Source organism: Pengzhenrongella frigida (genome assembly GCF_004168625.1).
GTDB classification, from domain to species: Bacteria; Actinomycetota; Actinomycetes; order Actinomycetales; family Cellulomonadaceae; genus Pengzhenrongella; species Pengzhenrongella frigida.
This window is the reverse complement of record NZ_SDWW01000013.1, coordinates 1-93563: the sequence shown is the minus strand read 5'-3', so window position 1 is coordinate 93563 and position 93563 is coordinate 1. Positions and strand designations below refer to the sequence as shown.

Genomic DNA, 93563 nt, shown 5'->3' with positions numbered 1-93563 from the left:
GCCGCGCTCGGCTCGGCGACCGGTGCGACAGCGACGGGTGCAGCGGCCTCCGGCGCGGCAGTCACGGGCGCGTCGGTCACGGGTGCGACGACGGCGGCGGCCTCGGCCGGTGCGGCGGCGGCCACGGCTGGCGCGGGTTCCGTTGCGGCGACCGCCGGCATGGCCGCGACGACGGCAGGTGCTGCGACGGCGGGTGCTGCGACCGCGAGCGCGGCGGCGGCGGCAACAGTGGGGGCGACCGCAGCCGGGACGGGTGCCGCTCTTGGCGTGGCGAGCGGGACCGCGGCGGTCACCGCGGGGACGGCAGCGGTGGCGGCAGGCACCGCGGCCGCAACCGTCACGGGTGCGGCGGTCACGGCCGGCGCCGTCGCCGGAACGGCAGTCGCCGTGGGAACGGCCACCGGAGCGGCCGCGGCCACCGGCGGGATCGCGGCTTTCGTCGCGGGCATCCCGCTGAGCGTCGTGGGCGCGATGGCAGCCGGGCTGGTGGCCGGATCCCTGGCGATCGCGGGAGCGGCCGGCCCGATGATCGGCGCCGACCCGGGCCAGGTCCTTGCCGCCCCGCAGGCGACCCCGACCGAGACCGCCGGTGCGCTGGCAGACGAGCTCCTCGAGGCCGCGGGCGCCGGCGAGGCGCTCCCGGGCGCGGAGGTGCCGGTCGGCGCGGGCGAGACTCCGGCGGAGTCGAGCGCCATCGAGCTGATCGAGACCGTGGGCGCACCACCCGAGGACTCGGCGGACTCGGCAGGAGGCACCAGGTCGGCGTCCGAGCCCGACGACGCCTCGGCCGCCGATGCCATTGCCGCACCCGAAGCTCCGGCCACGCCGCCGGCCCCGACCCCAGTCCCCGCACCGACCCCGACCCCTGTTCCCACCCCCACCCCCACCCCGACCCCTGTTCCCACCCCCGACCCGCCGCCGCCAGCACCGGACCCGCCCCCCGCCCCCGACCCGCCACCGACCCCGGCCGAGCTGACGGTCGCCGCTCCGGCGAGCGCCGTGGCGCTGACCGCCGGGAGCAGCGGCGTGGTGTCGTTCAGCATCGCGAACTCCGGGCAGTCGCCCGCGCGGGACCTCCGGGCCGAGCTCGTGCTCCCCGCCGGGTTCGGGTACACCAACCTGCCGACCCCGACCGACCTGCCCTGGGTGTGCGGGACCGAGGGGGTCACCACCGTCGTGTGCACCGTCGCCGAGCTGTCGGGGTCGGCCGGGGGAAGCCTCAGCCTCGAGATCTGGGTGGCGGAGGAGGTCGCCGTGACCGAGGCAGATCTCACGTTCACGGTGGTCAGCGGCGAGGCGAGGCCCTCCGTCGTCGCACGCGCCACGATCGCGCCCGCGCCGGCACGGATCACCCTCGACCCGGTGGTGCCAGGCGCGGTGTTGACCGTGGGAGACGCGGTCACCGTCATGCTGCCGATCCGCAACGCGGGTGGGCTGGACGCGCGCGGGGTGGGCCTCGACGTCCGACTGCCCGCCGGGATCCGGTGGGACGGCACCGCGGCGGGGAGCTGGACCTGCCGCGAGGGGGCCGATCCGCACGAGCTTCGGTGCGCGACCGATGACGTCGCCCCCCGCACGGCGGCGCCGCTGCCGCTGACCCTGCGGGCGAGCGACGGGGCCGCCGTCGGCCAGGCCGTGCTCGCCGTGTCGGTCCTGCGCGACGGCGCCGAGGCGGGCCGCACCGACGTCCCGCTCACGGTCTCGCCGGCACCGGTGCTCGCCCCCGTGCTCGACTTCGCCGCGGGCGGTGCGCCGACCCTGATCGTCGACGACGACGGGTCGGGCGCGGTTGCCTTCGCGGTGCAGAACACCGGCTCTGCGACCGCGCTGAACGTGAGCGCGACCGTCGAGCTGCCTGCCGGAGTCGTGCCCGACGACGGCTCCCCGTGCACCCCCGCGGAGGGCGGGCTCCAGTGCGGGCTCGGGGACCTCACGCCGGGTGCCACCGCGAGCGTCGTCCTCGCGGTTCAGGTCGCGGACGCCACCGACGCCACGGTCCGGGTCAGCGTGACCGCCGACCACCTCACCCCGATCACCCCGGCGTAGGCACCCGAACCGTCAGAGGGTCGCGTCCGTTCAGAGGGTCGCCTCGAGGGCGGCGGCGATCGGGACGTCGCCCTCGGTGAGCTCGAGGGTCCGGCCCGCCGAGCGCGGCTCGGCGAGCAGGGCGACGAGCACGGCCGCGACGTCGTCGCGCGCCACCCGACCGAACGGGACCTCGGGCTCGAGACGGACGCGGCCGGTGCCGGTCTCGTTCGTCAGGCCGCCCGGCCGCAGGATCGTCCAGTCGAGATCACGGCCGCGCAGGTCCTCCTCGGCGGCCGTCTTGGCGCGCAGGTACGCGGTGAAGATCTCGTCCGTCCCGGCGGGCGGCTCGGCCCCGGCTCCCATCGACGACACGAGCACGTACCGGCGGATCCCGGCGCGGGCCGCGGCGTCGGCCAGGAGAGCCGCCCCGGCGCGGTCGACCGTGTCCTTGCGCTCCGCGCTGCTGCCGGGGCCAGCGCCGGCCGCGAACACGACGGCGTCGGCGCCGGTCAGGTGGGCGGCGATGGTCGCGACCGAGTCGCGCTCGAGGTCGGCGACGACGGCGCGCGCGCCCGCCGCGGCCAGGTCGGCCGTGTGGTCCGGGTTGCGCACGAGGCCGAGCACCTCGTCACCGCGGTCGGCCAGCTGCCGGGCGAGTCGGAGAGCGATCTGACCATGTCCACCTGCGATGACGATCTTCATCACGCCACCGTACGGATCCCGGATTCGGACCCGAAACCGCGAATGTGGCCCACGTCGCAGTCGATAGCGACAAGAGACGGGCTAGCGGCCCGCGGGGTACGACGGACTGCGGTCACGGCGCGCAGGCGCGCTGCCATGTGACCGCTAGATGTTGTGGTCGGCTCCTTGAGTTACCCCCAGATGTGCGTATCCCTGTGGACAACCGGCGTGGCCACGCGGTACGAACCGCCGGGTCCCGGTGAGGATCGCCATCGTGCACCGAGGGTCTGACACGTTCCGGCAGGTGAAACGTGGACGGCCGGCGTCTCAGCCTGTGGTCCAATGGCGTCATGTCCGGCCACCTCACGACCTGCTCGCCCGCGGCCCTTGCCGCGGCGCGAATGTGTGGCCCGGGTCCGCGCCACAGCTGTTGAGCTGAGCGAACGGTGGCGCCCGACGGGCGCCGGCCGGCCTGCAGGACGAACCGCTGCCCTACGTTCCGTCCCACCTCGCACTCCCGCCCCACCCGCACGCGGGCCATCGGCCTCCGGTGCTCGTCGCCCCGCGCGGCGCGTCCGGCCGGCCACCGTTCTTCGGCCCGCTGCACCGCTAGGAGAGTCATGACCGAGCCCCAGATCCAGCTCCGGGCGCTGCGCAAGATCTACCCCGCCAAGGGGGCCGACGTCGTCGCCCTGGACGGCATCGACCTCGATGTGCCGCGCGGTGCGATCCACGGCATCGTCGGACGGTCCGGCGCCGGCAAGTCCACGCTGATCCGCTGTCTGACCCTGCTCGAGCGGCCGACCTCCGGCACCGTCACGATCGACGGGCAGGAGCTCTCGGGCCTGCCCGAGGCCAAGCTGCGCAGCGCACGGCGCCGGATCGGGATGGTCTTCCAGCACGTCAACCTGCTCGACTCGCGCACCATCGCGGGGAATGTGGCCTACCCCCTCGAGATCGCCGGGGTCCCCCGCGCGCAGCGCGCGTCGAGGGTCGCTGAGCTCCTCGAGCTCGTCGGGCTGGCCGACCGCGCGGATGCGTATCCGGCGGAGCTCTCCGGCGGTCAGATGCAGCGCGTCGGCATCGCGCGGGCGCTGGCGACCGAGCCAGCCGTGCTGCTGTGCGACGAGCCGACGTCGGCCCTCGACTCCGCGACCACCCGGCAGATCCTCGGGCTCATCCGCGACCTGCGCGACCGGCTCGGGATCACGGTGCTGATCATCACGCACGAGATGGCCGTGGTGCGCGAGATCTGTGACTCGGTCACGCTGCTCGGGCACGGCAAGGTCGTCGAGCACGGCGCGCTCGGCGACGTCGTCGGCAAGTACGGCTCGCACCTGGCGCGCGAGCTGATCCCCGTCCCCGACCTGCCGCTCGGCGTCGAACGCTCACTCGTCGAGGTCGCCTATTCGACCGACGACGTCGCCACGCACGTCGTGCTCGCGGCCGTCGCCGCACTGGGGACCGACGCCGAGATCGCCGCCGGCACGATCGAGACGCTCGCGGGGCGACGCGTGGGGCGCCTGCAGATCGACCTGCCGGACGATCGCGTCGAGGAGGCACTGAGCCGGCTGCACTCGGCCGGCGTGCACGCGGAGGTGACCCGATGAGCTGGTGGAGCGACTTCCTCGCCAACCCCGTGATCCAGCAGAAGCTGCCGACCGCGACGCTCGAGACGTTGCAGATGGTCGCCGTCTCGTCGCTGCTCACCGCGCTGCTCGGGCTCCCGCTCGGGCTGCTGCTGCACGCGACCGCTGCCGGCGGGCTCGCGCCGTCGCGCATCGTCAACTCGATCGTCGGCGCGGTGGTCAACTTCGGTCGGTCGCTGCCGTTCCTCATCCTCATGATCGCGGTGATCCCGTTCACGCGCTGGGTCGTGGGGACGTCCCTGGGCTGGCAGGCCGCCGTCGTCCCGCTGACTCTTGGGGCCGTGCCGTTCTTCGCCCGGCTGGTCGAGACCTCGCTGCGCGAGGTGAGCCCCGGCAAGGTCGAGGCCGCTCGGGTGATGGGCTCGACCCGCATCAAGATCGCCCGCGCCGTGCTGATCCGCGAGGCGCTGCCGAGCGTGGTCGCCGGGCTCACCGTGACCGTCATCGCGCTGATCGGCTACTCGGCCATGGCCGGCGTGATCGGCGGCGGGGGACTGGGTGCCCTCGCGATCTCGTACGGCTACCAACGGTTCGACACGCAGGTCATGGTGGCCTGCGTCGTCGTGATCGTCGTCGTCGTCCAGCTCGTGCAGGTGATCGGCGACGCCCTCGCGCGCCGCCTCGACCACCGCTGAACCAGCCTTGCCCGCCCCGCTCGGGGAACCTGAAGTGGAAGGACCCTCCATGTTGAAGCACGCGAACGCCTTCGGCACCGCCGCACTCCTCGCGGTCGCCGCGCTGACCCTGACCGGGTGCGGTGCGGACACCGCCGAGCCCGCCGCCGAGGCCACGGCCGGCACGCTCTCCGCCGACGGCACGGTCACCTCGCTGGTCATCGGGGCGAGCCCGACCCCGCACGCCGAGATCCTCGAGTTCGTCCAGGACAACCTCGCCGCGGACGCCGGCCTGGACCTGCAGATCGAGGTGTTCAACGACTACGTGCTGCCGAACACCGCCCTCGCCGAGGGTGAGATCGACGCGAACTACTTCCAGCACCTGGAGTACTTCGAGGCTCAGGTGGACGCGCAGGGGTACGGGTTCGACCACTTCGAGGGCGTCCACATCGAGCCCCTCGCGGTCTACTCCGACACGGTGACCTCGGTCGAGGACATCCCGGACGGCGCCACCGTCGGCATCACCAACGACCCCGGCAACCAGAGCCGGGCGCTCGACCTGCTCGTCGAGAACGACCTGATCACGCTCGCCGACACGGGCGATGCGGCGCCGACGCTGCTCGACGTCGAGGACAACCCGTTGCACCTCGAGCTCGTCGAGACCGCACCCGAACAGCTCGCCCGGGCCCTGCAGGACGTCGACATCGCGATCATCAACGGCAACTTCGCGCTCGAGGCCGGCCTGAACCCCGCCACGGACTCGATCCTCATCGAGGCCGGCGAGGGCAACCCGTATGCGAACTTCCTCGCGGTGCGGTCCGAGAACAAGGACGAGGCGGCCCTCGTCAGCCTGGACGAGCTGCTCCACTCGCCCGAGGTCGCCGCGTTCATCGCCCAGCGCTGGCCCGGTGGCGAGGTCATCGCGGCCTTCTGACGGCCGGGTCGCGACGGGCCGCCGCCTGGCGACCCGTCGCCGTCAGTCGGCGGCCGGCGGAGTCAGGGACAGGGTCGTGAAGGTGTTGGCCTTCGGCAGGAGGTCGCGGGCCAGCTCCTGCAGCGTCTCGGCGGCCTCGATCAGGTCACGCAGCGCCTGCGGACCGTGACCGAAGGACTCGTCGACGCCGACGTGCAGCACGAACCCCGGCTCCTTCGGGGCACCGGCGACCTCGGTCGTGGTGGCCGGTCGGGCAGCGGCGCGGGCGTTCGGCAGCGCGCGTGCGTCCGGTAGGGCGGGCGGGGAGGGGTGGCGGTGCTGGGCGCGCACGTGAGTGGTCACGGAAGTCTCCATCGGGTGGGGGGCCGGCGCCTCGGGTGCGCGGGTGCCGGCGCGGATCAGTCGGACTGGAGAGCAGTCAGGACTGACAGCACGTTCGATACGCGGCTGCAGCGACGCCAAGGGACGCCGGGGCGGCGTCGGGCGCGGGCAGGGGCGTGAACATGCCCACATCGTCGCAGGAGGTACCCACACGACCAAGGGATTTCGCGGGGCATCTCAGTCAGTGAGAAGGGCGAGGACGCCCCGGTCTACTCGGGCCGGCCGGCCCGCAGGTCAGACGACGCCGTACAGCCGGTCGCCCGCGTCGCCCAGGCCCGGCACGATGTAGGACTTCTCGTTGAGCCGCTCGTCGACCGCGGCGACGACCACCTTGAGATCCAGCCGGTCGCCCATCGCGTCCTCGAGGAGCTTGAGCCCCTCGGGTGCGGCCAGCAGGCAGACGGCGGTGACGTCGCGCGCCCCGCGCTCGAACAGGTAGTTGATCGCGGCCACCAGGGTGCCCCCGGTCGCGAGCATCGGGTCGAGCAGGAAGCACTGCCGCCCTGAGAGGTCGTCGGGCAGCCGGTTCGCGTAGGTGATCGCCTCGAGCGTCTCCTCGTCGCGCTTCATGCCGAGGAAGCCGACCTCGGCCGTGGGCAGCAGGCGGGTCATGCCGTCGAGCATGCCGAGCCCGGCGCGCAGGATCGGGACGACGATCGGCCGTGGATCGGCGAGCTTGATGCCCACGGTCGCGGTGACCGGGGTGACGATCGCGTGCGGCTCGACGCGAACCTCCCGCGTCGCTTCGTAGGCGAGCAGGGTCACGAGCTCGTCGACCAGCAGGCGGAACGTCGGCGAAGCCGTGTTCTCGTCGCGCAGAACGGTGAGCTTGTGGGCAACGAGCGGGTGATCGGCAACGTGCAGGCGCATGGCCCACAACTTACCGGTCGTCAGCGCCGGGACGGTCACCCGCCCCTTGCGGCCCGACGATGGCGCCGCCAGGCTCCTCGGCGTGCGGAAGGATGGGGCCGTGACCTGGTCGGACGACGACGCGCGGTGGATGGGCCTGGCCCTCGCCGAGGCGCAGCACGCCCTCGCGACGGCCGACGTCCCGGTGGGCGCGGTCGTCGTCGGGCCCGACGGCGTCGTGCTCGGGCGTGGCCACAACGCGCGCGAGGCCGACGGCGATCCGACGGCGCACGCCGAGGTGCTCGCGCTGCGGGCGGCCGCGGCGGCGCTCGGCCGCTGGCGGTTGGACGACTGCACGCTCGTCGTCACCCTCGAGCCGTGCCTGATGTGCGCCGGGGCGACGGTGCTCGCGCGGGTCCCGCGGCTGGTCCTGGGCGCGTGGGACCCGAAGGCCGGCGCGTGCGGGTCGCAGTGGGACGTCGTGCGCGACCGGCGGCTCAACCATCGGGTCGAGGTGATCGGCGGCGTCCGCGAGCAGGAGTGCGGCGCCCTGCTGCGCGACTTCTTCGCCACCCACCGCGCCTGACCGCCAGGGGGGCGGGCGGTCAGGGGAGGGGTGGGAGGGTCTCGGCGAGCTCGGTCAGTGTCTCGGAGGTGCCCGCGTCCAGCTTGAGCGTGGCAAACGGGTCGCCGCGGGTGGCGCCTCGGTTGACGATGACGACCGGCTGGCCCGTCTTGGCCGCGTGCCGGACGAACCGCAGCCCGGACATCACGGTCAGGCTCGACCCGGCCACGAGGAGCGCATCGGCGCTGTCGACGAGTGCGAACGCGCGGGCGACCCGTTCCTTGGGCACGCTCTCGCCGAAGTACACGATCTCGGGTTTGAGCAGGCCGCCGCAGCGGTCGCAGTCGGCCACGGTGAAGTGCGCGGTCGTCTCGATGACGGCGTCGGCGTCGGGCGCGATCTCGATGTCCGCGACGCGACCGATCGACTCCGCGAAGCCCGGGTTGAGCGCGTCGAGCCGGCCGGCGAGCTCGGTCCGGCTGATCACCGTGGCGCAGGACAGGCAGATCACCCGGTCGTACCGGCCGTGCAGGTCGATCACGTTGCGGGTGCCGGCCTCCTCGTGCAGCAGATCGACGTTCTGGGTGATCACGCCGACGACGACGCCGCGCGCCTCGAGCGCCGTCAACGCGCGATGGCCGGCGTTGGGCAGGGTCCGGTGCACGTGCGCCCAGCCGACGTGGTTGCGGGCCCAGTAGTGCCGGCGGAACGCCGGGTCGGCGACGAACTGCTGGTACGTCATCGGGGTGCGGGGCGGCGAGTCGGGCCCGCGGTAGTCCGGGATGCCCGAGTCGGTCGACAGGCCCGCACCGGTGAGGACGGCGAGGCGCAGACCGGACAGAACCTCGACCGCGCGGGCAGCCGTCGAGGCGGGCGTCAGGTCCGGGAGCGTCACTCGGTGAGCCTACGACCGGGCTCGCCGACGGCGGAATGTCCGTCGATTCGGTCAACCCGCCCCGAGCCGGTATCGTTCCCCGCGGTGGCGTGTCCGAGCGGCCTAAGGAGCACGCCTCGAAAGCGTGTGTGGGGGAGACTCCACCGTGGGTTCAAATCCCACCGCCACCGCCACGAGTTGGTCAACCAACTTGCACGTGCAGTGACGAAACCCCCTGCGGGAGCCGATTGAGGCTCCCGCAGGGGGTTTCGTCGTTCCGGGCCTCGCCAGAACCTCAGACCGCCTTCGCGACGGGTTCGCCGGCGGGAGCCGCGTCGTCGTCCGCGCGCAGGTTCTTGCCCTCGATGTCGACGTCGGGCAGCAGGCGGCCGAGCCAGCCCGGCAGCCACCACGCCCGGTCGCCGAGCAGGGACATCGCCGCCGGCACCAGGGTCATCCGGACGATGAAGGCGTCGATCGCCACGCCGGTGGCCAGGCCGAAGCCCATCGACTTGATCGTGGAGTCCTCGCTGAACACGAACGCCGCGAAGATCGAGATCATGATCGCGGCGGCCGCGGTGACCACTCGGGCGCCGTGGCTGAACCCGCTGACCGTCGCCTCGCGGGCCGACGCGCCGTGCACGAAGTCCTCTCGCATCCGCGAGACCAGGAAGACCTCGTAGTCCATGGCGAGGCCGAACAGGATCCCGATGATCAGGATGGGCATGAAGCTGAGCAGCGGCCCCGGCAGGGACAGGCCGACGGTCTCGGACAGCCAGCCCCACTGGAACACGGCGACCGCGATGCCGAAGGTGGCGCCGACGGTGAGCAGGAAGCCGAGCGTGGCCTTCAGCGGCACCAGGATCGACCGGAACATCACCATGAGCAGCACGAACGACAGGCCGATCACCAGGAGCAGGTAGATCGGGAGCGCGTCGGCGAGCTTCTGCGAGACGTCGACACCGACCGCGGTGAATCCGGTGACCGACACGGTGGCCGACGACGAGCCGGCGACCCGGTCGCGGATGGCGTGGACGAGGTCGGCGGTCGCCGGGTCGGACGGGCCGGTGGCGGGCACCACCTGCAGCAGGGCCGTGGTCCCGCTCGGGCTGATGGTCGGGGGCGTGACCACGACGACGCCGGGCGTGTCGGTGAGCAGCTGGGTGACGGTCGCCGCGTCCGCGGCGAGGGTGTCCGGGCTGGTGGCATCCACGACGACGACGAGTGGTCCGTTGCTGCCCTCGCCGAAGCCCCGGGTCGTCAGGTCGTAGGCGATCCGGGCGGTCGACTCGGCGGGCGCGTGCCCGGCGTCGGGCAACGAGGTCTGCATCGACAGCACCGGGATCGACAGCGCGCCCAGGCCGAGCACCCCGACGATGAGCACGACGGCGCGGTGGTGGGTGACGAACTCGGCCCAGCGACGGCCCAGGAGCTTGGGCGACTCCTCGTCGCCCAGCGCGGCGCGGGCCGCCTCGGGATCGCGCAGCTTGCGAGGCAGCACCCGGCGTCCGGCGAAGCCCAGCAGCGCAGGGGACAGGGTGAGGGCGACGAGCACGGCGACCAGCACGGTGGCCGCGGCGGCCAGACCCATCTTGGCCAGGAACCCGATGCCGACGACGGTCAGCCCGGCCAGCGCGATGATCACCGTGGCTCCGGCGAACACCACGGCGGAGCCGGCCGTGGCGACCGCCCGGCCGGCCGCCTCGTCCGGCCGCATCCCCTCGAGCAGGTTGTGGCGGTGGCGGGAGACGATGAACAACGAGTAGTCGATGCCGACGGCCAGGCCGAGCATCAGGGCCAGGATCGGGGTGATCGAGCTGAACGAGACGATCCCGGACAGCGAGTAGAGCCCGGCGACCCCGACGCCCAACCCGATCAGCGCGGTGAGCAGCGTCATGCCGGCGGCGACGAGCGACCCGAAGGTGAGCACCAGCACGAGGGCGGCGATGAGCACACCGATGCCCTCGGCACCGCCGATGGCGGGTTCGCCGGAGGCGATGTCGCCGCCGTGCGCGACCGTGAAGCCCTCGTCCTGCACCGCGGCGCCGATGGCGTTGAAGGCCTCCTTGGTGCTCGCGGCCAGCTCGTCCACCGGCTTGGTGAACTGCACCCGGACGACGGCGATGGACTCGTCGGGCGAGACCTGCCCGGTCTGCGCCGGATCGAGCACGGCGGCGACGTCGGGCAGGAGGCTCGCCTCGGCCGCGATCGCCGCGATCGCCGCCTGGCCCTCGGTGCTGGTCACCGTGCCGCCGTCGGGTGCGGCGATGACGATGCTGCCGCTGCCGCCCGCGGCTCCGGGGAACTCGGTGGCCAGGGAGTCCAGGGCGCGCTGCGCCTCGGTGCCGGGGATCGTCACGCTGGACGTCGACGGCCCGGACAGGAACGCCGCGCCGAGACCGAACCCGGCCAGCAGTGCGATCCAGACCGTCAGGACGATCCCTCGATGCCGAAATGAACCACGGCCGAGCCGGTAGAGCAGGGTTGCCACGTGAACTCCAAGAGGTGAGGACCGGTCGTCCGAGACGAGGGTGGGAAAGCAGAAGACGGGTGAAGGTGGGGGGTGGCGGTCAGCCCGGGGGCGCGTCCGCCGGCAGGCCGAGCGCTCGCAGCGCCACGGCGACCAGCGCGGGCTGCAGCTGCTCGGGCGGCAGGTCGGCGCGGCCGGTGCACGCAAAGGCGGTGCCGACGACGACCATGAAGGCCGCGACCCGGGCCTCGGCGTCGTGCTCGTCGCCCTCCAGCACGCCGAGGAGCCGTTCGTACAGCGGCCCGATGGCGCGGAAGTGCGGATCCTCCAGCACGAGGCGCTCCCCGGTCTGCATGATCGTGACCGCATCCCGGTGGGTGACCGTCAGGGCGGCGAAGCCCTCGATGACGGACCTGCGGGCCTGCGGCACGGGCAGATCGCTCACCCGTTCCAGCAGCGCCTGCAGGTCGGCGGCTGCGGGGGCGATCAGCTCCGCGAGGAGGGCTTCCTTGCTGGCGAAGTGATACAGGACCGAGGCCTTGGAGTAGCCGATCTCGTGTGCGATGTCGGCCAGCGAGGTACCCCGGTAGCCGTGGTCGCTGAACAGCCTGGTGGCGGCTGCCAGGATCTCGCGCTTGGTGTCTGCACCGGTACGACGAAGCATGGACCCAGCGTGCGTGACCGATCGGTCAGGTGTCAACCGATCGGTCAGGGAACCGGGTGTGACGCTGCGCACCGTCGTGCCGTCGACGTGCCCGACGACGACCGCCGCCTCACAGCGGTCCGATCGCCCACCCGAGGAACGCGACCCCGGTCAGCCACGCCACGACGCCGACGTAGGCCGCCGTCGTCCAGCCGCGACCGGGATGCGAGGACAGCCACAGGCCCAGGAAGACGGTCACGAACAGCGTCGGCAGGGCCGCGACCAAGATCGTGACGCTCGCGACGACCTCGGTGGTCCCCAGCACGTACCCGAGGTGGACGACGAGCCGATCCGACCACCCGGACGCGCCGTACTTGCCCGGCGCGTCGATCAGCAGGGCGACCGGGACGGTGGCGAGCGCTGCCGCCCGCATCCGGGGCCGGACCCGGTCGGTCAGACCCTGCCAGGGCAGCAGCGGAAGCACGCGCATCAGCTCGAACCAGGCAAGGACCGGCAGCGCCGCGGAGCAGGCGAGGATCGCGTACACCTGACCGGCGGACAGCGACCAGGTCACGAACAGGGTCTCGGCCAGCCGGGCGTGCCCGCCGACGATGCGGAACGCCAGCCAGCCAACCAGCGCGACGGCACCCAGGGCCAGAATCTCGCGATCGCCGCGGGTGGTGCGGCGCCGAGCACGAGCGGGGCGCGGGCGCGGTGGCACGACCTCGGGCGACGATGCGCTCGGTGGGGTCACGGGCCGCCGATGGCGGAGGTGCTCGCCACGATCACCGCGGCGAGCCCGGTGCCGAGGCTGGCGAACAGGAAGATGGCGCCACCGATCAGGACGGTTCCGCCCGGGGCCGTGCGCCCGCCCGGTCGGGTCATGACGTCGGCCGGATCCGCGCGGTTCACCCAGACCCAGCCGCCGAAAGCCGGCGTGGCCCCGAGCCCTCGGCGGATGAACGCGAACGCCGATCCGATCCGCGGCTGTCCGTCCGGACCGGGGTACTCGAGCACGAGCGAGTATCCCGGGCCGAGCCAGACCCGGCTGCGGAGCCGCGCGGGCAGCTGCACCCGGTCCACCCTGCGCGCTCGGTGGACGAGCCGTCCGCCGACGATGAAGCAGGCCGCCGCGAGGAAGAGGCAGGTTGGTGCGATCCACACGAGCGGGTTCATGAGCGATGGTCCCTTTCGTTGCCGGGTCGTCACCCTACCGGCGTGGCAGGGGGCGGCGACTGAGTCCGACGCGAGCACAAACCTGCACGAAAACGGCACTTTCTCAGGTCCATCGCCGCCGGGCGGCGCGCCCGGCGAGGAGATCCGGTCGGCACGCGGCACGCTGGCGGCGTGCCGATCACCCACCCCTCGGGGAACCGCCGTCCGACCTCGGGCACCCGGGCGGCGCGGCCGACGGCGCGGACGGCCGGGTTCGCGAGCCTGGTGGCGGCCTGCCTGGTCGGGGTCCTCGTCGGGTGCGCGCCCGCGCAGGGCACCACCCCCGCCCTCTCGACCACCACGAGCGCCACCGGGTCGAGCCCGACGGCGCCCCTGCCCGACGACGCGTCGTCGTCGGCCGCGCAGGCAGCCCCCGGTGCGCCCCCGGCGGCCTCCGCGGCGCCGGAGCCGGGCACCGCCGCGCAGGGTGCGCTCGCGACGGCGCTGCTGCTCGAGGTCAAGGGGCGTGCGCCGAAGACGGGGTACGCCCGCGACCAGTACGGGGCCAGCTGGCAGGACACCGACCGCAACGGCTGTGACCAGCGCAACGACGTCCTGGATCGCGACCTCACCAACATCGTGCACAAGCCGGGTACGAACGACTGCGTGGTGCTCACGGGGGACCTCGCGGATCCGTACAGCGGCCAGGCGATCGCGTTCCGACGCGGCGAGTCGACCTCGAGCGCGGTGCAGATCGACCACGTGGTCGCGCTGTCGGACTCCTGGCAGAAGGGCGCCCAGCAGTGGGACGCGGCCACGCGCGCCCAGTTCGCCAACGACTTCCGCAACCTGCTCGCCGTCGACGGCCCGCTCAACGCGCGCAAGAGCGACGGTGACACCGCCACCTGGCTGCCGCCGAACAAGCCGTTCCGCTGCGAGTACGTGGCCCGCCAGGTCGGCGTGAAGTACGCCTACGGACTCTGGGTGACCCAGGCCGAGCGGGACGCCATGGTCGGCGTCCTGTCGACGTGCCCGGACCAGCCGCTGCCGACCGGGGTCGCGCCTCCTGCCGCAGCAGCAGCCGCACCGGCTCCAGCACCAGCACCAGCGGAGCCGGCCCCGGCCCCGGACGCGGCACCCGTCCCGGCCCCCGCGGAGGCCGCCTTCGAGAACTGCGCCGCAGCCCGGGCCGCGGGCGCGGCCCCGGTCCACGTCGGTGAGCCCGGGTACGCCGCCCACCTGGACGGGGACGGGGACGGCGTCGGCTGCGAGTAGGGCGCAGGTCGAACGGTCGACGTGCGGTCGGTCAGACGCCGAGCAGCCGCCGCCAGGCCCGGTGGTCGGACACGGCCACGCCCCGGTACCCGGCGACCTCGCCCAGCCGGGCGCGAACGAGCCCGGCCTCCCGGAGCAGGCCGACCGGCCCCTCGTCGAAGAAGGTGAACTGCGCCCCGCCCGCGACCTCGGGGGAGCACGTCTCCACCCCGATGGTGAACTCGCGGCCCGCGGTGACCGCGGCCCGCACCGCGCGCGAGGCGAGCGCGAGGATCCCGTCGGGGCCGCTGGCGTGATCAGCGAGCGCGAGGATCGACACGCGGTCGGCGCGGGCGAGGACGGCGTCGAGCATCGTCGCGTCCTCGAGCATCGTCGTGCCCTCGGGGGCGGTGAGGTCGGTGAACGGCTCGTGCGCGAGCCACCAGGGCACCGCGATGTCCACGGGCAGCCCGTTCCCGGCGGATCGGGTCCGGTCGAGCAGGGTGAGCACCTCGGCGAGGGCGGCGGTCTTGCTCGCCGCCCAGCCCGGCAGGGCCCAGGGTTCGACGGCGAGCTGCACCCGGTCGAACGACCCCAGGCCCCGCGCGTGGGCGAGCCAGGGTTCCACGAGGCCGGGCGCCGCGAGCCACTCGGCGTCGCCGCCGAGAGCGCTGACCTCGACGCCGACGGCGTGCAGCGTCCCGCAGGTCTCACCGAACGACTCCGCGACCGGCCCCTCGCTCCCGGCCGACGGCGCCGCGAGGTAGACCTCCTGCAGCTCGCCGGCGGTGGCGAACGCGGCCAGCCGGTCGGGTGAGGCCGGGGCGTACCCCCGCCCCTCGTCGTCGTCGGCGGGGCTCACGGCGTTGTCCCACACCCACATCGCCGTGATCGCACTCCGGACCCCCGCGGTGCTCATGGCGACGAGTCTGCCGTCCCCGGGCGCAGGCCCGAAACCGTGCGGGACTCGGCGATCCGCTCACCGACAGGGACCGGCGCGGCGAGCACGTTTCCGGGCGGGGCGAGCGGGCAGGCCCAGGCCGGGTCGTAGGCGCACGACGGGCTGTACGCGAAGTTCAGGTCGATCACGAGGGTGCCCGACGGAGGGCTCGACCCCGGGTCCGGATCGGTGCGCCCGCCGAGGTCGGCCCCCTTGATGGTGTCCAGGACGTACCTCCCGCCGCCGTACGTGCCGCCGCCGGACCCGGCGAGGGCGTCCTTCACCGGCACGAACAGTCCGCCGCCGTACGAGCGCAGCAGCCACACGTCGAGCGAGCCGAGGTCACCCAGGCGCACCCGCCCGACCCGGTCGAACTCGACGACGCCGTCGGTCCCGGTCGCCGTGGCGAACGTGGCCGGCTCGGCCGGCTCGACCGTGACCTCGAACCGGAACGCGGGGTCGTAGCGCTGGACCGGCAGCCCGGTGAAGCGGGCGCGATCGGCCGGGAGCAGCGGGGAAGCCGGGTGGTCGGCGAACATCTCGTCGCGGCGCTCGACCCAGCCGCCGTGCGCGGCGGCCGGATCGGTCGCGGCGAGCCGGCGGACGTCGCGGTAGCTCGCTGCGGTGCGCCGGCGCCAGTCGAGCACCGCGAGGGCGTCGCGCAAGGGTGCGTTCGGCGGGGCGGTCATCGCACGTAGCCTGCCAGTTCTCGGGCCGTCGGGGCGACGGTTTCGGGTGGCCCGTACCGGTCGTCGGGCGTGAAAGTCTGGTCCGCATGGAACTTCGCATCTTCACCGAACCGCAGCAGGGCGCCAGCTACGACGACCTCCTCACCCTGGCGCAGGCCACCGAGACCCTCGGCTTCGATGCCTTCTTCCGGTCCGACCACTACCTGCGGATGGGCGACGGCGATCCGCTGCCCGGCCCGACCGACGCCTGGACCACGCTGGCGGGGCTCGCGCGCGAGACGTCCCGGATCCGGCTCGGCACGCTCGTCACGTCCGCGACGTTCCGCCATCCCGGTGTGCTCGCCATCCAGGTCGCGCAGGTCGACCAGATGTCCGGCGGCCGGGTCGAGCTCGGGCTCGGCGCGGGCTGGTTCGCCGACGAGCACGCCGCGTACGGGATCCCGTTCCCGCCCAAGCGGTTCGGCCTGCTGACCGAGCAGCTCGAGATCGTCTCCGGCCTGTGGGGCACACCAGTGGGTGAGCGTTTCAGCTTCGCCGGCGAGCACTACACGCTCACCGACTCGCCGGCCCTGCCCAAGCCCGTCCAGCGGCTCGCCCAGGATCCCGCCCGCGCCGGGGTGCCGATCATCGTCGGGGGCCACGGCCCGCGCCGGACGCCCGCGCTCGCGGCCCGGTTCGCGTCCGAGTTCAACACCGCCTTCGCCCCGAAGAACGAGATCGCGGCCCGGTTCGCGGCGGTCCGGGACGCGTGCACGGCCGTGGGTCGCGACCCGGACGACCTGGTCTACTCGGCGGCGCTCGTGCTGTGCGCCGGGGCCGACGACGCCGAGGTGTCGCGTCGGGCCGCGCGGATCGGTCGGGACCCGGCCGAGCTGCGGGCGAGCGGCGTCGCGGGCACGCCCGCGGAGATCGTGGACACCCTCGCGGAGCTCGCGAAGGCCGGAGCCACCCGGGTGTACCTGCAGGTGCTCGACCTGCACGACCTCGACCACCTCGACCTGGTCGCGCGCGAGGTCGCGCCGCAGCTCGGCTGACCTCAACGCGTCCGGGTGGTGGAGCCCGGCATCGCGAGCATCACGCACGCACCGACCAGCACGGCGACGAGTCCCAGGTTGCGCACGACGAGCACGGTGGACGCGGCCGCCCCGCCGGTCAGGAGCGAGCTGTAGGCCAGCGGGAAGACGAGCTGCGTCAGGGCCGCGATCACCAAGACGGTGCCCGCGGCCCAGGGCAGCACGGCGCGGGAGCGCGCGCCGGCGGCGTCGTCGGGCCAGGCGGTGCGGATCGCGAGCGCGACCGCGATCGGCGGCGCGAGCCAGCCCACGTACTGCGGCGAGCCGACCTTGTTGACGACGATCAGCAGCGTGGTCAGCGCGAGCGAGCCCCAGACGAGCACGTCGACGGGCCGCGAGCGCGCGCGCCACAGCAGCAGCGCCAGGGCGGCGACGGCCAGCGGGAGCACGACGTCGAGCGTCCGGGCGGCGCCGATCGTGCCCGGCCCGACGATCTCCCAGGTGATGAGCTCGTCGTTGAGCACGATCGCCACGTCGTCGCGCACCAGCGAGGCCAGGACCCAGGGACTTGCGGCGACGGCCTCGACCTGCAGCCCGCGCGCGTCCTGCTCCTGGAGGAAGCTCGCCACGTGGCCGAGCCCCCCGGCGGCGGCGACGGCCCCGACGACCCCCGCGCAGACCAGGGCGGCGGGCACGACGACGTCGCGCACGGGTCGGCGCACGATCATCACCAACGGCAGCAGGACCACCCCCGGCGCGACCTTGATCCAGGCACCCGCGGTCAGCAGCGCGGCCGCCACCCGCGGGCGTTCGCGCGCGGTGAGCAGCGCGACGACGACGATCGGGGCGAGGATCGCGTCGATCCGCCCGACGGCGACCGGCCCGAGCAGCACGAGGAACGCGAGCCACCACCACGCGCCCGAGCGCCCCCGGCGGGCCAGGGCCGCGACCGCGACCGCATCGAGGGCCGTGACCAGCACGCACCAGCCGAGCGCGTACCCGGCCGTGGACGTCGTGCTGACGACCGCCGGCACGAGCATCGGCACCAGCGCCCCGACCGGGTAGACCCAGGGACCGTCGAGCACGGGCCACGTGTTGGCGTCGAGCCCGACCGCGACCCAGTACCGGTACAGGTCGAGGTCCCAGAAGGCCCGCTGGGGAATCCAGACGATCCCCACGAACGCGAGCCAGGCGTGCACGCCGGCGAACGCGATCCACAACGACCGGCGCGACCGGGCCGGTCGGGTCACCTCGCGGTGCCCGGCAGTCACTTGGGTCTCCACCTACTGCGTACTGCTCCTCACGAAGATGATCAGCAGGTATGCCGTCACGCCCAGGACGAGCAGGGCGAGCGCGAGATACCCGAGCCAGAGCCCGGCCCGTGCAAGGTTCGATCCCGCCGCATCGGGGTACGGGGCCTGGGCGAGGGCCAGGTGCCCCGTGATGATCGCGACGATCGAGCCGAGCAGCGGCACCAGGCTAAACCCGCACAGGCCGGCGATCAGGGAGACCCAGCCGAGCACGTCGGTCCGTCGTGCCGGCGCGGTGGATGCGGGAGCCGCGACGGCGAGGGGAGCGAAGATCCCCAAGAGCGGGTCATCCTGGGTCTGATCGGTCATCTCGGCCCCCGGTGCTGCATGAGACGTGTCTTTTGAGCATGACACACCCGTGCAGCACCGCATCCGGGGTCGCTACCCTTCCCCTGGTCGCGTTCTGCCCGCCCCCCGGTGCAGCAGCGGCCCCGGCCGGTGCGCACTGGGCGCCCGGCGTGCGGCGAGGTGGGAAAAACATGGCAGCGAACGGCATCGGATGGCGCTTGCACGGGAACGGTCGAACCATCGGGGTGGGTGAGGTCGTCGGACCCGATGAGCGGCTGACCTGGCCGCGCACGATCGGGATCGGCCTGCAGCACGTCGTGGCGATGTTCGGGGCGACGTTCCTGGTCCCGATCATCACCGGCTTCTCGCCGGCGACCACGATGTTCTTCAGCGGGCTCGGGACGATCCTGTTCCTGCTGATCACCCGGAACCGGCTGCCGAGCTACCTCGGCTCGAGCTTCGCGTTCATCGCGCCGATCACCGCCGCGATGGCCTCCGGCGGCGAGTCCGTCGCGCTGGGGGGCGTGCTGATGACGGGCGTGCTGCTCGCGCTCGTCGGCCTGCTCGTGCACTTCGCCGGCGCCCGCTGGATCGACGTCGTCATGCCGCCGATCGTCACCGGCACGATCGTGGCGCTCATCGGGTTCAACCTCGCGCCCACCGCGTGGGCCAACGTCGAGCAGGCCCCGGTCACGGCGCTCATCACGCTCGCCGCGATCATCCTGTGCAGCGTGTTCTTCCGCGGCATGCTCGGCCGGCTCGCGATCCTGGTCGGCGTGCTCGTCGGGTACGCGGTCGCGATGGTGCGGGGCGAGGTCAACTTCGATGCGGCCAACGCGGCCGGCTGGATCGGGCTGCCGGACTTCGTCGGACCGTCGTTCGACCTCTCGGTGCTGGGGCTGTTCCTCCCGGTGGTCTTCGTGCTCATCGCGGAGAACGTCGGCCACGTGAAGTCGGTCTCGGCGATGACGGGCAAGGACCTCGACCCGGTGATCGGGCGCGCGCTGTTCGCCGACGGGATCGCGACGACCCTCGCCGGCTTCGGTGGCGGGTCCGGCACGACGACGTACGCCGAGAACATCGGCGTCATGGCCGCCACCCGGGTGTACTCGACCGCGGCCTACTGGGTCGCCGCGGGTGCGGCGCTGGTGCTGAGCATGTCGCCGAAGTTCGGCGCGCTGATCGCGACGATCCCGGCGGGCGTGCTGGGCGGTGCCACCACGATGCTCTACGGCATGATCGGCGTGCTCGGGGCGCGGATCTGGGTGCAGAACAAGGTGGACTTCGCCGACCCGGTCAACCTCACGACCGCGGCCGTGGCGCTCGTCATCGGCATCGCGAACTTCACCTGGACGTCCGGCAGCCTCGAGTTCGGCGGGATCGCGCTCGGTACGGCGGCCGCGATCGGGATCTACCACGTGATGCGCGCGACCTCCCGCTGGCGCGGGACGAGCCAGGAGATCGCCAGCCCGGCGTCCGTGCCGAGCGGCGCCGAGATCGCTCGCTGACGACTCAGCCCGCGGCGGCGGCCGGTGCGTCCGTCACCGCGGGCACCGGGGCCGGCGCGGGCACGGCGTCGGCGAGCGGCACGCAGCCCTCGACGCCGGTCAGCGCGACGGCGGGATCGAGCACGATCGTGGTGGGGTCGAGCAGGGCCGCGAACTCCGCGCCGACGATGAGGTCGACCGTCGCGTCCACGCGTGCGTCGAGCACCAGGGTCGCCCCCTCGATCTGGGCGGCGAGCGTGTAGGCCGCCCCGAGGCCGGTCGCTCCGAAGTTGATCTGGGCGGCCCCGGACGGGGCGGTCGTCGAGTTGCCGGTGGTCAGGACCATGAACCCGCGGCTGGTGAGCGCGTTCGCGGTCTCGGTGGCGAGGCCGGCGCGCCGGGTGGCGTTGAGGACGTTCACCTGGACGTCCTGGTAGGCGACGGGCAGCGTTCCCTCCGGGGGGCACGGCGGCGCTTCGGTCAGCGCGCCGGCTTCCGGCGCGGCCGTGGTGAAGCCCCGGGCGAACGGGGCGGGGATCGCGTCGGTGAAGATCGCGAACGCGCCGAGCGCCACGACGATGAGGGTCGTGATGAGGACGCCGAAGAGCGCTGCCTGCCGCTCGTGGCGGTGTCGGCGCCGCAGCACCCTGGCGCGCTCTGGACCCTGCGGTTCGTTCACGCGCTGAACCTAGCGGATCGGTGTGGAACCCGGTGACTACGCAAGGACAAGCACGCGCGCATGCAGGATCGGGCGCTGGTGCAAGGCTGCGCGGACCGCGCGGTGCAGACCGTCCTCGAGGTACATCACGCCCTGGTACTGGACGACGTGCGCGAAGAGGTCCCCGAAGAACGTGGAGTCGTCGGAGAGCAGGTTGTCCAGGCTCAGCATCTTCTTGGTGGTCACCAGCTCATCGAGCCGGACCTGCCGGGGCGGGACCTCCGCCCACTGCTTGGGCGTCACGAGTCCATGGTCGGGGTAGGGGCGCCCGTCGCCCACGGCCTTGAAGATCACGCGTGTCAGTGTAGGCCGCGACAGGCGTCACGAGGTGGTGTGACCATTTCCAGCGTGGCGAAATGGTGCGGCCCTCCCCGACACGGGACCGAAAGCCGAGGGTGCGGCAGCGGGACGTGCCGCTGCCGCACCCTCGGTGGGGGTCGTGGCGGTCAGGCCTCGATGACGACCGGGATGATGACGGGCCCACGCCGGCTGGTGCGCTGGAACCAGCGACTCACGGCCCGGTCGATCAGCCGCTCGAGCTCGCCGAAGTCGCGCACGCCGTCCTTGGCCGCCTTGGCGAGCGTCTCCTTGATGATCGGGGTGAGCGCGTCGAACGACTTGGCGTCGTGCACGAAGCCGCGGGTCAGGAAGTCCGGCTCCTCGCTCAGCACCCCGGTGTCGGGGTCGATGAGCGCGACGATCGTGACCACGCCGTCCTCGGCGAGCGCGCGGCGGTCGGTGAGCGACTCCTCGGTGACCGTGCCGACCGTCATGCCGTCGACGTAGATCAGGCCGGCCGGCACGCGGCCGGTGACGGACACCTTGCCGTTCACCAGGTCGAGGACGTAGCCGTCCTCGGCGACGACCGCGTTCTGGGGCGCGACACCCGTCTTGATGGCGAGATCGGCGTTGGCCCGCAGGTGGCGCCACTCGCCGTGGATCGGCATGACGTTGCGCGGCTTGACGATGTTGTAGCAGTAGACGAGCTCGCCGGCGGCCGCGTGCCCGGAGACGTGCACCTTGGCGTTGCCCTTGTGCACGACGTTCGCGCCGAGGCGGGTCAGGCCGTTGATGACGCGGTAGATCGCGTTCTCGTTGCCGGGGATGAGCGAGCTGGCGAGCAGGACGGTGTCGCCCTCGCCGATGTTGATGACGTGGTCGCCGTTCGCCATGCGGGCCAGGGCCGCCATCGGCTCACCCTGCGAGCCGGTCGCGATGAGGCAGACCTTCTTGTCGGGCATGCCGTCGAGCGCCTTGAAGTCCACGACCAGGCCGCGCGGCACCTTGAGGTAGCCGAGGTCGCGGGCGATGCCCATGTTGCGGACCATCGAGCGGCCGACGAAGGCGACCTTGCGCCCGCTGGCGTGCGCGGCGTCGAGGACCTGCTGGATGCGGTGCACGTGGCTGGCGAAGCTGGACACGATGATGCGGCGCGGGGCGTTGCGGAACGCGGCCTCGATGGCCGGGCCGAGCTCCATCTCGGAGGCCACGAACCCGGGGACCTCGGCGTTGGTGGAGTCGGTCATGAACAGGTCGACGCCCTCGGCGCCCAGGCGGGCGAAGCCGCGCAGGTCGGTGATCCGGCCGTCGAGCGGGAACTGGTCCATCTTGAAGTCGCCGGTGTTGAGCACGAGGCCGGCCTTGGTCCGGACCGCGACCGCGAGGCCGTCGGGGATGGAGTGGTTGACGGCGACGAACTCGAGGTCGAACGCTCCGAACTTGCGGCGGTCGCCCTCCTTGACCTGGACGGTCGTCGGGCGGATCCGGTGCTCCTTGAGCTTGGCCTCGATGAACGCGAGGGTCAGCTCGGAACCGACGACGGGGATGTCGCCGCGCTCGCGCAGGAGGTACGGCACGCCGCCGATGTGGTCCTCGTGGCCGTGGGTCAGGACGATCGCGTCGATCTTGTCGAGGCGGTCCCGGATCCAGGTGAAGTCGGGGAGGATGACGTCGACCCCGGGCTGGTGCTCCTCGGGGAAGAGCACCCCGCAGTCGATGACGAGCAGGCGGCCCTCGTGCTCGAAGACGGTCATGTTCCGGCCGATCTCGCCGAGACCGCCGAGCGGCACGATGCGCAGGCCGCCCTTGGGTAGCGGGGGCGGGGCCTTGAGGTCGGACTGGTTATGACTCATGGCCCTCAGATTACTGGAGCCTGGCGGCCGGAAAATCCGTCCGACCTCCTGCTGCATCCAGATGCCCCCTGCGCGGCGTAGTGCCTGTGTCAGAACATCCCCCGCCCAGCGGGGCATCTACAGGAGGAACCCATGCGCATTCGACTTCTCGCCGGCGCTGCAGCCGGCCTCACGCTCGCTCTTGTCGGTGCCGTGCCGGCCGGTGCCGCCACGGCGGGCAACGCCTCGCTGTCCGTGCTGCACGGCGTGCCCGACCTCACCGTCGACGTCTACGTCAACGGCGCCCTGACGCTCGACAACTTCGCTCCCGGTGACCTTGCCGGACCGCTCGACCTGGCGCCGGGTACCTACACCGTGGCGATCACGGCGGCGGACGCGGCCGACGCGAGCGCCCCGGTGATCGGCCCGGTCGACCTGCCCCTCGCCGCGGACATGGACTACACCGCGGTCGCCCACCTGGATGCGGCCGGAGCACCGACGGCGACGCTGTTCACCAACGACATCTCGAACACCGCGGCCGGTGAGGGTCGTCTCACGGTCCGCCACGTCGCCGCGGCGCCCGCGGTCGACGTCCTGGCGGGTGGCACGGCCGTCATCTCCGGCCTGGTCAACCCGAAGGAGTCGATCCTCAACCTCGCGCCCGGCACGATCTCGGCCTCGGTCGCCGCGGCCGGCACCACCGCGCCGGTGATCGGCCCGGCCGACGTGAGCGTCGTCGAGGGCACCAACACGATCGTGTACGCGTGGGGCAGCCTCGAGGCGAACAACCTCGCGCTGGCCGTCCAGACGATCTCCGGCCTGCACAGCGCGCCGGCCGGCGTGCCGTCCGGTGAGCTCGGCCTCGCGAGCGACTCGCCCGCGTCGCCCGCCCCGCTGCTCCTCGGTGCGGCTCTGCTGGTCGCGGCCGGCGGCGTCGTGCTGATGGTCCGGCGCACGCCGGTCCGCCTCCCGCGCGACTAGCCACCACCCGCCCCTCAACCAGGGGTGCGGTGCCTGCCCCTCCCGCCAGGCACCGCACCCCCTTCCCCGCGGGACCCCGCCCGAACCCCACCCACGCCTGTGGCCCGGAGATCGCCATGTCGCACCGAACCGGTCGTCGCACGCCGACCCTCGCCATCGCGCTCGCGGTCGTGGCGGTCGCCGGTCTCCTCGCCGGCTGCACCCCGAGCGATCCGCAGGATGCGACGGCGGCATCAACAGCCTCGTCGACCCGCGCGCCCTCACCCCGGGCGTCGTCGTCGGCCACCCCCGCCCCCGTCCCGGACGTCCCCGTGGCCAGCGCCGACCTCGGCGCGGTGCCGAGCCCCGTCGTGATCCCGCCGACCCGGCTCCGGATCCCGGCGCAGGACATCGAGCTGCCGATCGACGCCGTCGGCGTCCAGGCCGACGGTCAGATGGAGGTCCCGCCGCTCGCCGAGCGCGGCGGGTGGTACCGGTTCGGGGCAGCCCCCGGACAGGACGAGGGCACGGCCGTCATCGCGGCCCACGTCGACTCCGTCGCCTCGGCCGGGCTCGGTCCGTTCGCGCGGCTCGAGGATCTCGTCGCGGGCGACGTCGTCGAGGTGACCCGGCAGGACGGCACCCGCCGCCAGTACACCGTCAGCGGTGTCCGGCGGGTGGCGAAGACCGACGTGCCGTGGGCCGAGATCTTCGTCCGGGACGGCGATCCGCGCCTCGTCCTGGTCACCTGCGGAGGGGTCTTTCAGCCCGCGATCGGGCGCTACGCGGATAATGTGATCGTCACCGCCGACCCGGTCGCGGACTGATGGCGACGCTGGTCGGGAGCCCGGCGGCACCGACGCTCACGCCGCTGGCCGGCCCGGCCCCGCAAAGGAGGAGTGCCCTGACCACCCCCGGTCACGTCAGCGAGATCCGGACGCGCGCCACCTGGACGGACGCGGAGCTCGGCGACGCCTTCGCGGCGGGGGACGAGCTGGCGCTGGCCGAGGCGTACCGGCGCTGGTCGGCCTTCGTCCACACCTTGGCGGTCCGGTCGCTGCGGGACGTCGCGGACGCCGAGGACGTGACCCAGCAGGTCTTCGTCAGCGCCTGGCGCGGGCGGTCCGGCTTCGATCCTGGCCGGTCTCCGCTGCCGGCCTGGCTCACCGGGATCACCCGGAACGCGATCGCCGACGTGCACCATCGTCGGGCCCGGGATCGGCGCAACGAGGTCGCGGTCGCGCGCACGACCGGACCGGCGCCCGAGCCCGAGACCGCCGGGCTCGCCGAGCGGCTGACCGTGGCCGACGAGCTTGCCCGGCTGGGGGAGCCCCAGCGCACGATCCTGGCGCTCGCGTTCTTCGACGACCTGACCCACGACCAGATCTCACGGCGTCTCGACCTGCCGCTCGGGACGGTCAAGAGCCACATCAGACGTAGCCTGCTGCGACTGCGAGACCGGTTGGAGGTGGATGGTGAGACACGTTGACCCGGAGGTGCTGGCGCTGGTCGCGCTCGGGGAGCCCCTTGCCGACGACGCCGACCGCACCCACCTCGCCGGGTGCGCCGAGTGCACCGCCGAGGTCGCGTCCCTGCGCGCCGTCGTGGCGGTCGGGCGATCGGTGACCGACGCGGACGCGCTCGTGGCGCCGTCGGCGGCCGTGTGGGACCGCATCCGCGGCGAGCTCCAGCTCGCGACGACCCCGGGTGGCGACCCGGCCGCGCCGGGTGAACCGGCGCCGGTGACCGAGCTCGAGCCGGTGACCGAGCTCGACGAGCGCCGGGCCCGGGCCGCGGTCCGCCCGGAGCCGGGCGAGGTGGTCGCGGCGTTCACCGCGGCCGGGGCGACGGCCGCGGGCCTGATCGTCGGTGGCGCCGGCGGTGCGCTGTGGGCGTCCGACGCGTTCGCGCCCGCGGCCGAGCCCGCCGTCCTCGCCACCGCTGCCCTCGACCCGCTGCCCGGCTGGGCCGCCAGCGGGACGGCCCTGGTCGAGGAGGAGCCCGACGGCGGCCGCGTCCTGGTCGTCACGCTCGACGGCCCGGCCGTGGCCGGCGACTTCCGGGAGGTCTGGCTGATCGACCGCGAGGTGCAACGCCTCGTCAGTCTCGGCGTCCTGACCGGGTCCGACGGCCGCTTCACGGTCCCGGCCGGGCTCGACCTGAGCGACTTCGCGATCGTGGACATCTCGGAAGAGCCGCTCGACGGCGTCCCGGCCCACTCCGGGGACAGCATCGTGCGGGGCACGCTCGGCGCCTAGCGCGCCCAGCGCTCCTGGCGTCTCCGCGGTGACCGCGGTGGCGCCGGCGGTGTTTCAGCGCTGCCAGATGCGTCCGGTGCGCAGACCGGCGACGGTGCGGGCGGTCACGGTGCCCCAGAAACCGAGCAGCGTGAGGTAGAGCAGGACCCCGACGACGTCGATCGCCGTCACCTGCCAGGCCTGGCCCAGGCTGAGGGTCGCCACGGTGAACGCGCCGAGCGGGAACGTGAACCCCCACCAGCCGAGGTGGAACGGCAGTGCGCCGGCACGCACGTACCGCACCAGCAAGGTGGCGGAGATCGTGAACCACCACAGGCCGAAGCCCCACAGCGCGGTCCCGGCCAGCAGCGCGATCATCATCACGGTGGGTGCGCTGGCGCCGAAGGTGCCCTGACCGGCCCGTGCCAGCGCGAGCGGCGCGAGGATCGCGACCCCGACCGGCCCCAGACCGATCCACAGGGTCGGGGCGAGGGGTGCCGGCGGCAGCGGGTGCAGCACGAGGCGGTCGTACAGCAGCCCCAGGACCAGCAGGAACAGCACGAGCCCCAGGCCGTACGTGCCGTAGCCGACGACGAGGAGCAGCCGCGCGGTGGGCGCTGTGACGTGGGCCAGGAGCGGGGCCCCGGCCATCGCGATGATGATCGTCACCACCGGCGGGATGAACCAGCCGCCGTTGACCGCCGGGGCCGGGAGCGTGCCGACGAACAGCGTGATCGTGAACGCGACGCTGAACACCAGGGCGAGCGCCGTCCCCGCGAGGGCGAGCACGGCGGTCAGCACGGTGACCGCACCGGCCGGCATCACGGTGGGGCCGACGACGGAGGTCATCACCGCCAGGACGAGCAGCCCGCCGGGGACCGTGGCGAGCATCGCCCCGAGCACCGGATGGCGCACGTCCGCGAGGGCCGAATCGCGGTACCGCAGCCAGCGGGCGGCGTACGCGACCACGAGGACCGCACCGAGGGCGTAGGCGAGGATCGCCAGACCCGCGCCGAGCACGTGCGCGAGGCGGGTCAGGGCCGCCACCCCACCCGGGTTCTGGTAGGTCGCCACGGCCACGATGGCCGTGCCCATCACGGCGGCGAACCAGCCCGGGTGCAGGTCGCGCACCCGGTTGGCCCGCGGCGCGGGGGCCGCCGCCGCGTCGACGGTGGCCGGCGGCGCGGCGTCGGACGCGGGCGGGGTTGCTTCCATCAGGAGGCCAGCGGCGCGAGCAGCTCGCGCACGTGCGCGGCGGTGGGGACGCGTCCGGACAGGATCACCTTGCCGTCCACGACGAGTCCGGGCGTGGACATGACGCCGAAGCCGGCGATGGTCGGGTAGTCGGTGACCTTCTCGATCGTGGCGGCGATCCCGAGGTCGGCCACGGCCTCGCGGGTGACGCGTTCGAGATTGACGCAGTTGGTGCAGCCGGGTCCGAGGATCTTGATGATCATGGTCGTCTTCCTGTTCGGTTGATCGGGGGGTTGGTGGCCGTCCGGGTTCAGGTCACCCCAGCACGGCGTTGAAGAGGTAGCCGACGGCGACGATCCCGGTCCCCGTCACGGCCACGAACGTGGCGATGAGCGGGGGCTTGAGCACCCGACGCAGCAGGATCAGCTCGGGCAGGGACAGCGCGACGACCGCCATCATGAAGGCGAGCAGGGTGCCCATCGGCAGGCCGTTGTCGTGCAGGGCCTCGACCAGCGGCATGATCCCGGCCGCGTTGGAGTACAGCGGGATCCCGATCAGTACCGCGATCAGCACGGCGAACGGGTTGCCCGCGCCGGCGTACCGCGTGAAGAAGTCCTCCGGCGCCCACCCGTGGATCGCGGCGCCGAGGCCGATGCCGACCAGGAGGTACGGCCAGATCTTGCGCAGGATGGTGGCGACCTCTTCGATGCCCATCTGGATCCGGTCGTCCCAGGTGAGCCCGGCGGTCGAGTCGATCACCTGGCCGCCCAGTCGGGTCTCGAACACGAACGGCTCGATCCACCGCTCGACCTTGAGCCGGCCCAGCACGTAGCCGGCCACGATCGCGATCACCAGGCCGGCGCCCACGTACAGCAGGGTCGGGCCGAGACCGAAGAGCCCGAACAGCAGCGCGATCGCGACCTCGTTGACCAGGGGGCTGGCGATCAGGAAGCTCAGCGTCACCCCGACCGGCACCCCGGCCGCGACGAACCCGATGAACGCCGGCACCGCGCTGCACGAGCAGAACGGCGTGACCACGCCGAGCCCCGCGGCCATCACGTTGCCGACACCCTCGCGACGGCCGCCGAGCAGGGCCCGGGTGCGCTCGACGCTCATGAACGAGCGCAGGACGGTGACCAGGAAGATGATGCCGACCAGCAGGAGCAGGATCTTGACGGAGTCGTAGACGAAGAAGTGCACGCCCGAGCCGAGCCGGCTCGCCGGGTCGAGCCCGACGACGTCGTACACCAACCAGCTCCACAGCGGCAGGTTGACGGCGTACAGGACCGTCCACACCACAGCCGCCGCGCCCAGGCCCGCCCAGCGGCGGGTCGCGGTGGTGGGGCGCAACCGCTCGGCGATGCTCACGGCCGGATCCCGCCCTCCGGGAGCGGCAGGGGCAGGGCGGCGCACAGGCGCATACGCGCATCCGGCGCCAGGGTGTAGTCCACCCAGCGTCCGCGGCGCGACGTCACGACGAGCCCGGCGTCGCGCAGCACGCGCAGGTGGTAGCTCAGCAGGTTGGCGGCGATCGGGACGTGGGACTGCAGGTCGCAGACGCAGTGCGGCCCGTCGGCGAGCCGCGCGAGCACCCCCCAGCGGATCGGGTCGGCGACGGCCTGGAGCAGGGCGACGGCGGTCGGCCCGGGGAGCGTCGGGTCCGCGGGATCCCGTGACACTTCAATCTGAATTGCTTCGACCATGCTTGAAACGTAGGACGGTCCGGTGCCGGTTTCGAGGGACCGAGGTCCCAGGTCAGCGGCCGGATCCCCCGGTCGGCGGGTGGCCGCCGGACCCGCCGACGCACCGACCGGTGCGCGCGGGCGTGCATGCTGTCCGGATGCTTGACGACTTCGACGGGGTGCTCGCGCGCGCCCGGGTCGGCTCGGCGGAGGCGTTCACGTTGCTCTACGAGGACCTGGTGCGGCCGGTCGCGGCGTACCTGCGCGGGCGCGGGGTGGCCGACGTCGAGGACGTCACGAGCGAGGTCTTCGTGGCGGTCCTCACCGGGGTGCGGGGCTTCGACGGGGACCAGGCGCACTTCCGGTCGTGGGTGTTCACGATCGCGCACCGACGGGTGGTCGACGGGTGGCGCCGGGGTGGCCGGCGACCGACGCCGGTGCCCTACGAGCCGGCCGACGATGCGCGCTCCGCCCCGAGCGCGGAGAGCGACGCGCTCGCTGCTCTCGGAGAGGAGCGCGTGCAGGCGCTGCTCGGTGAGCTCTCACCCGATCAACGGGACGTGCTCGTGCTGCGGATCGTCGGTGACCTGACCGTGGACCAGGTGAGCGACGTCGTCGGCAAGAAGCCGGGTGCGGTCAAGGCCCTGCAGCGCCGTGGGCTGGCCACGCTGCGCCGAAACCTGACCGTGGAGGGAGTACCCCTGTGAGCCCCTTCGACGATCACCAGAGCATGAGCGCGCTCGAGCACACCGACGAGCTGGTGGTGACCGGCCGGCCGGCGCCCCCGACCGAGGCCGAGCTCACCTCCTTCGTCGCGGCGCTGCGGGCCACGGCCGCCGATCCCGCGCCGCGCCCGAGTGTCGCGCTGAGCGCGTTGCTGCGGGACGGGTTGGCACCTCCCTCGCTCGACCCCGTCGCCGCTCGGCCACGCCCCGCCCGGGCGGGGCGCAGCGCCGGGTGGCGCAACCGGTGGCGCTCCGTGGTGGGCCTCGGCCTCGCGGCCAAGATCGTGCTCGGCGCCGGGGTCGCGGTCGCGTCCGTCGGTGGCGCGGCCACGATCGATGCCGTGCCCGACGCCGTCCAGCTCCCGGCGCGCGCTGTGGTCTCGGGTGTGGTCGGGCTGTTCACGTCCGACCCGGTCGGCGATCCGGACCTGCCCGAGCCGGCCCGCGTCGTCCCGACGCCGACCACCGGCGTCCCGACCGCGTCAGGTGCCGAGGTGCCCGGGTCGACCGAGGTGCCCGGGTCGACCGAGCCGCCCGGGTCGACCGGGTCCGACGGGTTGCGTGGGTTGAACGGCGTGAACGGCTTGAACGGCTTGAACGGCTTGAACGGCTTGAACGGCTTGAACGGCTTGAACGGCTTGAACGGCGTGAACGGAGCGGGCAACGGGTCGTCTGCTGAGGGACGCCCGGGGACCGTGGACGTTCCCGCGCGCCCCGCTGTGCCGATCCCGTCCACCGGTCTTCCGTCCGGCGTCCCGTCCGGCGTCCCGTCCGGCGTCCCGTCCGGCGTCGGCGCGCAGACGCCGCCGGACCTACCGTCCGCAGTGCCCCAGGCGAACGGTCTGCTCCGGTCGACGACCAGCGGATCCTCGGCCGTCTCGCCCCCCACGGTCATACCGCCGACGGCAGCGGTCGACCTGGGGTCCGCCGCCCGGAAGGCAGCGGCATCGGCCACCCCCGCCCCCTGACACGGTCGAGAGTGGGTGCGGGCTGAGGTTGGTGGCGCCGAGGCCGTACCCCTGGGGCGGCGATGGGCGATCACCCCTTCCGAGAGCGGCACTCGTGCCGCACCCCGAGGTGTCGCGTCGGTCGATGCGGCACCAGAGTTGAAGGAGCCACCATGAGCACCACCGCACTCGCCGCAGTCCTGGCAAAGTTCGCCAGCCTCAACGTCGCAGGCAACGCCGTCGCCGGTCTGGCCGTGGCCGCAGGAGCGGTCGGCGGTGTCAGCGGTGCCTCGGCCGTGGCCGACCAGGTCACCGACGCCCCCGAGAGCACGCAGGTGGCCGTCGTCGAGCACACCGAGGCGACCGCCGAGGTCGACACCGAGGCCGCGACCGACGCGTCGGTCGACTCGACCGACGCCGCAACCGACGCGGGCGCCGAGGTTGCCGCGACGACGGGTACCGACGACGCCGAGGTCGGTGCGGGCGTGGCCGGTGCTGGTGCGGCGGACCTGCCGGACGCGGCCGCCTTCGGTCAGGAAGTCGCTGCGGACGCCCAGGTCGACGGCGTCGTCGGAGCGGAGATCTCCGCGCAGGCGCGTGCCCGCGCCGAGCTTCGTCGCACCCTCGACGCCCTCCCGGAGGTGCCCGCGTCCAGCACGACCGGCGCCGAGGCGGCTGCCGGTGCCGGCGAGCACGTCACCGTGGGTGGCGCGGTCTCCGGGAACGCCACCGTCGGCAAGTAGCTCGTCGACCTGACAGAACCCGCGGACCTGATCCGCGGACCCGAACCCGCGGGTCTCGACCCGCGTGCCTGAGCCCCGCCCCCCGTGCCCCCCAAGCCACGGGGGGCGGTCCTCGTCGGTGGGTCGGTGCACCCGGTGCGAGCGCTGCGGCCGGTACGACGGATGCAGCGGACCGGAACAGATACTCTCTGGATCGGCCGTGCCCGTGCCGTCTCCCACGAGGGAACCGGCGCAGCGGCGCGGCGGCACCCGGGGGCTCACACGTCATGCGCACATCAACGGCTCGGTCTCGGACGGCGGCCGCGCTCGCGGCCGGGGCGCTGATTCTGGTGGGAGTGACTGCCTGCTCGCCCGCCGCACCCACGCCCGACGGTGCGGCCGACGCGCTCGCCACCGGCCTCGCCACGGGCGACCTGACCGAGGTCGAGCTCGCGGGCGCCACCCCGACCGAGGCGACCGCGCAGCTCACCGCCGCGCTCGCGGGCCTCGACCCGCTGCACCCGACCGTGGAGGTCGGGAAGGTCACGCTCGCGAAGGACGGCGCGACCGCGACCGCCGCGCTCGGCTTCACGTGGGACCTCGACGAGTCGGACACCGACTGGACCTACTCGACCACCGCCACGCTCGACCTGGTCGAGAATGTCTGGCAGGCGAAGTGGTCCAGCTATCTGATCGCGCCCGACCTCTTGCCCGGCGAGACCCTCAGCCTGCGCCGCGACGCCAGCACCTCCGAGCGGGCGTCCGTGCTCGGCGCGGGCGGCGCGGTGCTCGTCGAGGCGCGGGCGGTGGTGCGTCTCGGGCTCGACAAGACCAGGGTCGATCCGGCCGGTCACGATGCCTCGGCCCGGCTGATCGCGGCGATCCTCGGCCTCGACCCGCAGGCGTACGCCGAGCGGGTGGCCGCCGCCGGCGAGAAGGCCTTCGTCGAGGGGCTCGTGGTGCGGACCGACGGACCGGGGGTCGACCTGGCCGCGTTCGAGGCGGTGGACGGAGCGTTGGGCGTGCCCGACTCGTTGCCGCTCGCCCACAGCCGGCTGTTCGCGCGGGCGATCCTCGGCACCGCCGGTCCCGCGACGGCGGAGATCGTCGACGAGTCCGCCGGGCGCGTGCAGGCGGGTGACATCGTCGGCCTGTCCGGGCTGCAGCGTCAGTACGACGCGCAGCTCGCCGGGCTGCCCGGTCAGACGGTCGTGGTGACGTCGGCCGATGGCGCGACCACGCGTGATGTCTTCGTCGTCCCGGCCACCCCCGGCGAGCCGCTGGTCACGACGCTCGACCCGACCGTGCAGGATGCCGCGGAGGCGGTGCTGGCCGACGTCGGCCCCGCGAGCGCGATCGTGGCGATCCGCCCCTCGACCGGCGAGGTCCTCGCGGCCGCGAACGGCGTCGGGAGCGAGGGGCTGTCCACGGCGACCGTCGGGACCTACCCGCCCGGCTCGGTGTTCAAGGTGGTCAGCTCGCTCGCCCTGCTGCGCGCCGGCCTCACCCCGGACAGCGAGGTCAGCTGCCCGGTGAGCATCGACGTCGACGGCCGCACGTTCGAGAACTTCCCGGGCTACCCGGCGGCCGCGAACGGGCCGATCAGCCTGCAGACCGCCGTCGCGAACTCGTGCAACACGGCGTTCATCGGGGCTCGGGACCTCGTCGGGCAGGCCGGTCTCGCCGAGGCCGGGGCCTCGCTCGGGCTCGGGCTGGACGCCGACATCGGCTACCCGGAGTCCCTCGGGACCGTCCCGACGGACTCGACCGGCACGGACCACGCCGCGTCGATGATCGGCCAGGGGCGGCTGCAGGTCTCCCCGCTCGGGATGGCGACGGTGGCGGCGTCGGTCGCGAACGGCACCACGGTGGTGCCCTGGTTGGTCGGGCCGACCGCGCCCGAGGCGCCCGCGCCTGCGGTCGCGCTCACCGCTGACGAGGCGGCGAGCCTGCGCACGATGATGCGGGCGGTGGTGACCGACGGCGGCGCCGATTTCCTGCTCGACGTGCCCGGTGCCGAGGTGCTCGCCAAGACGGGCACCGCCCAGTACGGCGAGGCGGGCGCACTGCGCAACCACGTGTGGATGATCGCGATCCAGGGTGACCTCGCGGTCGCGGTCTTCGTGGCCGACGGCGACTACGGCTCCACCACCGCCGGTCCCCTCCTCAAGACCTTCCTCACCCAGCTCGCCCCCTGATCCCTCTGATCCCCCTCCCCGCGCCCGACCGGGAGGCAGGTCAGGGGTGCGGGAGGGTCTCGGGGGAGCGGCCGCGGAGCTTGTCGATCTCGCGGCGTTCGCGCTTGGTGGGGCGGCCGGCGCCGCGGTCGCGCTGGGCGGCGATGGCGACGTGCTCGCGCGGCACGGGTGGTGGCGTGCGGTCGAGAAAGCACAGGGCGGCCGCCGGTGCGCCGACGCGCTTCTCGATGATCTGGACGACCTCGACGATCCGTTCGACGCCGTCACCGCGGAGCCGGATCTCGTCGCCGACGTGCACGGCGCTCGCCGGCTTGGCGTGGTCGCCGTTGATGCGGATGTGCCCGGCGCGGCAGGCGGCCGCGGCCTGGGCGCGCGTGCGGGTCAGGCGCACCACCCAGACCCAGCGGTCGACGCGGGTGGTGGCGGCAGTGCCGGTGGTGCTCATCTCACGAGCGTAGGCGCCGTCGGCCGCGCCCCGCCGCGTGCCCGGGTCTCGGCCGGGCATCGAGCGAGATGCTTCGCTGCGGCTCAGGTCACGCACAGCGGGCTGCCGGGTTGCGGTCGTTGGATCGGTGGTGCGGCCCCACGGCGAGGCCGGCACGGTAGGAGGACACCGATGGATGAGCACGACGGTCAGCAGACGCAGGTCCCGGACGGGCCGATCGCGCCCACCCTGGCTCAGGAGGTGCGGACCGCGGACGCGCTGTACGCCTCCGGCCGCCGCCGTCGCCGGGGAACCGCGCTGGTGGCCGCCGGTGCCGCGCTCACGCTGGGGCTCTTCGCGGGCGCGGTGGCGTGGTCCGAGGGGTCGGGCACGGCGGTGGCGGAGACCGAGACGGCGACCGTCGACGAGAGCGCGGCCGCCGCGACCACCCTGGACGGTCCGCCGACCGGCTGGCCCGGCCCCGACGGCGGCGGTCCGGGCGCAGGTGCCGGCACGGGCACGCAGTCTCCGCCGGACACGACGACCGTGGAGTCGACCGCGGCCAGCGCCGCCCAGCAGGTCGGGCTCGTGACGATCGTGACGACGCTGGGCTACCAGGACGCGTCGGCCGCCGGCACCGGCATCGTGCTCACGGCCGACGGCGTCATCCTCACCAACAACCACGTGATCTCGGGTGCGACGACGGTCGAGGTCACCGTCGAGTCGACCGGAGAGGTGTACACCGCCGAGGTCGTCGGCACCGATGCGACCGCCGACGTCGCCGTCCTCCAGCTCGATGACGCCGCGGGGCTCGCGACCGCGGCGATCGACGACGATGGCGGTGCCGCCGTCGGGCAGGCGATCGCCGCGGTCGGCAACGCGGACGGCGGCGGCGACCTGCTCGCGGCGGCCGGGACGGTGACGGCCCTCGCGGAGACGATCACGACGCAGAGCGAGGGGACCACCGCGGGGCACACGCTCACGGACCTCATCGAGATCGACGCCGACGTCGTGGCCGGGGACTCCGGCGGCGCGGTGCTCGATGCCGAGGGCGAGGTCGTGGGCATGACCACGGCCGCGTCGTCGGGCTCGGCCGCGATCACCGGCTACGCGATCGCGATCGACGACGCGCTCGCCACGGCCGACCTGATCCGCTCCGGGGTCGACACCGACACGATCACGATCGGCCTGCCGGGCTTCCTCGGGGTGCAGATCGGCTCGACCGACACGTCCGAGACGTCGGGGTGGGGCGGCGCCCCGGCCATGGGCTCGGCCCGCGGTGGCGTGACCACGGCCCCGGAGGTGACCGCCTCGGCGGGCGCCGCGGTCGCCGGGGTGTTCGCCGACACCCCGGCGGCCGCCGCCGGGCTCGTGGCGGGCGACACGATCACCGCGCTCGGCGGGATCACGGTCGACAGCGCCGACACCCTGGCCGCCCTGCTGTCCGGCTACACCCCGGGCGACCAGGTCGACGTGACCTGGACGTCGTCGGCCACGGGCACGACGCAAACCGCGACCATCACGCTGATCGCGGGCCCCGCCGACTGACTACGTGCGGTTGGCGCGGTAGTACTCGATCAGGCCACGGGTCGAGGCGTCCTGGGTCGCCAGCACGTCCGCGTCGCCGGCGACGGCCGGCGCGATCTCGACCGCGAGCAGCTTGCCGAGCTGGACGCCCCACTGGTCGAAGCTGTCCACGCCCCACACGATCCCCTGCACGAACGTGATGTGCTCGTACAGCGCGATGAGCTGGCCGAGCACGCCCGGGGTCAGCGCGGGCGCCATGATCGACGTCGTCGGCCGGTTGCCGCTGAACACGCGCGCCGGGACGATCTCCTCGGCCACCCCGGCCGCCCGAACCTCGTCGGCGGTCATGCCGAACGCGAGCGCCTTGGTCTGGGCGAAGAAGTTCGCCAGGAACAGCTCGTGCACGTCGGCCTCGCCGCCGGGCGAACCGGCGTCACGCAACGGGTGGGCCGGGGTGGCGACCGCGATGAAGTCCGCCGGGATGAGCCGGGTGCCCTGGTGGATCAGCTGGTAGAACGCGTGCTGCCCGTTCGTGCCGGGCTCGCCCCAGAAGATCTCGCCGGTCTGGGTGGTGACCGGCGTGCCGTCCCAGCGGACCGACTTGCCGTTGGACTCCATGGTCAGCTGCTGCAGGTAGGCCGCGAACCGGTGCAGGTACTGCGCGTACGGCAGCACGGCGTGCGTGTGCGCGCCGAGGAAGTTGACGTACCAGACGTTGAGCAGCCCCATCAGCACGGGCACGTTCTGCTCGAACGGGACGGTCCGGAAGTGCTCGTCGACGGTGTGGAACCCGTTGAGGAACGCGCGGAAGTTGTGCGGGCCGACGGCGATCGCGAGCGAGGTCCCGATGGCGGAGTCGACCGAGTACCGGCCGCCCACCCAGTCCCAGAACCCGAACGCGTTGGCCGGGTCGATGCCGAACTCCGCGACCTTGTCGAGCGCGGTCGACACCGCGACGAAGTGCCGGGCGACGGCCTCGGTGCGGGCCGCCTCGGTGTCCTCGATCGCGCCGGCGGCGAGAAGCTGCTCCCAGAGCCAGGCGCGGGCCAACCGGGCGTTCGTCAAGGTCTCGAGGGTGCCGAACGTCTTGGACGCGACGATGAAGAGCGTCGTCGTCGGGTCGAGGTCCTTGACCGTCTCGGCGACGTCGGCAGGGTCGATGTTGGACACGAACCGCACCGTGAGCCCGTCGGCGACGTACGGCTTGAGGGCCTCGTACGCCATCACCGGTCCGAGGTCCGAACCGCCGATGCCGATGTTGACGACCGTGGCGACGCGCGCCCCGGTCACCCCTGTCCACGCGCCGCTGCGAACCTTGTCTGCGAACGCGTCGACCTGGGCCAGCACGGCCTGCACGTCGGCGTCGACGTCCTGGCCGTCGACGATCAGCGGCGGGGTGGCCGACGCCGGTCGGCGCAGGGCCGTGTGCAGCACCGCGCGGTCCTCGGTGACGTTGATGTGCTCGCCCGCGAACATCGCGTCGATCCGCCCCGCGAGGCCGACCTCGCCGGCGAGCTGCACCAGCAGGGCGAGCGTCTGGTCGGTGACGAGGTTCTTCGACAGGTCGACGTGCAGGTCACCCACGGTGCGGGTCAGGCGCGACGCCCGGTCGTGATCGGCAGCGAACCAGGCGCGCAGGTCTGGTTCGAGGCTCGTCTGGTGGGCGGTCAGGGCCTCCCAGGCGGCAGTGGTCGTGGCATCGATCGGTGTGATGGTCACAAGGCTCCTTCTCGCAGGTCGTCAAGGATCACCGTAGGGCGTGCAGGGCGTCGATCTCTCCGACCTTGTGCCCGCCCGGCGTGCTGGGGCGGCTACGCGCGCGTCGGCTGCGCGTCGGGCAGCGGCTGCACGTCGGGCAGCGGCCACGGGGTGAGCTCGGCCACCGGCCACGACGCGACCGCGGGACGTCCGAGGAGGTAGCCCTGCCCGCCGACGATCCGGACCGGCCGGCCGCCGGTGCCCGACGAACGCACCACCTGCAGCAGGGCCTCGGTCTCGATTCCCTCCGCGATCACCATCGCGCCGGACTCGGCGGCGTACGCGACGATCGCCGCCAGCACCGCGCGTCCAGAACCACCCTCGCCGGCGCTGCACACCACAGACCGGTCCACCTTGACGAAGGCAGGTCTTACCCGCCCGAGCAGCCCGAGGCCGGTGTCGCCCGCGCCGACGTCGTCGAGCGCGAGGTGGAAGCCGAGGTCGCGCAGCTCCTGGAGCTGGTCGATCACGAGGTCCATGCGCTCGCTGGCGTGCTCGGTGAGCTCGATGACGACCCGCGCCGGCGGCAGGCCCGCGGCCTCGACCTCGCGCCGCAGCCGCTCGCCGACGCCGCCGCCGTGGTCGAACACCTCCGGCGCGATGTTGAGGAACAGCAGCGCCTCGGCGGGGAAGTCCGCGACCCGCGCGAGGACGGCCGCACGGCACAGGGCGTCGAGCTCATCGACCCGTCCGAGCCGGGCAGCACCCGAGAACGCGTCCTGGGGCCCGTCGAGCCCGTACTCCGCCGCGGGGCGCGCCAGCCCCTCGAAGCCGATGATCTTGTGGGTGTCGAGGTTCCAGATCGCCTGAAAAGCCGCCCCCATCCGCCGTGTCGTCAACAGCTGGCGTACCGCCGCGATCGTGGCCGCGGAGGTGCGCGCGGGCGCCGAGTCCGCGATCTGGTCGTAGGCCACGACCTGGTTGCGGCCGCGACGCTTCGCTTCGTACAACGCCAGGTCCGCCTGCTCGCGCAGCGCGTGGGCGTCGGCGTCGGTCGGGCCGAGCTCGGCGACACCCACGCTGATGGTGGTCCGTCCCATGCGCTGCACGGCCGCGTGGCGCATCCGTTCGATCGCGCCCAGCGCCTCGCGACGGCCGGTGCGCGGCAGGATCACGGCGAACTCGTCGCCCCCGATGCGGAAGGCGAGGTCCTGCTCGCGTCCGGTGCGCAGCGCCGCCGCGAGGCTGACGAGGACCTCGTCGCCCTTCTGGTGCCCACGGTTGTCGTTGACGAACTTGAAGTCGTCGACGTCGACCAGCACCAGGGCGAGCGGCTCGCCGAAGCGGCGGGCCCGGGCGACGCCCGCGCGGAGCGCCTCCTGGAAGGCGCGGTGGTTGCGCAGCCGGGTGAGGCTGTCGAGCGTGGCCCGGTCCTGCGCCGCGTTGAACCGGCCCGCGAGCGAGCGACCACCCAGGAAGTACAGGAGCGGCGGCGACAGCACGGCGGTCAGGGCCAGTGCGCGCGCGGAGGCGAGCCGCAGCGCGGCGAGCTGTCGGCTGAGCACGTCCGGTGCGACCTCGACCTCGAGGACGAACGCGACGCCGCCCAGCTCGACCTGGGAGAGGTAGTCGAACATCTCGAAGCCGTTGCTGCTGCGCGACTCGAACGCCGGGGTGCCGTCGCGCAGGACGCCCGCGACGACGGGTCCGCGATCACGGACCGGCTCGTCCTGAGCCGGGTTCGATCCGACGGCTGTCCCGAGATCCGTGATCAGCCGGACCCGTCGGACCTCCGGCGGCGCCGTCATCCGGGCGAGGGACTCGCGCACCCGGACCCACGGGTCGTCGCCCTCGGGCGTGGACGCGAACGCTGCCTCGATCTGCTCGCTGCGCACCTGGTGGCGGTCCGCGCCGTCCGCGATCATGATCGCCCGGGAATCGTGGGCCTGCATCGCGTAGAGCCCCGCGCCGACGACGACGAGCGTCCCGATGAAGGTCGCGAACAGCTGGAGCAGGAAGGTCCAGCGGGTCGGCAGCCGGCTGAACCAGGATCTGGATCCGCGTCGAGCACTCATCGGGCGTCTCCTGTTCGGCTGCCCGCATCCAGGGGTTCGCGCGCGGTGTCTTCGGATGAGCGGGCGGGTGGCCCGATCATCGGCCGGATCAGCCGCCCATCATCACACGGTCGACGGCGCTGTGCCGGGACCATCGTCCGGGGCGGCGGGTACCCTGACGCGCATGGAGGAGCCTGGCGGCGGCGCGGCGATTCGCGGTGGCCGCGCCATCACGACGTCGGCCGTCGCGCTGTCCCTGGGTGCGGGTGCGCACGCCCTGGGGGGCGGGGCGCTTCCGTCGACGCTCGTGCTGGTGGCCCTCGGGGCGCTCGTGCTCCTCCCCGCCACGGCCTTGGCGCGCCGGCAGCTGCGGCTGTGGACCCTGCTGCCCGCCCTGGCCGTCCTCCAGGTGGCCGTGCACGCGGTGCTGTCGTTCCTGTCGCCCGCCGGATTGTCGGTCGTGGTCGATCCCGCCCCTTCCTCGGGGCACGCGCACGGCGGCGCCCCGGGCCTCGCCTCGGACCTCGTCCAGGGCGGCGCTGCCTCGGTCGGGCTGGCTGCCGCGAGCCCGCTGCTGCACGTCCACGCGGGCGTGTCCTCCGTCGGGATGCTCGTGGCCCACGCCGCGGCGATCCTGGTCACTGCCGCACTCCTCGTCGGCGCCGATGGTGCGGCCCGGCGTGCGCTGCACTGGTTGCGGGCCGTCGTCCCGCTGCTCGGCCTGCGGGTCGCCGGTCCGGTCGTCGCGTCACCGCTCCACGAACCGGCGCGGGCGCCCGGTTTCGTTCCGCTCGCACCCGGCCGGGTGCGGTCCCGGCCCCGGCGCGGCCCTCCGGTGGAGCCCGCCACCGCCTGAGAGGTCCCTTCCTTCGCCGACGACGATCGGCGCTGGCTCGGTCGTGCCTGCTCGCCTGCGGTGGCCGCGTGCCATCCGCACCCGCACCCCTGCACACCTCACCCGTGAGGCGTGCAGCTGGGTCGACGCCAAGGACGACCTCGATGCCCGCTGCCCTTCTCAGTGCCTGCCCAGATCGCGTGCCGAACCGATCCTCGGCCCGGCCGAACCCCCGCCCGACCCCCCGCCCGACCCCCCGCCGGACGGTCCGCCCGCACGCACGACGGGTGCACTGGAGCGGCCGGGCCGGGGCGCTCGGTGCACTGATCGCGTCGGTGGTCCTCACGGCTCTGCCGGCCGCGGCGCACGACCAGCTGATCGAGACGGTTCCCGCAGATGCGTCCGTGGTCGCGACCGCTCCCGCGGAGCTCACGCTGAGGTTCAGCGAGGACGTCATGGACATCTCCTCGCAGGTGATCCTGCGTGGGCCGGCGGGCGAGGTCGTCCTGGACACCGAGGGGGTCGTCGCCGGGGCGCTGGTGAGCGCTCCGCTGCCCCCTGGCCTGGGGGAGGGGACCTACACCGTCGCCTGGCGGGTCGTGTCGGGGGACGGCCATCCGATCCAGGGGGCCTTCGGGTTCTCGATCGCGCCCGGCGAGCCGCCGCCCGCGGAAGCCGAGTCCCCGGTCGCGTCGCCGTCGCCCCTCGCGACGCCGACGGCGGCCGTGCCCGACTCCTCGGTCGACTCTCCAGCTGACTCCTCAGCCGGCACGACGACGACGCCGCAGCCGCCGTCGTCCTCCGTGGACGGGTCCGATCCGGACACCGGGCCTCGCGGGGTCGGTCCTGTCGTCGTCGGCGGCGTCGCGGTCCTGCTGGGTGCCGGCGGCGTCGCGTTGCTGTGGCGCCGCCGGCACCGGACGGAGTGAGGACCGCCCGCCCGCACGAGCACCGGACGCACTGCACCCCTCGATCGCCCCGACTCGATCACCCCCCGCCTGAAGGGCTCTCTCCCATGACCACTCCCACGATGACCACTCCGACGATGACCACTCGCACCCGCACGACCGTCAGCCCTCGCCCTGCACATCGCCTCGGCGCCGGACTCCTCGGCCTCGGGCTGGCGCTCGCGCTCGCGGGGTGCGCCGGTGGCACGAGCACCTCCGACCCGGCCGCGGTCGACCGCGCGTCGGGAGCCCCGGGGGCGTCGTCGGGCCCGCCCGACGAGGCGGCCGCCCTCTCGATCACGGACCCGTGGATCAAGGCCGCCGACACGGGCATGACCGCGGCGTTCGGCACGGTGGTGAACGACTCTGACGTCGAGGTGCGGATCGTCTCGGCGACCACGACGGCCTCTCCGCGCGCGGAGCTGCACGAGATGGCGACCAACGACGCCGGCGAGATGGTGATGCGACCCAAGGAGGGTGGCTTCACGGTCGCGGCGAACGGCAGCCACGAGCTCGCGCCGGGTGGGGACCACGTGATGATCATGGGGATCACGACCGCGGTGAGACCGGGCGACGAGGTGAGCGTGACGCTCACCGCGCAGGACGGGTCGGAGCTCACGTTCACGGCGCCGGCGCGCACCTTCGAGGGCGGCAACGAGACCTACGAGGGCGACGCGACGAGCACCCCGGGCGCGCCCGGAGCGACCCCGACCCCCGCGGCGTCATGACCGGATCCGGTCCCGACCGCCGGACGTTCCTGCAGGGGGGTGCCGCGGTCCTGGGCGGCGCGGCCCTGGCGCTCGGGGGACGTGCCGCGTGGGACGCCTCGACCTCGACGGGTCCCGCGGTCGACCCGGCCCGTGACGCCACCGCTGTCGATGCCACCGCCGTCGATGCCACCGCTGCCGGGTCCGCCGTCGTGCCCTTCACTGGCGACCGGCAGGCCGGAGTGGGCACGCCGCCGCCGGCGTTCGTGTCCCTGGTCGCCTTCGACCTGGTGGCCGGCGTGGACCGCGGCGCGTTGGTGCGGCTGATGCGGATCTGGACCGACGACCTCGGCCGCCTCACCGCCGGCCGCCCCGGCCTGGGGGACACCGAGCCCGAGCTGGCCGGAGTCCCGGCGAGCCTGACCGCGACCGTCGGATTCGGGCCGGGGGTGTTCACGGCGTGCGACCTCGAGGCCGCCCGACCGCCGTGGCTCGCGCCCTTGCCCGCCCTCGCGGTGGACCGGCTGCAGGACACGTGGTCGGGCGGCGACCTGGTCGTGCAGATCTGCGCCGACGACGAGCTCACCGTCGCGCACACGATGCGGGTCCTGGCCCGGCAGGCTCGGACGTTCACGACCGTGCGTTGGGTCCAGCGCGGGTTTCGCCGCAGCGCGGGGACCACCGCCCCGGGGACGACCATGCGCAACCTCATGGGGCAGGTCGACGGGACGCGCAACCTCGTGCCGGGGACCGACGACGCGCTGATCTGGCACGAGGCCGGTGCCGACACCCCGGCCTGGCTGGTCGGTGGCACGTCGATGGTCGTGCGCCGCATCGCGATGGACCTGGACACGTGGGACGCGCTGGACCGCTCCGGCCGGGAGATCGCCGTCGGACGGCGGCTGTCCGACGGGGCGCCGTTGACCGGCACGGCCGAGCACGACGAGCCGGACCTCGACGCGGTCAACGACCTGGGCTTCACGGTCATCGACACCGTCGCGCACATCCGCCGGGCCCGGTCGGACAACCCCGACGAACGGTTCTTGCGCCGGGGGTACAACTTCGACGACCCGCCGGCACCTCCGGCGCTGTCGAACTCCGGCCTGCTGTTCGTGACCTTCCAGCGCGACGTGACCGCGCAGTTCGTGCCGATCGCGCGGCGGCTGGACGAGCTCGACCTGATGAACACCTGGACGACGCCGATCGGGTCGGCCGTGTTCGCCGTCCCCGGTGGCTGCCAGGAGGGGGAGTACCTCGGGCAACGCCTTCTCGGCTGAGGTGATCGGGGGCGACTCGTGCCGGGTCGGAGCTACTCCAGCCGGCGCTCCTTGCGCGCCGCGCGGACCAGCTCGTTCATGGTGCGGACGAACTCGTGGATCTCGGGGATGTCACGCAGCACGGCCGTGCCCTCCTGGCTCGCGGCGGACACGCGCAGCGTCCCGCACTTGACCATCCGATCGAGCAGGCCCTGGTCGTACGCCACGTCGTTGATCCGCTCGAGCGGGATGTCGCGACCGGTCCGCCGGACGACCCCGTCCCGGGTCACGAGCCGCTCGTTCGTCAAGGTGCTGGTGCGGGTCAGCCACCGGAGCCACGGCCACACCCCGAAGACGGCGACGACGACCGCGAACGCGATCCAGCCGGCGGAGTCCAGCCACGCCCAGAACCCGTCGGACGGCCCGACGCTCAGCACCAGGACGAGGCCGACGACCGCGGCGAGGCAGATCAGCCCCGCCACGAGCAGGTGCTTGAGGTGCTCGCGGGTCTCGATGACGATCTCTTCCTGCGGACCCAGCTGGCTGGCGGGCAGACCCATGACGACTCCTGATCGGGGCGAACACACGCGCCGGGCCGGCGGCCCAACGAATAGCGGGGCTCGCAGGCTAGCGCCTGCTCTTCGCTCGGCAGGCTAGCGCCTGCTCTCTCTCTCGGCGGCTAGCGCCTGCTCAGTTGGCTCGGCGGATAGCGCCTGCTCTCTCTCGGCGGCTAGCGCCTGCTCAGTTGGCTCGGCGGCTAGCGCCTGCGGTACCGCTTGCGGCCGACCAGGAACCCGGCGGCCACGCCGAGCACCGCCGCGATCGCCAGGACGAACCAGAGCGGGACGACCGCCGTCGTGAAGATGAACGAGACCTCGACCTCCGCCCGGTTCGACAGGATCCAGACCAGGAGCACGGCGGCGATGACGAGCCCGCCGATCGCGCGCCCGGAGACTCTCGAGGTGGAACCGGACGCCGGAGTGGTGGTCATGGTGTGCCCCCTGTATCGAGCGGAACTGGTGCTCCGAGCCTAGGGCGCGGGGGTGCCGCGCGACCACCGTTCCCGCCGCTAGACCATGCTCTAGACCATGCTGGCGAGCGGCCAGGTGCGTTCGGGATCGCCCCAGGGGTCGGCCTCGGGCCGGCCGAGCAGGTAGCCCTGACCGCCGACGAACCGTGCCCGCCGGCTGATCGTCCGGGCCGCGCTCACCAGGTGGTTCAGGATCTCCTCCGTCTCGATGCCCTCGGCGATCACGATCGCGCCGGACTCGGCGGCGTACGCGACGATCGCCGCGAGCACCGCCCGGCCGGAACCGCCGTCGCGCGCGCTGCACACCACGGCGCGATCGACCTTCACGTAGTCGGGCCGGATCCGGCCCAGCAGCCCGAGCCCGACGTCAGCGGAGCCGACGTCGTCCAGCGCCAGGCGGAACCCCAGGTCGCGCAGCATCTGGACCGGGGCGAAGACCAGGCCCATCCGCTCGCTCGCATACTCCGTGAGCTCGAGGACGACCCGGCTCGGGCGTAGCCCGGCGGCCTCGACCTCCTGCTGCAGGCGCACGCCCGCGTCGACGCCGTGCTCGAGGACCTCCGGGGCCAGGTTGAGGAAGAGCAGGGCATCGCAGGGGAAGTCCTGCACGTGCGAGAGCACCGCCGAGCGGCACAGCGCGTCGAGCTCGTCGACGCGACCAAGCCGGGCGGCCCCGGAGAAGGCGTCCTCGGGGCTCCCGAGCCGGTACTCGACGGCGGGCCGGGCGAGGCCCTCGTACCCGAACACGCGGTGCGTGTCCAGGTTCCAGATCGGCTGGAACGCGGCTCCCATCCGCCGGGTCGCGAGCAGGCGGCGAACCGCGATGATGGTCGCCGCCGAGGTGCGCATCGGGGCCGATTCCGCGATCTCGCGGAAGGTGATCACCTCGTTGCGACCGCGGCGCTTGGCCTCGTACAGCGCCCGGTCCGCCCGGTCGCGGAGCACGGTGGAGTCGGTCCGGGCGTCGGTGTCGATGCTGATCGGGTCGAACTCGGCCAGCCCGACGCTGATCGTCGTTCCGCCCATCTGCTCCAGGGCCACCCGCTTCAGCCGGTCGATGGCATGGACGGCGCCGTCGAGGCCGGTGTGGGTCATGACCAGGGCGAACTCGTCGCCGCCGACCCGGAAGGCCCGGTCGACCGACCGACCGGAGCTCAGGGCCTGGGAGAGGGCGACCAGGATCTCGTCGCCCCGCTGGTGACCGAGGCTGTCGTTGACGAACTTGAAGTCGTCGACGTCGATCAGCGCCAGCGTGAACGACCCGCCGAAACGCTGGGTGCGGGCGATCTCGTGGCGCAGCATCTCCCGAAAGGCCCAGTGGTTGCGCAGCCCGGTGAGGCCGTCGAGCGTGGCCTGGTCCTGCGCGTCGGCGTAGCCGTCGGCGAGGCTGCGTCCCCCGAGCAGGTAGCGCAGGGGTACGGCGAGGGCGACGCTGACGAGGAGCCCCCAGGCCAAGATCTGCGGGTAGGGATCGCTCTGGCCGCGGAACAGGACGTCGCGCCGCGTCAGGTACCCGATCGCGAGCAGCACCGCTCCGACGAGCAGGACGACCCCGACCACGGCGACGAAGAGCGCGATCAAGAACCTCCGCCGGGGAGGCAGGCGGCGCACGAGCGGCCCGAATCGGCCGGGAGATCTGCGCATCGTTGCACCCCGTCACCTCGACGGCTTCCGCCCGCCGGCGGCAGGCGCGGCCATCACCTCAACGTTCGACGTCTCTCTGTGCCCGACCGGCTCAGGTCCACACCGGTGAGCCCGGGAGTCCTTCAATCGTACGATTCGGGTGAAACCTGTCAAAGCCCCAGCGGACCCGGCGACATCCTGCGGCAGACTCGCGGACCATGGCCCCCACGATCGACCGCGCGCTCGTCTGGTTCCGCCGCGACCTGCGGTCCACGGACAACGCCGCCCTGCACCGGGCGCTCCTCGCCGCTCGCGAGGTGTGGTGCGTGTTCGTGTTCGACCGCGACATCCTCGATTCGCTGCCGAGCCGCGACCGGCGGGTCGAGTTCATCCACGACAGCCTCGTGGAGCTCGACCGGGACCTCGCCGACCTGGGCGACGACCACGGCCGGGCGGGCGTGCGGCTGCTCGTCGTGCACGACTCGGCGATCGATGCCGTCCCTGCGCTCGCCCGGGCCCTGGACGTGCGGGCGGTCTACGCCAACCACGACGACGAGCCCGCCTCGCTCGCGCGCGACGCCGCCGTGGCCGACGCCCTCGAGCGGACCGGCATCGCGTTGCGCACGTCGAAGGACCACGTCGTGTTCGAGCGCAGCGAGGTCCTCACGCTCGCCGGCAAGCCGTACAGCGTCTTCACGCCCTACAAGAACGCGTGGCTGAAGCAGCTCGAGCCGCACGTCCTCGAGGCGTACCCGGTGGCACCGCACGCCGCCGCGCTGGCGCCCGTGCCGCCGGTCGCGGACCTGCCCGCCGGCGTCACGGCGGGGCCACCCGCACTGGAGTCCCTGGGGTTCGAGCGCACCAACCTCCACGAGCTGCGGGTCCCGACGGGCGCGAGCGGCGCTCAGCACCTGCTCGCCGACTTCCTGGACCGCATCGGCGACTACGAGGACACCCGCAACTTCCCGGCCGTCAAGGGCCCCAGCTACCTCTCGGTCCACCTGCGGTTCGGGACGGTCTCGATCCGCGAGCTGGTGCGCGTGGCGTGGGAGCGGACCGGGCCCGGGCCGGCGGCGCGCGGCGCGCAGGTGTGGCTGTCCGAGCTGATCTGGCGCGACTTCTACCACCAGATCCTGCACCACCACCCACGGGTGGTGAGCCGGAGCTTCAAGCCCGAGTACGACGGCGTCGTGTGGGAGACCGGGCCGCACGCGGACGAGCTGTTCACCGCCTGGTGCGAGGGCCGGACCGGCTACCCGTTGGTCGACGCGGCGATGGCGCAGATCAACCAGACCGGCTACATGCACAACCGGCTCAGGATGGTCGTCGCGAGCTTCCTGACCAAGGACCTCGGCCTCGACTGGCGCAGGGGCGAGCGCTACTTCGCGCGGCAGCTGATCGACTTCGACCTCGCCGCGAACAACGGCGGCTGGCAGTGGGCCGCGTCGACGGGCTGCGACGCGCAGCCGTACTTCCGGATCTTCAACCCGGTGAGCCAGAGCCAGAAGTTCGACCCGGACGGCACGTTCATCCGCCGCTACCTCCCGCAGCTCGCGGCGCTGCCGACGTCGTCGATCCACGCCCCGTGGGCGGCGCCCCCGATGGAGCTGCTCGCGGTCGGCGTCGAGCTCGGGCGCGACTACCCCGAGCCCGTCGTCGACCATGCCGAGGCGCGGCTGCGCACCCTCGCGCGGTACGGCGTGGTCAAAGCCCCCTGACGAGGGCCGGTTCAGACGGCCACCTCGGCCCGCACCTCGGCCGGCGTCGGGGGGTGCACGAACCCGGGATCCCGGTCCGCATCGGCGACCGGGAGGGTCATCCGCACCAGCGCGCCGCCCTCGCGCGCGGTCCCGGTGAGCAGCCGGCCGCGGTGCGCGGTCACGACGCTGCGGACGAGCCCGAGCCCGAGACCGGTCTGGGAGAGGTCGTCGCGTCCGGCCGCGGTGCCCGTCCCGACCGGAGAGTTGAGCGCCGCGATCAGCGGAGCGGCCAGCCCCGGGCCGGAGTCGGCCACGGAGATCTCGATCCGGCCGCCGTCGCGCAGCCCGGTGAGGCGCACCGTGTCGCCGGCCCGGGTGTACCGCACCGCGTTCTCGAGCAGCGTGTCCAGGCAGGCCCGGATCCCCTCCGCCGAGCCGTCGAACGTCCCCGCGGCGGCCTCGAGCACCCACCGCCGGTCGGCCACCTGCGCCCAGCGCTCCACCGTCTGGCGCAGCACCAGATCGAGGTCCACCTGGGTCGGCACGCCGGTCGGCAGCAGGATCGCGCGCACCAGCCGGTCGGTGATCCGGGTGATCCGGCCCAGCTCGTCGTCGATCACGGCCAGGTCGAGGCGCTGCTGGGGGTCCACCGTTCGGCTCGCGACGAGCTCGAGGTAGCCCCGCGCGATCGTCAGCGGGGTGCGGAGCTCGTGGGACGTCTGCCGGGTCAGCCGATCGCGCTCCGCGGCCAGGGAGCGGTCGTGCTCCGCCCTGATGGTCAGCGCCGCCATCGCGCCCTGGCGGAGCCGGACCTGCCACACCACGAGCGCTGCGAGCACGGTCATCAGGGGGACCTGGGCGGCGCCCACCCAGTCGAGCTCGTCGCGCACGGCCTGTGCCGCGACGGCGGCGCCGGCCGCGACCGTGGCGACGGCCAGGCCCGTGACCGTCCGGCGCAGCGGCCAGTCGCCCCGGCCGGACAGCACGACGAACGACGCCCACACGACGTAGCACGGCACGGTGGAAACCTCCGGCCACGCGGCCATCCCGAGCGCGCACACCGCGACGACCGCGATCCACGCCGCGAAGAGATGGGGGCCGGTCGTCGTCGGCGGGGGCTGCCGGACCGGGCTTGTCTGCCCCGGTCTCATCGGACGCGGAAGCTGTAGCCGACGCTGCGGATCGTCTCGATCGGCGGATCGGGCTGCAGCTTGTTGCGCAGGCGTCGCACGCACACCTCGACGACGTTGCTCCCGGGGTCGAAATCCAGGCCCCAGACGTCGCGCAGCAGCTCCTCGCGTCGGCACGCCTGCCCCGGTCGGCGCATCAGGTGCGCGAGCAGCGCGGCCTCCCGCGCGGTGAGCGACACCTCGCGGTCCGCCAGCCCGGCGCAGCGTCGATCGAGGTCGAGCCGGATCCCGCCGGCGCGCAGGAACCGTTGCTCGATCGGTGCCGGGCGCCGGGGGACGACGAGGTGGCGTCGCATCCGCGCGAGCAGCTCGACGAGCGAGAACGGCTTCCCGACGACGTCGACCGCGCCGTGATCGAGGGCCTGCACACGCGTGGCGACGTCGGTCACGCCCGACAGCACGATCACGGGGGTCTCGTCGCGGCGCTGGCGCAGCGTCGAGAGCACGTCGAGCCCGTTGCAGCGCGGCATCATCAGGTCCAGCAGCACGAGGTCGACGTCGTGGTCGGCGAGCCGGTCGAGCGCGCCCTCCCCGTCGCCGACGGCGACCACGCTGTGGCCCTCCAGGGCCAGGGCCCGGGTGAGGAGGGCGCGGATGCGCTGCTCGTCGTCGACGATCAGGACCGTGCTCATCCGTGGCTCCCCTCGGGCCGCCACCGGGCACGACGTGCCGCTGGCTGGTGCCCAGCACCCCGCTGCGCGAGGTGATCCTGCGACACCTTGGCGCGTGCGGCCGTACGCAACGGGCCGAATCCGACAAATTCACCCGTTGGGCGGTCCGGTGACGTCCGGGTCGAGATGCGGGGACCTTCGCCCCTACAGCCACGGGTGGGTCAGCCGGTACGGCTGGGGGTACCGGCCCGATCGGGTCCGGCTGAGGGACCGGCCCGATCGCGGTCGGCTCACCCACCGAGGAGTCCACCATGAACGTCGAACGAGAAGAGCGCATGCCGCAGCCCATCGTCGGGATGCACGAGGTGGTCGCGATGGACGCGCTGTCCGACTTCTTCGGGCGCGCGTTCGAGGCGGTGGCTGCCGAGCTGGCCCGGCAGGGCGCGGCGCCGGCGGGGCCGCCGATCGCGCTGTACCGGGGGCCGGTCACGGACACGGTGGACGTGGTCGCCGGGTTCCCGGTCGGGCGGCCACTGACCCCGTCGTCCGGCCTCGTCGCCGAGACGCTGCCGAGCGGATCGATCGTGGAGGCCATCCACACCGGGTCGTACGAGGACCTGTCGGCGTGGTTCCGGGAGCAGGGGCTGACGCCGTCCGACGAGATGTGGGAGGAGTACCTGGTCGGCCCGGACAGCGAGCCGGACCCGAGCCGGTGGCAGACCCGGATCGTGTACCCCGTCGGCTGACCGGTAGCCCGGTGGGTCGGCTGACCAGCGCTACCGGCCGGCGACGCCGAGGGCCACGGTCTCCCGGTTCGACAGGCCGTACAGCCCGCCGTCGACCGTGACCAGGTACTGGTCGTCCGCGAGGTCGAACTCCCACCGGACCCGGCCGTCGTCGAGCCCGTGAGCCACCAGCACGATCCCCCGCTCCGGGTCCGGCTGGGCGAGCAGCACCAGGCGCCCGTCGCTGAACAGCGTGCTCTGGGCGGTCTGGCCGACGGGCACGGCCCAGACGCTTCGCCCGGTGCGCCCGTCGAGGGACTGCAGCTCGTCGGCGTCGGCGCGCACGACCCGGCCGTCGAGGACCATGACGCCGCGGCCGGCGGTGCCACCCGCGGACCAGCGCGCCCGGCCGGTCGCGAGGTCGTACGCGACGAGCGACCGGCCGCCGGGGGGCTGCACGAGGATCAGCCCGGCCAGCGAGCCGTCGTCGGGCCGGGGGTGGACCGGGGAGCCGCTCACCGTGAAGGCGCGGCCGCTGGCGAGGTCCACGACCCGGGTGCCCCGGCCGCCGTCGTCGGTCGTGGCCGGCTCGGTGACCACGCGGGTGTCGTGCAGGACCTGGACCCGGCCGCTCGCGACGGCGGCGGGGTCGGGATCGGCAGCCCAGGTGTGCAGCAGGCCGCCGTCGGCCGAGAGCACCCACGAGCTGCCCGCGGCGCCCACGACGACGAGGTCGTCCACCACGTCGAGCGAGACATCCTGGCGCCCGAAGGCGTCGGTGAGCACCGGGTGCGCGCCGTCGAAGGTCCAGCGCGAGGCGCGCCCGAGCGCATCGGTGCGCGCGACCCGAACGACGCCGTCGGCATCGACGTGCCCGACGACGAGGTCGGCCCCGAGAGCGGCGATCGCGGCGCCGGTGTCGGTCGGGGTGTCGGACCGCACCACCCCGGTCGCCGCGTCGATGACCAGCAGGCGCGCCCGGGTCTGGTCGGCCACGAGGCACACGACGACGTCGGTCGCGGGCAGCGCGCACGTGGTCCCGGCGGTCGACGTGCCGCGCGGTCGGGGCGCGGCCTGCCAGAGGGTCGCGCCCGTCCCCGGGTCCAGCGCGACCACGCCGACGTTCCCCCCGGGGCGGTTCTCCACCCCGACGAGCCGCCCGCCGGACTGCCGCACACCGGGCCACAGGGACACGTCGCTGTGCCAGACGTCCGTGACCGCGCCGTCGAGCGGGGCGAGCAGGTCAGGGATGCCGTCCAGCGCGGCCAACCGGTTGCGCTCGAGCCGGTCGGCGCCCAGGGCGCTGCCGACCACGGCGACGGCAAGTCCGGCGGCGGCGGCCCACCACCACCGGGACCGCGCCGATCGGGAGGACCGCGTCGACCGGGAGGAGTGCGCCGACCGCGACCGGATCCGCGACCCGAGCGGCGGGGCCGCGTCGGGGCCCTCGCCGGCTTCCCCACCCGCGAGGTCGACGTCCTGCATCTCCCGACGCCCCACCTCAGCGACCCTACCCAGCCCGACGGAACACGCAAGGATGGGGTGCATGACGCTCCTCGGTGCGGTGTTCCTGCCCCAGCTCCCGCCCGAACGGCTGCGTGCGGTGGCCCAGGCGGCGGATCGGGCCGGGCTCGACGAGCTCTGGTTGTGGGAGGACTGCTTCCGGGAGAGCGGCATCGCGAGCGCGGCGGCCGCGCTGGCCTGGACCGACCGGCTGCGGGTCGCGGTGGGGCTCCTGCCGGTGCCGCTGCGCAACGTCGCGCTCACGGCGATGGAGATCGCCACGCTCGAGCGGATGTTCCCCGGCCGGGTCGCGATGGGGGTCGGGCACGGCGTCCAGGACTGGATGGCGCAGGTGGGGGAGCGGGTCGAGTCCCCGGTCACGCTCCTGCGCGAGCACGTGACGGTGCTGCGCTCGCTGCTGCGCGGCGAGGAGGTCACCTTCGCGGGGCGGTACGTCCAGCTGGACGGAGTACGCCTGGACTGGCCGCCGCTCGACCCGCCCGCGCTGGCGGTCGGGGCGAGCGGCCCGCGATCGCTGCGGCTGAGCGGGGAGGTCGCCGACGCGACGATCCTGACCGGCGGCACGAGCCCCGATGCGGTGCGCGCGGCGCGCGTGCTGATCGACGAGGGGCGGATCGCCGGCGGTCGGACCGAGCCGCACCGGGTCACGGTGTTCGTGCTGGCGGCGACCGGACCGGGGGCCGCCGAGCGCCTCGCGGCGTCGCACCGGGACTGGGGGCACGACCTGACCCAGGAGGTCGGGGTGGCGGGGGACGCGGCGGTCGTGGCGGCGGCCGTGCGTCGATGGGCCGACGCCGGAGCGACGGCGGTCGTCCTGCAGCCGACGGCCGACGACCCCGATCCGGAGGACTTCGTCCGGTTCGTCGCCCGCGAGGTGCGGCCCCTCGTGCCGTGAGATCCGGGCCGCCCCGAGGTCTGGTCTTCCGTCGATCGTCAGGCATACTTAGGCAATGCTTACCTTACCGGTTGCCGCCCGAGCGCGGGCGGCCGTGGCCGATCGACCCGCCTACAGCCCGTTCGTCCTGCAGGTGGACCGGATCCGGCAGCTCAGCCCCCACTTCCGTCGGGTGACGTTCACCGGCGACGACCTGCAGTTCTGGGGCGTCGGCGGACACGACCAACGGATCAAGATCCTCTTCCCGCTCGACGGTGGCCGGTTCGGTGCCGGGCTGGCAGACGACGGCGGCGTCGACGGTTCGGCGACCTGGCACGAGCGCTGGAGCGCCCTCCCGGCACAGGACCAGAACCCGTTCCGCACCTACACGGTCCGGGGCTTTCGGGCCGAGTCGCTGGAGCTCGACGTCGACTTCGTCGACCACCGCGACGCGGCCGACAGGGATCCTGCTGAGCTCGCTGATCCGGCCGACGCCGCCCCGCTCGGCCCGGCCGGCCGCTGGCTCGCGACCGCCCGGCCGGGCGATCGCGTCATGGTGGTCGGACCCGACGCGCGCAGCGGGGCCGAGCCCTCGGGGATCGACTGGCACCCCGGAGACGCCACGCACGCGCTCCTCGCGGGCGACGAGACCGCCGTCCCCGCGATCTGCGCCATCCTCGAGTCGCTGCCGGCCGGGTTCGCGGCCACGGTCTTCCTCGAGGTCCCGTCCGCCGACGACGTGCTGCCCGTGGCGGTCGGGGAGCAGGTCGCGGTCACGTGGCTGCCGCGCCGAGACGCACCGGTGGGGGCCCGGCTGGAGCAGGCCGTCCGCGGCTGGCTGGCCGGTCAGCCCGAGCACTGGCAGCCGGCGCGGGCCGCCGTGGCGCAGCCGCTCCCCGAGATCGACGTCGACCACGAGATCCTCTGGGACTGCGCCGACCGCTCTGAGGACCGGGGCTTCTACGCGTGGCTGGCGGGAGAGTCGGCGGCGATCCGGTCGCTGCGCCGGTGCCTGGTCACCGAGCACGGGATCGACCGGAAGCAGGTCGCGTTCATGGGCTACTGGCGGCTCGGGCGGTCCGAGCGGCAGCGATGAGGGTGCGACCGGGCGGTGACGGGGACTTTTCCCTGGCGTGGTGGCGTTGGTGCAGGTCATGACCCTCAACGACATCCCGCTCACCACGATCGACGGCGAGTCGACCTCCCTCGCGCAGTACTCGGACCAGGTCAAGCTCATCGTCAACGTGGCCTCGCGGTGCGGTCTGGCGCCGCAGTACAAGAAGCTCGAGGAGCTTCAGAAGACGTACGGCGACCGTGGATTCACCGTCCTGGGGTTCCCGAGCAACCAGTTCCTCCAGGAGCTCGGCAGCGACGAGGCGATCAAGGAGTTCTGCTCGCTCACCTACGGGGTCACGTTCCCGATGTTCGAGCGGATCAAGGTGAACGGCAAGTCGCAGCACCCGCTGTACGCCGAGCTCACCAAGACCCCCGACGCGAACGGGAAGGCCGGCCGCGTGAAGTGGAACTTCGAGAAGTTCGTGGTCACCCCTGACGGGACGGTGCACCGGTTCCGGCCGACGACCGAGCCTGACGCGCCCGAGATCCTCCAGCTGATCGAGGCATCGCTACCCGCAGCCGCCTGAAGCCGGTCTCGGCCGGGCTCAGCGGTTCAGGGCAGGCGCGCGTCGCGGTCGGGCTCGTCGCCCCGCGGCGAGATCGGGCTCTGCCGCATCGACTCGTACCAGACGGGGTTGTCCTTCGACCGGGAGGTGACCAGGAACGCCGTCTGCTCCGTGTCCCAGCTCGATCGCTCGTGAGCGCCCTCGACGGGTGCGGTCGGGTCGGTCGCGTCGGTGCCCGACGGCGACGGTGGGGTGGGTGACGTCTCCATCGGCAGCGCGGCCGCGGTCGACGGCGCTGCGGTCGACGGCGCTGCGGTTGACGGCGCTGCGGTTGACGGCGCCGCGATTGACGTCCCTGCGGCGGCTCGGCGCTGAGTCCCGCGCGGACCGCTGTGGCGTGCCGGCGGTGTCGGCAGCCCGGCGTCGCTGAGCTCGGTCGTCGACCACCCGACCGCGATTGCGTTGACGTGCGCGACGGCGTACGCGGACTGGACGGCGGCGAGTGCGCCGAGGAGCGCGCTGCGGCGCGCGAGGGCGGCCTCGTACTCGCGCTGGGCCGCCGCCAGAGCCGCCTCGAGGTCGCTGCGGTTGGTGGCCGCGGCCGTGAGGTTCTGCCCGGCGTCCCAGAGTGAGAGCAGCCGATCTCGGCTGTCGTCCTCGTCGAATGTCGGAGCCACCCGAAGAATCTACCGTGACATCTCGGGTGATCTTGCTCCGGGACGTCCGGCGCCGGGCGGTCCCGGCTGCGCAGCGCCGCCCGCCTGGCGCGCCATGACCAGCACGACGATCCAGCCGATCCCGGTCCAGCCGGCCTCGCGCGGGTCGTACGGTTCGAGCTGAGACAGGAGTCCTCTTCTGTGGGAAACCTGCCCGCCGATCGCCTGGTGATATAGACGCCTATGGGTGATCCGTCCTAGTTTCGAAGCATGGCAGCATCGAAGAGATCCGATCCCGCGAAGCAGATCACCCAGGCTGTCGCCATCGCCGCCGCAGCCCTGTTCGCCGGTGCCGGAGCCGCCGTCGTGGCGAGCAGCGGCGCCGATCCCGGGACGAGGGCGACGGCGTCGTTCATCCGGCCGATCTCGCCGTCGGCACGGCCGACCCCACCGTCGGCGATCGAGGCCGAGCCTGCCGGTGAATTGGCCGTCGAGCCGTCTGCGCCGGGTGCCGCCGCTCCGGGAGTGTTCGCCGGGCCCAGTCCGGCCTGGGTTCCTGCCGGCCGTGGATCCACCAGCTCCACGGGTGCCACGGGGTCCGGCCTCCTGATGAACCCGGCGATCCGCGGGCCGGTCGCCAGCGACGACCCGTCGCCTGCCGCCGGCGCCCGGTCCCCGCTGCTGGTCGCCGCCCCGACCGGCACGGTCACCCCGGCCGTGCCCGAGCGGCCCGGGTCGAGCGACGCCCCGCCGCCGGTGGTCGAGGTGCCCGCTGGCCCCCGCCCGACGCCGACCCCCACCGGAGGGGGCGGTGACGTGCCCGGTGACGTGCCCACCGACGTGCCGACGCACGTGCCGACGGACGTGCCGACTGACGTGCCGACGGACCTGCCGACTGACGTGCCGACTGACGTGCCGACGGACCTGCCGACGGACGTGCCCACGGACGTCCCGACTGACGTGCCCACGGACGTCCCGACAGCTGTCCCCACTGCCGTCCCGACCGACGTCCCGACCGTCGCCCCGACCGACGGCCTCGGCGACGTCGTCGGTCCGGGTGTCTGGGACAGCTGGGGCGACTGGGGCGGTTGGGGGGCTCCCGGCTTCTGGGGCTGAGTCCCGCCGGCCCCGCCGTGAGCCGCGGGCGAGTCCCTCATCCCGGTGCGTTCCCGGTCGATCAGTGAGGGGACAGGTCCGTGCTCAGGGGGGCTCGAGGCCTGTCCGGCCGGAGGTAGCCCGACATGGACGTGCGCGATCCGATCGCGGCCTCGTACGCCGTCGCAGCTGTGGCCTGCGCCATCATCGCCGTGGTGGCCTGGCGGCAGCGGGCGCACAACCTGACCCTCGGGGCCGCGCTCACGGTGGTGATGGCGGGGGCCAGCTGGTGGTCCGTGAGCCTCACCCTGTCGCGGGGGAGCAGCAACGAGTCCGTCGCCGCGATCGCGACGCTGGCCGCGTTCGCCGGTCCGAGCGCCCTGTGTGCGGCGTTCCTGGGTCTCGGGTTCGCGGTCGCCCGACCGCAGTGGGTGCCGACCCGCGCCCTCGTGCTCGCGCTGCTCGTCGAGCCCGCGCTCATCACGGTGGCGGCGCTGACGAACCCGTGGCACCTGCTGGTCTACGGCGGGCCCGGCGCCGCGCAGCTGACGGGCGCCGCGACGTGGACCTACGGCCCGGCCTTCTGGGCGGACACCGTCTTCACCTTCGTCGAGATGTTCCTCGGCCTCGGGTTCGTCGGATGGGCGTGGTGGCGTGCGTCGGACGCGTTCCGCGCGCAACGCCTGGCTGTGTTCGTCGCGGCCCTCGTCCCGATGACGGTGAACCTGGTGTTCATCCTCGGCGGGATCGGCGGTCGGACCGGAGCGCTGGACCCGACCCCGCTCGGACTCGCGGTGACCGGCACGATCGTCTGGTACGCGGTCTTCCGGCAGGACCTGTTCACGTTCGCGCCGGTCGCTCGAGCGCTGATCGTGGACCAGATCGGGGACGCGGTCGTGGTCATCAGCCCGGCCGGCAAGTTCCTCGACCTCAACCCGGCCGCGGACCGGCTCGTGCGGGGAGTCGAGCCGGGTGCACCCGCCGATCTGATCGGGCTGCCCGCCCGCGACCTCCTCGGCGACAGGATGACGACCAGCGACGACCGCGAGGTCGCCCTCGTGGTCGAGTTCCCCGGCGGCCGGTCGGAGTTCGAGGTCCGCGGCTTCCCGCTGATCGACCGCCATCGCCGCGACCTCGGCACGGTGCTCGTCGCGCGCGACGTCACCGAGGCGAACAACCAGAGCCGCCGGTTGGCCGCGGCGCACGATCAGATGGTGCGGCAGGTCGCGACCATCGAGTCGCTGCGCGCCGACCTGGTCGAGCTCGCGAGCCGTGACTCCTTGACCGGGCTGCACAATCGCCGCCACATGGTCGAGACCTTCGACGCGCTCGTCGGGGCCGCCGAGCAAAGCGATGCCCCCCTCGTCGCCGTCCTGTTCGACGTCGACCGGTTCAAGGACATCAACGACGAGTTCGGGCACCTCACCGGCGACGCGGTGCTCGTCGCGCTCGCGACCCGACTGGCCGAGTCTGCTCCGGCCGACGCCCTCGTGGCCCGCTGGGGCGGGGAAGAGTTCTTCGTCGCGCTCCCGGGAGCCGACGCCGCGGTGGGCCTCGCCTTCGCCGAAGAGGTCCGTCGGCGGTGCGACGAGAATCCGATCCTCGTCGCGGGCCGGACGATCCGCTGCGCGCTCAGTGCCGGGGTGGCCGTCTACCCGGCGTCGGGCACGACCATGAACGACGTGTTCCACGCCGCCGATGTCGCGCTGTACGAGGCGAAGCACTCCGGCCGCAACCGCGTGCGGCTGTACGGAGGGGGACCAACCGTCGTCCCGGCGACTCCTGCTCGGGCGCGCACCGTGCGGCGGCACGGTCCCCGATCCGCGGGGCGCGGCCCGTCCTGACCTGGCTATCCACCGAGCTGTCCACCGAGCGGCGCGCTCCCGACGTCGACCACCGGCAGGCGCAGCGTCGCCCGCAGGCCGCCGAGCGGTGAGCTCGCGAGCACGACGTCGCCCCCGTTCTCCCGCGCGATCTCGCGGGCGATCGCCAGCCCGAGACCGGAGCCCCCGGCCTCGCGCTGCCGCGACTCCTCGAGCCGCACGAAGCGCTCGAACACGCGCTCGCGGTCGGCCTCGGCCACCCCGTTGCCGTCGTCCTCCACGGTGACGACGCCGTCCGCCACCGTGACCCGCACGCGCGTCCCGGCGTGCCGCACCGCGTTGTCCAGCAGGTTGCGCACCACCCGGCCGACTGCGGCCGCATCGCCCCGCGCGTGCCCGGCGCCGGTGGTCTCGATCCGGACCGGGATGCCGACGGCGGACGCCGGGCGGGACGTCTCCGCGGCGACCTGCGCGAGGCGGGCCAGGTCGACGTCGGCGCGGACCAGCGGCGTCGAGCCGACCCGGGCGAGCAGCAGCAGGTCGTCGACCAGCGCCTGCATGCGCAGGACCTCGCCCTCGAGGTCCTCGGCGAGCTCGGCACTGGTGTACGCGGCGGGGTGGGTGCGGGCGACCTCGATGCTCGCGCGCAGCGAGGCGAGCGGAGACCGCAGCTCGTGGGCGGCGTCGGCGACGAACGCCCGCTGACGTGCGGCACCGACCTCGATCCGGTCGAGCATCTCGTTCAGGGTCCGGGCCAGGGCGCCGAGCTCGTCGTCGGACCGCGGCACGGGCAACGACCCCGGCCCGCCGGACAGGGCGACCTGCGCGGCGGCGCGGCGCAGCTGCTCGACCGGGTGCAGGGCGCGACCCAGCACGATCCAGATCGCCCCGGCGAGCAGGGCCGTGAGCAGCGGGACCACCACGCCGAGCGAGACCCGCAGCGCGCGCAGCAGCCCCTGCACCTCACCGAGGGGCACTGTCGCCACGACGGTCGCCGGGGCTCCCTGGTAGCTGGTCGCGAGGACGGCGACCCGCGCCTGGCGGTCGTAGGCGCTCGCACTCGTGCCGCTCGCCGCCACCTCGTCGCCGGCCCGCCGCTGCAGCGCGGCGACCTCGGTGGCAGGGAGCACGGGCAGGGTGCGGCTGGCATTCGGAGAGGAGGCGAGCACGTGGCCGCGAGCGTCGAGCAGCTGGGCGATCTCGCCGGGCTCGGCCACGGGGAGGGTCTGCGGGAGGCGGTCGTCGCTGGCCAGACCGGCGATCGTCGCGGCCCGCTCGCGCACCAGGTCGTCGAGCGCCACGACCCGGCTGCGGGAGAGCACGGCCGTGAGCACGACGGCGCCCACGATGAGCGTCACGCACAGCAGGCCGGCCGTCAGCAGCGTCAGCCGGACCCGGAGCGACCATCGAGCCCATCCGCGCCGCGGCCATCCCGCCCAGCCGCGCCGTGGCCGGCCGGCCACCCGACTCACCCCGCCACGCGGTAGCCCGCACCGCGCACGGTCGCGATGGCTTCCCGGCCGAGCTTGCGTCGCAGGTAGCCGACGTAGACCTCGACGACGTTGAGGTCCTCGCCCGAGCCGTCCCAGACGTGGTCGCGCAGCTCCACCTTGCCGACCACGCGGTCGGCGTGGCGCATGAGGTACTCCAGCAGTGCGAGCTCGCGCATCGTCGTCGGCACCAGCTCGCCCGCGCGGGTCACGGTCCGCGCCGCCGGGTCGAGCGTGAGGTCGCCCACGGTCAGCACCGCGGGCCGCGCCTCGGCCGGGCGGCGCACCAGGGCGCGCAGGCGCGCCACGAGCACGACGAACGAGAACGGCTTGGTCAGGTAGTCGTCCGCGCCGACGTCGAGCCCGTCGGCGACGTCGTGCTCGCCGTCCTTGGCGCTGAGCATCAGGACCGGGGTCCACACGTCGAGCGCACGCAGCGCGGTCACCACGTCGTAGCCGTTGCGCCCGGGGAGCATCACGTCGAGCACGATCGCGTCGTAGTCGTTGTCCGTCGCGAGCTCGAGCCCGCTGTTGCCGTCGTAGGCGACGTCGACCGCGAACCCCTCCGCCGTCAGCCCGCGCGTCAGCGCACGCACAAGTCCGCGCTCGTCGTCGACCACCAGGACCCGCACCACCGCAGCATGTCACCCGAGCGCCCGCACCTGGCCGAGATGGCTCTCAGCGTGGTCTCAGGGAGGGTGGCGCAGAGTGCTCCTATGACCGAAGCCAGCGTCCCTCGCCCCACCTCCTCCCGCGCCCGGTGGGCCGTTCCCGCCGTCGTCGCTGTCGCCGTGACGGGGGCCTTCCTCGCCCCGCCGCTGCTCGCGTCCGCCGACGAGTCCGTCCTGCCGGACGTGACGCCGGGCCAGCTCGTGACCACCATCGCGGCCGCCGAACCCGTCCCGCTGTCCGGCACGGTCGTCTACACCGCGCGCCTCGGCCTGCCCGAGATCCCGCTCGCCGAGATGACGGGCGCGGACCCGATCGCCCTCCTCGGCGGAAGCTCCACCCTGCGGGTGTGGACCGACGGCGCCGAGCGGTCGCGGGTGGCCCTGCTCGGGTCCGCCTCGGAGTACTCGGTGGTCCAGGACGGCGCCGAGGCGTGGACGTACTCGAGCTCGGACGACGCCGTCGTGCACTACACGCTGAGCGCCGCCGACCAGGCGCGCTTCGACGCCCTCGCCGACGACGCCCGCGCGGGCACCCTGCCCGAGGTCGCGGGCGGCCTGCCCACCCCGGACGAGGCGGCCCGCGCGGCCCTCGCCCAGGTCGAGCAGTACTCCACGGTCGCGATGGGCGACCAGACGACCGTCGCCGGGCGCGACGCCTACCAGCTGGTCGTCACCCCGAAGGACGCCAGCACGCTGATCGGCAAGGTCGTCGTCGCGATCGACGCGGAGACCTCGACCCCGCTGCGGGTGCAGACCTGGAGCAGCACCGACTCCTCCTCCCCGGCGCTCGAGATCGGCTTCACCGACGTCGCCTTCACCACGCCCGACGACGCGGTCCTCGCGTTCTCGGCGCCCGCGGGCGCCGCGGTGAAGGACGTCGTCGTCCCGCTGCCCGAGATGACCGGCGCCGAACCCGAGACCGCTCCGGGGACCCTCCCCGAGGGTGTCTCGATCACCGGGACCGGGTGGGAGACCGTCACCACCTGGTCCGGCCTGGACGTGGCCAGCCTGATCGCGGGCGATCCGGCCGCGCTCGCGACCGTGCCCGGCGCCGAGCTCACCATCGGCTCCGAGAGCGCGCAGGACCTGATCGAGGAGTTCATGCCCAGCGACGGATCAGGCTCGCCGTCGATCCCGACCCTCGACACGTCGGTCCTGTACGACCAGCTCACGACCGCCGTGCCCGAGGGCCGGCTGCTCAGCTCGACGCTCCTGAGCGTCCTGGTGACCGACGACGGTCGGGTCCTGGTCGGGGCCGTGCCCGCCGAGACCCTCCGCGCGATGGCGTGACGAGCACACCGGTGACCGCGTCGGGCACCCGCTCGTCGTCGGTCCCGCGTGACCGGCTGCGGCCGGCCGGCTCGACCGAGCCGGCCGGCGCGGACGTCGAGCTGGACGCCTCGGACGTGACGGCGCTCGCGGTCCGGACCGAGGGGCTGACCAAGCGGTTCCGGTCCGGCCAGCTCGCGGTCGACGGGATCGGGCTGCGGGTGCCGCGCGGCTCGGTCTACGGCTTCCTCGGGCCCAACGGCTCGGGCAAGACGACGACCATCCGCATGCTCCTCGGGCTCGTCCGCCCGACCAGCGGCGTCGCGTGGCTGCTCGGCGAGCCCATGCCCGACGGCGCCGGGCACGTCCTGCCGCGCGTCGGCGCCCTCGTCGAGGGCCCCGCGTTCCACCCCTATCTGGGCGGGCGGGCCAATCTGGCCCGGCTCGACGCGAGCGACGCGACGGCGGATCCGCGCACCGCGCGCCGCCGCAGCGACGAGGCGCTCGAGCGCGTCGGGCTGACCGCGGCCGCATCCAAGCCGTACCGGCAGTACTCGCTCGGGATGAAGCAGCGTCTCGGCCTGGCCGCGGCCCTGCTGCGACCGCGCGAGCTGCTCGTGCTCGACGAGCCGACCAACGGCCTCGACCCGCAGGGCACCCGCGAGGTCCGGCTGCTGATCCGCGAGCTCGCGGACGCCGGCACGACGGTGCTGGTGTCCTCGCACCTGCTCACCGAGATCGAGCAGGTCTGCACGCACCTCGGGATCATGGGCCGCGGCAAGCTGCTCGTGCAGGGGGAGCGCCAGGTGCTGACCGAACGTGGCGTCGCACGGGTCACCGTCACGACCGCCGGCGAGCAGGTCGGGGCCGCGGCCGAGGTGCTGACCGGGCTCGGCCTGGCCGAGGTGCTGGCCGACGGCGTCACGCTGCACGCGCTGCTGGGTGCCACCGCACCCGAGGAGGTGTCGGCGGCCATCGTCAACGCCGGTCTCGACCTCGTCGGGCTGCAGGTTCGACGACCAAGCCTCGAGGAGCTCTTCGTCGAGCTGACCGGGGAGGGTTTCGATGTCGCACGCTGACGTCCTGGCGGACGGCTCGGCCGACGCCGCCGAGCTGAGGCCGTCGTCGACCCCGGTCCGCGGTGCCTGGGGACGGCTGGTGCGCAGCGAGCTGCGGCTCGTGTTCGGCCGGCGGCGCAACCAGGCGCTCCTGGCCGGGCTCGCGGCCGTCCCGCTCCTGCTCGGCCTCGTCCTGTTCGTCACGCGGGACTCTGCGCTCGCCGGGCAGGGGCCAGGGTTCGTCGGTCGGGTGACCGGGAACGGCCTGTTCCTCGTGGTCGCGGCGCTGATCATGTGCCTGCCGTTCCTGCTGCCGCTCACCATCGGCATCGCGACGGGTGAGGCGATCGCGGGGGAGGCGTCGTCGGGCACGCTGCGCTACCTGCTGGCGGTGCCGGTCTCTCGCACGCGCCTGCTCGCCGTCAAGGCGGTGGCGACGATGACCTTCGTCGCGGCGGCCGTGCTCGCGATCGGCCTCGTCGCCCTGGCGGTCGGCGCGGCGTTCTTCGGGCTCACCGACGTCACCCTGCTGTCGGGCACCACCATCCCGCTGGCCGACGGCGTGCTGCGGGTCGCGGGCGTCGCCGCGTACGTCACGCTGTCCCTCACCGGGCTGGTCGCGGTGGGGCTGTTCTTCTCGACCCTGACCGAGGTGCCGGTCGGCGCCATGGCCGCGACCGTGATCGTCGCGATCGTCTCCGCGGTGCTCGACACGCTCCCTCAGCTCGCCGCGATCCACCCTGCGCTGCTCACGCACCACTGGCTCGACTTCGCCGAGTTCCTGCGGGTCGAGGTGGACTGGGGCGTGCTTAGCTCGGGGATGGCCGTGCAGGCCGCCTGGGTCGCGATCTTCGGGTCGCTCGCGTGGAGCAGGTTCGTCACGGCGGACGTCTCGTCCTGAGCTGCACCGCGGGGATCCCGGCGTGACTGCACCGCCGTGCCCGGCCCGGGCCCGGCGGTGCAGTCGCGCTGCCGCTTGGTCAGATCGTCTCGTCCCGAACAACGCGTTCGGTCACCGGGATCGTGGGCGGCGCGGTGGTCCCCGGCTCGACCGTGACCACGCGGGGCGTCTCGGTCACGGTGCGTCGGGTCGTCCCTGCGGGCAGGTTCGTCGCCGCGGGCTGGGTCGCCGCGCGCTGGCGTCGGGGCGTGAGCAGCACCATCGTCAGCACGAGCCCGAGGACTCCTGCGGCCATCAAGATCCAGCCGATGATCTGAACGTCAATCCCCGCCACGGTCGTCTCGACCGCGAAGGCGAGAATACCTCCGACGGCCAGCAGAAAGATGCTGAAGCCGATACCCATGTCATTCCTCTCGTCGGTACCTGAAAATGTGTGTGTTCGTCGAGCAAAGACCTGCACCGGTGATTCGGTCCACCGTTGCCGGCCTGTGGGCGCGGGCGGATAGAGCTGCCCGCGCCGGGGCGTTCACCAGAAGTGGCGACGTCCACCGACGGCGCGGCCCGTGCCGCCGAGGATGGCCAGGACCGCTCCGACGACGACCAAGATGACCCCGACGGTGGTCAGCACGGGAAGCGGCAACAGGTAGCCGACGATGACGAGGACGATTCCAAGAACGATCATGAGTTCTCCTTAGTTGTGCGGGCCCGGACGCATGGCGCCAGAACCCAGGGGATGTGCGGATTGTTGTTCGGAGCGTTGCCGAAAAGAGCGACACGAACCTCGACGAACTGCATCCAGTTAACCCTGAGAAATTGCCTGCTGTCAAATCCGCACCGCGGAATTGCGAATGATTCCTACTTTCTTTGGTGTCGGCGCGGGAGGGTTGCCGTCGGAAAAAGCGTTCGCTGGGCGCGCCCGGCGGACGGGATACTCGGGGGGTGACCACTGCTCCCGACATCCGGCTCGTGCAGCTCCCGGCGGCGGCCATCCACGCGCTCGCGGCCCGCGACCTGGCCGCGGCGAACGCTGCCGCGCCGATCGCGCTGACCCGCTTCTTCGTCGAGGGCGCGGACGCAGGTGTGTGGCGGATGCGCAGCCGACAGATCGAGGACGATCCGACCAGCGCGGACTGGGTGACGCGCGTGATCTGGGACGTCACAGCGCAGATCGCCGTCGGGCGGGCCGGCTATCACGGCCCGCCGGATGCCACGGGCATGGTCGAGGTCGGCTACTCCGTCGACCCCGGCTGCCGTCGCCGGGGGTACGCACGGGCGGCCCTCGAGGCCCTCCTGGACCGGGGTGCCCGCGAGCCCGCGGTGCGCACGGTGCGGGCGACGATCAGTCCCGGCAACGACGCTTCCCGCGCCCTGGTGCTGCAGTACGGCTTCGCCGAGGTCGGCGAGCAGTGGGACGACGAGGACGGCCTCGAGACGATCTTCGAGGTCAGTGCGGCGACGTTCCGCGCGGCACAGCTCAGCGGGCGCTGACGCCGGACCTGTCAGCGCCCGCCGGCGCACCGGACCCGACCCGTTTCGGGAGCGCGAACACGAGCAGGAACGCGACCACCGCGAGGGCAGCACTCACGGCGAGCGCCGCGGTCGCGCTGTGGGTGAAGGCGATCGCGAGGTCGTCGGCGGTCGGCGGCCCCTGGGTCGGGAGCACGAGGGTGCCGAAGAACACGCTGCCGATGATCGCGATCCCGATCGCGCTGCCCAGCCGCTGCATCACGCCGATGACCCCGCTCGCTGCGCCGGCCTCCTGCCGGTCGACGGTCGCGATGATGAACTGCGCGTTCGGGGCGATGAACAGCCCGCTGCCGGTCCCGGCCACGAGCAGGGGCGCCAGCAGGTCCCAGTGCGTCACGTCGCCGGGCGTGACGAGCAGCAGCACGAGCCAGAGCGCGCTCAGCCCGACCGCGACCATGGCGGTCCCGATGACGAGCACGCGCCGCCCGATCGCCGCGGCGAGCCGGCCGCTCTGGGACGCGCCGATGATGCTGCCGATCGCGAACGGGATCGAGACGATCCCGGACTCGAGCGCGGTGTGGCCGAGGCCGGCCTGCCACAGGATCGAGATCGTGAAGAAGATGCTGACGAACGCGGCGAAGTAGACGAGGGCGAGGATCACGCCGCCGGTGAAGGCGGGGTGCGAGAACAGGTGGGGCGGCACCAGGGGGCTCCGCCCGCGCTTGGCCACGGCGACCTCCCACGCGCCGAACAGCGCGATCAGCGCGACGCCGCCGACCAGCGACACGTACGTCCAGGCCGGCCAGCCCTGGTCCTGCCCCTCGATCAGCGGCACGAGGATCGCGATGAGCCCGCCCGACAGCAGTGCGAGGCCGAGGCCGTCGACGCCGCCCGCGGCGCGGCGGTTCTCTGTTTCCGTGGGGAGCTGGCGCTCTGTACCCGTGGGGAGCTGGCGCTCTGTACCCGTGGGGAGCTGGCGCTCTGTACCCGTGGGGAGCTGGCGCTCTGAACCCGTTGGCAGCAGGATCGCCGCGGCGACCAGGGCGACGATCCCGATCGGCAGGTTGACCACGAACACCAGCCGCCAGCCGTTCGTGTCGCCGAACGCTTCGATGAGCAGCCCGCCGATGAGCGGCCCGAGGGCCGAGGAGACGCCGACGACGGCACCCATGATCGCGAAGGCCCTGCCGCGCGTGCGGCCGGTGAACAGCAGCTGGATGTAGGCGGTCACCGCCGGCAGGTAGATGCCGGCGGCGAGCCCCTGGACGACGCGCGCGACGATGAGCTGGGTGCCATCGGTCGCCAGGCCGCAGGCGACGCTCGCTGCCGTGAACAGGGCGAGCCCGCTGAAGAAGACCCACTTGTGCCCGTAGCGGTCGCCGACCCGGCCCGCCGGGATGAGCGCGAGGCCGAAGGCCAGGGCGTAGCCGGAGATGATCCACGACAGGGTCGCCTCGGAGGCGTCCAGGCTCGTGCGGATCGTCGGCAGGGCGACGTTCACGATCGTCGCGTCGAGGAGCGACATGAACATCCCGATGAGCAGCACCCCGAGCGCGCGCCAGGCGCGCCTGGGGGTGGTCGTGCTGGCCACGGTGGTGGTCTGAGGCAAGGTCAGGAGTCCTTTCGGGACTTTTCGTCTTGGACGATCGCGGGCAGGTCGGCGATCAGGGAATCGGTCCAGTCGAGCTCGGCGCGCAGCCGGAACTGGTGGTGCGCCATCGTGTGACGCTCGGCGACGGTGAGGTGCGGGGCAGCGCGCTCGTACTTGGCCTGCTTGGCGGCGATGGTGGCCGCGATCGCGTGCCGGCGGGTGGCGAGGATCTGGGGGAGCGCGTCCACCGCCGCGGCGTCCAGCCGGGTGAGCGCCAGGTCGAACGGGTCGGGCCGCAGGCTGAACTCGGTGAGGGTCGTGCGGATCATCGAGGCGAGCGTCGTGCGTCCGGCGGGCGTGATGGCGTACACCTGCCGCTCGGGTCGGTTGCCGACGCGCTCGGTGCGGACCGTCTCGATCAGGTCGTCGGCCGCGAGCCGCTTGAGTGCGCCGTAGATGCCCCCGACCGTGAAGTCGGTCCACATGTGGATGTGCTCCTCCTCGCCGAGCAGGCGCAGCTGGTGCCCGTGCATCTCACCGCGCTCAGCGAGCGAGCCGAGGATGAACACGCGGATCGACGACATCCCATTAGTCTCGCACGACTAATCGTGCGCCACGAGATCCCGGGGGACAGCAGCCGGTGGCTCAGCCGACCAGGGCCGCGGCGGTGGCGTGGGCGTCCGCGAGGGCGTCGAGGTACGCGCGCGCGACGTCGCCCGGGGCGAACCCCGTCGCCTCCACCCCCGCGACGTCGTTCTCCTCGTGGGCGAGAACCGCCGCGAGGACCGGGCCGTAGGGCCCCGACAACGAGACCAGAGCGTCGCCGACGTCGTCGGACACCCCCGTGTGGGCGACCAGATCGGCGGGTGCGACCTGCAGCTGCGCAGCGGCGGCGGAGAGCAGCCCGACCGTGTACGCCGCGTCGATACCGACGAGCGATCGGCATGCGGTGCCGCGGCTGAGCATGAACCACACGCCGGGCGGGTGTGCGCGCGCCCCGAGCAGGGAGGTGATCGCGAGGGCAGTCAGCGGCTGCGGCCCGAGCATCACGACAGCGCGGCGGATGGAGTCGATCCGGCGTCGTGGGCCGACCGCACCGGAGTTCACGAGCCGGAGCGCCCGCATCGAGAGCTCGGGGTCTGAGGCGATGACCCGGATCACCCGGGCGTGATCGACCTCGTCGGCGCGCAACAGGCCGGCGAGCTCGAGACACTGCAGCTCGCCGGCGGTGAACGCATGGGCGGTCGGGGTGGCGTCGCGCCGGAAGAGCGGCCCCTGCAGAAGATCGATCCGGTGCTGCACGCAGAACTTCACCGCCGCCTCGGTGTCGACCCGCTCGGCGATCACCGGGACCCCGGCGGTCCGTGCCGCAGCGACCGCGTCCGCTGACGACACGTCGCCCCGCCCGAGATCGACCTTGACGAAGTCGACCAGGGAGAGCAGGGCGTCCGGGCCGGGGCCCGGTGCGTAGTCCGCCAGCGCCAGGCCAAGTCCGGCGGCCCGGAGGCGTCCGAGGTGTTCCGCTGCTTCCGGGAGCTCGGCGAACCGGGCGGGCACCTCCATCACCACGCCGGCCGGCAGGTCCGCGCGGGGCCACTCGCCGCGGAGCATCGAGGGGGTCGCGCACACGAAGATGAGGTGACCACCGGCCAGCGCGGCGAGGTCGAGCGTCGCGTACCTCTCGTCCACGAGCGCATCGAGGCGGTCCTCGCCGCCCGCGCCGGCGGTGCGCCCGACGACGATGTTCACCGCGTAGCCGAGCACGGAGCGGTCTGGACGCACCACGTGCTGACGGTGCACCGTGAGCCCGCCCGCGAGCAGGGTCACCGGAGCCGCCGCGCGGGGTCTGAGGCGGACCCGTCGATCAGCAGCGCGACCAGCTGGTCAGCCTCGACCGGTCGGGAGTACAGGTACCCCTGCCCGAGTCCGCAGCCCATCGCCGCCAGGTCGTCACGCTGCCCTGGCTGCTCGATCCCCTCCGCGACCACCTCCAGGCGCAGTGCGTGCGCCAGCGAGATGATGGCTCTGACCAGCGCGCCTGCATCGGGGTCACCGTTGCCGAGCGCGTCGACGAACGACTTGTCGATCTTGAGGATGTCCATCTGGAACTTCTGCAGGTACGACAGGCTCGAGTACCCGGTGCCGAAGTCGTCCATGGCGATCTTCACCCCGAGTTCGCGCAGGGCGCGCAGCTGCTCGGAGATCGCCGACGCGTCGACGGCGAAGATGCTCTCGGTGAGCTCGAGCACCAGCTGACCCGGCCGCACGTGGTGCCGGCGCAGCGCGTGGCGCACGTCCTCGACGAAGCCGTCCTCGTGCAGCTGGCGCGCCGAGACGTTGACGGACATGCTCAGCTCGGAGTGCCCGGCCTGCGCCCAACGCTGCAGCTGCGTGCACGCCTGTGCGAGCACCCACCGGCCGAGCTCGACGATCAGCCCGGTCTCCTCGGTCAGCTCGATGAACTCGGCGGGCGGGAGCAGGCCCCGGGTGGGGTGCTGCCATCGCACGAGCGCCTCGCAGCCGACGATCGCGCCGGTCTCGATCGAGACGATCGGCTGGAAGCGGAGCGCGAACTCGTCCGCGTCGATAGCGCGCTCGAGATCGGTGCGGCGCTCGAGCCGCTCCAGCATCCGCAGGTGCAGATCCTTGTGGAAGAGCACGACCTGGCCCTTGCCGCGGTCCTTCGCCGCGTACAGGGCGAGGTTCGCGCACCGCATCACCTCGGTCACGTCGAGCGGGTCACGGGTGCCCCCGGTCACGACCAGCCCGATGCTGGCACTCACGCGCAGCACGCGGCCGGCCACGGTGAACGGGGCGGCGAAGGCCTGCAGCGCCCGGGTAGCGAACCGCTCGGCCTGGGCGACCCCGGTGAGGTCCTCGACCAGGACCGTGAACTCGTCGCTTCCGGACCGCGAGACGGTGGTGCCCTCGCGCAGCGTGGTTCGCAGCCGGGCAGCCACCTGGATCAGCAGCCCGTCACCGGTGGTCTGGCCGTGCGCGTCGTTGATGCCCTTGAAGTCGTCGACGTTGAGCACCAGCATCGCGACCACGATGCCCAACCGCGCCCCGCGCGCCAGGGCGTGCTCGGCACGGTCGTGGAACAGTGCGCGGTTCGGCAGGCCCGTGAGCGGGTCGTGCAGGGCCTGGTGCGTGAGCTGCACCTCGAGGGCCCGCCGTTCGGAGACGTCCCGCATCGTCAGCACGATGCCGTGCACCCGCGGGTCCGCCAGCAGGTTGAGGGACAGCACCTCGAACGCCACGGTCGTACCGTCGCTGTGCCGCAGGTGCCAGTCGGTGATCACCTGGGTCGCCGTCGTGCCGGCGACGAAGCCCGCGAAGATCGCCTCGGCCTCGCCGGCCTCCTCCTCGCCGAGGAGGTCAGTCAGGCGCAGTCCGATCCCGCCGGGCGCGGGCAGTCCGAGGGCGCGACCCAGGGAGGGCGAGCAGTAGCTGATCTCACCGTCTGGGTCGACGATCGCGAACACGTCCGACGTGTTCTGGAGGAACCCTCGGATGCGCGCGTGCGGCCCATGCACAGCACCGCCCCCTTACGCCGAGATGTCACCTGGCTCATCGGGTGGCATCTCCTCGAGTTGAGGTGATCGCAGGGACGAGAACGGCCGCTGACCTGGGCGGGGCTACCCGCGGGTCGAGCTCACCATCGGCTCCTCGCGACCCGTGGCGAGGCTGGCGACCTCCGGCCACGGCGCCGGCCGCAGCCACAGATAGCCCTGCGCGAGGTCGCATCCGGCCGCGACGAGCCAGTCGGCGATCTGCTGGGTCTCGACCCCCTCCGCGGTGACCCGGCAGCCGAGGTTGTGTCCCAGGTCGATCACGGACCGGACGATCGCCCGGTCGTGCTCGTTGTCGGTGAGGCCCAGCACGAACTCGCGGTCGATCTTGAGCTCGGCCACCGTGAGCGTGCGCAGCTGGGACAGGCTCGTGTAGCCGACGCCGAAGTCGTCGATCGCGATCGAGATGCCCTGGGCCGCGAGCGCGTTGACCACGCCCTCCGCGATCTCGGTGTCGAACGTCAGCGCGGTCTCGGTGACCTCGATCTGCAGGCGCTCGGGCCGCACCCCCGACTCGTCCAGGATCTGGGCCACCAGATCGGCGAAGTCCAGCGACGCGAGGTTCCGGGCGGACACGTTCACTGCGACCGTCCAGTCGTGCCCGGCGGCGGTCCACGCCGCGTAGTCGGCCAGGGCGCGGCGCAGCACCCACGAGGTCAGCGCGTCGATGAGCTCGGAACGCTCGGCCACGGGCAGGAACTCCGCCGGCGGTAGCAGCCCGCGCACGGGATGCTGCCACCGCACGAGGGCCTCGACGCAGCCCGTGCGGCCCGTGGCCAGGTCGATCTTGGGCTGGTAGTGCAGCACGAGCTCGTCGCGCTCGAGGGCGTCGTGCAGCTCGCGCTGCAGCACCAGTCCGTGCGCCGCCGGCCGCGCCGTCGTCGGCTCGTACACGACGACGCCCGTGGGGCCGTGCTTGCCCTGGTACATCGCGGCGTCCGCGTGCCGCAGCAGCCCTTCGAGGGTGACCGCGTCGCCGGGGTAGAAGCAGACGCCGAAGCTGGCCTGGACGGTGAGCGCGACCCCGTCCAGCACGACCACCTGGCTGAGCGCCTCGCGCACCCGGGTGAGCAGGGCGACGGTCTCCGCCGGGTCGCTGCTGCCGGGCAGGACGAGACCGAACTCGTCCCCACCCAGGCGAGCGACGGTGTCGTCCGTGCGGAGCGCGTCGGCGAGACGGTGGCCCACGACACGCAGCAGCTCGTCCCCAGCGGGGTGGCCGAGCGTGTCGTTGACCTCCTTGAAGTGGTCCAGGTCGATGAGCACGAGCGCCCCGGACTCGCCACGGTGGGCGCTGACGAGGGCGCGCTCGACCGTCCGGCGGAACAGCTCACGGTTGGGCAGGCCGGTCAGGGGGTCGTGCAGGGCGAGATGCTCGTGGGCGGCGGCGTGCCGGCGCAGCGAGCGGGTGGTCCACCACGAGATCAGGGCGAGCACCGCGTAGAGCCCGCCGAGGCCGGCGCCGAGCCGCAGGATGGCTCGGTTGGTCTCAGCCTGGACGCCGGCAGCGATGGCGTCGTACGGGAGGTAGAGCTCGAGCACCCCGGTCCACTGCCCGGTCGAGGCCGAGATCACCGGCTGCAGCACCCGGATGGTGCGGGTGTCACCCTCACCGCCGATGATGCGCACGTCGGTCCCGCCGGCGGCGGCAACCTGGAAGGCCGGATCCTCGGCCGGCACGACGTCCTCCTCGGCGCCGTCGTCGGAGAAGGCGACCAGGCCGCGGAAGGTCCGCAGGCGCAGGTGTGACACCGAGCCGCTGAACACCGACAGGTCGGTGGCCGACCGCAGGCGCGAGTACTCGTCCGAGGAGAGCCCCTCGGACAGGGGTAGGCCGCTGAGGGCGGGGGCGATGGCCATCTCCGCGATGACAGCGGCCTGGGCTCGGCCCTGGTCTCGTCCGCGCTCCAGACCGCTGGCCCGATAGTCCTGCACGAGCACCGCGCCGAGGATGCTGACCGGCACCAGGCTCGCGGCGGCATAGATCGCCAGCAGGCGGGAGCTTCCGCGGCGTCGTCGGCGATCGGTCACGATCCTTCATCGGCATCGTGCGCCGTCAGGTGAGCGATATTGCAGGAATGCTCTTTCACACGGCGCAGCACCCATGAAATCCACGCCGTCCGGGTAGAATGGCTGTCCTGACAATGATGTTCCGAGGAGAATTGATGCGGCGCCTTGTGGCGATATCCGCCGTTTTGGCTGCCGCCGTCGTCCTGGTGGCCTGCACCGGGGACGTGGCCCCGGGCGCGCAGCCCTCCCCGGACCGACCGGTCGAGGTCGTCACCTGGTGGGCGGCCGGCTCAGAGAAGCGCGGCCTGGACGCCCTGGTGGGGGTCTTCGACGAGCAGCACCCCGAGCACAGTTTCGAGGGCGGGGCGGTTGCGGGTGGTGCGGGTACCGCCGCCAAGCGTCAGCTCAAGACCCGGCTGCTCGCCGGCGACCCGCCGGACACCTTCCAGGCCCATGCCGGCGCGGAGCTCACCGACTACATCACCGCCGGGCAGCTCGAGGACGTCAGCGCGCTGTACGACGACTTCGGCCTCCGCAGAGCGTTCCCGACCGACCTGATCCGGCTGCTCCAGGTCGACGGCAAGATCTACTCGGTGCCTGCGGGCATCCACCGGTCCAACATGGTGTGGGCCAACCCTGGCGTGCTGGCCGCGGCGGGCGTCGACCCGAACGCGACCTACGGCAGCATCGCCGCGTGGTTCCCCGCGCTCGACGCGGTGCGGGCGAGCGGCCGGACGGCGCTCGCGGTCGGCACCACCTGGACGCAGGTCAACCTGCTCGAGACCGTCCTCATGGCCGACCTGGGGGCGGAGCGGTATGAGGGTCTGTGGACCGGCACCACCGACTGGTCCGGCCGGGAGGTCACGGCCGCGCTGGCCGACTTCCAGACGCTGATGAGCTATGCCCCCGCGGATCGCGACGACCTGGACTGGCCGGACACGACCCAGCAGGTGATCGACGGGGCCGCCGGGTTCACCGTGATGGGCGATTGGGCGGTGGCGGCCTTCGAGGAGCACGGCGAGGTTCCCGGCGTCGACTTCTCCTATTTCCCGGTGCCCGGCACGGTCGGGATCTTCGGCTTCCTGGCGGATTCGTTCACGTTGCCGATGGGCGCGAAGAATCGGGCGGGTGCGGCGGCCTGGCTCGACACCGTGGGCTCGGTCGAGGGCCAGACCGCATTCAACCGGGCCAAGGGGTCGATCCCCGCGCGCAGCGACGCGGATCCGGCGGACTTCAGCTCCTACCAGCAGTCGTCCATCCGGGCGTTCGGGCGGGACCGCATCGTCCCGTCGCTCACCCACGGGGCCGCGACCTCGAACGCCGTGCTCGAGGCGATCACGGCCGCGACCGCGACCTTCACCGCCGGCGGGTCGGACCTGGCGACCTATCAGGCCGCGCTCGCCGACGCGGCGACCCCCTGAGGCTCGCGACCCCTGAGGCGATCGGTCGCCCCGGTCGCACCGCGGGTCAGCCGACGCGGATGAACACCGGGTTCGACTGGTAGACCTTGTGGAACCGGATCACGCTGCCGGGGGTCGCGTCGATGAGCATGCCGTCGCCGGCGTAGAGCGCGACGTGGCCGGGCGTGACGATGAGGTCGCCCGGCTGCGCGTCGGCGCGTGACACGACGGTGCCGGAGCTGCGCTGGGACGCCGAGGAGTGCGGCAGCGTGACCCCGAGCTGCGCCCACACGTAGGACGTGAAGCCCGAGCAGTCGAAGCCGCTCGGCGTGCCGCCGCCCCACAGGTACGGGACCCCGAGGTACCGGGAGGCGATCTCCATCACGGAGCTGCCGTTCGCGCTCGACGGAGCGTCGGCGCCGACGGGCGTGCTGGCCGTCGGCGTCGCGCGGACCGGTTCGGGCTCTGGCTCGGGCTCGGGGTCGGCGACGACGGTGAGCGCCGGGACGTCGAGCGTCCATGCGACGTCGGTCGGCACGATCACGACCGGGGCGGTGAGCAGGGCGGCCCGCGCGCCTGCCGTCAGCCCGGACGTGTCGACGGTGGCGGCCGAGTCGACGGTGGCGACCGAGTCGACGGTCACGGCCGACGGGGTGGCGCCGGCGGGCGCCGCGAACACCGACGCGAGCAGCCCGGATCCGGCGAGGACGACGGCGGTCCGGCGTCCGGCGCGCGCGACCGATCCGCTGGCGGTGTGCGCCAGGTCGGTCAGCGCGGTGGTGGGGCGGCCTGCCGCGCGGTGGCGGACGGGCAGTGAGCTCTCGGGCATGGGGGCCTCTCCAGCCGCCTGCGGGGTGAGCTGTCGGGTTCGGGCGGGAGATGCGCCCGGCCGGTCGAGGTTCCGATCGGCTTCACCCCAAGGACACCGTCTGGCGATGCCCGTCGTGCTTGGTTCCCCCGCTCCTGCCAGCGGTATTCGTGGAGCCGTCGGTGGTGGCAGGACTTGGCGATCCACCTCGGGCGCACCCGCGACGATCCCCGGGAGCGGTCGATCCTAACGCGACCGTGACCCAACCGTGACATATTCGCCGTCCGCCAAGGCCCGCGCGGGCACGGCCGGGGTCAGCCGTCCTCGTCGGGCGAGGTACACCGGGATCCCGACGGCGAACGCGCCACCGGCCATCAGGTACGGGCCCCAGACCACATACCAGGTGCTGCCGGTGTTGCGGGAGTAGAACAGGAACGCGATCGAGAAGATCAGCGCGACGACCGCGACCGACACGTCGAGCGCGAACCGGGCGCTGCGGCGCGAGCCGTGGTCCTGTCCGCGCTCGTCCCGCCAGCGCCACGTGATCTGGACCAGGGCCGAGAACGCGAACGGCACGGCCGCAGAGATCCCCGCCATGAGCACCAGGGTGGTGAAGACCGTCGAGCCGCTGGTTCCCATGTAGCCGATGACGACCGCGACCGAGGCGAGCGCCGTGGAGCACACGATGCCGAACGCCGGGACCCCGCGCGACGACAGGCGGCTGAACCGGGACGGGAACAGGCCGTCCTGCGCGGCGGCCAACGGCACCTCGGCGGTGATCATGGTCCAGCCGTTCAGGGCGCCGAGGCCGGAGACGACCACGGCCAACGCGACGATGTTGCCGGCCCAGGACCCACCGCCGGCGACGAGGTTGGCCGCGACCGAGTACGACGCCTTGTTGGCGTCGAGCGCGAGCGCGTCGGCGGGCACGATGCCGAACACGGCAACCATCGACAGCAGGTAGACCACGGCGCTGGCCAGCGTGCCGAAGATGGTCGCTCGGGCGACGTTGCGCTCCGGGTCGCGGACCTTGGCGGCGGCGACGGCCGCGGTCTCGACGCCGAGGTAGCTGAACAGCGCGATCGCCATCGCGCCGCCGATCGCCGACAGGCTGCTGTCCCCGCTGAGGTTCCACGGCACGAAGTTCCCGGCCTTGATGAAGAACAGGCCGAACGTGCTGAGGATGACCAGCGGGACGAACTTCAAGACGGTGGTCCAGACCTGGACCCGGCCCATGTGATGGACCCCGGTGAGATTGACGGCGGCCGGGACCCACAGGCCCACGAGGGCGATCGCGATGGACCCGCCCACCGCGCCGCCGGGGTTCACGAAATGCTCGACGTAGTACACCCAGCCGACGGCGATAGCGGCGTTCCCGGCCCAGGTGGCGATCCAGTACGACCACGCGTTGGCGAACCCAACGGCATTGCCGAAGCCCGCCCGGGCGTACGCGTACGGTCCGCCGGCTGCCGGCAGGCGGCGTGACATCACGGCGAACATGAGCGCGAGCGCGACCGCGCCGACGGTGGCCAGGCCCATGGCGACGAGACTGATCGGCCCGTAGGACGCGAAGGAGTACGGGAGCGAGAAGATGCCGACGCCGATGATGCTGCCCATGATCAGCGCGGTCGACTGCGGGAGCGTGAGCGTGCGCTCCGCGGGGCTGGTACTGACAGGGACCACCGTGCTTTCCGGGTGGGACGAGGACAAGGTGAATCCACGTCGTCAGGACCGGACTGCGCCCGCCAGAAATGGCCGTCAAGGCGCCCATGGGTGAATTGTGACTATAAGTTCCAATGTGCCCGATGTCAAATCAGGTATTCCGATGATCTGCACCGGATGCCCATTCAATTGAGAAATGAATGGGGCAATGGGTTGCCTTTGTCGGGGCGGTCAGGTGTCCGGCTGCTCGCGCGTCAGGGGCGGCACGAGCATGGTCGCAGGCCCGCGCCGGTAGAGCGCGGCCGGGCGTCCAGGGCCGTCGATGACCGTGTGGCCGGTGTCGATGATGAAGCCCGGGGTGCTGGAGACCTTGCGGTGGAAGTTGCGCGGGTCGAGCCGCACGCCCCACACCACCTCGTAGACCCGGCGCAGGTTCGAGACGGTGAACTCCGGGCCGCAGAAGGCGGCCGCCAGGGACGTGTACTCGAGCTTGGAGCGAGCCCGGGAGATCGCGTCCGTGAGGATCGTGGTGTGGTCGAACGCGAGGGGGGCGGTCAGGGCTCGCTCGACCGGCACCCAGGCCGCGACCGCGGCGTCCCCGCGCACCCGGGGATCCAGCCGGGTGGGGGCCATGGCGAGGTAGGCGACCGACACCACCCGCAGGCGCGGGTCACGGTTCGGCGCGCCGTACGTCTTGAGCTGCTCGAGGTGGCCCGGGGGTCGACGCATCCCGGTCTCCTCGACCAGGACGCGCGCGGCGGCGGAATCCAGGTCCTCGTCCGGGTGGACGAAGCCGCCGGGCAGCGCGAGCTCGCCGGCGTGCGGGTCCCCGGTCCGGGTGACCACCAGCACCTGCAGCGCGTCGTCGCGGACGGTGAGCGCGACCAGGTCGACCGTCGCGGCGACCGGCGGGAAGCCGGCGAGGTCGTCGGCGGGGCGGGTGGAGGGGGGCACGCCCCGACATTATCTCGTCACCTTGACGAGAACAAGAGCGGGAAGTTATAGTCACTTTGACGATAACTGATGATTCCTGACGGACCCGAGGACAGCTCAAGGCCACCATCAAGCGGTACCCGTTCGTGCGGCACCTGCGCACGGCGACCACCTCCCACGTGCTGCACCTCAACGCCGGACGGGTCCGGCACACCGGCGCAGGTCTCGCGTTCTGGTTCCGCCCCCTGTCCGCGGTGATCAGCGAGATCCCGGTCGACGACCGCGAGCTGCCGATGGTGGCGCACGCCCGGACCGCCGACTTCCAGGACGTGGCGGTCCAGGTCACGGTGAGCTTCCGGTTCGCCGACCCGGCGCTGGTGGCCGGCCGGCTGGACTTCGCGATCGACCCCGACTCCGGGGTCTGGACGGGTACCCCGCTGGAGCAGGTCGCCCACATCCTGACCGAGCTCGCCACCGGTCAGGTGATGGACGCCATGGCCACCATGACGCTGCGCGAGGCGGTGGTCGCCGGCGGTGGGGCCCTGCGGCTGACCATCACCGAGGGGCTGCAGGCTGACGAGCGGCTGGCCTCGACCGGCATCGCGGTGCTGGGTGCGCGGGTCAGGTCGGTGCGGGCGGACGCGGACATGGAGCGATTCCTGCAGACCCCCGCCCGCGAGCAGGCGCAGACCGAGGCCGACAAGTCCACCTTCGAGCGGCGCGCGCTGGCCGTGGAGAGCGAGCGGGCGATCGCCGAGAACGAGCTGGCCAACCGGATCGAGCTCGCCGTGCGCGAGCAGGTGCTGGTCACCCAGGAGGGCACCAACGCGCGCACGCGCGCCGAGGAGGCCGCGGCCGCGGCGTTGATCGCGGCGAACGGTGCCGCCGAGCGGCAGGGCCTGGTCGCGGAGGCGGACGCCCACAGCGCACGGGTCGTCGGCGAGGCCCAGGCCGCCGCCGAGGCCGCCCGGGTGGCCGCGTACGCCGGGGTGGACAGCACCGTGCTCGCCACGATCGCGGTCCGCGACCTCGCCGGGCACCTGCCGAACATCGCCAACCTGACGATCACCCCCGATCTGGTGACCGGTGTGCTGGCCGGCCTGGTCGGCTCGAAGCAGGCGTGAGATGGCACTCGTCCCGCGCGTGGTGGTGGCGCACCGCCGCACGGAGCTCGACGAGCTGCTCGACCGGCACGGCACCCGAGGGCAGGCCGAGTTCTTCCTGCGCACCCGGGGGCGGACGCTCGCGGCGGAGCAGGACCGCCACGACGCCCAGCAGGACGCGCTGCGCCAGGTGCGCGCCGCGATCCCCGCGGAATGGCGGCGCGGCGACGTCGAGCGGACCGACCTGCACCGGTTCGGGTTCGAGCCCGACGACGTGTGCGTCGTCGTCGGGCAGGACGGCCTTGTCGCGAACACGGCCAAGTACCTCGACGGCCAGCGACTGATCGGGATCGATCCCGAACCGGGCCGCAACGCCGGGGTCCTCGTGACCCACCGGCCGGCCGCCGCGGCCCGGCTGCTCCGCGCCGTGGCGGCCGGCCGTGCGCCGGTGCAGGAGCGCGCGATGGTTCGCGCCACGCTCGATGACGGCCAGCACCTCGACGCCCTCAACGAGGTCTTCATCGGGCACCCCAGCCACCAGTCCGCCCGCTACCGGCTCGTCGTGCTCGCCACCGAGGCGTCGGAGCGGCACTCGTCGTCGGGCCTGATCGTGGCCAGCGGCACGGGGGCGACCGGCTGGGCAGCCTCGATCCAGCGGGAACGGCGCGAGTCGCCGGCGCTGCCCGGGATCCACGACCGATCCCTGGCGTGGTTCGTGCGCGAGGCCTGGCCGTCGCCGGCGACCGGCGTGTCGCTCACCGACGGGCTGCTCGCCGAGGGCGAGACCGTCGGCCTCGTGGTCGAGTCCGATGCGCTCGTGGTGTTCGGCGACGGGCTCGAGGCCGACCGGCTCACCGCCACCTGGGGCCAGACGGTCGCCGTCGCCCTCTCGCCCCGGACGCTGCAGCTCGTCGGCTGAGGTCGGTCGGCGTAGCGCGGTCGACCCCTACGCCGCCGTGCCCAGCTGGGCGAGCGTGCGTCGAGAGAGCCGGACGACCACCGCGACGAGCACGAGGCCGAGGCCGACGGCGATCACCATCGACCCCCACACGTCGCCCAGCCCGTCGCCGAGCACCGCCACCCGCCAGATCGGATCGATCGCCCAGTAGGTGGGGAAGATCCGGGCGATCCACTGCGGCCAGTCGGGGAACAGGTAGAAGATGACCGGTCCGAACAGCAGGATGCCGCTGCTCTTCATGATGGTGAAGAGCATCGCGCCGTCCTTGGCGAGCAGGCCGATGATCAGGCCCAGGAGCGAAGCGAACACGGCGCCGAGCAGCACGACCGCCAGCACGTCGGGCCAGTTGCCGCCGAGCGAGTCGTTGAGCAGCAACGTGACGATCGACATCACGAACGCCATCAGCGCACCCAGCGCAGCCTTGGCGGTGACGATCTCGCTCATCCTCGCGGGGGTGACGAGCAGGGCCGTGAGGGTCCCGTGGACCTTCTCGTCGACCAGGCTCGAGGCGGGCAGGAAGGCGCCGGCGACGAACAGCGCGTACATCACCAGCACGGGCACGAGCCGGATCGCCAGGGGCAGTCCGGCCTCGCCCGACTGGCGGAGCTGCACGGCGACCGGCGGCGTCCCGCCCTCGATCTCCCGGACGAGATCGAGGATCGTGACGCTGAGGATCGCCCGGTTCGAGGCGTAGGATTCGCCGCTGACGTACAGTTCGAGCGGCGGCTGCTCGCCGGAGCGGACGGCCTCGTCGAACCCGGCCGGCAGGACCAGGCCGACGTCGACGTCGTTCGCCTCCACCGCCCGCCGCAGCTCGGCGGCGCCGTCGAGCACCGTGAGCTCGATCCCGCCGCGGTCCTGGACCGCCGCGGTCAGCGCCGAGCCGCCGTCGTCCACGATCGCCAGCCGGGGCTCGGGCTCGAACAGGGAGCCGAACGCCAGCTGGAAGACGGCGGTGAGGACCACCGGCAGCGTGATCGCGTACAGGAACAACGGGGACCGCGGCCCGAGCGCCAGGTCCTTGCGAAGCACCGTCCAGATCCTCGACAGGCTCACAGCCGCTGCACCCGTCTACGCAGCACCAGCAGGCCGCCGGCGTAGATCACCGCGACCCACCCCAGGGCGAGCAGGAGGCTGCCGGTGACCTCGGACCAGCCGGCGCCGTAGGTGGTGACCCGGGTGAGGGCGTCGATGATCGGGTAGGACGGCATCACCTGCACCCAGGGGGCGGCCGTCCCCGGGAACAGCACGGAGAAGGTCGGGATCAGCAGCGGCAGGATGAAGATCATGTTGTAGAACAGCGTGCCGATGAAGTCCTTCCCTGCCGATCCGGTGATCATCGCGATGCCGGTGAACATCACGGCGCCGAGCAGCACCGTCACGAGCAGCGGGCCCGCGCTCGCGGTCGTGAGCGTGCGCAGCACGACGAGCAGGATCAGGGCCTGGCCGCCGGTGAGGATCGTGCCGTAGATCGTCTTGGCGGCGAGGAAGTCGCCGACGCGGGCGGGCGTCACCAGCACGGCCGTGACGGTGCGGTTGAGAACCTCGCTGGCGATGAGGGACGACAGCGCGAACGTCTCGATCATGAGCACGAAGAACACGAGCATCGGGCGGAGCCGGTCGCGCAGGGAGACCTGGTCGCCGGCCCGGTCCGGCCCGAGGACGACGGCGTCGGGCTCGGCCACCGGCAGCTCGTGACCCGTGAGCGAGTAGGCGATCTCCCGGACGAAGCTCGTCATCGCGCCCGCGACCTCCGGCGGGACGGCGGTTCCGGTGTAGACGGTGACCGTCGGGCGCTCGCCGTCGACCATCGACGCCACGAACCGGTCGGGGAAGCTGATCCCGACCGTCACGTCGCGCCTCGTCGCTCCCGCCGGTGCCTCGGCCTCGGCGCCCGCCCCCACGAGCACGACGTCGCCCGCGTCGGTCTCGTACACAGCGAGGTCGCCCGCCACGGCAGCCGCGAGGTGGTCGGCGGTGTCCAGCGACACGACGTCGAGCCCGTCGGCCGCGTCCGCGCCGGTCTGGAACTCCTCGACGAGCTCGTCCAGGCCGGTCTGGTGGATGCCGAGGGTGATCGTCTCGTCGACCGTGTCGGGGACGAGGTAGTAGGTCAGGGCGAAGAAGACGAGCCCGAGCACGGACAGGAAGATGTACAGCGTGTCTCGGGAGAACTCGCGGAAGTCCTTGCGGACGATCGACGCGACGAGCGCGGCGCGGGTCACCCGGCGGTTCATCCCGCGAGCCCCCTGCCGGTGAGCCGGATGAAGATGTGCTCGAGCGTCGCCTCCTCGGTGTGCATCGTGAGGAGGTCGGGCGAGGTCATCAGCGCGCCGAGCCGGGTCGCGGCGGCAGCGTCGTCGAGCGGCCAGGTCTCCTCGCGGATCCCGTCCCCCTCGCGCAGCCGCACCTTCACCGAGCGCGAGCCGTACCGGAGCTTGAGGTTCTCGGGGGTGTCCAGCGCGACGATCTCGCCGGCGTTGAGGAACGCCACCCGGTCCGAGAGCTGGTCGGCCTCGAACATGTCGTGGGTGGTGAGCAGCACCGCGACCCCCCGGTCGGCCTCCTCCTGGATGGTCGTGCGGATCGCCGCAGCGGTCGCCGGGTCGAGGCCGTCGGTGGGCTCGTCGAGGAAGAGCACGTCGGGGGAGTTGATGAACGCCCGGGAGATCATCATCCGCTGGCGCATGCCCTTGGAGAACGTCTTCACCCGGTCCGACGCGCGGTCCGCGAGACCGACCCGGCGCAGCACGCCGTCGGCGTCGGGGTCCTTGATCCCGTACAGGGAGGCGAAGAACTCCAGGTTCTCCTTGGCCGACATGTTCAGGTAGAGGTTCTTCTCCTCGAAGCACACGCCGATGCGCGCCTGCAGCTCGGGGTCGTCCGTGCTGACGTCGATCCCGAGCACGCGGGCCCCGCCGCCGCTGGGCCGCAGCTGACCGGTGAGCATCTTGATCGTGGTGGACTTGCCGGCACCGTTCGGCCCGAGAAAGCCGAGGATCTCGCCGGGGGCGACGTCGAACGAGATCCCCTTCACCGCTTCCAGGGCGCCGTAGGTGAACCGCAGACCCGAGACGCTGATCGCCGGTCCGGTCATCGTGGTGCCCTTCGTCGCGCGCACGGGTGGCGGCGCTCCTCTCATTCAATACCCGCGCCGAACCCACTACCCGACTACTCGTGGACACACGCCTGCCGTGGGCCCCGCCACCTGGACGGAGCGGTCGTCCGCGCCGACGCGGTCGTCAGCCCCAGTACTCCGAAGGGACAGGTGGCACCGTGATGCGCCGGCCGGACGTCTGCGCCGCGCTCACCCGGATGTAGTGCGGCCGGTCCCCGGGCGCCCACGGGACCAGCTCCAGCTCTTCCAGGCGCACGACCTCAGCCGGATCGGTGACCTCCTGGGCGTGCCCGCGCACCAGCACGCTCCAGCCGGTCCGGGTGCGGGCCTCGATGCCGTCGATCTCGAACGCCATCGGCTCCCGCGCGACCGCCGCGGCGAGCAGGCTGCCCGAGCTCGTGCGGAAGACCACGTCGCCGTCGTCGACGACGAAGTTGACCGGCAGGATCATCGGCAGGTCCCCGTCCGTCAGGGCGATCCGGCCGAGGTGGCTCCCTCTCAGGAGGGAGGCGCACTCGTCCGGGTCGATCACGGTCAGTCGCTCGTCCTGCATGGTGGGCTCCCTGTGGCCGTTCGGCGCGGTGTCTCCTCGAGTGCGGTGTCTTCTGGACGGAGTCTGACCGAGTCTGGCCCCGCCCGCCTCCTGGGTGGTGCGGGGGGTGCTGCTACCCCAGAGCGACGAGCTTGTTGCCGGACTGGCCGTAGAGCTCGCCGTAGAGCTGGCCGTAGAGCCGACCGTCGACTGCCATGAGCCAGAGCTTGCCGGGGAGCGGGGTCTCCCAGCGCTTGCGGCCGTCGTCCAAGCCGTAGGCGGTGAGAACCTGCCCCTCGCCGTCGGTGGAGCTGTTCTGCGCGACCAGGACGAGCCGTCCGTCCGTGGCGATCGAGCCCATCTCCGCGGTGAGCGGGGTCGTCCAGACGGTCTCACCGGTTCGCCCGTCGATCGCGGTGAGCCCCTTCTGGTCGGAGCGCACGATCCGTCCGTCGATGATGAGGGTGCTGATGCTGCCGCCGGGCCCGGCGCCGGGAGCCTCCCAGCGGGCGCGGTCGGCCGCCAGGTCGTAGCCGATCAGGGTCTCGTTGTCCGCGGACTGCAGCAGCAGGACGCCCGGGAGCGAGCCGTCGTCGGGCGTGCTGCCCGCGGGGAAGGCGTCGACGGTGACTTCCCGGCCGGAGGCGACATCCGTGATCGTGGTGGTCGCCTCACCCGCCGCGGTCATGGTCGACTCGGCAATCATCGAACCCCCGGCGAGCAGGTTGAAGCCGCCCCCCATCGGGTCGGTCTGGGACCGGAGCACGTCCCCGTCGGCCGAGAGCAGCCAGCTGGTGCTGTTGGTGTACCCGCCGCCGGCCGACATGGCGTTGCTCAACGCGTTGACGACGAGGCGGCCCTCGACGCTCCAGACCCACAGCGACCGCTGCCCGACGTCCTGCTCGCCCACCGGGTCCGGGCTGGTGAACGTCCACCGGGACGTGGTGCCGAGCGCATCGCCGCAGGTCACCTCCAGGTGGCCGGCCTCGTCGAACCGGGCCGTCACGACCTCCGACCCGAGCAGTGCGACGCTGGTGGTCGGGTCGGTCGGGCGCTCCGAGAGCACGTCACCTGTGATCGCATCGATCATCAGCAGGTGGGCCCGGACGGGGAAGATCGACTCCCCGAACGCGTCGTCCGTCCAGGTGGAGGTCTCGTCGACGACCACGCACGCGACCACCCCGGTGGCCGCGTCCTCGACGGGCCGCGACCGGGCCGCTGCCGTCGCTGTCGGCGGCACCTGGGGGAGGGTGCAGGTGCTGCTGTTGCCCGAGAGGAAGGTGCCGTTCAGGGTCGCCTCCGGGTCCGGGGCCGGGCTGGCCACGACGCGCCAGGCCTCCTCGCCCGTCTCCGGTTCGCGGGCGACGACGTCCACCCTCCCGTCCGGAGCGATCTCCGTCACGAGCAGCCTCCCGGCGAACCCGGACACGCCCGCGATCATCACGTCCCCGGTACGCCACGTCTCGGTGAGGGGGCCGTCGAGAGGGGCGAGGATTCCCGGCACACCGGCGAGGGCGGACATGCGCCGGCTCTCGCGCACGTTCGTCACCACGGTGCCGGCGACGACGAGGATCGCCGTGCCCGCGATCGCCGTCCACCACCAGCGCGAACGGGGCCGCCACCCCCGGGCTGCCCCGGGCCGCGATGCGGGCTCGGGGCCAGGCGTCCCGGGATCGGGCTGGCCGGACGGGTCGGCGACCGTGCTGGTTTCACCCAGGACGACGTCCTGGGCGCCGGCTTCGACCAGGACGACGTCCTGCATGCCCCGTCGCGATGGCCCCATCCCGCGACCCTACTCAGCGCGGACCGTTCCCGGTGGGGTCATTCACGGTGCGACGAGGCCCCGTTCACCTGCTTTCGGCAGCGCGCGGGGATGCCTCGCTCGGGGACGCTTCGTGATGCTCGGTCGACGGGATCTGCACGGCGATCTCCTCGCCGAGCCGGGCCCCCGCGGACAGCGGCAGCCCGTCGCCGCTCCAGAACTTGCCCGGGTCGTACCAGTTCGGCCGGCGCCCCACCGGCAGCAGGCCGGCCGCCTCGTAGGTGAGGGCGACGATCTCCGCGCAGTAGGCGGTCTCCAGGTCCCCCGGGGGTGCGACCGGGTGGAACCGCGGGAGCCGGGGGAGCCGGCCACCCGCCCAGCGGGAGGCGAGCCGCGCGGTCGACGGGAACGGGGTGCCGTCCAGGCGGGCGACCGTGCGCAGGACGGCGTCCTCCATCTCGCGGTCGAAGGCCGGGTCGAGCTGGCGCAGCCAGGCCCGCTGGCCGTACCGGTTGCCCCACACGACGACGGCCTCGCGCAGGTCGTGCAGCTGCGCGCCCCGGTGGTGGGTGCCCGACCACAGGTCCGGCAGGGACTGGCCGAGCTCGGCGTGCCACATCAGCGGGGGAAGGTCGTCGATGACCACCGACATGCCCACGTGGTTGACCGGGCTGTTGGTCGTCAGCTGGATCGCGCGGTCGGCGATCGCGTGGCCCCGGAACAGCCACACGTCCCCGGTCCGGGTCTGGTGGAGGGCCGTGTCGAGGTCGATCGGCGTCGGGGGCACCGCTGTAGCCTGCCACCATGCGTTGGTGGAAAGTGCTGGGCGTGGCAGGGCTCGCGGGCGTGGCCGCCACGGGGGTGCTGGTGGCGCGCTCGGACCGGCGCCGTCGCGCCTACACCCCCGAGGAGATTCGCGAGCAGCTGCACGCGCGCCTCGCGCCCGAACCTGCCCCCGACGCGCTCGCGGGCAGGCTCCCGGCTGCGCTCCCGGACGACGGGCCGCGCGGCTGGGCTGACTGAGCCGTGCTCAGGTCCGGCTCGCCAGCTCCTGCACCGCCGAGGCGATGTTCGTGGCGCCCTCGGCCACGTCGGCGAAGGTCGCCCGCGTCAGCGCGGTGGTGGCCGACTGCTCCTCGACCGCCGCGGCGATGCTCGTGGTGTACCCGTTGATCTGCTCGATCACGGACGAGACCTGGACCATCGACGCCAGCGCCGAGTCGGTCTCCGTCTGGATGCGCAGCGAGAGGGCCCCGATCGTCTCGGTCGCGGTCGCCGTGTCCCGGGCGAGGGTCTTGACCTCGGCCGCGACCACCGCGAAACCCTTCCCGGCGTCGCCGGCCCGGGCGGCTTCGATGGTCGCGTTGAGGGCCAGGAGGTTCGTCTGGGCGGCGATGCCGGCGATGGCGTCGACGAGGCGGCCGATCTGCTCCACCTCGCTGCTCAGCTGGGCGATGGCGTCGCTCGTCTCGCGGACCAGGCCCACCGCGCCGCCCGCGACGGTCGACGCGCTCGTGACGTTCCCGGAGATCTCCCGGATCGCCGTGTCGATCGAGCTGACGGCCTCGGCCGCCGCCGAGACGCCACCCGAGACGGTGTGGGTCGCCCCGGACAGGACCTCCAGCTGGGCGTCGATGCCTGCGCGGTCCGCGCGTTGCTGGTCGAGCGCCTCCGCGATCTCGCGCGCAGCCGTCTCGCGCGACAGGGTTCCCTCCTGCTCGCTGAGCAGCTGTTCCGCCAGCACGTTCTTGGCCTGGGTCTCGGCCTCCGCGGCGTCGATCTGCGACGCCTCCGCGAACCGCCAGAAGGTGACCTGGCCCGCGGCCCCGGCGAGGATGAAGACCGCGTGGACCAGGGCCCACATCACGGGGTTCGATGCCTCTGGAGAGCCCGGGGTGAACAGGTTCATCGGCATCCACAGGGCCATCGCGACGTGGTGGATCGCGGTGAAGGCCACGGCGAGCAGGTAGACCGGCCAGCTCTGGTAGAGCGCGATGAACGCGAGGCTGACGAAGAAGCTGAAGTGGGCCGACGTCGCGCCCCCCAGCAGCTCGACCATCGTCGCTGACGTCCCGAGCAGGGCCAGGGCGGCAGCGGAGGACGCGAGCGTGCGGTTGCCGGGCACCAGGGCGATCAGGCCGGGCAGGAGGACCAGGACGCCGAACTCGAGCAGGGCCATCGCGCTGATCCCGCCGCCCCCGCCGCCACCATGGGCACCGTGCGCGGCTTGCGTGCCCTGCCCGCCGAAGACCGCGAGGGCGGCCAGGATCGGCAGGTGCAGGGCGAGCACGACGAGGATGAGCCGGTGGCGCTGGTTCCAGTGCTGGTCGCTGAGCGGTATCCCCAGCGGGAGCAGGTTCATCGCGCCGGAACGGGTGGGCCGGGTGGGCATCGTCATGGTGAGGGTGTCCTTCGAGGCGGCGATCCTGACGTGGTTCACGACCCCATCGGCCGATCGGCGCCCCCGCTGAGCGAAACGCGTGCCCGGTGAGGGCTGTCGCTCGGTCAGGAACCCACCGGAAGGTCGCGGTGCCACGACTGGGTGATGTACGCCGTGCGGAAACCCTCCGAGGTGTAGAGGTCGACGGCGCCCGTGGGGGAGTCGGCGTCGACCTCGAGCCCGACGCGGTCACGGCCGCGTTCGGCGGCATCGACGACGACCGCGGTCAGCAGCGACCGGGCGACGCCCCGGCCACGAGCGGACTGCAGCACACCGAGGTAGGCGACGTAGCTCCCGTCCGGAGCGTCGCCCGCGCCGGGGGAGACGGCTCCGACGAGCACCCCGGCGGGCCGGGGGGCCGGTGACGAGTCGTCCACGAGCTCGGCGATCCACCAGTGGTCCCAGCGGTGCCCCGGGTCCTCGCGCAGCCGGGAGGTGAACTCGTCGAACGTCTCGACGTGGTGGTTGAAGTGGTCGGTGAACGCCTCCTCGAGCACGTCGTGCACGGTGATGAGGTCGACCTGGGCCGGGAGTCCGTCGTCGGCCAGGCGGACCCGGCGCACGACGACGCCCGGGTGCGGCTCGGACCGACCCTCGGGGGCGGCGTCCGCCGGCGTGACCGGGCGGCTCATCTGCCACCAGGTCCGGGTGTGCGTGAAGCCGGCGTTGGCGAGCCAGCGCTGCTGCCGCGCGTCGTCGGCGAAGGCGCCGCTGTCCATCTGGGTGACGGCCAGGCCGCGGTCGAACCCGAGGTCGGCGGAGGCGTAGGCCGCCCAGGTGAACAGTGCGTCGGCGACCAGGTCGGCCGTGCGCGGCTCGAGGTCGGGGTCCACCACGACGGACACCAGCACGCGGCCCGCGGCCCGGTCGTAGATCGTCGCCCAGGCCCGTGCCCTGGCCGACTCGTCGCGGAGCAGCTGGTGACGGCGGGTCTGCAGGCCCGCCGCGCTGAGGTCGCCGTCGACGGTGGCGCGGGTGGTCGAGGCGCTGCCGTGCGCGACGAGCTCGTGCCGGTGCAGCAGGGCGAGCAGGTCGCCCGCGTCGACGGCCTGCGGGGTGACGGCGACCCAGCCGGGCGGGAGGGCCGTGGCCGCGACCTCCGGGTAGTCCGGGGCGGGAACGGGTGCAGGGTCGGATCCGAGATTCACTCCACGAGTCTGCCGCACCCCCGGCACGGGGGCGAGGCTGCGCCGGCCGGGGAGAGCTCGGCGGGTCAGGAGCGCTCCGCCCGTCAACAGACACGAAGGGCCCGCGCCCTGCCTGCCGGCAGCACGCGGGCCCTTCGGTGGGCGCCGGACGGGTCAGGCCGTGACGGTGACCTCGACCTGCACGGTCGACCCGGCGGGCGCGTACGGGATCGCGTTGCCCTCGATCGGGACGCCGTCGACGGTCAAGCTCGCGCCCTTGCCGCCGCCGTTGTGCACCGTGATGACGTAGGTCGCACCGCGGGCCCGACGGCGCACGGTGAACTCCGGCACCTCCGGCCCGATGCACGGGTCGACGATGAGGGCGTCGTAGTCGGTCCGCACCCCGAGCAGGTGCTGGCTGACCGCGACGAAGTTCCACGCCGCCGTGCCGGTGAGCCAGGAGTTCTTCGCCTCACCGTGGCGGCTGGCCTCCTTGCCGGCGATCATCTGCGCGTACACGTACGGCTCGAGCTTGTGCACCTCGCCGATGTCCTCGCGGTACGCCGGGGCGATGCGCTTGTAGTAGTCGAACGCGCGCGCACCGTTGCCGACCACGGTCTCGCCGATGATCACCCACGGGTTGTTGTGGCAGAAGATGCCACCGTTCTCCTTGTACCCCGGCGGGTAGGTGGACACCTCGCCGAGCTCGATCTGGTAGCTCTGGTACGCGGGGTACTGCAGCACGAGACCGTGGTCCGTGCCGAGCATCGTGCTGACCGACTCCAGTGCGCGCTCGGCGATGCTCGGGCCGCCGTCGGCGGGCACCTCGGTGCCGATGCCGGCCATGACGGCGAAGCCCTGCGGCTCGATCCAGATCTTTCCCTCGGGCTTGGAGTCGGTGCCGATCTTGTTGCCGTAGAAGTCGTACGCCCGCAGGAACCACTCCCCGTCCCAGCCGTGCGTGAGCGTGGCCTCGCGCACCTGGGCGACGGCTGCCCGGGCCGCCTCGGCGACGTCGGGCATGCCACGCCGTTCGGCGAGCTCGGCGTACTCCGGGCCGATGTGCACGAACATCGCCGCGATGAAGACCGACTCCGCGACCCCGCCGGACTGGTTCTCGGTGGTCTGGAACGACTCACCCGGCGTCGTGGAGAAGCAGTTGAGGTTGAGGCAGTCGTTCCAGTCGGCGCGGCCGATCAGTGGCAACCCGTGCGGACCGAGGTTGTTCACCGTGAACGTGAACGAGCGGGTCAGGTGCTCGAACAGCGGGGCCGCGAGCGACTCGTCGTTGTCGAACGGCACCATCTCGTCGAGGATCCCGAAGTCGCCGGTCTCCTTGAGGTACCCCGCGACCCCGAGGATCAGCCAGAGCGGGTCGTCGTTGAAGCCCGACCCGATGTCGTCGTTCCCACGCTTGGTGAGCGGCTGGTACTGGTGGTACGCGGAGCCGTCCGGGAGCTGCGTGGCGGCGATGTCGAGGATGCGCTCGCGGGCGCGCTCGGGGATGAGGTGGACGAAGCCGAGCAGGTCCTGGTTGGAGTCGCGGAAGCCCATCCCGCGCCCGATCCCCGTCTCGAAGTACGACGCCGAGCGGGACATGTTGAAGGTGACCATGCACTGGTACTGGTTCCAGATGTTGACCATCCGGTCGAGCTTGGAGTCGCCGCTGGTCACGGAGTAGCCGGAGAGCAGCTCGTTCCAGTGGGCGACCAGCTTGTCGAAGGCGGCGTCGGTCTGCTCCGTGGTGGCGAAGCGGGCGAGCAGCTCGTGGGCGCGAGTCTTGTTGATGACCTGCAGGGCCTTGATGCCGGCGGCCTCGTCGGCGGGGACCCACTTCTCCTCGTCCGGGTTCTCGATGTACCCGAGGACGAACGTGTAGCTGGTGGACGCGCCCGGCTCGAGGGTGATCTCGAGGCTGTGGGAGGCGATCGGGTACCAGCCGCTCGCGACCGAGTTGGTGGACTTCCCGGCGAACGGGACGGCCGCCTCGCCGAGGGAGTTGTACGCCCCCACGAAGGCGTCGCGATCGGTGTCGAAGCCGGCGGCCTCGGCGTTGACGCCGTAGACGGCGTAGTGGTCGCGACGCTCGCGGTACTCCGTCTTGTGGTAGATCGCGCTGCTCGTGCCGTTGAACGCCTCGACCTCGACCTCGCCGATGGACAGGTTGCGCTGGTAGTTCGTCTGGTCGTCCTGGGCGTTCCACAGGCAGAACTCGACGAACGAGAACAGCGTGACGGACTTGGTCGCGTCGGAGGTGTTGGTCAGCGTGACCTTCTGCACCTCGGCGTTCTCACCCATCGGGACGAAGAACAGCGACTCGACGCTCAGCCCGCCGCGCTCGCCCGTGATCTTGGAGTAGCCGAGGCCGTGGCGGCACTCGAAGTGGTCCAGGTCGGCCTTGACCGGCATCCACGACGGCGTCCACACGTCGCCGCCGTCGTTGATGTAGAAGTACCGCCCGCCGGCGTCGGACGGGATGTTGTTGTAGCGGTAGCGCGTCAGCCGCCGCATCTTCGCGTCGCGGTAGAACGAGTAGCCGCCCGCCTGGTGGGACAGCAGGGAGAAGAACTGCTCGGACCCGAGGTAGTTGATCCACGGGTACGGGGTGTGGGGCGTGGTGATGACATATTCGCGTGCGTCGTCATCGAAGTGGCCGTAGCGCATGGAGCACCTTCCGGGTTGGTCGGACGCAGTCGCGCTCCGTGTCCTGCCGGACATCCGCACCTGTGCGGAGTCCTTGTTGCATTCGACGAGTGTGGTGCGTTCAGAACAGTGTCGGGGCCAGATGCGTAGGAGCGCTCCCACGGCCCGGCAAAATCCTAGCGCGAACCCGACCCAGGAGCATCAGTGCGGTGTCAGAACGCTCCCGATCGGCCGCTGTGAGGGCCCTGGAGCGCTGAACGGGTGACTCTTCGGGCGGCGCGGCCGAGGACTCAACCTTTGGGTGTGCCCGATCGTGTTCTAGTCATGAGCGTGCTGATAGCTGCAGAGGGGCCCCCTGACGGGGAGTCGACGGAGGTCGGCGCTGAGGTCGGCCTGGCGGTCGGCACCGAGGTGATCGGGCTCCCCGCTGGTGCGGGCGACCGCGACGCCGAGTTCACCGTCTTCATGGAGCGGGCCGCACCCGGGCTGGCCCGGACCGCCTGGTTGCTGTGCGGCGACGAGCACCGGGCCGAGGAGCTGGTCCAGCAGGCGTTGATGCGCACCTACCTGTCGTGGTCGACGGCGCGGCAGCGTGATCCGCTGGCGTACACGCGTCGCACCCTGGCGAATCTGCGGATCGACACGTGGCGCAAGCGTCGGCGGGAGGTCCTGATGGATCCCCGGGACGTCCCCGAGGGCGCCGTCGCCAGCGCCGCGGAGGGCCATGCGGAGCGCGACCAGCTGGTCCGGGCGCTGGCGACCCTGAGCACGCGGCAGCGACGGATCGTCGTCCTGCGCCACCTCGACGGGCTCTCCGAGCGCGAGGTCGCGGCGGACCTCGGTGTCTCGGTCGGCACCGTGAAGTCGACCGCGTCGCGAGGGATGGCGCTCCTGCGCAGCGAGCTCGACCAGTCCAGGCAGAGCGCGTCCGCGAACACCACCGGAACCCCACACCCAAGGAGCAGGTCATGACCCACAGCGACGACTTCTCGCGCGATCTGCTCGACCGGATCGACGCGGTCCGTCCCGCCCTCACGGTGGACACCACCCGGGTCGTGTCGCGAGCGCGTCGGCGCCGGGCGACCACCCGCACGAGCGCCGGCCTTGCGGTGACCCTGGTGCTGGCGGGGACCGGTTGGGCGCTCGCCCTTCAGCCCTGGCAGTCGCCCGACGTCGTCCCTGCCGGCAATGGAGTCCTGCGGGTGGCGGGGGAGGACGGTGCCGACCCCGACCCCGACCCGTCGGAGGATCTCAGCCTGGTGGACGTCGTGCCGGTCGATCCGGGCTGGCCCGACGCGCCGTACTGGCACACGATCTGGGAGTCGACCGACGCCGCCGGCGAGGTGGAGCGGATGGAGTTCTGGGCCGGTCACACCGAGCCCGGCCTGCTCGTCTTCGACGACGATCTGGCGAACGCGTCGGGGGTCGGTCCAGGGGCATGGGGGAACCTGCTGATCGACGGCGCCTGGGTGCTCATCGGCTGGGACGCGCTGTACGCCCTGCCGACCGAGCCCGTGGCCCTGGAAGCCGTGATCCGCGGCAGCGTCGAGCCCGATCGCGGCGTGGGCACCGACGACGACAAGGTCGTCAGCATGGCCCGCGACCTCCTGCTCCGTACCCCCGCCTCGCCCGCGTTGCGGACGGCGCTGTGGACCGTCATGGCCGCCCAGCCGAGCTCTTCGGTCACCCCCGGGGTGAGTGACGCGGCCGGCCGGACCGGCTCGCTCTTCGAGCACACCGACGCCCTCGGCGGCACCTTCGTGATGGTCTTCGACCCGGTCGACGGCCGGCTGCTCGAGGAGCGGGGCCTGGACGGCGCGCACGCGACCATGGTCGAGGAGGGCCCCGCGACCGACACGCCCATCGAGCCGACCCTCGAGAGCAGCGGGTGCACCGCCTGGGCGACCTGCTGAGTCAGCCCCTCCCGACGGAGCGCGCGACGCGGAAGCCGACGTCGTCGATCCGGAAGGTCGGGTGGCTGCGGCGCCGCACCGAGGCTCGGCAGCTCCAGTGCTCGTCGAACCAGCCGCCGCCGCGCAGCACGCGGTAGGTGCCGTAGACCTCGGGGTCGTAGAGGTCCCAGCACCACTCCCAGACGTTGCCGAGCAGGTCGTGCAGGCCCCAGGCGTTGGGCTGCTTGCCGCCGACGTCGTGGATCCGCTCGCCGGAGTTGCCGCGATACCAGGCGATCTCGTCGAGCTCGCCGTACCGGGCGCCGGTCGTGGCTGCCCGGCACGCGTGCTCCCACTCGGCCTCGGACGGCAGTCGGTACCCGTCGGCGGAGACGTCCCACCCGATCTCGTCGAGATCGCCTGGGGTGGGGAGATCGCCCGGGGTGGGGAGATCGCCCGTGGTGGGGAGCCGGTAGGCGGGGGTCAGCCCCTCGAGTCGGGACGCGGCGTTGCAGAAGGCGACCGCGTCCCACCACGAGACGCCGGCGACCGGTACCCGGTCGCCGCCCGGCGCGGCGCTCGGGCGCAGGCCGGTGACCTGCGCATACTGCGCCTGCGTGACCGGGTAGACGGAAAGCTCGTACGGCTCGAGCTCGATCGACCAGCGGTGCTGCGTGCGCCGGTCGGAGAGCGTCACGATCCCCGGCGGGACGGCGACCAGCTCGACTCCTGCGGTGGCGTCCATGGGTCCGCGACCCTAGCGCACGCAGCCGCGCACATCAGCGACCTGGTGCCGACCGTGCCGACCGTGCTGGACGTGCTGGACGTCGGCCGCTACCAGGTCCGCGTCAGGGTTGCCATCGGGACCTGGCGGTCGACCGTGCTCTGGTCGCCGGCGAAGAACGGCGAATGGGTCCGGACTCGCTCCCACAACGCTTCGTGCTCGTCGGGCCCGACGATCGAGACGATGACGTCGTACCGCTTCTTGCCCACCTCGACCACGGCGCGATGCGCGTGCCGCAGGTTCGTGAACCACTGCGGCTCGTCCGGACTCCCGCCGGCCGACCCCGTGACGACCAGCCGGCTCCCGTCCTGGACGAAGGGCACCGGGGTGGTGTGCGGAACCCCGGTCGTGCGATCGGCGACGGTGAGCAGCAGAACCGGGACGCCGTGCACGCTCCCCATCAACCGGCCCCCGGACCGCCGATACAGCCGGTTGCTCAGGGCCGTAGCGGTTCGCAGCACGCTCGTCTGGACGTTCGGCATCGCAGCCTCCTGATCGCCTCTGAGTTCGACCGTAGCGGTCGGGCGGAGGCGTGGCCGGTCGACTCGCGACGTGGGGCACCCCGATCGACCACGGTGGTGACGAGGCAGGGGGTCTGGCAGGTCGACAGCGCCGGCCTCCGACGCTCTTTCCCTGCTGCCCCCGTCTTCACCTCCCTATCCTCACCGACCCGTCCTCATCGCTCCTATTCAAGGCGATCGACCCGTGCACAGGTCATTGTTCTGAATGCTCATCCACAGATTCAGCGACATTTCAGAGAATGCCCGACCCCGACGTTGGCAGCCGACCGGCAATGTCAGTGGCGGTCGGTAGTGTTTGGGGCACAGGAATTGCCGCGAATGTGGATGCGGTGATGCGGTCGTCGGTGAGAGGGGGTGCGCGGTGGACTTCGATGAAGGTGAGCGCTCGTTGCCCGAGGTGCCGTTCGCGCCGCCCGCCTCGCCGCTCCCGCCTGCCTCGCCGCTCCGGCCCGGCCACTCGCTCCCGCCCACCTCGCCGCCGCTGCCGGAGGGTCTGTCGGTGGCGGAGCGGTTGGCGGTGGTGCGGGTGCAGGTGGAGGCGTTGGCGCTGGTGGTGGCGGCGGATCTGGCGGGGGCGGGGGCGTTGGCGCTCTTCGATGAGGCGTACGAGCT

At 72.8% G+C, this 93563-nt stretch carries 92 protein-coding genes, 1 tRNA gene and 1 riboswitch; of the genes, 40 read left to right on the top strand and 53 right to left on the bottom strand.

The features are described 5' to 3' along the window. The coding region (locus EUA98_RS07410) for a hypothetical protein (RefSeq protein WP_207219002.1) at positions 1–323 on the bottom strand (323 nt) is incomplete at its 3' end. Here EUA98_RS07410 and EUA98_RS07405 point away from each other — a divergent pair. Next, complete coding sequence (locus EUA98_RS07405) at positions 310–2046, top strand: COG1361 family protein (RefSeq protein ID WP_130102034.1); 1737 nt, start codon at positions 310–312, stop codon at positions 2044–2046. The two genes, EUA98_RS07410 and EUA98_RS07405, sit on opposite strands and share 14 nt — an antisense overlap. 30 nt (positions 2047–2076) lie before the next feature. Here EUA98_RS07405 and EUA98_RS07400 read toward each other — a convergent pair whose 3' ends face one another. Beyond that, positions 2077–2730: an NAD(P)H-binding protein gene (locus EUA98_RS07400; protein ID WP_130102033.1), complete on the bottom strand. Its 654-nt coding sequence runs from the start codon at positions 2728–2730 to the stop codon at positions 2077–2079. A 599-nt stretch (positions 2731–3329) separates the two neighbouring features. Here EUA98_RS07400 and EUA98_RS07395 point away from each other — a divergent pair. From EUA98_RS07395 to EUA98_RS07385, 3 genes are read left to right on the top strand one after another with little or no spacing between them, the layout of a single operon-like run. Beyond that, positions 3330–4319 carry a methionine ABC transporter ATP-binding protein gene (locus EUA98_RS07395; RefSeq protein WP_130102032.1) on the top strand — a complete coding sequence of 330 codons (990 nt, stop codon included), beginning with the start codon at positions 3330–3332 and terminating at the stop codon, positions 4317–4319. Further along, complete coding sequence (locus tag EUA98_RS07390; protein ID WP_130102031.1) at positions 4316–4993, top strand: methionine ABC transporter permease; 678 nt, start codon at positions 4316–4318, stop codon at positions 4991–4993. Before EUA98_RS07395 ends, EUA98_RS07390 begins: the two co-directional genes overlap by 4 nt. A 49-nt stretch (positions 4994–5042) precedes the next feature. Next, the gene (locus EUA98_RS07385) at positions 5043–5906 is read left to right on the top strand and encodes a MetQ/NlpA family ABC transporter substrate-binding protein (protein WP_130102030.1); all 864 of its coding nucleotides are present in this window, start codon (positions 5043–5045) and stop codon (positions 5904–5906) included. Positions 5907–5948: 42 nt separating this feature from the next. On the opposite strand, the gene EUA98_RS07380 is transcribed toward EUA98_RS07385, so the two are convergent. Together EUA98_RS07380 and upp are read right to left on the bottom strand one after the other, a co-directional pair. Beyond that, positions 5949–6248 (bottom strand): hypothetical protein, encoded by a 300-nt coding sequence (locus tag EUA98_RS07380; protein ID WP_130102029.1) that lies wholly within the window; start codon positions 6246–6248, stop codon positions 5949–5951. 273 nt (positions 6249–6521) lie between these two features. Continuing rightward, complete coding sequence (upp, locus tag EUA98_RS07375; protein ID WP_130102028.1) at positions 6522–7157, bottom strand: uracil phosphoribosyltransferase; 636 nt, start codon at positions 7155–7157, stop codon at positions 6522–6524. Between the two features lie 100 nt (positions 7158–7257). Here upp and tadA point away from each other — a divergent pair, with 100 nt between their 5' ends. Continuing rightward, positions 7258–7722 carry a tRNA adenosine(34) deaminase TadA gene (gene tadA, locus EUA98_RS07370; RefSeq protein ID WP_255424288.1) on the top strand — a complete coding sequence of 155 codons (465 nt, stop codon included), beginning with the start codon at positions 7258–7260 and terminating at the stop codon, positions 7720–7722. Positions 7723–7741: 19 nt separating this feature from the next. Here the strand turns inward: tadA and EUA98_RS07365 are convergent, their stop codons facing one another. Beyond that, positions 7742–8596 carry a Sir2 family NAD-dependent protein deacetylase gene (locus EUA98_RS07365; RefSeq protein WP_207219001.1) on the bottom strand — a complete coding sequence of 285 codons (855 nt, stop codon included), beginning with the start codon at positions 8594–8596 and terminating at the stop codon, positions 7742–7744. A gap of 83 nt (positions 8597–8679) precedes the next feature. On the opposite strand from EUA98_RS07365, the gene EUA98_RS07360 reads away from it, so the two are divergent. After that, positions 8680–8769: transfer RNA gene (locus tag EUA98_RS07360), tRNA-Ser, on the top strand. Positions 8770–8870: 101 nt separating this feature from the next. Here the strand turns inward: EUA98_RS07360 and EUA98_RS07355 are convergent. The 4 genes from EUA98_RS07355 to EUA98_RS07340 form a co-directional block, all read right to left on the bottom strand. Then, positions 8871–11066 (bottom strand): MMPL family transporter, encoded by a 2196-nt coding sequence (locus tag EUA98_RS07355; protein WP_130102027.1) that lies wholly within the window; start codon positions 11064–11066, stop codon positions 8871–8873. 79 nt (positions 11067–11145) lie between these two features. After that, on the bottom strand, positions 11146–11709 hold the full coding sequence (locus tag EUA98_RS07350) for a TetR/AcrR family transcriptional regulator (RefSeq protein ID WP_130102026.1): 564 nt from the start codon (positions 11707–11709) through the stop codon (positions 11146–11148). A 109-nt stretch (positions 11710–11818) separates the two neighbouring features. Further along, on the bottom strand, positions 11819–12442 hold the full coding sequence (locus EUA98_RS07345) for a hypothetical protein (protein WP_130102025.1): 624 nt from the start codon (positions 12440–12442) through the stop codon (positions 11819–11821). Then, positions 12439–12864: a hypothetical protein gene (locus tag EUA98_RS07340; protein WP_130102024.1), complete on the bottom strand. Its 426-nt coding sequence runs from the start codon at positions 12862–12864 to the stop codon at positions 12439–12441. The genes EUA98_RS07345 and EUA98_RS07340 overlap by 4 nt, the downstream gene beginning before the upstream one ends. A gap of 171 nt (positions 12865–13035) precedes the next feature. Between EUA98_RS07340 and EUA98_RS07335 the strand changes: the two genes are divergently transcribed. Next, complete coding sequence (locus tag EUA98_RS07335; RefSeq protein WP_242511327.1) at positions 13036–14118, top strand: GmrSD restriction endonuclease domain-containing protein; 1083 nt, start codon at positions 13036–13038, stop codon at positions 14116–14118. A gap of 31 nt (positions 14119–14149) precedes the next feature. Here the strand turns inward: EUA98_RS07335 and EUA98_RS07330 are convergent, their stop codons facing one another. Together EUA98_RS07330 and EUA98_RS07325 are read right to left on the bottom strand one after the other, a co-directional pair. Continuing rightward, positions 14150–15016, bottom strand: coding sequence for a hypothetical protein (locus EUA98_RS07330; RefSeq protein WP_130102023.1), 867 nt, complete (start codon positions 15014–15016; stop codon positions 14150–14152). Then, a complete protein-coding gene (locus EUA98_RS07325; protein WP_130102022.1) occupies positions 15013–15726 on the bottom strand; it encodes a DUF1684 domain-containing protein in 714 nt (237 codons plus the stop codon). Before EUA98_RS07325 ends, EUA98_RS07330 begins: the two co-directional genes overlap by 4 nt. Before the next feature lie 86 nt (positions 15727–15812). Between EUA98_RS07325 and EUA98_RS07320 the strand changes: the two genes are divergently transcribed. Next, positions 15813–16760: an LLM class F420-dependent oxidoreductase gene (locus EUA98_RS07320; RefSeq protein ID WP_130102021.1), complete on the top strand. Its 948-nt coding sequence runs from the start codon at positions 15813–15815 to the stop codon at positions 16758–16760. Positions 16761–16762: 2 nt separating this feature from the next. Here EUA98_RS07320 and EUA98_RS07315 read toward each other — a convergent pair whose 3' ends face one another. Together EUA98_RS07315 and EUA98_RS07310 are read right to left on the bottom strand one after the other, a co-directional pair. Beyond that, positions 16763–18010: a glycosyltransferase 87 family protein gene (locus EUA98_RS07315; RefSeq protein WP_130102020.1), complete on the bottom strand. Its 1248-nt coding sequence runs from the start codon at positions 18008–18010 to the stop codon at positions 16763–16765. A 12-nt stretch (positions 18011–18022) separates the two neighbouring features. Continuing rightward, entirely contained in the window at positions 18023–18358 is a 336-nt protein-coding gene (locus EUA98_RS07310) for a DUF4190 domain-containing protein (RefSeq protein WP_130102019.1), read from the bottom strand. Positions 18359–18528: 170 nt separating this feature from the next. On the opposite strand from EUA98_RS07310, the gene EUA98_RS07305 reads away from it, so the two are divergent. Further along, positions 18529–19845, top strand: a complete 1317-nt coding sequence (locus EUA98_RS07305; RefSeq protein ID WP_130102018.1) for a uracil-xanthine permease family protein — start codon at positions 18529–18531, stop codon at positions 19843–19845. A 4-nt stretch (positions 19846–19849) separates the two neighbouring features. Here EUA98_RS07305 and EUA98_RS07300 read toward each other — a convergent pair whose 3' ends face one another. The 3 genes from EUA98_RS07300 to EUA98_RS07290 all read right to left on the bottom strand — a co-directional run bounded on the left by EUA98_RS07300 (position 19850) and on the right by EUA98_RS07290 (position 22674). Continuing rightward, positions 19850–20503, bottom strand: coding sequence for a LytR C-terminal domain-containing protein (locus EUA98_RS07300; RefSeq protein WP_130102017.1), 654 nt, complete (start codon positions 20501–20503; stop codon positions 19850–19852). A gap of 36 nt (positions 20504–20539) precedes the next feature. Further along, complete coding sequence (locus EUA98_RS07295) at positions 20540–20836, bottom strand: type II toxin-antitoxin system VapB family antitoxin (RefSeq protein WP_130102016.1); 297 nt, start codon at positions 20834–20836, stop codon at positions 20540–20542. A gap of 152 nt (positions 20837–20988) precedes the next feature. Beyond that, positions 20989–22674, bottom strand: a complete 1686-nt coding sequence (locus EUA98_RS07290; protein ID WP_130102015.1) for a ribonuclease J — start codon at positions 22672–22674, stop codon at positions 20989–20991. A gap of 132 nt (positions 22675–22806) precedes the next feature. Between EUA98_RS07290 and EUA98_RS07285 the strand changes: the two genes are divergently transcribed. The 4 genes from EUA98_RS07285 to EUA98_RS07270 all read left to right on the top strand — a co-directional run bounded on the left by EUA98_RS07285 (position 22807) and on the right by EUA98_RS07270 (position 25871). Then, entirely contained in the window at positions 22807–23634 is an 828-nt protein-coding gene (locus EUA98_RS07285) for a DUF4397 domain-containing protein (RefSeq protein ID WP_130102014.1), read from the top strand. A 116-nt stretch (positions 23635–23750) separates the two neighbouring features. Beyond that, a complete protein-coding gene (locus EUA98_RS07280; RefSeq protein WP_130102013.1) occupies positions 23751–24440 on the top strand; it encodes a class F sortase in 690 nt (229 codons plus the stop codon). After that, positions 24440–25102 (top strand): RNA polymerase sigma factor, encoded by a 663-nt coding sequence (locus EUA98_RS07275; protein WP_130102012.1) that lies wholly within the window; start codon positions 24440–24442, stop codon positions 25100–25102. Before EUA98_RS07280 ends, EUA98_RS07275 begins: the two co-directional genes overlap by 1 nt. After that, the gene (locus EUA98_RS07270) at positions 25089–25871 is read left to right on the top strand and encodes an anti-sigma factor (protein WP_242511326.1); all 783 of its coding nucleotides are present in this window, start codon (positions 25089–25091) and stop codon (positions 25869–25871) included. Before EUA98_RS07275 ends, EUA98_RS07270 begins: the two co-directional genes overlap by 14 nt. 54 nt (positions 25872–25925) lie before the next feature. Here EUA98_RS07270 and EUA98_RS07265 read toward each other — a convergent pair whose 3' ends face one another. The 4 genes from EUA98_RS07265 to EUA98_RS07250 are packed head-to-tail and all read right to left on the bottom strand — an operon-like array spanning position 25926 to position 28747. Beyond that, positions 25926–27065: an SLAC1 family transporter gene (locus EUA98_RS07265; protein ID WP_130102010.1), complete on the bottom strand. Its 1140-nt coding sequence runs from the start codon at positions 27063–27065 to the stop codon at positions 25926–25928. Then, a complete protein-coding gene (locus EUA98_RS07260) occupies positions 27065–27307 on the bottom strand; it encodes a thioredoxin family protein (RefSeq protein WP_130102009.1) in 243 nt (80 codons plus the stop codon). The genes EUA98_RS07265 and EUA98_RS07260 overlap by 1 nt, the downstream gene beginning before the upstream one ends. Before the next feature lie 52 nt (positions 27308–27359). Continuing rightward, on the bottom strand, positions 27360–28412 hold the full coding sequence (locus tag EUA98_RS07255) for a permease (RefSeq protein WP_130102008.1): 1053 nt from the start codon (positions 28410–28412) through the stop codon (positions 27360–27362). Beyond that, entirely contained in the window at positions 28409–28747 is a 339-nt protein-coding gene (locus EUA98_RS07250; RefSeq protein WP_130102007.1) for an ArsR/SmtB family transcription factor, read from the bottom strand. The genes EUA98_RS07255 and EUA98_RS07250 overlap by 4 nt, the downstream gene beginning before the upstream one ends. 137 nt (positions 28748–28884) lie before the next feature. Between EUA98_RS07250 and EUA98_RS07245 the strand changes: the two genes are divergently transcribed. From EUA98_RS07245 to EUA98_RS07230, 4 genes are all read left to right on the top strand, one after another. Further along, positions 28885–29433 carry an RNA polymerase sigma factor gene (locus EUA98_RS07245; protein WP_130102006.1) on the top strand — a complete coding sequence of 183 codons (549 nt, stop codon included), beginning with the start codon at positions 28885–28887 and terminating at the stop codon, positions 29431–29433. Continuing rightward, positions 29430–30419 (top strand): hypothetical protein, encoded by a 990-nt coding sequence (locus EUA98_RS07240; RefSeq protein WP_130102005.1) that lies wholly within the window; start codon positions 29430–29432, stop codon positions 30417–30419. The genes EUA98_RS07245 and EUA98_RS07240 overlap by 4 nt, the downstream gene beginning before the upstream one ends. A 152-nt stretch (positions 30420–30571) precedes the next feature. Further along, positions 30572–31141, top strand: coding sequence for a hypothetical protein (locus EUA98_RS07235; RefSeq protein WP_130102004.1), 570 nt, complete (start codon positions 30572–30574; stop codon positions 31139–31141). A 266-nt stretch (positions 31142–31407) separates the two neighbouring features. Beyond that, entirely contained in the window at positions 31408–33318 is a 1911-nt protein-coding gene (locus tag EUA98_RS07230; RefSeq protein WP_130102003.1) for a penicillin-binding transpeptidase domain-containing protein, read from the top strand. 40 nt (positions 33319–33358) lie between these two features. Here the strand turns inward: EUA98_RS07230 and EUA98_RS07225 are convergent, their stop codons facing one another. Beyond that, complete coding sequence (locus EUA98_RS07225) at positions 33359–33763, bottom strand: RNA-binding S4 domain-containing protein (RefSeq protein WP_130102002.1); 405 nt, start codon at positions 33761–33763, stop codon at positions 33359–33361. 171 nt (positions 33764–33934) lie between these two features. Between EUA98_RS07225 and EUA98_RS07220 the strand changes: the two genes are divergently transcribed. Then, on the top strand, positions 33935–35290 hold the full coding sequence (locus EUA98_RS07220; RefSeq protein ID WP_130102001.1) for a S1C family serine protease: 1356 nt from the start codon (positions 33935–33937) through the stop codon (positions 35288–35290). On the opposite strand, the gene pgi is transcribed toward EUA98_RS07220, so the two are convergent. After that, complete coding sequence (pgi, locus tag EUA98_RS07215) at positions 35291–36988, bottom strand: glucose-6-phosphate isomerase (protein WP_130102000.1); 1698 nt, start codon at positions 36986–36988, stop codon at positions 35291–35293. A 92-nt stretch (positions 36989–37080) separates the two neighbouring features. Then, positions 37081–39042, bottom strand: a complete 1962-nt coding sequence (locus tag EUA98_RS07210; protein WP_130101999.1) for a GGDEF and EAL domain-containing protein — start codon at positions 39040–39042, stop codon at positions 37081–37083. Positions 39043–39205: 163 nt separating this feature from the next. On the opposite strand from EUA98_RS07210, the gene EUA98_RS07205 reads away from it, so the two are divergent. The 4 genes from EUA98_RS07205 (at position 39206) to EUA98_RS07190 (ending at position 42787) form a co-directional block, all read left to right on the top strand. After that, the gene (locus EUA98_RS07205; protein WP_130101998.1) at positions 39206–39877 is read left to right on the top strand and encodes a hypothetical protein; all 672 of its coding nucleotides are present in this window, start codon (positions 39206–39208) and stop codon (positions 39875–39877) included. Between the two features lie 143 nt (positions 39878–40020). Continuing rightward, positions 40021–40785 carry a copper resistance CopC family protein gene (locus EUA98_RS07200; RefSeq protein ID WP_130101997.1) on the top strand — a complete coding sequence of 255 codons (765 nt, stop codon included), beginning with the start codon at positions 40021–40023 and terminating at the stop codon, positions 40783–40785. 116 nt (positions 40786–40901) lie between these two features. After that, positions 40902–41531 carry a copper chaperone PCu(A)C gene (locus EUA98_RS07195; RefSeq protein WP_207219000.1) on the top strand — a complete coding sequence of 210 codons (630 nt, stop codon included), beginning with the start codon at positions 40902–40904 and terminating at the stop codon, positions 41529–41531. Next, positions 41528–42787 carry a Dyp-type peroxidase gene (locus tag EUA98_RS07190; protein ID WP_130101995.1) on the top strand — a complete coding sequence of 420 codons (1260 nt, stop codon included), beginning with the start codon at positions 41528–41530 and terminating at the stop codon, positions 42785–42787. Before EUA98_RS07195 ends, EUA98_RS07190 begins: the two co-directional genes overlap by 4 nt. Before the next feature lie 32 nt (positions 42788–42819). On the opposite strand, the gene EUA98_RS07185 is transcribed toward EUA98_RS07190, so the two are convergent. The 3 genes from EUA98_RS07185 to EUA98_RS07175 all read right to left on the bottom strand — a co-directional run bounded on the left by EUA98_RS07185 (position 42820) and on the right by EUA98_RS07175 (position 45440). Further along, positions 42820–43326 (bottom strand): PH domain-containing protein, encoded by a 507-nt coding sequence (locus EUA98_RS07185; protein ID WP_130101994.1) that lies wholly within the window; start codon positions 43324–43326, stop codon positions 42820–42822. Positions 43327–43523: 197 nt separating this feature from the next. Next, positions 43524–43757: a lipopolysaccharide assembly protein LapA domain-containing protein gene (locus EUA98_RS07180; RefSeq protein WP_130101993.1), complete on the bottom strand. Its 234-nt coding sequence runs from the start codon at positions 43755–43757 to the stop codon at positions 43524–43526. 90 nt (positions 43758–43847) lie between these two features. Further along, entirely contained in the window at positions 43848–45440 is a 1593-nt protein-coding gene (locus EUA98_RS07175; protein ID WP_130101992.1) for a bifunctional diguanylate cyclase/phosphodiesterase, read from the bottom strand. Between the two features lie 197 nt (positions 45441–45637). Here EUA98_RS07175 and EUA98_RS07170 point away from each other — a divergent pair, with 197 nt between their 5' ends. Next, positions 45638–47137 carry a cryptochrome/photolyase family protein gene (locus EUA98_RS07170; protein WP_130101991.1) on the top strand — a complete coding sequence of 500 codons (1500 nt, stop codon included), beginning with the start codon at positions 45638–45640 and terminating at the stop codon, positions 47135–47137. Between the two features lie 11 nt (positions 47138–47148). On the opposite strand, the gene EUA98_RS07165 is transcribed toward EUA98_RS07170, so the two are convergent. Both EUA98_RS07165 and EUA98_RS07160 read right to left on the bottom strand, forming a co-directional pair. Next, on the bottom strand, positions 47149–48270 hold the full coding sequence (locus tag EUA98_RS07165) for a sensor histidine kinase (protein WP_130101990.1): 1122 nt from the start codon (positions 48268–48270) through the stop codon (positions 47149–47151). Beyond that, positions 48267–48941, bottom strand: coding sequence for a response regulator transcription factor (locus EUA98_RS07160; protein ID WP_130101989.1), 675 nt, complete (start codon positions 48939–48941; stop codon positions 48267–48269). Before EUA98_RS07160 ends, EUA98_RS07165 begins: the two co-directional genes overlap by 4 nt. Before the next feature lie 290 nt (positions 48942–49231). On the opposite strand from EUA98_RS07160, the gene EUA98_RS07155 reads away from it, so the two are divergent. Further along, positions 49232–49666 carry a GyrI-like domain-containing protein gene (locus EUA98_RS07155; RefSeq protein ID WP_242511325.1) on the top strand — a complete coding sequence of 145 codons (435 nt, stop codon included), beginning with the start codon at positions 49232–49234 and terminating at the stop codon, positions 49664–49666. A gap of 30 nt (positions 49667–49696) precedes the next feature. Here EUA98_RS07155 and EUA98_RS07150 read toward each other — a convergent pair whose 3' ends face one another. Continuing rightward, positions 49697–51193: an outer membrane protein assembly factor BamB family protein gene (locus EUA98_RS07150; protein ID WP_130101988.1), complete on the bottom strand. Its 1497-nt coding sequence runs from the start codon at positions 51191–51193 to the stop codon at positions 49697–49699. Here EUA98_RS07150 and EUA98_RS07145 point away from each other — a divergent pair. From EUA98_RS07145 to EUA98_RS07135, 3 genes are read left to right on the top strand one after another with little or no spacing between them, the layout of a single operon-like run. Beyond that, on the top strand, positions 51192–52064 hold the full coding sequence (locus EUA98_RS07145; protein ID WP_130101987.1) for an LLM class flavin-dependent oxidoreductase: 873 nt from the start codon (positions 51192–51194) through the stop codon (positions 52062–52064). The genes EUA98_RS07150 and EUA98_RS07145 overlap by 2 nt on opposite strands. Before the next feature lie 55 nt (positions 52065–52119). Continuing rightward, positions 52120–53139: a siderophore-interacting protein gene (locus EUA98_RS07140; protein WP_130101986.1), complete on the top strand. Its 1020-nt coding sequence runs from the start codon at positions 52120–52122 to the stop codon at positions 53137–53139. Positions 53140–53197: 58 nt separating this feature from the next. Continuing rightward, positions 53198–53686, top strand: a complete 489-nt coding sequence (locus EUA98_RS07135) for a glutathione peroxidase (protein WP_130101985.1) — start codon at positions 53198–53200, stop codon at positions 53684–53686. A gap of 26 nt (positions 53687–53712) precedes the next feature. Here EUA98_RS07135 and EUA98_RS07130 read toward each other — a convergent pair whose 3' ends face one another. Further along, positions 53713–54342, bottom strand: a complete 630-nt coding sequence (locus EUA98_RS07130) for a hypothetical protein (RefSeq protein WP_130101984.1) — start codon at positions 54340–54342, stop codon at positions 53713–53715. A gap of 249 nt (positions 54343–54591) precedes the next feature. Here EUA98_RS07130 and EUA98_RS07125 point away from each other — a divergent pair, with 249 nt between their 5' ends. Continuing rightward, positions 54592–55437: a hypothetical protein gene (locus EUA98_RS07125; RefSeq protein WP_130101983.1), complete on the top strand. Its 846-nt coding sequence runs from the start codon at positions 54592–54594 to the stop codon at positions 55435–55437. A 125-nt stretch (positions 55438–55562) separates the two neighbouring features. After that, a complete protein-coding gene (locus EUA98_RS07120; RefSeq protein WP_130101982.1) occupies positions 55563–57260 on the top strand; it encodes a histidine kinase N-terminal 7TM domain-containing diguanylate cyclase in 1698 nt (565 codons plus the stop codon). Positions 57261–57265: 5 nt separating this feature from the next. Here EUA98_RS07120 and EUA98_RS07115 read toward each other — a convergent pair whose 3' ends face one another. Together EUA98_RS07115 and EUA98_RS07110 are read right to left on the bottom strand one after the other, a co-directional pair. Next, entirely contained in the window at positions 57266–58702 is a 1437-nt protein-coding gene (locus EUA98_RS07115) for a sensor histidine kinase (RefSeq protein ID WP_130101981.1), read from the bottom strand. 5 nt (positions 58703–58707) lie between these two features. Beyond that, entirely contained in the window at positions 58708–59361 is a 654-nt protein-coding gene (locus EUA98_RS07110; RefSeq protein WP_130101980.1) for a response regulator transcription factor, read from the bottom strand. Between the two features lie 84 nt (positions 59362–59445). On the opposite strand from EUA98_RS07110, the gene EUA98_RS07105 reads away from it, so the two are divergent. The 3 genes from EUA98_RS07105 to EUA98_RS07095 all read left to right on the top strand — a co-directional run bounded on the left by EUA98_RS07105 (position 59446) and on the right by EUA98_RS07095 (position 62628). Then, complete coding sequence (locus EUA98_RS07105; RefSeq protein ID WP_130101979.1) at positions 59446–60690, top strand: LolA family protein; 1245 nt, start codon at positions 59446–59448, stop codon at positions 60688–60690. 116 nt (positions 60691–60806) lie between these two features. Next, a complete protein-coding gene (locus EUA98_RS07100) occupies positions 60807–61748 on the top strand; it encodes an ABC transporter ATP-binding protein (protein ID WP_207219004.1) in 942 nt (313 codons plus the stop codon). Next, positions 61735–62628 (top strand): ABC transporter permease, encoded by an 894-nt coding sequence (locus EUA98_RS07095; protein ID WP_130101978.1) that lies wholly within the window; start codon positions 61735–61737, stop codon positions 62626–62628. The genes EUA98_RS07100 and EUA98_RS07095 overlap by 14 nt, the downstream gene beginning before the upstream one ends. 79 nt (positions 62629–62707) lie before the next feature. Here the strand turns inward: EUA98_RS07095 and EUA98_RS07090 are convergent, their stop codons facing one another. Both EUA98_RS07090 and EUA98_RS19700 read right to left on the bottom strand, forming a co-directional pair. Next, positions 62708–63031: a DUF6458 family protein gene (locus EUA98_RS07090; RefSeq protein ID WP_130101977.1), complete on the bottom strand. Its 324-nt coding sequence runs from the start codon at positions 63029–63031 to the stop codon at positions 62708–62710. Positions 63032–63154: 123 nt separating this feature from the next. Next, complete coding sequence (locus tag EUA98_RS19700; protein WP_165372746.1) at positions 63155–63310, bottom strand: DUF6131 family protein; 156 nt, start codon at positions 63308–63310, stop codon at positions 63155–63157. 257 nt (positions 63311–63567) lie between these two features. On the opposite strand from EUA98_RS19700, the gene EUA98_RS07085 reads away from it, so the two are divergent. Continuing rightward, a complete protein-coding gene (locus tag EUA98_RS07085) occupies positions 63568–64116 on the top strand; it encodes a GNAT family N-acetyltransferase (protein ID WP_242511324.1) in 549 nt (182 codons plus the stop codon). On the opposite strand, the gene EUA98_RS07080 is transcribed toward EUA98_RS07085, so the two are convergent. From EUA98_RS07080 to EUA98_RS07060, 5 genes are all read right to left on the bottom strand, one after another. Further along, a complete protein-coding gene (locus EUA98_RS07080; protein ID WP_242511323.1) occupies positions 64103–65704 on the bottom strand; it encodes an MFS transporter in 1602 nt (533 codons plus the stop codon). The genes EUA98_RS07085 and EUA98_RS07080 overlap by 14 nt on opposite strands. A gap of 2 nt (positions 65705–65706) precedes the next feature. After that, positions 65707–66270, bottom strand: coding sequence for a PadR family transcriptional regulator (locus tag EUA98_RS07075; protein ID WP_130101976.1), 564 nt, complete (start codon positions 66268–66270; stop codon positions 65707–65709). A 61-nt stretch (positions 66271–66331) separates the two neighbouring features. After that, entirely contained in the window at positions 66332–67513 is a 1182-nt protein-coding gene (locus EUA98_RS07070) for an EAL and HDOD domain-containing protein (protein ID WP_130101975.1), read from the bottom strand. Next, complete coding sequence (locus EUA98_RS07065) at positions 67510–69222, bottom strand: putative bifunctional diguanylate cyclase/phosphodiesterase (protein WP_130101974.1); 1713 nt, start codon at positions 69220–69222, stop codon at positions 67510–67512. Before EUA98_RS07065 ends, EUA98_RS07070 begins: the two co-directional genes overlap by 4 nt. 102 nt (positions 69223–69324) lie before the next feature. Continuing rightward, the gene (locus EUA98_RS07060; RefSeq protein WP_207218999.1) at positions 69325–71289 is read right to left on the bottom strand and encodes a putative bifunctional diguanylate cyclase/phosphodiesterase; all 1965 of its coding nucleotides are present in this window, start codon (positions 71287–71289) and stop codon (positions 69325–69327) included. A gap of 134 nt (positions 71290–71423) precedes the next feature. On the opposite strand from EUA98_RS07060, the gene EUA98_RS07055 reads away from it, so the two are divergent. Continuing rightward, positions 71424–72689 carry an ABC transporter substrate-binding protein gene (locus EUA98_RS07055; protein WP_130101972.1) on the top strand — a complete coding sequence of 422 codons (1266 nt, stop codon included), beginning with the start codon at positions 71424–71426 and terminating at the stop codon, positions 72687–72689. 46 nt (positions 72690–72735) lie between these two features. Here the strand turns inward: EUA98_RS07055 and EUA98_RS07050 are convergent, their stop codons facing one another. The 3 genes from EUA98_RS07050 to EUA98_RS07040 all read right to left on the bottom strand — a co-directional run bounded on the left by EUA98_RS07050 (position 72736) and on the right by EUA98_RS07040 (position 76092). After that, positions 72736–73497 (bottom strand): C40 family peptidase, encoded by a 762-nt coding sequence (locus EUA98_RS07050; protein ID WP_130101971.1) that lies wholly within the window; start codon positions 73495–73497, stop codon positions 72736–72738. An 18-nt stretch (positions 73498–73515) separates the two neighbouring features. Then, positions 73516–73647: riboswitch (cyclic di-AMP (ydaO/yuaA leader) on the bottom strand. A gap of 75 nt (positions 73648–73722) precedes the next feature. After that, positions 73723–75159, bottom strand: a complete 1437-nt coding sequence (locus EUA98_RS07045; protein WP_207218998.1) for an amino acid permease — start codon at positions 75157–75159, stop codon at positions 73723–73725. Between the two features lie 210 nt (positions 75160–75369). Further along, positions 75370–76092 carry an NUDIX hydrolase gene (locus EUA98_RS07040; protein ID WP_130101970.1) on the bottom strand — a complete coding sequence of 241 codons (723 nt, stop codon included), beginning with the start codon at positions 76090–76092 and terminating at the stop codon, positions 75370–75372. 125 nt (positions 76093–76217) lie between these two features. On the opposite strand from EUA98_RS07040, the gene EUA98_RS07035 reads away from it, so the two are divergent. Beyond that, a complete protein-coding gene (locus tag EUA98_RS07035; protein ID WP_242511322.1) occupies positions 76218–77195 on the top strand; it encodes an SPFH domain-containing protein in 978 nt (325 codons plus the stop codon). Between the two features lies 1 nt (position 77196). Then, positions 77197–78093, top strand: coding sequence for a diacylglycerol kinase catalytic domain-containing protein (locus tag EUA98_RS07030; RefSeq protein WP_130101968.1), 897 nt, complete (start codon positions 77197–77199; stop codon positions 78091–78093). Between the two features lie 27 nt (positions 78094–78120). Here EUA98_RS07030 and EUA98_RS07025 read toward each other — a convergent pair whose 3' ends face one another. From EUA98_RS07025 to EUA98_RS07000, 6 genes are all read right to left on the bottom strand, one after another. Further along, entirely contained in the window at positions 78121–79164 is a 1044-nt protein-coding gene (locus tag EUA98_RS07025; RefSeq protein ID WP_165372744.1) for an ABC transporter permease, read from the bottom strand. A 20-nt stretch (positions 79165–79184) separates the two neighbouring features. Then, on the bottom strand, positions 79185–80369 hold the full coding sequence (locus EUA98_RS07020) for an ABC transporter permease (RefSeq protein ID WP_130101966.1): 1185 nt from the start codon (positions 80367–80369) through the stop codon (positions 79185–79187). Continuing rightward, positions 80366–81253: an ABC transporter ATP-binding protein gene (locus EUA98_RS07015; RefSeq protein WP_207218997.1), complete on the bottom strand. Its 888-nt coding sequence runs from the start codon at positions 81251–81253 to the stop codon at positions 80366–80368. Before EUA98_RS07015 ends, EUA98_RS07020 begins: the two co-directional genes overlap by 4 nt. A gap of 121 nt (positions 81254–81374) precedes the next feature. Next, a complete protein-coding gene (locus tag EUA98_RS07010) occupies positions 81375–81803 on the bottom strand; it encodes a pyridoxamine 5'-phosphate oxidase family protein (protein ID WP_130101965.1) in 429 nt (142 codons plus the stop codon). A 112-nt stretch (positions 81804–81915) separates the two neighbouring features. Next, entirely contained in the window at positions 81916–83565 is a 1650-nt protein-coding gene (locus tag EUA98_RS07005; RefSeq protein ID WP_130101964.1) for an outer membrane protein assembly factor BamB family protein, read from the bottom strand. Between the two features lie 64 nt (positions 83566–83629). Further along, positions 83630–84331, bottom strand: a complete 702-nt coding sequence (locus EUA98_RS07000; protein ID WP_130101963.1) for a hypothetical protein — start codon at positions 84329–84331, stop codon at positions 83630–83632. A gap of 17 nt (positions 84332–84348) precedes the next feature. Here EUA98_RS07000 and EUA98_RS06995 point away from each other — a divergent pair, with 17 nt between their 5' ends. Next, positions 84349–84567 carry a hypothetical protein gene (locus EUA98_RS06995; protein WP_130101962.1) on the top strand — a complete coding sequence of 73 codons (219 nt, stop codon included), beginning with the start codon at positions 84349–84351 and terminating at the stop codon, positions 84565–84567. Between the two features lie 7 nt (positions 84568–84574). On the opposite strand, the gene EUA98_RS06990 is transcribed toward EUA98_RS06995, so the two are convergent. The 3 genes from EUA98_RS06990 to EUA98_RS06980 all read right to left on the bottom strand — a co-directional run bounded on the left by EUA98_RS06990 (position 84575) and on the right by EUA98_RS06980 (position 89775). Then, positions 84575–85984 (bottom strand): methyl-accepting chemotaxis protein, encoded by a 1410-nt coding sequence (locus EUA98_RS06990; RefSeq protein WP_130101961.1) that lies wholly within the window; start codon positions 85982–85984, stop codon positions 84575–84577. A gap of 65 nt (positions 85985–86049) precedes the next feature. Next, positions 86050–87132, bottom strand: a complete 1083-nt coding sequence (locus tag EUA98_RS06985; protein ID WP_130101960.1) for a GNAT family N-acetyltransferase — start codon at positions 87130–87132, stop codon at positions 86050–86052. 153 nt (positions 87133–87285) lie between these two features. Continuing rightward, complete coding sequence (locus EUA98_RS06980; protein ID WP_130101959.1) at positions 87286–89775, bottom strand: glycoside hydrolase family 94 protein; 2490 nt, start codon at positions 89773–89775, stop codon at positions 87286–87288. Positions 89776–90078: 303 nt separating this feature from the next. Between EUA98_RS06980 and EUA98_RS06975 the strand changes: the two genes are divergently transcribed. Then, the gene (locus EUA98_RS06975; protein WP_130101958.1) at positions 90079–90726 is read left to right on the top strand and encodes a SigE family RNA polymerase sigma factor; all 648 of its coding nucleotides are present in this window, start codon (positions 90079–90081) and stop codon (positions 90724–90726) included. Next, entirely contained in the window at positions 90723–91667 is a 945-nt protein-coding gene (locus EUA98_RS06970; RefSeq protein ID WP_130101957.1) for a hypothetical protein, read from the top strand. Before EUA98_RS06975 ends, EUA98_RS06970 begins: the two co-directional genes overlap by 4 nt. Position 91668: 1 nt before the next feature. Here the strand turns inward: EUA98_RS06970 and EUA98_RS06965 are convergent, their stop codons facing one another. Next, positions 91669–92391, bottom strand: a complete 723-nt coding sequence (locus tag EUA98_RS06965; RefSeq protein WP_130101956.1) for a formylglycine-generating enzyme family protein — start codon at positions 92389–92391, stop codon at positions 91669–91671. An 89-nt stretch (positions 92392–92480) separates the two neighbouring features. Further along, on the bottom strand, positions 92481–92912 hold the full coding sequence (locus EUA98_RS06960; RefSeq protein WP_130101955.1) for a nitroreductase/quinone reductase family protein: 432 nt from the start codon (positions 92910–92912) through the stop codon (positions 92481–92483). A 400-nt stretch (positions 92913–93312) separates the two neighbouring features. Between EUA98_RS06960 and EUA98_RS19695 the strand changes: the two genes are divergently transcribed. Next, on the top strand, positions 93313–93563 hold a 251-nt coding region (locus EUA98_RS19695), incomplete at its 3' end, for a hypothetical protein (RefSeq protein WP_207218996.1).

Bases quoted from the DNA above. Each gene is read 5' to 3' on its own strand.
- EUA98_RS07400 (WP_130102033.1), bottom strand. From the start codon at position 2,730: ATGAAGATCGTCATCGCAGGTGGACATGGTCAGATCGCTCTCCGACTC.
- EUA98_RS07395 (WP_130102032.1), top strand. From the start codon at position 3,330: ATGACCGAGCCCCAGATCCAGCTCCGGGCGCTGCGCAAGATCTACCCC.
- EUA98_RS07390 (WP_130102031.1), top strand. From the start codon at position 4,316: ATGAGCTGGTGGAGCGACTTCCTCGCCAACCCCGTGATCCAGCAGAAG.
- EUA98_RS07385 (WP_130102030.1), top strand. From the start codon at position 5,043: ATGTTGAAGCACGCGAACGCCTTCGGCACCGCCGCACTCCTCGCGGTC.
- upp (WP_130102028.1), bottom strand. From the start codon at position 7,157: ATGCGCCTGCACGTTGCCGATCACCCGCTCGTTGCCCACAAGCTCACC.
- EUA98_RS07350 (WP_130102026.1), bottom strand. From the start codon at position 11,709: ATGCTTCGTCGTACCGGTGCAGACACCAAGCGCGAGATCCTGGCAGCC.
- EUA98_RS07340 (WP_130102024.1), bottom strand. From the start codon at position 12,864: ATGAACCCGCTCGTGTGGATCGCACCAACCTGCCTCTTCCTCGCGGCG.
- EUA98_RS07330 (WP_130102023.1), bottom strand. From the start codon at position 15,016: ATGAGCACCGCGGGGGTCCGGAGTGCGATCACGGCGATGTGGGTGTGG.
- EUA98_RS07325 (WP_130102022.1), bottom strand. From the start codon at position 15,726: ATGACCGCCCCGCCGAACGCACCCTTGCGCGACGCCCTCGCGGTGCTC.
- EUA98_RS07320 (WP_130102021.1), top strand. From the start codon at position 15,813: ATGGAACTTCGCATCTTCACCGAACCGCAGCAGGGCGCCAGCTACGAC.
- EUA98_RS07310 (WP_130102019.1), bottom strand. From the start codon at position 18,358: ATGACCGATCAGACCCAGGATGACCCGCTCTTGGGGATCTTCGCTCCC.
- EUA98_RS07305 (WP_130102018.1), top strand. From the start codon at position 18,529: ATGGCAGCGAACGGCATCGGATGGCGCTTGCACGGGAACGGTCGAACC.
- EUA98_RS07290 (WP_130102015.1), bottom strand. From the start codon at position 22,674: ATGAGTCATAACCAGTCCGACCTCAAGGCCCCGCCCCCGCTACCCAAG.
- EUA98_RS07285 (WP_130102014.1), top strand. From the start codon at position 22,807: ATGCGCATTCGACTTCTCGCCGGCGCTGCAGCCGGCCTCACGCTCGCT.
- EUA98_RS07280 (WP_130102013.1), top strand. From the start codon at position 23,751: ATGTCGCACCGAACCGGTCGTCGCACGCCGACCCTCGCCATCGCGCTC.
- EUA98_RS07275 (WP_130102012.1), top strand. From the start codon at position 24,440: ATGGCGACGCTGGTCGGGAGCCCGGCGGCACCGACGCTCACGCCGCTG.
- EUA98_RS07265 (WP_130102010.1), bottom strand. From the start codon at position 27,065: ATGGAAGCAACCCCGCCCGCGTCCGACGCCGCGCCGCCGGCCACCGTC.
- EUA98_RS07260 (WP_130102009.1), bottom strand. From the start codon at position 27,307: ATGATCATCAAGATCCTCGGACCCGGCTGCACCAACTGCGTCAATCTC.
- EUA98_RS07250 (WP_130102007.1), bottom strand. From the start codon at position 28,747: ATGGTCGAAGCAATTCAGATTGAAGTGTCACGGGATCCCGCGGACCCG.
- EUA98_RS07245 (WP_130102006.1), top strand. From the start codon at position 28,885: ATGCTTGACGACTTCGACGGGGTGCTCGCGCGCGCCCGGGTCGGCTCG.
- EUA98_RS07235 (WP_130102004.1), top strand. From the start codon at position 30,572: ATGAGCACCACCGCACTCGCCGCAGTCCTGGCAAAGTTCGCCAGCCTC.
- EUA98_RS07230 (WP_130102003.1), top strand. From the start codon at position 31,408: ATGCGCACATCAACGGCTCGGTCTCGGACGGCGGCCGCGCTCGCGGCC.
- EUA98_RS07225 (WP_130102002.1), bottom strand. From the start codon at position 33,763: ATGAGCACCACCGGCACTGCCGCCACCACCCGCGTCGACCGCTGGGTC.
- EUA98_RS07220 (WP_130102001.1), top strand. From the start codon at position 33,935: ATGGATGAGCACGACGGTCAGCAGACGCAGGTCCCGGACGGGCCGATC.
- EUA98_RS07210 (WP_130101999.1), bottom strand. From the start codon at position 39,042: ATGAGTGCTCGACGCGGATCCAGATCCTGGTTCAGCCGGCTGCCGACC.
- EUA98_RS07205 (WP_130101998.1), top strand. From the start codon at position 39,206: ATGGAGGAGCCTGGCGGCGGCGCGGCGATTCGCGGTGGCCGCGCCATC.
- EUA98_RS07200 (WP_130101997.1), top strand. From the start codon at position 40,021: ATGCCCGCTGCCCTTCTCAGTGCCTGCCCAGATCGCGTGCCGAACCGA.
- EUA98_RS07195 (WP_207219000.1), top strand. From the start codon at position 40,902: ATGACCACTCGCACCCGCACGACCGTCAGCCCTCGCCCTGCACATCGC.
- EUA98_RS07190 (WP_130101995.1), top strand. From the start codon at position 41,528: ATGACCGGATCCGGTCCCGACCGCCGGACGTTCCTGCAGGGGGGTGCC.
- EUA98_RS07185 (WP_130101994.1), bottom strand. From the start codon at position 43,326: ATGGGTCTGCCCGCCAGCCAGCTGGGTCCGCAGGAAGAGATCGTCATC.
- EUA98_RS07180 (WP_130101993.1), bottom strand. From the start codon at position 43,757: ATGACCACCACTCCGGCGTCCGGTTCCACCTCGAGAGTCTCCGGGCGC.
- EUA98_RS07175 (WP_130101992.1), bottom strand. From the start codon at position 45,440: ATGCGCAGATCTCCCGGCCGATTCGGGCCGCTCGTGCGCCGCCTGCCT.
- EUA98_RS07170 (WP_130101991.1), top strand. From the start codon at position 45,638: ATGGCCCCCACGATCGACCGCGCGCTCGTCTGGTTCCGCCGCGACCTG.
- EUA98_RS07165 (WP_130101990.1), bottom strand. From the start codon at position 48,270: ATGAGACCGGGGCAGACAAGCCCGGTCCGGCAGCCCCCGCCGACGACG.
- EUA98_RS07160 (WP_130101989.1), bottom strand. From the start codon at position 48,941: ATGAGCACGGTCCTGATCGTCGACGACGAGCAGCGCATCCGCGCCCTC.
- EUA98_RS07155 (WP_242511325.1), top strand. From the start codon at position 49,232: ATGAACGTCGAACGAGAAGAGCGCATGCCGCAGCCCATCGTCGGGATG.
- EUA98_RS07145 (WP_130101987.1), top strand. From the start codon at position 51,192: ATGACGCTCCTCGGTGCGGTGTTCCTGCCCCAGCTCCCGCCCGAACGG.
- EUA98_RS07150 (WP_130101988.1), bottom strand. From the start codon at position 51,193: ATGCACCCCATCCTTGCGTGTTCCGTCGGGCTGGGTAGGGTCGCTGAG.
- EUA98_RS07140 (WP_130101986.1), top strand. From the start codon at position 52,120: ATGCTTACCTTACCGGTTGCCGCCCGAGCGCGGGCGGCCGTGGCCGAT.
- EUA98_RS07135 (WP_130101985.1), top strand. From the start codon at position 53,198: ATGACCCTCAACGACATCCCGCTCACCACGATCGACGGCGAGTCGACC.
- EUA98_RS07125 (WP_130101983.1), top strand. From the start codon at position 54,592: ATGGCAGCATCGAAGAGATCCGATCCCGCGAAGCAGATCACCCAGGCT.
- EUA98_RS07120 (WP_130101982.1), top strand. From the start codon at position 55,563: ATGGACGTGCGCGATCCGATCGCGGCCTCGTACGCCGTCGCAGCTGTG.
- EUA98_RS07105 (WP_130101979.1), top strand. From the start codon at position 59,446: ATGACCGAAGCCAGCGTCCCTCGCCCCACCTCCTCCCGCGCCCGGTGG.
- EUA98_RS07095 (WP_130101978.1), top strand. From the start codon at position 61,735: ATGTCGCACGCTGACGTCCTGGCGGACGGCTCGGCCGACGCCGCCGAG.
- EUA98_RS07090 (WP_130101977.1), bottom strand. From the start codon at position 63,031: ATGGGTATCGGCTTCAGCATCTTTCTGCTGGCCGTCGGAGGTATTCTC.
- EUA98_RS19700 (WP_165372746.1), bottom strand. From the start codon at position 63,310: ATGATCGTTCTTGGAATCGTCCTCGTCATCGTCGGCTACCTGTTGCCG.
- EUA98_RS07075 (WP_130101976.1), bottom strand. From the start codon at position 66,270: ATGTCGTCGATCCGCGTGTTCATCCTCGGCTCGCTCGCTGAGCGCGGT.
- EUA98_RS07055 (WP_130101972.1), top strand. From the start codon at position 71,424: ATGCGGCGCCTTGTGGCGATATCCGCCGTTTTGGCTGCCGCCGTCGTC.
- EUA98_RS07050 (WP_130101971.1), bottom strand. From the start codon at position 73,497: ATGCCCGAGAGCTCACTGCCCGTCCGCCACCGCGCGGCAGGCCGCCCC.
- EUA98_RS07030 (WP_130101968.1), top strand. From the start codon at position 77,197: ATGGCACTCGTCCCGCGCGTGGTGGTGGCGCACCGCCGCACGGAGCTC.
- EUA98_RS07020 (WP_130101966.1), bottom strand. From the start codon at position 80,369: ATGAACCGCCGGGTGACCCGCGCCGCGCTCGTCGCGTCGATCGTCCGC.
- EUA98_RS07010 (WP_130101965.1), bottom strand. From the start codon at position 81,803: ATGCAGGACGAGCGACTGACCGTGATCGACCCGGACGAGTGCGCCTCC.
- EUA98_RS07005 (WP_130101964.1), bottom strand. From the start codon at position 83,565: ATGGGGCCATCGCGACGGGGCATGCAGGACGTCGTCCTGGTCGAAGCC.
- EUA98_RS06995 (WP_130101962.1), top strand. From the start codon at position 84,349: ATGCGTTGGTGGAAAGTGCTGGGCGTGGCAGGGCTCGCGGGCGTGGCC.
- EUA98_RS06980 (WP_130101959.1), bottom strand. From the start codon at position 89,775: ATGCGCTACGGCCACTTCGATGACGACGCACGCGAATATGTCATCACC.
- EUA98_RS06975 (WP_130101958.1), top strand. From the start codon at position 90,079: ATGAGCGTGCTGATAGCTGCAGAGGGGCCCCCTGACGGGGAGTCGACG.
- EUA98_RS06970 (WP_130101957.1), top strand. From the start codon at position 90,723: ATGACCCACAGCGACGACTTCTCGCGCGATCTGCTCGACCGGATCGAC.
- EUA98_RS06965 (WP_130101956.1), bottom strand. From the start codon at position 92,391: ATGGACGCCACCGCAGGAGTCGAGCTGGTCGCCGTCCCGCCGGGGATC.
- EUA98_RS06960 (WP_130101955.1), bottom strand. From the start codon at position 92,912: ATGCCGAACGTCCAGACGAGCGTGCTGCGAACCGCTACGGCCCTGAGC.